The organism is Pseudomonas sp. AC229, from assembly GCF_979254655.1.
Window position 1 is genome coordinate 1 of the sequence record NZ_CEEDHK010000007.1, and the last position, 113064, is coordinate 113064.

General features: G+C 61.1%; 107 protein-coding genes, 1 pseudogene and 1 riboswitch (1 of these 109 only partly in view). Of the genes and pseudogenes, 61 read left to right on the top strand and 47 right to left on the bottom strand.

Annotation, left to right across the window (positions count from 1 at the left end; genetic code table 11):
• The 4 genes from AC0IW7_RS11100 to AC0IW7_RS11115 form a co-directional block, all read right to left on the bottom strand.
• Positions 1–201, bottom strand: a 201-nt coding sequence (locus AC0IW7_RS11100; protein ID WP_471817893.1) for a DUF1989 domain-containing protein, incomplete at its 3' end; no start/stop codon positions are given.
• 2 nt (positions 202–203) lie between these two features.
• Positions 204–1007, bottom strand: a complete 804-nt coding sequence (locus AC0IW7_RS11105) for an ABC transporter ATP-binding protein (protein ID WP_471817895.1) — start codon at positions 1005–1007, stop codon at positions 204–206.
• Positions 1004–1819 carry an ABC transporter permease gene (locus tag AC0IW7_RS11110; protein ID WP_463539621.1) on the bottom strand — a complete coding sequence of 272 codons (816 nt, stop codon included), beginning with the start codon at positions 1817–1819 and terminating at the stop codon, positions 1004–1006. The genes AC0IW7_RS11105 and AC0IW7_RS11110 overlap by 4 nt, the downstream gene beginning before the upstream one ends.
• Positions 1820–1935: 116 nt before the next feature.
• Positions 1936–3003 carry a putative urea ABC transporter substrate-binding protein gene (locus AC0IW7_RS11115; RefSeq protein ID WP_471817898.1) on the bottom strand — a complete coding sequence of 356 codons (1068 nt, stop codon included), beginning with the start codon at positions 3001–3003 and terminating at the stop codon, positions 1936–1938.
• Positions 3004–3057: 54 nt separating this feature from the next.
• Positions 3058–3163, bottom strand: a riboswitch (guanidine-I (ykkC/yxkD leader).
• Between the two features lie 320 nt (positions 3164–3483).
• Between AC0IW7_RS11115 and AC0IW7_RS11120 the strand changes: the two genes are divergently transcribed.
• On the top strand, positions 3484–3924 hold the full coding sequence (locus AC0IW7_RS11120) for a hypothetical protein (protein WP_471817900.1): 441 nt from the start codon (positions 3484–3486) through the stop codon (positions 3922–3924).
• A gap of 105 nt (positions 3925–4029) precedes the next feature.
• On the opposite strand, the gene AC0IW7_RS11125 is transcribed toward AC0IW7_RS11120, so the two are convergent.
• Complete coding sequence (locus AC0IW7_RS11125) at positions 4030–4197, bottom strand: con-10 family general stress protein (protein ID WP_122493769.1); 168 nt, start codon at positions 4195–4197, stop codon at positions 4030–4032.
• Positions 4198–4569: 372 nt separating this feature from the next.
• On the opposite strand from AC0IW7_RS11125, the gene AC0IW7_RS11130 reads away from it, so the two are divergent.
• Positions 4570–4839, top strand: coding sequence for a DUF2188 domain-containing protein (locus tag AC0IW7_RS11130; RefSeq protein WP_471817902.1), 270 nt, complete (start codon positions 4570–4572; stop codon positions 4837–4839).
• Between the two features lie 49 nt (positions 4840–4888).
• Here the strand turns inward: AC0IW7_RS11130 and AC0IW7_RS11135 are convergent, their stop codons facing one another.
• The 3 genes from AC0IW7_RS11135 to AC0IW7_RS11145 all read right to left on the bottom strand — a co-directional run bounded on the left by AC0IW7_RS11135 (position 4889) and on the right by AC0IW7_RS11145 (position 6601).
• Positions 4889–5245 (bottom strand): hypothetical protein, encoded by a 357-nt coding sequence (locus AC0IW7_RS11135; RefSeq protein ID WP_471817904.1) that lies wholly within the window; start codon positions 5243–5245, stop codon positions 4889–4891.
• A 464-nt stretch (positions 5246–5709) separates the two neighbouring features.
• Positions 5710–6090: a hypothetical protein gene (locus AC0IW7_RS11140; RefSeq protein WP_463383403.1), complete on the bottom strand. Its 381-nt coding sequence runs from the start codon at positions 6088–6090 to the stop codon at positions 5710–5712.
• An 85-nt stretch (positions 6091–6175) separates the two neighbouring features.
• Positions 6176–6601, bottom strand: coding sequence for a GNAT family N-acetyltransferase (locus tag AC0IW7_RS11145; protein WP_471817906.1), 426 nt, complete (start codon positions 6599–6601; stop codon positions 6176–6178).
• Between the two features lie 140 nt (positions 6602–6741).
• Here AC0IW7_RS11145 and AC0IW7_RS11150 point away from each other — a divergent pair, with 140 nt between their 5' ends.
• Positions 6742–7617, top strand: a complete 876-nt coding sequence (locus AC0IW7_RS11150; protein ID WP_471817908.1) for a crotonase/enoyl-CoA hydratase family protein — start codon at positions 6742–6744, stop codon at positions 7615–7617.
• Between the two features lie 25 nt (positions 7618–7642).
• Here AC0IW7_RS11150 and AC0IW7_RS11155 read toward each other — a convergent pair whose 3' ends face one another.
• Positions 7643–8428: a TOBE domain-containing protein gene (locus AC0IW7_RS11155; protein ID WP_471817910.1), complete on the bottom strand. Its 786-nt coding sequence runs from the start codon at positions 8426–8428 to the stop codon at positions 7643–7645.
• A gap of 222 nt (positions 8429–8650) precedes the next feature.
• On the opposite strand from AC0IW7_RS11155, the gene modA reads away from it, so the two are divergent.
• Genes modA through AC0IW7_RS11175 form a run of 4 tightly spaced genes read left to right on the top strand, consistent with a single transcriptional unit; the run spans position 8651 to position 11505 of the window.
• A complete protein-coding gene (gene modA / locus AC0IW7_RS11160) occupies positions 8651–9406 on the top strand; it encodes a molybdate ABC transporter substrate-binding protein (protein ID WP_471817912.1) in 756 nt (251 codons plus the stop codon).
• A gap of 12 nt (positions 9407–9418) precedes the next feature.
• Positions 9419–10096 (top strand): molybdate ABC transporter permease subunit, encoded by a 678-nt coding sequence (gene modB / locus AC0IW7_RS11165; RefSeq protein WP_471817914.1) that lies wholly within the window; start codon positions 9419–9421, stop codon positions 10094–10096.
• On the top strand, positions 10093–11172 hold the full coding sequence (modC, locus tag AC0IW7_RS11170) for a molybdenum ABC transporter ATP-binding protein (RefSeq protein ID WP_471817915.1): 1080 nt from the start codon (positions 10093–10095) through the stop codon (positions 11170–11172). Before modB ends, modC begins: the two co-directional genes overlap by 4 nt.
• A 24-nt stretch (positions 11173–11196) precedes the next feature.
• The gene (locus tag AC0IW7_RS11175; RefSeq protein WP_471817917.1) at positions 11197–11505 is read left to right on the top strand and encodes a hypothetical protein; all 309 of its coding nucleotides are present in this window, start codon (positions 11197–11199) and stop codon (positions 11503–11505) included.
• Here AC0IW7_RS11175 and AC0IW7_RS11180 read toward each other — a convergent pair.
• The 3 genes from AC0IW7_RS11180 to AC0IW7_RS11190 all read right to left on the bottom strand — a co-directional run bounded on the left by AC0IW7_RS11180 (position 11487) and on the right by AC0IW7_RS11190 (position 12931).
• Positions 11487–11906, bottom strand: a complete 420-nt coding sequence (locus AC0IW7_RS11180) for a DUF3010 family protein (RefSeq protein ID WP_471817918.1) — start codon at positions 11904–11906, stop codon at positions 11487–11489. The genes AC0IW7_RS11175 and AC0IW7_RS11180 overlap by 19 nt on opposite strands.
• Positions 11903–12130 (bottom strand): hypothetical protein, encoded by a 228-nt coding sequence (locus AC0IW7_RS11185; protein WP_471817920.1) that lies wholly within the window; start codon positions 12128–12130, stop codon positions 11903–11905. Before AC0IW7_RS11185 ends, AC0IW7_RS11180 begins: the two co-directional genes overlap by 4 nt.
• 99 nt (positions 12131–12229) lie before the next feature.
• Entirely contained in the window at positions 12230–12931 is a 702-nt protein-coding gene (locus AC0IW7_RS11190; protein WP_122493756.1) for a YebC/PmpR family DNA-binding transcriptional regulator, read from the bottom strand.
• Positions 12932–13207: 276 nt separating this feature from the next.
• Between AC0IW7_RS11190 and AC0IW7_RS11195 the strand changes: the two genes are divergently transcribed.
• The 4 genes from AC0IW7_RS11195 (at position 13208) to AC0IW7_RS11210 (ending at position 17497) form a co-directional block, all read left to right on the top strand.
• On the top strand, positions 13208–14002 hold the full coding sequence (locus AC0IW7_RS11195) for a Stp1/IreP family PP2C-type Ser/Thr phosphatase (RefSeq protein ID WP_471817922.1): 795 nt from the start codon (positions 13208–13210) through the stop codon (positions 14000–14002).
• Between the two features lie 141 nt (positions 14003–14143).
• A complete protein-coding gene (locus AC0IW7_RS11200; protein WP_471817923.1) occupies positions 14144–15820 on the top strand; it encodes a serine/threonine protein kinase in 1677 nt (558 codons plus the stop codon).
• A gap of 98 nt (positions 15821–15918) precedes the next feature.
• Positions 15919–16773, top strand: coding sequence for an FHA domain-containing protein (locus AC0IW7_RS11205; protein ID WP_471817925.1), 855 nt, complete (start codon positions 15919–15921; stop codon positions 16771–16773).
• A 214-nt stretch (positions 16774–16987) separates the two neighbouring features.
• Positions 16988–17497, top strand: a complete 510-nt coding sequence (locus tag AC0IW7_RS11210; RefSeq protein ID WP_471817927.1) for a phage infection protein — start codon at positions 16988–16990, stop codon at positions 17495–17497.
• A 62-nt stretch (positions 17498–17559) separates the two neighbouring features.
• Here the strand turns inward: AC0IW7_RS11210 and AC0IW7_RS11215 are convergent, their stop codons facing one another.
• The 5 genes and pseudogenes from AC0IW7_RS11215 to AC0IW7_RS11235 all read right to left on the bottom strand — a co-directional run bounded on the left by AC0IW7_RS11215 (position 17560) and on the right by AC0IW7_RS11235 (position 20235).
• Positions 17560–17961 carry a VOC family protein gene (locus AC0IW7_RS11215; RefSeq protein ID WP_471817929.1) on the bottom strand — a complete coding sequence of 134 codons (402 nt, stop codon included), beginning with the start codon at positions 17959–17961 and terminating at the stop codon, positions 17560–17562.
• A gap of 200 nt (positions 17962–18161) precedes the next feature.
• A pseudogene (locus tag AC0IW7_RS11220) lies at positions 18162–18491 on the bottom strand (DUF2025 family protein); the annotation flags it as partial.
• 217 nt (positions 18492–18708) lie between these two features.
• Positions 18709–18990 carry a peptidylprolyl isomerase gene (locus AC0IW7_RS11225; RefSeq protein ID WP_122453555.1) on the bottom strand — a complete coding sequence of 94 codons (282 nt, stop codon included), beginning with the start codon at positions 18988–18990 and terminating at the stop codon, positions 18709–18711.
• A 72-nt stretch (positions 18991–19062) separates the two neighbouring features.
• Positions 19063–19569 (bottom strand): ankyrin repeat domain-containing protein, encoded by a 507-nt coding sequence (locus AC0IW7_RS11230; protein WP_471817931.1) that lies wholly within the window; start codon positions 19567–19569, stop codon positions 19063–19065.
• A gap of 102 nt (positions 19570–19671) precedes the next feature.
• Complete coding sequence (locus AC0IW7_RS11235) at positions 19672–20235, bottom strand: TetR/AcrR family transcriptional regulator (protein ID WP_471817933.1); 564 nt, start codon at positions 20233–20235, stop codon at positions 19672–19674.
• A 141-nt stretch (positions 20236–20376) separates the two neighbouring features.
• Between AC0IW7_RS11235 and AC0IW7_RS11240 the strand changes: the two genes are divergently transcribed.
• Entirely contained in the window at positions 20377–21030 is a 654-nt protein-coding gene (locus AC0IW7_RS11240) for a glutathione S-transferase (RefSeq protein WP_471817935.1), read from the top strand.
• Position 21031: 1 nt separating this feature from the next.
• Here AC0IW7_RS11240 and AC0IW7_RS11245 read toward each other — a convergent pair whose 3' ends face one another.
• Positions 21032–22180, bottom strand: a complete 1149-nt coding sequence (locus AC0IW7_RS11245) for a glycerate kinase (protein WP_471817936.1) — start codon at positions 22178–22180, stop codon at positions 21032–21034.
• Between the two features lie 106 nt (positions 22181–22286).
• Positions 22287–23381, bottom strand: coding sequence for a sugar diacid recognition domain-containing protein (locus tag AC0IW7_RS11250; protein ID WP_471817938.1), 1095 nt, complete (start codon positions 23379–23381; stop codon positions 22287–22289).
• A 272-nt stretch (positions 23382–23653) separates the two neighbouring features.
• Between AC0IW7_RS11250 and AC0IW7_RS11255 the strand changes: the two genes are divergently transcribed.
• Positions 23654–24976 carry an MFS transporter gene (locus AC0IW7_RS11255; RefSeq protein ID WP_471817940.1) on the top strand — a complete coding sequence of 441 codons (1323 nt, stop codon included), beginning with the start codon at positions 23654–23656 and terminating at the stop codon, positions 24974–24976.
• A gap of 142 nt (positions 24977–25118) precedes the next feature.
• A complete protein-coding gene (locus AC0IW7_RS11260) occupies positions 25119–25586 on the top strand; it encodes a helix-turn-helix domain-containing protein (protein ID WP_471817942.1) in 468 nt (155 codons plus the stop codon).
• 53 nt (positions 25587–25639) lie between these two features.
• Here the strand turns inward: AC0IW7_RS11260 and AC0IW7_RS11265 are convergent, their stop codons facing one another.
• A complete protein-coding gene (locus AC0IW7_RS11265) occupies positions 25640–25945 on the bottom strand; it encodes a cupin domain-containing protein (RefSeq protein WP_471818343.1) in 306 nt (101 codons plus the stop codon).
• Between the two features lie 239 nt (positions 25946–26184).
• Here AC0IW7_RS11265 and AC0IW7_RS11270 point away from each other — a divergent pair, with 239 nt between their 5' ends.
• The 3 genes from AC0IW7_RS11270 to AC0IW7_RS11280 all read left to right on the top strand — a co-directional run bounded on the left by AC0IW7_RS11270 (position 26185) and on the right by AC0IW7_RS11280 (position 27939).
• Positions 26185–26502 carry a DUF7693 family protein gene (locus AC0IW7_RS11270; RefSeq protein WP_471817944.1) on the top strand — a complete coding sequence of 106 codons (318 nt, stop codon included), beginning with the start codon at positions 26185–26187 and terminating at the stop codon, positions 26500–26502.
• A gap of 132 nt (positions 26503–26634) precedes the next feature.
• Positions 26635–27507, top strand: a complete 873-nt coding sequence (locus tag AC0IW7_RS11275; RefSeq protein WP_463550174.1) for a glycosyltransferase — start codon at positions 26635–26637, stop codon at positions 27505–27507.
• A 135-nt stretch (positions 27508–27642) separates the two neighbouring features.
• Complete coding sequence (locus AC0IW7_RS11280) at positions 27643–27939, top strand: hypothetical protein (RefSeq protein WP_471817946.1); 297 nt, start codon at positions 27643–27645, stop codon at positions 27937–27939.
• Between the two features lie 15 nt (positions 27940–27954).
• Here AC0IW7_RS11280 and AC0IW7_RS11285 read toward each other — a convergent pair whose 3' ends face one another.
• Together AC0IW7_RS11285 and AC0IW7_RS11290 are read right to left on the bottom strand one after the other, a co-directional pair.
• Positions 27955–28257, bottom strand: a complete 303-nt coding sequence (locus AC0IW7_RS11285; protein ID WP_463550172.1) for a DUF2061 domain-containing protein — start codon at positions 28255–28257, stop codon at positions 27955–27957.
• Complete coding sequence (locus tag AC0IW7_RS11290) at positions 28254–28763, bottom strand: ferritin-like domain-containing protein (RefSeq protein ID WP_471817948.1); 510 nt, start codon at positions 28761–28763, stop codon at positions 28254–28256. The genes AC0IW7_RS11285 and AC0IW7_RS11290 overlap by 4 nt, the downstream gene beginning before the upstream one ends.
• Positions 28764–29041: 278 nt before the next feature.
• Between AC0IW7_RS11290 and AC0IW7_RS11295 the strand changes: the two genes are divergently transcribed.
• The 5 genes from AC0IW7_RS11295 to AC0IW7_RS11315 all read left to right on the top strand — a co-directional run bounded on the left by AC0IW7_RS11295 (position 29042) and on the right by AC0IW7_RS11315 (position 35521).
• Positions 29042–29926: a manganese catalase family protein gene (locus tag AC0IW7_RS11295; RefSeq protein WP_471817950.1), complete on the top strand. Its 885-nt coding sequence runs from the start codon at positions 29042–29044 to the stop codon at positions 29924–29926.
• Between the two features lie 233 nt (positions 29927–30159).
• Positions 30160–31347 (top strand): glycosyltransferase family 1 protein, encoded by a 1188-nt coding sequence (locus AC0IW7_RS11300; RefSeq protein ID WP_471817952.1) that lies wholly within the window; start codon positions 30160–30162, stop codon positions 31345–31347.
• On the top strand, positions 31335–32567 hold the full coding sequence (gene glf / locus AC0IW7_RS11305; RefSeq protein WP_471817954.1) for a UDP-galactopyranose mutase: 1233 nt from the start codon (positions 31335–31337) through the stop codon (positions 32565–32567). The genes AC0IW7_RS11300 and glf overlap by 13 nt, the downstream gene beginning before the upstream one ends.
• Before the next feature lie 9 nt (positions 32568–32576).
• A complete protein-coding gene (locus tag AC0IW7_RS11310; RefSeq protein ID WP_471817956.1) occupies positions 32577–33719 on the top strand; it encodes a beta-glucosidase in 1143 nt (380 codons plus the stop codon).
• A complete protein-coding gene (locus AC0IW7_RS11315; RefSeq protein WP_471817957.1) occupies positions 33716–35521 on the top strand; it encodes an ABC transporter ATP-binding protein in 1806 nt (601 codons plus the stop codon). The genes AC0IW7_RS11310 and AC0IW7_RS11315 overlap by 4 nt, the downstream gene beginning before the upstream one ends.
• 119 nt (positions 35522–35640) lie before the next feature.
• On the opposite strand, the gene AC0IW7_RS11320 is transcribed toward AC0IW7_RS11315, so the two are convergent.
• Positions 35641–35814: a con-10 family general stress protein gene (locus AC0IW7_RS11320; protein ID WP_471817958.1), complete on the bottom strand. Its 174-nt coding sequence runs from the start codon at positions 35812–35814 to the stop codon at positions 35641–35643.
• A 345-nt stretch (positions 35815–36159) separates the two neighbouring features.
• On the opposite strand from AC0IW7_RS11320, the gene AC0IW7_RS11325 reads away from it, so the two are divergent.
• From AC0IW7_RS11325 to AC0IW7_RS11335, 3 genes are read left to right on the top strand one after another with little or no spacing between them, the layout of a single operon-like run.
• Positions 36160–36399 (top strand): hypothetical protein, encoded by a 240-nt coding sequence (locus tag AC0IW7_RS11325; protein WP_471817960.1) that lies wholly within the window; start codon positions 36160–36162, stop codon positions 36397–36399.
• A gap of 35 nt (positions 36400–36434) precedes the next feature.
• The gene (gene ligD, locus AC0IW7_RS11330) at positions 36435–39059 is read left to right on the top strand and encodes a DNA ligase D (protein ID WP_471817962.1); all 2625 of its coding nucleotides are present in this window, start codon (positions 36435–36437) and stop codon (positions 39057–39059) included.
• 13 nt (positions 39060–39072) lie between these two features.
• Positions 39073–40161 (top strand): M20/M25/M40 family metallo-hydrolase, encoded by a 1089-nt coding sequence (locus tag AC0IW7_RS11335; RefSeq protein WP_471817964.1) that lies wholly within the window; start codon positions 39073–39075, stop codon positions 40159–40161.
• An 8-nt stretch (positions 40162–40169) separates the two neighbouring features.
• Here AC0IW7_RS11335 and AC0IW7_RS11340 read toward each other — a convergent pair whose 3' ends face one another.
• Positions 40170–41666, bottom strand: coding sequence for a hypothetical protein (locus tag AC0IW7_RS11340; protein ID WP_471817966.1), 1497 nt, complete (start codon positions 41664–41666; stop codon positions 40170–40172).
• A 443-nt stretch (positions 41667–42109) separates the two neighbouring features.
• Positions 42110–42394, bottom strand: coding sequence for a hypothetical protein (locus AC0IW7_RS11345; protein ID WP_471818356.1), 285 nt, complete (start codon positions 42392–42394; stop codon positions 42110–42112).
• Between AC0IW7_RS11345 and AC0IW7_RS11350 the strand changes: the two genes are divergently transcribed.
• The 3 genes from AC0IW7_RS11350 to AC0IW7_RS11360 all read left to right on the top strand — a co-directional run bounded on the left by AC0IW7_RS11350 (position 42293) and on the right by AC0IW7_RS11360 (position 43785).
• Positions 42293–42748 (top strand): PAAR domain-containing protein, encoded by a 456-nt coding sequence (locus tag AC0IW7_RS11350; RefSeq protein ID WP_471818345.1) that lies wholly within the window; start codon positions 42293–42295, stop codon positions 42746–42748. The two genes, AC0IW7_RS11345 and AC0IW7_RS11350, sit on opposite strands and share 102 nt — an antisense overlap.
• Before the next feature lie 63 nt (positions 42749–42811).
• Positions 42812–43372, top strand: a complete 561-nt coding sequence (locus AC0IW7_RS11355) for a type VI secretion system amidase effector protein Tae4 (RefSeq protein WP_471817968.1) — start codon at positions 42812–42814, stop codon at positions 43370–43372.
• Positions 43373–43392: 20 nt separating this feature from the next.
• Entirely contained in the window at positions 43393–43785 is a 393-nt protein-coding gene (locus AC0IW7_RS11360; protein WP_471817970.1) for a hypothetical protein, read from the top strand.
• Positions 43786–44305: 520 nt separating this feature from the next.
• Here AC0IW7_RS11360 and AC0IW7_RS11365 read toward each other — a convergent pair.
• Complete coding sequence (locus AC0IW7_RS11365; protein WP_471817972.1) at positions 44306–45259, bottom strand: LysR family transcriptional regulator; 954 nt, start codon at positions 45257–45259, stop codon at positions 44306–44308.
• 131 nt (positions 45260–45390) lie between these two features.
• Here AC0IW7_RS11365 and AC0IW7_RS11370 point away from each other — a divergent pair, with 131 nt between their 5' ends.
• The 16 genes from AC0IW7_RS11370 to AC0IW7_RS11445 all read left to right on the top strand — a co-directional run bounded on the left by AC0IW7_RS11370 (position 45391) and on the right by AC0IW7_RS11445 (position 74172).
• Positions 45391–46173, top strand: coding sequence for a response regulator transcription factor (locus tag AC0IW7_RS11370; RefSeq protein WP_471817973.1), 783 nt, complete (start codon positions 45391–45393; stop codon positions 46171–46173).
• Complete coding sequence (locus AC0IW7_RS11375; protein ID WP_471817975.1) at positions 46170–48536, top strand: hybrid sensor histidine kinase/response regulator; 2367 nt, start codon at positions 46170–46172, stop codon at positions 48534–48536. Before AC0IW7_RS11370 ends, AC0IW7_RS11375 begins: the two co-directional genes overlap by 4 nt.
• A complete protein-coding gene (locus AC0IW7_RS11380; RefSeq protein ID WP_471817977.1) occupies positions 48536–50896 on the top strand; it encodes a TonB-dependent receptor in 2361 nt (786 codons plus the stop codon). The genes AC0IW7_RS11375 and AC0IW7_RS11380 overlap by 1 nt, the downstream gene beginning before the upstream one ends.
• A 366-nt stretch (positions 50897–51262) precedes the next feature.
• Positions 51263–57721: an SdrD B-like domain-containing protein gene (locus AC0IW7_RS11385; RefSeq protein WP_471817979.1), complete on the top strand. Its 6459-nt coding sequence runs from the start codon at positions 51263–51265 to the stop codon at positions 57719–57721.
• Positions 57718–61929: an OmpA family protein gene (locus tag AC0IW7_RS11390; protein ID WP_471817981.1), complete on the top strand. Its 4212-nt coding sequence runs from the start codon at positions 57718–57720 to the stop codon at positions 61927–61929. The genes AC0IW7_RS11385 and AC0IW7_RS11390 overlap by 4 nt, the downstream gene beginning before the upstream one ends.
• A 347-nt stretch (positions 61930–62276) precedes the next feature.
• Positions 62277–69116: a two-partner secretion domain-containing protein gene (locus tag AC0IW7_RS11395; RefSeq protein ID WP_471817983.1), complete on the top strand. Its 6840-nt coding sequence runs from the start codon at positions 62277–62279 to the stop codon at positions 69114–69116.
• Complete coding sequence (locus AC0IW7_RS11400) at positions 69113–69403, top strand: hypothetical protein (protein WP_471817984.1); 291 nt, start codon at positions 69113–69115, stop codon at positions 69401–69403. The genes AC0IW7_RS11395 and AC0IW7_RS11400 overlap by 4 nt, the downstream gene beginning before the upstream one ends.
• 267 nt (positions 69404–69670) lie before the next feature.
• Positions 69671–70102 (top strand): hypothetical protein, encoded by a 432-nt coding sequence (locus tag AC0IW7_RS11405; protein WP_471817986.1) that lies wholly within the window; start codon positions 69671–69673, stop codon positions 70100–70102.
• A 186-nt stretch (positions 70103–70288) separates the two neighbouring features.
• Positions 70289–70654, top strand: coding sequence for a MafI2 family immunity protein (locus tag AC0IW7_RS11410; protein WP_471817988.1), 366 nt, complete (start codon positions 70289–70291; stop codon positions 70652–70654).
• Positions 70655–71040: 386 nt separating this feature from the next.
• Positions 71041–71169 (top strand): endonuclease toxin domain-containing protein, encoded by a 129-nt coding sequence (locus AC0IW7_RS11415; RefSeq protein WP_471818347.1) that lies wholly within the window; start codon positions 71041–71043, stop codon positions 71167–71169.
• A gap of 1 nt (position 71170) precedes the next feature.
• On the top strand, positions 71171–71701 hold the full coding sequence (locus tag AC0IW7_RS11420) for a contact-dependent growth inhibition system immunity protein (RefSeq protein ID WP_471817990.1): 531 nt from the start codon (positions 71171–71173) through the stop codon (positions 71699–71701).
• Between the two features lie 109 nt (positions 71702–71810).
• Complete coding sequence (locus AC0IW7_RS11425; RefSeq protein ID WP_471817991.1) at positions 71811–72173, top strand: ParB/RepB/Spo0J family partition protein; 363 nt, start codon at positions 71811–71813, stop codon at positions 72171–72173.
• A gap of 4 nt (positions 72174–72177) precedes the next feature.
• On the top strand, positions 72178–72516 hold the full coding sequence (locus AC0IW7_RS11430; RefSeq protein WP_463550155.1) for a hypothetical protein: 339 nt from the start codon (positions 72178–72180) through the stop codon (positions 72514–72516).
• Between the two features lie 319 nt (positions 72517–72835).
• Positions 72836–73081 (top strand): hypothetical protein, encoded by a 246-nt coding sequence (locus AC0IW7_RS11435; protein ID WP_471817993.1) that lies wholly within the window; start codon positions 72836–72838, stop codon positions 73079–73081.
• Positions 73082–73269: 188 nt separating this feature from the next.
• Positions 73270–73680: a DUF6911 family protein gene (locus tag AC0IW7_RS11440; RefSeq protein WP_471817995.1), complete on the top strand. Its 411-nt coding sequence runs from the start codon at positions 73270–73272 to the stop codon at positions 73678–73680.
• A 222-nt stretch (positions 73681–73902) separates the two neighbouring features.
• Positions 73903–74172, top strand: coding sequence for a hypothetical protein (locus AC0IW7_RS11445; RefSeq protein WP_471817997.1), 270 nt, complete (start codon positions 73903–73905; stop codon positions 74170–74172).
• Between the two features lie 60 nt (positions 74173–74232).
• On the opposite strand, the gene AC0IW7_RS11450 is transcribed toward AC0IW7_RS11445, so the two are convergent.
• Together AC0IW7_RS11450 and AC0IW7_RS11455 are read right to left on the bottom strand one after the other, a co-directional pair.
• Positions 74233–74373, bottom strand: coding sequence for a hypothetical protein (locus AC0IW7_RS11450; RefSeq protein WP_471817998.1), 141 nt, complete (start codon positions 74371–74373; stop codon positions 74233–74235).
• A gap of 187 nt (positions 74374–74560) precedes the next feature.
• The gene (locus tag AC0IW7_RS11455) at positions 74561–75571 is read right to left on the bottom strand and encodes an AraC family transcriptional regulator (protein ID WP_471818000.1); all 1011 of its coding nucleotides are present in this window, start codon (positions 75569–75571) and stop codon (positions 74561–74563) included.
• Positions 75572–75713: 142 nt separating this feature from the next.
• On the opposite strand from AC0IW7_RS11455, the gene AC0IW7_RS11460 reads away from it, so the two are divergent.
• Complete coding sequence (locus AC0IW7_RS11460; protein ID WP_471818002.1) at positions 75714–76610, top strand: TauD/TfdA dioxygenase family protein; 897 nt, start codon at positions 75714–75716, stop codon at positions 76608–76610.
• Here the strand turns inward: AC0IW7_RS11460 and AC0IW7_RS11465 are convergent.
• The 6 genes from AC0IW7_RS11465 to AC0IW7_RS11490 form a co-directional block, all read right to left on the bottom strand.
• A complete protein-coding gene (locus AC0IW7_RS11465; RefSeq protein ID WP_471818004.1) occupies positions 76607–76816 on the bottom strand; it encodes a hypothetical protein in 210 nt (69 codons plus the stop codon). The two genes, AC0IW7_RS11460 and AC0IW7_RS11465, sit on opposite strands and share 4 nt — an antisense overlap.
• An 11-nt stretch (positions 76817–76827) precedes the next feature.
• Complete coding sequence (locus AC0IW7_RS11470) at positions 76828–78885, bottom strand: pyridoxamine 5'-phosphate oxidase family protein (RefSeq protein ID WP_471818006.1); 2058 nt, start codon at positions 78883–78885, stop codon at positions 76828–76830.
• A gap of 51 nt (positions 78886–78936) precedes the next feature.
• The gene (locus AC0IW7_RS11475) at positions 78937–79566 is read right to left on the bottom strand and encodes a glutathione S-transferase (RefSeq protein ID WP_122493714.1); all 630 of its coding nucleotides are present in this window, start codon (positions 79564–79566) and stop codon (positions 78937–78939) included.
• Between the two features lie 131 nt (positions 79567–79697).
• On the bottom strand, positions 79698–80612 hold the full coding sequence (locus AC0IW7_RS11480) for a LysR family transcriptional regulator (protein ID WP_471818008.1): 915 nt from the start codon (positions 80610–80612) through the stop codon (positions 79698–79700).
• A gap of 4 nt (positions 80613–80616) precedes the next feature.
• A complete protein-coding gene (locus tag AC0IW7_RS11485) occupies positions 80617–81531 on the bottom strand; it encodes a LysR family transcriptional regulator (protein ID WP_471818010.1) in 915 nt (304 codons plus the stop codon).
• Positions 81532–81597: 66 nt separating this feature from the next.
• Positions 81598–82482 (bottom strand): LysR substrate-binding domain-containing protein, encoded by an 885-nt coding sequence (locus AC0IW7_RS11490; RefSeq protein WP_471818012.1) that lies wholly within the window; start codon positions 82480–82482, stop codon positions 81598–81600.
• 110 nt (positions 82483–82592) lie between these two features.
• Here AC0IW7_RS11490 and AC0IW7_RS11495 point away from each other — a divergent pair, with 110 nt between their 5' ends.
• The 11 genes from AC0IW7_RS11495 (at position 82593) to AC0IW7_RS11545 (ending at position 92557) form a co-directional block, all read left to right on the top strand.
• Complete coding sequence (locus AC0IW7_RS11495; protein ID WP_471818013.1) at positions 82593–83759, top strand: trans-sulfuration enzyme family protein; 1167 nt, start codon at positions 82593–82595, stop codon at positions 83757–83759.
• A 19-nt stretch (positions 83760–83778) separates the two neighbouring features.
• Positions 83779–84666: a transporter substrate-binding domain-containing protein gene (locus AC0IW7_RS11500; protein ID WP_471818015.1), complete on the top strand. Its 888-nt coding sequence runs from the start codon at positions 83779–83781 to the stop codon at positions 84664–84666.
• 21 nt (positions 84667–84687) lie between these two features.
• Complete coding sequence (locus AC0IW7_RS11505; protein WP_471818017.1) at positions 84688–85434, top strand: amino acid ABC transporter permease; 747 nt, start codon at positions 84688–84690, stop codon at positions 85432–85434.
• Positions 85431–86117 carry an amino acid ABC transporter permease gene (locus AC0IW7_RS11510; RefSeq protein ID WP_471818019.1) on the top strand — a complete coding sequence of 229 codons (687 nt, stop codon included), beginning with the start codon at positions 85431–85433 and terminating at the stop codon, positions 86115–86117. The genes AC0IW7_RS11505 and AC0IW7_RS11510 overlap by 4 nt, the downstream gene beginning before the upstream one ends.
• Positions 86118–86304: 187 nt before the next feature.
• The gene (locus AC0IW7_RS11515; protein ID WP_122493707.1) at positions 86305–86730 is read left to right on the top strand and encodes a helix-turn-helix domain-containing protein; all 426 of its coding nucleotides are present in this window, start codon (positions 86305–86307) and stop codon (positions 86728–86730) included.
• Between the two features lie 92 nt (positions 86731–86822).
• A complete protein-coding gene (locus tag AC0IW7_RS11520) occupies positions 86823–87209 on the top strand; it encodes a DUF2946 domain-containing protein (RefSeq protein WP_471818021.1) in 387 nt (128 codons plus the stop codon).
• 89 nt (positions 87210–87298) lie between these two features.
• A complete protein-coding gene (locus AC0IW7_RS11525) occupies positions 87299–89335 on the top strand; it encodes a TonB-dependent receptor (protein WP_471818023.1) in 2037 nt (678 codons plus the stop codon).
• Between the two features lie 98 nt (positions 89336–89433).
• The gene (locus AC0IW7_RS11530) at positions 89434–90474 is read left to right on the top strand and encodes a GGDEF domain-containing protein (protein ID WP_471818025.1); all 1041 of its coding nucleotides are present in this window, start codon (positions 89434–89436) and stop codon (positions 90472–90474) included.
• Positions 90475–90700: 226 nt separating this feature from the next.
• Positions 90701–91390 carry a B3/B4 domain-containing protein gene (locus AC0IW7_RS11535; RefSeq protein WP_471818027.1) on the top strand — a complete coding sequence of 230 codons (690 nt, stop codon included), beginning with the start codon at positions 90701–90703 and terminating at the stop codon, positions 91388–91390.
• 76 nt (positions 91391–91466) lie between these two features.
• Positions 91467–92102, top strand: coding sequence for a LysE family translocator (locus AC0IW7_RS11540; RefSeq protein WP_471818029.1), 636 nt, complete (start codon positions 91467–91469; stop codon positions 92100–92102).
• Between the two features lie 23 nt (positions 92103–92125).
• Complete coding sequence (locus AC0IW7_RS11545) at positions 92126–92557, top strand: GNAT family N-acetyltransferase (RefSeq protein ID WP_471818031.1); 432 nt, start codon at positions 92126–92128, stop codon at positions 92555–92557.
• Position 92558: 1 nt separating this feature from the next.
• On the opposite strand, the gene AC0IW7_RS11550 is transcribed toward AC0IW7_RS11545, so the two are convergent.
• From AC0IW7_RS11550 to AC0IW7_RS11575, 6 genes are all read right to left on the bottom strand, one after another.
• Positions 92559–92732 carry a DUF2986 domain-containing protein gene (locus AC0IW7_RS11550; RefSeq protein ID WP_471818032.1) on the bottom strand — a complete coding sequence of 58 codons (174 nt, stop codon included), beginning with the start codon at positions 92730–92732 and terminating at the stop codon, positions 92559–92561.
• A gap of 61 nt (positions 92733–92793) precedes the next feature.
• The gene (locus AC0IW7_RS11555) at positions 92794–93090 is read right to left on the bottom strand and encodes a hypothetical protein (RefSeq protein ID WP_471818034.1); all 297 of its coding nucleotides are present in this window, start codon (positions 93088–93090) and stop codon (positions 92794–92796) included.
• 55 nt (positions 93091–93145) lie between these two features.
• Positions 93146–93733 (bottom strand): TetR/AcrR family transcriptional regulator, encoded by a 588-nt coding sequence (locus AC0IW7_RS11560; protein ID WP_471818036.1) that lies wholly within the window; start codon positions 93731–93733, stop codon positions 93146–93148.
• A 187-nt stretch (positions 93734–93920) separates the two neighbouring features.
• Complete coding sequence (locus AC0IW7_RS11565) at positions 93921–95522, bottom strand: long-chain fatty acid--CoA ligase (RefSeq protein WP_471818038.1); 1602 nt, start codon at positions 95520–95522, stop codon at positions 93921–93923.
• A gap of 41 nt (positions 95523–95563) precedes the next feature.
• Positions 95564–96700, bottom strand: coding sequence for an iron-containing alcohol dehydrogenase (locus AC0IW7_RS11570; protein WP_471818039.1), 1137 nt, complete (start codon positions 96698–96700; stop codon positions 95564–95566).
• A gap of 13 nt (positions 96701–96713) precedes the next feature.
• Positions 96714–97133, bottom strand: coding sequence for an SRPBCC family protein (locus AC0IW7_RS11575; RefSeq protein WP_471818041.1), 420 nt, complete (start codon positions 97131–97133; stop codon positions 96714–96716).
• Between the two features lie 218 nt (positions 97134–97351).
• Between AC0IW7_RS11575 and exaC the strand changes: the two genes are divergently transcribed.
• Positions 97352–98872 carry an acetaldehyde dehydrogenase ExaC gene (gene exaC / locus AC0IW7_RS11580; RefSeq protein WP_471818042.1) on the top strand — a complete coding sequence of 507 codons (1521 nt, stop codon included), beginning with the start codon at positions 97352–97354 and terminating at the stop codon, positions 98870–98872.
• Positions 98873–98929: 57 nt separating this feature from the next.
• Positions 98930–100528 carry a phytoene desaturase family protein gene (locus tag AC0IW7_RS11585; protein ID WP_471818044.1) on the top strand — a complete coding sequence of 533 codons (1599 nt, stop codon included), beginning with the start codon at positions 98930–98932 and terminating at the stop codon, positions 100526–100528.
• Positions 100529–101032: 504 nt separating this feature from the next.
• Here the strand turns inward: AC0IW7_RS11585 and AC0IW7_RS11590 are convergent.
• Positions 101033–101935, bottom strand: a complete 903-nt coding sequence (locus AC0IW7_RS11590; protein WP_471818046.1) for a LysR family transcriptional regulator — start codon at positions 101933–101935, stop codon at positions 101033–101035.
• A 128-nt stretch (positions 101936–102063) separates the two neighbouring features.
• Here AC0IW7_RS11590 and AC0IW7_RS11595 point away from each other — a divergent pair, with 128 nt between their 5' ends.
• Both AC0IW7_RS11595 and AC0IW7_RS11600 read left to right on the top strand, forming a co-directional pair.
• On the top strand, positions 102064–102963 hold the full coding sequence (locus tag AC0IW7_RS11595) for a pirin family protein (protein ID WP_471818048.1): 900 nt from the start codon (positions 102064–102066) through the stop codon (positions 102961–102963).
• 50 nt (positions 102964–103013) lie between these two features.
• Positions 103014–103658 carry an NADPH-dependent F420 reductase gene (locus AC0IW7_RS11600; RefSeq protein ID WP_471818049.1) on the top strand — a complete coding sequence of 215 codons (645 nt, stop codon included), beginning with the start codon at positions 103014–103016 and terminating at the stop codon, positions 103656–103658.
• A 58-nt stretch (positions 103659–103716) separates the two neighbouring features.
• Here the strand turns inward: AC0IW7_RS11600 and AC0IW7_RS11605 are convergent, their stop codons facing one another.
• The 3 genes from AC0IW7_RS11605 to AC0IW7_RS11615 all read right to left on the bottom strand — a co-directional run bounded on the left by AC0IW7_RS11605 (position 103717) and on the right by AC0IW7_RS11615 (position 106132).
• Positions 103717–104025 carry a hypothetical protein gene (locus AC0IW7_RS11605; RefSeq protein ID WP_471818050.1) on the bottom strand — a complete coding sequence of 103 codons (309 nt, stop codon included), beginning with the start codon at positions 104023–104025 and terminating at the stop codon, positions 103717–103719.
• A gap of 52 nt (positions 104026–104077) precedes the next feature.
• Positions 104078–105079, bottom strand: coding sequence for a TerC family protein (locus tag AC0IW7_RS11610; RefSeq protein WP_471818052.1), 1002 nt, complete (start codon positions 105077–105079; stop codon positions 104078–104080).
• Positions 105080–105277: 198 nt separating this feature from the next.
• Complete coding sequence (locus AC0IW7_RS11615) at positions 105278–106132, bottom strand: aldo/keto reductase family oxidoreductase (protein WP_471818054.1); 855 nt, start codon at positions 106130–106132, stop codon at positions 105278–105280.
• 101 nt (positions 106133–106233) lie between these two features.
• Between AC0IW7_RS11615 and AC0IW7_RS11620 the strand changes: the two genes are divergently transcribed.
• Entirely contained in the window at positions 106234–107133 is a 900-nt protein-coding gene (locus AC0IW7_RS11620; RefSeq protein ID WP_471818055.1) for a LysR family transcriptional regulator, read from the top strand.
• A 15-nt stretch (positions 107134–107148) separates the two neighbouring features.
• On the opposite strand, the gene AC0IW7_RS11625 is transcribed toward AC0IW7_RS11620, so the two are convergent.
• The 3 genes in view from AC0IW7_RS11625 to AC0IW7_RS11635 are tightly spaced (at most 11 nt apart) and all read right to left on the bottom strand, a layout consistent with a single transcriptional unit that may run on beyond the window.
• Positions 107149–109251, bottom strand: coding sequence for an efflux RND transporter periplasmic adaptor subunit (locus AC0IW7_RS11625; protein ID WP_471818057.1), 2103 nt, complete (start codon positions 109249–109251; stop codon positions 107149–107151).
• Between the two features lie 11 nt (positions 109252–109262).
• Positions 109263–110594, bottom strand: coding sequence for an efflux RND transporter periplasmic adaptor subunit (locus AC0IW7_RS11630; RefSeq protein WP_471818058.1), 1332 nt, complete (start codon positions 110592–110594; stop codon positions 109263–109265).
• A protein-coding gene (locus AC0IW7_RS11635) for a DUF4347 domain-containing protein (protein ID WP_471818060.1) crosses the window boundary here: on the bottom strand, positions 110591–113064 show its 3' portion. The gene runs 1990 nt beyond the window's last position; the window shows 2474 of its 4464 coding nt (coding positions 1991–4464); its start codon lies off the right edge, out of view; its stop codon occupies positions 110591–110593. Before AC0IW7_RS11635 ends, AC0IW7_RS11630 begins: the two co-directional genes overlap by 4 nt.

Sequence of the window (113064 nt, forward strand, 5' to 3'; positions counted from 1 at the left end):
GTGCTGGCCCTTGAGGCTGTCGGGCAGGTTCAGGCGCTCACTTTTCTCGGCGGCATTGAGCAGCATGAGGCTGACGTTGGCGCCGCCTTCGAGGTCGGTGATGCGCAGCAGTTGGCCACGTTTGAGCACGAACGAGGTATGGCCGCCGCCCGGTACGGTTTCTTCATACAGGCTGGGGCGCAGGCTCAAGGCACTGGTCATGATCAGGCTCCTTGGTAGACGGAATGCAGGCTGCCGGTAACATGCGCCGGCAGGGCGTCGACGGCGGCGCGGGTGGCGCGGCGGTCGGGGTTCAGGGGAATGTCGTAGGTGATGCGCGCGCCATAGGCGTTGGGCGCGTGCGGGTCGTGGCGAACCTTGTCGAACACCAGAATGCGGGTGCCGAGGGTGAAGCCTTCGGACAGGTCGTGAGTGACCATGAACACCGTCAGTTTGGTTTCGCGCCACAGCTCCAGCAGCAGCGCGTGCATGTCTTTGCGGATGCCGGGGTCGAGGGCGCCGAAGGGTTCGTCGAGCAGCAGCACGCGCGGTTGCATGATCAGCGCCTGGGCGATGGCCAGCCGTTGTTGCATGCCGCCGGAAAGCTGCGTCGGGTATTTATCCAGCGCGTGGCCGAGGCCGACCTTTTTCAACAGCTCGGCGGCTTGCTCCCGAGCGTCGCGCTTAGCCCGACCAAACAGGCGACCTAGCAGCGGCGAGCGCGGCAATTCCAGACCCAGCGCCACGTTGTTCAGTACGGATAAGTGCGGGAACACCGAGTAGCGCTGAAACACCACGCCACGGCTGGCATCCGGCTCGCCGACCAACGCTTTGCCGCCGAGCAGAATTTGCCCTTTGCTCGGCACTTCCTGGCCCAGCAACAGGCGCAGGAAGGTGGATTTACCGCAGCCCGAGGTGCCTACCAAGGTGCAGAACTCACCTTCGGCGACGTTGATGTTGAGGTTCTCCAGAACCACTTGATCGCCGTAGGTTTGCCACACATTTTTGACTTCGATGAACGCACTCATGCCTTCGCCCCCTCATACCAAGGGAACGCCAACTGAGTCAGGCGCTTGAGGCCCAGGTCCATCAGCCAGGCGAGCAGGGTGATCCACACTACGTACGGAAGAATCACGTCCATGGCCATGTAGCGGCGCACCAGAAATACGCGGTAGCCGAGGCCGTCGGTGGAGGCGATGGCTTCGGCGGCAATCAGAAACAGCCAGGCCGAACCGAGCACCAGACGCAGGGCGATAAGCAGACGCGGCAGCAGTTGCGGCAGGATCACCCGCAGAATCAGGGTCCAGGTCGAGGCACCGAGGGTTTGCGCCTTGATCAGCAGTTCCGCCGGAATTTCCCGCGCCCGCTGTTCCAGATCCCGCGCCAACACCGGGGTGATGCCGATGACGATGAGCATCACTTTCGACAGCTCACCGAGGCCGAAAACGATAAACAGGATCGGCAGAATCGCCAGCGGCGGCACCATCGACAGCACCGTCAGCAGGGGCGACAACGGTGCGCTGAACAACGGCAGGGTGCCAGCGGCAATGCCCAGGCACAGGCCGATGATGGCGGCAATGCCCAGGCCCATGCCAAGGCGTTGCAGGCTGGAGGCGGTGTCTTGCCAGAGCAGATAGCCGCCGCTGCGTTTGTCTTCGGTAAACGCCATGCGCTTGACCGCGTCCGTCATTTGCACGGCGCTGGGCAGCAGCTTGTCATTGGGGTTGTCCGCCAACCGCGCCGAGGAGCCGGTGAAGTAGGCGAACAGCACCAGCGCGAACGGCAGCAGAATCAGCAGCAGTCGGCCGGCACCGTCGGGGTGGCGATTGATCAGGCGCATGGGGGTCTCGCGTTCGGGATCGGGTTGCCCCGAGCAGTTCCTTCACCCGCAACACTCTGGATTCCCGCCTGCGCGGGAATGACGGAGGTTTTGGTCGAGTTCATCGTCAGGCAGCGCTACAGCGTGCCGTCCGCCGCCATCTGCACGTAGCTGGGGTCGAAGCGCAGTTTGATGTTGCCGCTGTCGCCGGTGACTGCGTCTTTGGCGAAGCTCATGCCGACCGCGCCGGCATCTTTGGCGCCTTCACCGAGCAAGCCGTGGGCGAAGGAGAAGCTGGCGACCTTGCTCATGGTTTCCGGCAGCTGTGGGCTGGTGGCAAAGGCCAGGGCGTCTTTGGCGGTGTAGAAGAGTTTGGTGGTCGCCAGTTGCGACTTGAAGCCGGCTAGATCTGTACCCGAGGCCTTGGCCATGTGCTCCAGCGCGGCGGTGGCGCGCGGGGTGTCGCTGGCCATCAGCTCCATGATTTCGAACCAGGCGCCGGTCAGGGCTTTACCGAGGGCCGGGTTGTCTTTGAGGGTGGCGGTGTTGACCACCATCATGTCCATGATCTCGCCGGGAATCTGGCTGGAGTTGAACACTTCAGTGGTGTCCGGCTGGGCTTTGATTTCCGCCAGCATTGGGTTCCAGGTGACCACCGAATTGACATCGCTGGTGTTGAAAGCGGCCGCGATATCGGCGTCGGACGTGTTCACCACGCTGAGGTCTTTTTCGCTCATGCCGGCAGTTTCCAGGGCGCGTGCCAGCAGGTAGTGAGAAACCGAAAGCTCGACCAGATTGACCGGCTGGCCCTTGAGGTCGGCCAGGGTTTTGCCCTTGCCTTTGAGCACGATGCCGTCGTTGCCGTTGGAGAAGTCGCTGACCACCAGGGCGGTGGAATCGACGCCGCCTGCAGCCGGAATGGTCAAGGCGTCCATGTTGGTCATGGTGCAGCCGTCGAACTGGCCGGCGGTGTACTGGTTGATCGACTCGACGTAATCGTTGAGCTGCACCACGTCGATGGCGATGTTGTACTTCTTCGCCCACTTATCGACGATGCCTTCGGCGGCCGCGTATTCCCACGGCATCCAGCCGGCGTAGAGGGTCCAGCAGACGCTGAATTTTTCTTTGGGGGCAGCCTGGGCGCTGAAACTGAACGTGGCAGCAAGGCCGGCGAGAACGAGGGCGAATAACGGGGACTTGCGCATGTAAAACCTCCAGTTCGAGATAAAAGCGGGCAGGCGCAACGCGGCGTGGCGTTCGTCTCCCGGGCTTTTGTCCCGCCGTGTAACCTCACTGGAGGTCGATAACTCTCGGACCAGTCACTGAGCGTTTTAAGCGCTAGCCGGAACCCTAGTCATCCATTGCGAATTGTGGTGCCGCGTACCCAGGCAACTGCCCGGTTAATCCTGCACAGCTGAGCTAAAGCGAGAGCCGTGCCAAGTTGCGCTGTGTCCAGCGCCCATGGGGCTCACGGTGTTTTTCAAGCGCGGGGCAAGGAACCCACGTGCGCGAAAACGAGGCGCGGGGTATCGGCATGCTGCGCTTTGGTGCGCGCGTGAAATAAATGGCAATGGAATATGAATGGCCCTACAGCAAGCCGGGCGGAATCTGTGCTGTCCAAGACCGTGGGAACACTGCTGAACGGCATTCGCCGCTCGGTTCCCATGCGGTCTCAGGAGGCTGCCATGATGCGTTATCGAACCCTGCTGCTTGGCCTGTTAGGCCTGTCTTTGGTGGGTTGTGCGGGTTATGACTACGACGACAACTACGACCGCAGCTATGGTCGCTCCGGGAGTTACACCACGGTGTACGGCGCGCCGTACGTTCAACGCTACGAGGTGTATTCGGCGCCGCGCTATTACCGCGCACCGGCGCCCCGTTACTACGTGCCGGCTCCTGCGCCGCGTTATTACAGCGCGCCACGCCGCGGCCCGGTTTACAACGGCTGGAACCAACCGCCGCGCGGCTATTACCCAGCCCCGCACCGCTATAACGGTGACCGTGATCGCCACCACGCCCGCGACCGCGATGGTCATCGAGGGGATGGGCATCGGGGCAATGATCGTCGCGGCGAACATCGCAGCGACAATCGCAATGGCGGCGACTGGCGCCAGCGCAATCGCTAACCGCCCCTTTTACGCCGCGCAAACAAAAGCCCGCTGTCGCGGGCCTCTGTGCATTCAACTAGCGGGGCGCTAGGGAATGTAGGTACTGCTTGGCAGGGCGGCTAGTCAGCTTTTATTGCCGTGGCTTGCCTGCCCACCCTTGCGACCGGCTTCGGACGCTTTTTGCGGGTCGTTGGCAAAGTTACCGCCACTATTGTGGCCGCCTTTACGTCCGGCTTCCGAGGCCCGCGCTCGATCATTAGCGAAGTTACCGGGGTTTTTGTTGGTGGTCATATTGGTTTCTCCTCTTCTATGAGTTGTCGCAAAACCCGCTTGGGCCTTACAGGAACTCTGAAGGGGAGCGCTGGAGTTTCGTTCGGCTGAATTTAAGTTGTTGGCGACAAACGGTTTTTTGATATTAAAGTGCAACTTCTCTTGTTTCTTTTTATGAGCGACCAAACTTGCGCAAAGTCGGTTTAGCAACTATGGCGGCCGCGTTTTCCCCTATTTACAGCCAATAAAAACGGCGCAGATGACCGCCCATCCCTTACACGGAACTGCCGCGATGGCAGTTTGCTCGGATGTTTCACACACCGATAAAACCCTTCAAGCACTAGGCGTAGCGGCCGGGTGCTGATGGGCAAGTGATTCAGGGACATAGACGGCATGGGCGACTACCACATCAACCGTGTGCCAGAGGGCTGGCAACTCATCAAAAAAGGCGCAACCCGCCCCTCTAAACGTGCGCTGACCAAAGCGCGCCTACTTCAGGAAGCCGAACGGTTCCTACGCGGCAAAGACGCGACATTGATCATTCATAACGAAGATGGCACTACCGAAGAGAAGTCTTACCTTGCGGGGCGGTTGATGCCTGCCCGTTGGGCGAGGTGGCAAGAAGAAAACGAGCGCGCCAAGGACGATGCCTCATCCGGCTGAGGGCAAAAAAAAGCCCACCGCAGGGGTGGGCGTTTTTCTTGCCAGGCGATCACCAGCGACCGTGGTGACCATAACCGCGCGGCTCGTAATACACCGGCCGTGGCGCCGGTGCGTAATAACGCGGGCCGTAATAGCGCGGCGCTTGCACAACCACCGGTTGGTAGTACACCGGCTGCGCATACACAGGCTGTGCGTATACCGGTTGTGGCGGCGGATAGTAGGCAACGGGCGGCGGCGGGGCTTCGACGTACACCGGTGCACGCTGCGAGGCGACCACGGCGCCGCCTACCACGGCACCGACCACGGCGCCTAAAACGAAAGGTCCACCGTCTCCACCGTGGGCGGACGCTTGCCCGGCGAGGGCAAGGCTGCCTAACAGCAGGGCAACTTTGGGCAGACTGAACATGGTTGTCTCCTGATACCCGGGTGAGATGAATCCGGGGTATCTGTAAGACGCGTCTCGATTAAGGAAGTGCCGGGGTGAGGTGTAAAGGTTTTGTAAGGGAAGGGCAGCGTTTGGTCCTGGGACTCGGGTTGGGCTTTTGATTTGGCTTTTCATTTGCCCGCCCCATTCATCGCAGGCCGAGTGGAGTCGACGTGGAGGGGGTTGAGCGGCCGGGAGCCGCGAAAGGCGTGTCGGGCCATGGATGGCCCGTCTCGACGTGCCCCCGGAGCGGCGACGGAAGGAGGGAAGTCGGAGCGCAGCGGAGACCCAAGGTAGGGGCAAGCCGTTTTTGCTTACTTTTTAGCTGGGCCGGCATTCCGGGCGACTGCTAAAAAGTGAGTCGCGCGTAAGGCGCGAAACAAAACGTTCAGCGCACGCAGTAATGAGGACCACCGCACTTTGAAGCGGCGCGAAGAGCGACGGCATTACCCCTGCACAAACTCCGCAAACTTCACGCCCGTACCCGTCGGCCGAACATCCTGAAACAGCGAATCCCGATCGGCCGACAGCTCCAGGCTAACGGTCGCATTGCGGCTGCCTTTGTTGCGGGTCACCAGGCCATCTTCATGGGTGCGCAGGTACAGCGTCGGTACGCGCAGATGGTGCAATTCATCGGTCACGTGGTTGTGCATCAGCAGGTGCACCCATTCGTACTGGCCGATTTTCAGACGGCCGACGGGAATGTCGAACCACCAGATATTTTTGTTGAGGTTGATGGTCGCGAAGTGCGTGTTGTTGACGCCGAGCACTGCGCTGCCGAGTTGTTGATTACGGCGGGCAATGGCGGTTTTTTTGTCGATTTTCATGCTGTTCCTGACACGCAAGCGATGTGGGGCGAAGGCGGCCGGGGCCGCGCGGCGCGTAGTGTAACAGCGGACAACGGCTTGCCAATCACTGGCGATCGCGGCGCAGTGCGACGAGCGTTTTGGTCCGTTGGTATCGAGCGAATCGTTCAGCCAAGGAAGCCGGCAACGATTCACCAGGGCTAAAGCCTAGACGAGCGTAAAAGTCGCCAAGTGTGGGGTGGCAAAAAAGCCACACCGGGCCGTTCGCCTCGGCGCAGGCAACCTCCACGAGCTGGCTGGCGATGCCGCGATCGCGCAGCGCCGGCGCCACGAACAGGCCGGTCAACCAAACCCCTTCGTCCGCGTGCGAGCCGATGCTGCGCAAGCCCAGCGCCGCGACAATTTCCGTTTCTTTCGCCACCCACAGTTGCTCGTCAGCGCCGGCGCGCATGGGCGAGCGGTGGGCGCGGTAGAACTTGTTTAGCAGCGGGCGCAATTCGGCGGCGAGAGGGCCGTAGCTGAGGTCGGACATGGCAGTTTTTCAGTGGTGAAAACGCCGGCATTAAATCATTTACCCCGTTCGCCTTGGCACAAATGCCCTACGAATCGCCGGGGCGCGCTTTGTCTGGCTAGGCATGATAGGAACCCCAATGGTTTTGCCAGGAGCGGCGCATGTCCTACAACACCCTCAGTTATCAGGTAAGCGAGAACATTCTGACCCTCACCCTTAATCGCCCGGAACAGCTCAACGCGTTCACGGTGGAAATGGCCCACGAGCTGATCCATGCGTTTAACCGTGCCAGTGATGATGAAGAGGTTCGCGCCATTGTGGTGACCGGCGCGGGCCGCGCGTTTTGTGCCGGCATGGATTTGTCGGTAGGCGGCAATGTGTTCGGCCTGGACGAAAGCCAGCAGCCGACCCTGGAAGACATGCAAACGCGCCTGGACGACCCGGCCATTCGCGACGGCGTGCGCGATACCGGCGGGCGCGTGACCTTGGCGATTTACGACTGCAAGAAGCCGGTGATTGCCGCCATCAACGGCGCGGCGGTGGGCATCGGCGCCAGCATGACCTGCGCCATGGACATTCGCCTGGCCAGCGAGCACGCGCGCATCGGGTTTGTGTTCAACAAGATCGGCATCGTGCCGGAGGCGTGTTCGAGCTGGTTTCTGCCGCGCATTGTCGGCATTTCCCAAGCGCTGGAGTGGGTGTACAGCGGCGACATTCTCAAGCCGGAAGAAGCCTTGCAGGGGCGCTTTGTAAAAGCCGTGGTGCCAGCCGATCAATTGCTCGAGGAGGCTTACAAGATTGCCCGGCGCATTGCCCAGCACAACCCGGTGGCCATCGCTCTGACGCGGCAGATGATGTACCGCAACGCCGCCCAGCCTCATCCGCTGGAAGCGCACAAGGTTGATTCGCTCGCCATGTTCTACACCAGCGTTGGCGGCGGCAAAGAAGGGGTGCAGGCGTTTCTGGAGAAGCGTCCCGCGGACTACAGCGAACAGTCAGCCAATGCGATGCCGTCGTTTTATCCGTGGTGGAAATAACGCCGGGGGTGGAAATAACGCCGGGTCAGAGCCGGCCGAGGATCATGTGCGCGGCCTTGATCAAGGCCGCGATGGGTTGATCGACGGCCAACTGCAGCGTGTCCGCCTGGGCGTTGCTCAGCACCGCCACCAGCGTGGCGCCACCGGCCAGGGTCAGCGACACCTCGGTTTCCGCTGATCCTCGAATGATCTCGCGCACTTGGCCGTGCAGCCGGTTGTCGCCGGGTTGCGCTGCGTCGGTATTGGCGGCCATCAGTTGCACCCACGACGCTTTAATCAGCGCATACAGCGCCACGCCGGGCTGCAATTGCAGGCGCGCGGTGCTGTCGTGGGTAATCGAGGCGGTGAGGCGCTCGCCGGTGTTGAGCTGGAATTCGATACGGTCGTTGACCTCACCGTTGTGAACGGCGACCACGCTGCCGAACAGCTGGTTACGCGCGCTGGTTTTCATGCGCAGACGCTCCATGAATTCCAGCAGGCTCGACACACCAGCGTCGTCGCCCAAGCGCTGCAGAAAGGCTTGGTGCTCTTGCTGGTAACGCTGGTAGCTGGCGATCAAGGCGCGCCCGGCCTCGGTCAGTCGGGTGCCGCCGCCGCCTTTGCCACCGGCGCTGCGCGCCACCAGCGGACTGCCGGACGCGCCGTTCATGGCGTCGATGGAATCCCACGCAAACTTGTAGCTGATGCCCACGGCTTTGGCCGCCTGGCTGATCGAGCCCGTGGCATCGATAGCGCGCAAGAGGGCAACGCGGGCCTCGCCAGCGATGTCGTTACCGTTGTGGGTGATCCAGAATTGGCCTTCGAGTTTCATTGCAGCGGGTGCTCAAGCGCGGTGGCGGCGATGGTAGCACTGGCATTTTATGCGCGTGAAATTCAGAACTTGACTGTCGGGTCAGATATTTTCCAAGATGCGCCGGTTGTTTTTACGGGACCGCTATCCGCTACTCCGTCTAGCGCTATATAGTCGCGAACATAGCGCTCGGTGTGGTGGTTGTCCTCTTCGCTGGAACTTGCCTCTACAAAGGAATTGTTTATGACGTTAACCCTGTCTCGCCTGGTTGTTGCCTTGTCCGCCTCGTTCGCCCTGAGCAGCGTGTTCGCTGATGAGGTGCAAGTGGCGGTTGCCGCGAATTTCACTGCGCCGATTCAAGCGTTGGCGGCGGATTTTGAGAAAGACACCGGGCACAAGTTGGTCGCTTCCTACGGCGCCACCGGCCAGTTCTACAGCCAGATTAAAAATGGCGCGCCGTTTGAGGTGTTCCTTGCCGCCGACGATGCAACGCCGGCCAAGCTGGAACGCGAAGGCGAAACGGTGCCCGGCTCGCGCTTCACTTACGCGATTGGCGCGCTGGCGCTATGGTCGGCGAAAGACCGCTACGTCGACAGCAACGGTGATGTGTTGAAGAAAAACGCCTTCAACCACTTGGCCATCGCCAATCCGAAAGCCGCGCCCTATGGCCTGGCCGCCACGCAAGTGCTGGAAAAGTTGGGGCTCACCGATGCGCTGAAGCCCAAGCTGGTTGAAGGCCAGAGCATCACCCAGGCGCTGCAATTCGTGTCCACTGGCAACGCCGAGCTGGGTTTCGTGGCGCTTTCCCAGGTTTATAAAGACGGCAAGGTCACTGGCGGTTCCGCGTGGTTGGTGCCGGCCAACTTGCATGAGCCGATCAAACAGGACGCGGTGATCCTGAACAAAGGCAAAGACAGCGCAGCCGCCAAGGCGCTGGTCGATTACCTGCGCGGTGACAAGGCCGCAGCGGTGATCAAGTCGTTCGGCTATCAGCTCTAAGAGTTCTCGAGAATGTTCCTGACCGGCGCGGATTTCGCGGCCATTTGGCTGACCCTGCAATTGGCCACGGTGACCACCGTGTTGCTGCTGATCATCGGCACGCCTATCGCCTGGTGGCTGGCGCGAACCCGCTCGCGGCTCAAGGGGCCGGTGGCTGCGGTGGTGGCGTTGCCGCTGGTGCTGCCGCCGACGGTGATCGGTTTCTATTTGCTGATCACCCTCGGGCCAAACGGTGTCATTGGCCAACTGACTCAGAGCCTGGGCTTGGGCATTCTGCCGTTCAGTTTCGCGGGCCTGGTGGTGGGCTCGGTGTTTTATTCCATGCCGTTTGTGGTGCAGCCGATTCAAACCGCGTTTGAGGCGATTGGCGACCGGCCGTTGGAAGTGGCCGCCACGTTGCGGGCCAGTCCACTGGATACGTTTTTCAGCGTGGCGTTGCCGTTGGCGCGGCCGGGGTTTTTAACCGCGTCGATTCTGGGCTTCGCCCACACCATTGGTGAGTTCGGCGTGGTGCTGATGATTGGCGGCAACATTCCAGATAAAACGCGGGTGGTGTCGGTGCAGATTTTCGACCACGTCGAGGCCATGGAATACGCCCAAGCCCACTGGCTGTCGGGCGGCATGCTGGTGTTCTCGTTTGCGATTCTGCTGCTGTTGCAGGCCAAAGGGCGCAAGGCGGTGGTGCGATGATCGAAGCGCGTTTCAACGTCGACTATGCGGCGTTCAGTCTGGATGTCGACCTGCAACTGCCCGGCCGTGGCGTCAGCGCTTTGTTCGGCGATTCGGGCTCGGGGAAAACCACGTGCCTGCGCTGCGTGGCCGGGCTGGAACGCGCCAGCTCGGGCTATCTGCGGGTCAATGGCGAGTTGTGGCAGGACAGCGCCACGGGTTTTTTCCTGCCAGTGCATCAGCGTGCGCTGGGCTATGTGTTCCAAGAGGCCAGCCTGTTTGCGCACCTGTCGGTGCAGGGCAATCTAACCTTTGGTTTCAAACGCATTGGCGCGGCGGCGCAACGGGTGCATATGGCCCGCGCCGTCGAACTGTTGGGCATCGGGCATTTGTTGGATCGCATGCCAGAGCACCTTTCCGGCGGCGAACGTCAGCGCGTCGGTATCGCTCGGGCGTTGTTGACCAGCCCGAAGCTGCTGCTGATGGACGAGCCGTTGGCGGCGCTCGACTACAAGCGCAAGCAGGAAATCTTGCCCTACCTGGAGCGTCTGCATGACGAGCTGGATATTCCTGTGCTGTACGTCAGCCATGCGCCGGATGAAGTTGGGCGGCTGGCCGATCATATGGTGCTGCTCGAAGACGGCCGCGCGCGGGCCAGCGGGCCGGTGGGCGAGTTGTTGTCGCGCCTGGACTTGCCCATGGCCCAAGGCGACGACGCCGGCGTGGTGGTGCAGGCGCACGTTTGCGGTTACGACGCCAACTATCACTTGCTGAGCCTGGGCTTTGCCGGCAGCACGTTGCGCTTTCAGGTGGCGCATACGCCGTTGGCGGAAGGCAAGGCGATGCGTTTCAAGGTGCAGGCGCGCGACGTCAGCCTGGCCCTGGAAAAGCCGCTGCACAGCAGTATTCTCAACGTATTGCCGGTGACAGTGGTGGCTGAAGTGGCGGCGGAAAACAGCGCCCACGTGCTGGTGCAGCTGGATATGCAAGGCACGCCGTTACTGGCGCGGATCACGCGTTTTTCTCGGGATCAGCTTGAATTGAAGATCGGTCAGGCATTGTGGGCGCAGGTAAAATCTGTCGCGGTGCTGGCCTAAACCTTAACGAGGAGGAGGGGGCACATGCTGGAACGCCTCGACACCTGTCGCGCGTTGGAAGAACAGATTTGCGCCGGTCAGCATTGGCCGCCGGAACTGCGCGCGGCATTGCATGAGCTGCTGGAAAAAATAACCGTGGCCGGGCACGACATCAACCTGCTGAGCCTCGGGCTATTCCTCGCCGAGTTCGTGCCGCGCCATAGCCTGGATCGCGCAGAAGAATGGCAGGAGCGGGCAGCCAAGCGTTGGCTTACCCACAGCAAACCCGTGTTGATCGAACGCCTGGCGGATTTTTTCGTCGGCGCGGACGCGGCCTACAGCAGACCTTCGTAGGCCAGGTCGTAGGCTTTGCCCAAGTCGACGGTGGCCGGTTTCTGCGCCTTGCTGTCACCGGCTTTGCGCTCGGTGGCTTTCAGAGTGGCGGGATGAACGAAATCCACTGGCACCGGCGAGCTGGCCAACACCACACCTTCCAACAGAAACGTGCCGGCGCCACCTGCGCCTTGGCCGCTCGTGGCGCGGCGGTTGAGCACCAGTTTTTCGACCTTGTTTGCGCTACAGAACGCCGTTAGCGCCTGCACGAAGGCCGCCACGTCTTCGCGGGTCGGGTTCTTGGCCACGGCCAATTTATTCACTTTCTCTGCCACCAACACATGGCTGGCACGGGTGCCTGCCAGGGTTACGACGCGCGCTTCGTTGGCCTTGAGCAGCAGGCCGGCAACGACGCTGCTCAACGTTTGCCCATCGAGCGGCGGGTGCCGTTGGGTGCGCGGCCGGGCTTCTTGTCGTGGTTGGATTTGTCGATGGGCTTGTAGCCCAGCGGGGCGTTGTCTTTGGCGCCTTTGGCGAACGCCGAGAAAGGAAAGCTGAAGCCAGGCTTTTTCGCTGAGGCGTCGACAGTGGCGTCCACTTCGCTCGGTTGCTCTGGCTGGTCGGGCGAAGGTGTTTGCGTGGTCATTGGGGAAGTCCGGGAGAGGTAATAAAGGTGGAGCGGTGTTTCCAGGGGATCGCGGCCCAAGCCGCTCCTACAGGTTGGCTGTAGGAGCGGCTTTCGCGATCAGCCCGACAGGCCGACGTACACGTTCTGCACGTCGTCATGGTTGTCGAGGGCTTCGAGGAAGGCTTCGACTTCTTCCATTTGCTCCGGCGTCAGCGAGGTCACTGGGTTTTTCGGACGGTAGCCCAAGGTCGCGGAGTTCACGGTAAAGCCGTGCTCCGGCAGGGCGCGGCTGACGGCGTCGAGGTCGGTGGGTTCGGTGATGAACAGCGTGGCGCCTTCTTCAGCGGGTTCGAAATCTTGAGCGCCCGCTTCAATGGCGGCCAGCTCAGGATCGGCGTCGCCTTCCGGGCTGGCTTCGATCATGCCGACGTGGTCGAAATCCCAGGTCACCGAACCCGATGCGCCCATTTGCCCCTTGCGGAACAGCACGCGAATTTCGGCCACGGTGCGGTTGATGTTGTCGGTCAGGCACTCAATGATCACCGGCACTTGGTGCGGGGCGAAGCCTTCATAGGTGGCCGAGTGGAAAGTAACGGTATCGCCCAGCAGACCGGCGCCTTTTTTGATGGCGCGCTCGAGGGTGTCTTTGGGCATCGAGGCCTTTTTCGACTGGTGGATGGCCAAACGCAGCTTGGGGTTGAGGTCCGGATCGGCGCCGTTGCGTGCGGCGATCATGATTTCTTTCACCAAACGACCAAAAATCTTGCCTCTGGCGTTGGCGGCGGCTTCTTTAGGTTTGGCTTTCCACTGTGCGCCCATGCTGGCTCTCTTGCTCTGACTGGTTGGTAAGCGGGTCGTGGCGCGGTGTTTACGGGCCTGTTAACGGGCGGTAAAACCAGGGCGACGAAATAAGGTTGCCGATTTTAGTCGCTCTGCACCGCGCTGGCACCCCCTCAAATCGAGTTGTCTGTCGCATGGCCAAGGCTCGACTGTTTAACACTTTTGCGTAAAACCGATGACAGCCCGGTGGCGGGGTCGCATGATTCGACGTCGCTTAATTCGTTATCCACTTCTCAAACGGTCCGCCTTCGGCCTATGCCTACTCCCTTTGCCCCAGTCTCCCTCGGTTATGCAGCGCTGTCGGTCAGCGGCCGCGTGCGTACGCACAACGAGGATTCACTGCTGTGCTGCCCCGCGTTGCAGTTGTGGGCGGTGGCCGACGGCATGGGCGGGCATCAGCGCGGGGAAGTGGCCAGCGCCATTGCGCTGGATACGCTGCTGGAAGCGGTGCAGGCCGGCGAGTCGCTGGACGCCGCCACCCACAGCGCCAACCAGGCGATTATTGCCGCCGGCGAGCAAGACCCGGAATCGGCCGGCATGGGCACCACCCTGGTGGCGGCGCGCTTCAATGGCGCAGCGTTCGAACTGGCCTGGGTCGGCGACAGCCGCGCCTATCGCCTCAGCGCCCAGGGCATCGCTCAGCTCAGTCGCGACCACAGCCTGGTGCAAAGTTTGGTGGACGCCGGCGAACTCAGCGCTGAAGAGGCGCGCAACCATCCGCGACGCAACGTGGTCACCCGTTGCCTCGGCCAGGCCCAGCAAACCCTGGAAGTGAGCGTGGAGCAGGGCAGCCTGGCGCCCGGCGAGTTATTGCTGCTGTGCAGCGACGGCCTCAGCGGCGAATTGCGCGACGAAGATATTCAGGCCGTATGCGCTGGCGCCAGCACCTTGGACGAGGTGGTGGAGCAACTGATCGCGGCGGCAAACGAGGCGGGCGGGCGCGACAATATTTCCTGCATCGTGATCGGTCTCGCAGTCGTGGAACAAATGGGCGCGAATCAACGCCCGCAAAGTTTCCTCAGGAAACTTTTGAATCTAGGAAAACTCTGACAGTTTGTTGGAAAATGCGCCCAATTTGAGCGAACCTTCCCAGGCTTTTCGTGACACCTGGCTGGCGGCACTGCCGATTTTTCTTCGCCCCCTGACCTAGAGCCTCTGGGCCGATAACTACAAGACGCGTACCACCTTCTTATGAATGACAGCTTGCTAGAATTTCCCGGTTATCTCGTGCATGGCCGGTTGGGTAAAGGCGGTATGGCCGAGGTGTACCTGGCCACCCAGGAGTCGTTGCACCGCCAAGTGGCGATCAAGGTGCTGCTCAGCGCCGACGACGAAGCCTTCAGCAAGCGCTTTATCAAAGAAGGGCACATCGTTGCCTCGTTGCATCACCCCTCGATCATCACCATTCATGACATCGACCAGTTGCCCGACGGCCGCTATTACCTGGCGATGGAGTTCGTGGCGGGCGGCGACCTGGCCCAACACAAAGGCGAAGTGTTCGAGCCGCAGCGCGCCTTGAGCATCGTCCGGCAAATCGCTAGCGGCTTGGCGGTGGTGCATGACAAGGGCATGGTGCACCGCGACATCAAGCCCGCGAATATCCTCTTTCGCGCCGACGGCACGGCGGTAATCACCGACTTCGGTATCGCCAAAGAGCTGGACATCAACAGCGAGCTGACCCAATTCAACGTGGCGGTCGGCAGCCCGGCCTACAGCAGCCCCGAGCAGACGCAGTGCGAGCCGCTGGACGCGCGCACCGACATCTACAGCCTCGGCGTGATTTTGCTGGAGATGCTCACCGGCAATAATCCGTTCAAAGGGTCGAGCTACACCCAGACCGTGATGAATCACGTGCAAATGGACGCGCCGGAGTTGCCGGATCACCTGCGTCAATACCAGCACTTGCTCAGCCGCATGTTGGCGAAAAATCCCGATGAGCGATTTGCCGATTGCCACGTGTTGCTCGCCAGTCTGGCTGAGCTCAACGAGCAGGAGTTGGACCACACCCGCATCGCCAAAGTGGTTCCCATCAAGGCTGAAAAAGCGGACCGCGCCGCTAAGCTTGCCGCCGTAAAAACTGCGCCCGCCAACGTGGCAGCGGTTAAACCAGCCAGACCGGCGAAACCAGCGAAGGCGCCACGCGCCCCGCGAAGCAAGCGCGCCCTGTGGGTCGCGGCGTTGGCGGTGGTGCTTGTGGCCGGTGGCGCCGGGCTGGGCGGTTATTACTATCAGCAACAACAGAAAATCGCCGGCCTGCTTACTCAAGGTGAATTGAGCCTCAACGAGGGCAAGCTGGTTGAACCGCCGGAGCACAACGCCGACTACTTCTATCGCCAAGTGCTGCTGATCGATCAAAACAACGACGAGGCTTTGGATGGCTTGCAACGGGTGTTGCAAGCGCGCATCGCCAACAGCCTGAACCTGGCGCAGAAGGCCGCCACCGAAGACCACTTGCTGCAACCCGAAGGCAACAATGCGGTGTTCTACTACCAGCAAGTGCTGGGCTGGTCGCCGGGCAACGAGCAAGCGTTGACCGGGCTGCAAGCCGTGGCTGAACGGTTCCTCGACCTGAGCGAAGTGGCCTACGACAAGCGCCAATATGACCAGGCGCTGCAATTGATCAAAAGCGGCCTGGAAGCGCAGCCCGAAAACGAAAAACTCCTCGCCAGTCTCAATGGCCACGAAGAACGCATGCGCAAAACCGAGGCCGAGATTGCGGCCCGCGCTGCAGCGAAAAAGAAAGCCGCACTCGCCGCCGCCAAGCCAGCGCGTGCCCCCGCCAGCGGGACGAAGAGTGCTGCGCCGACGACCGCTGAAGAAAATAATCCGAACGTCGTCAAACGCTTGTGGAATAAACTCTTCAACTAGTGGCAAAGTGACACCCTTGTTGCGCGAGGTTCCGGCGGGCCTCGCGTTAACGATTAATTGCTCCCGTTTGGTTGTCATTTCTCAAGGTCGTGCCGCACATGCTCAGGATTCATTTCAGCGACAACCGTCAGGCGCCTATCTGGCTGGTTGACGAGCGTTTCACCATCGGCCAGGACAGCCGCAACAACCTGGTTTTGAGCGATGCCGACATCAGCCCATTCCACGCGGAAATCCGCCAGGACCACGGCCTTTACTACCTCACCGACTGCGGCACGGCCGCTGGCACGTTCGTCAATGGCGAGCGGGTTGGGGCGCGCTATCAGTTGCGTTCAGACGATAAAGTGAAGCTCGGCGACCTGGAGCTGACGCTTATCGATCCGGCCAAAAGCAAACCCAAACCGGTTGCCGCACCGCGCTGGTTCTTGCAAGTGATTACTGGCGAGCAGCATCAAGGGCACAAATTCCACGTCACCGGCTCAATGACCTTTGGCCGTTCGGTGAAGTGCGAAATGTGCTTTGGCGACCTGGAATTGTCGCGCCGCCACGCTGAGTTTTTCTTGAAAGACGAAGTGCTGGAAATCAAAGACCTCGCCTCGGCCAACGGCGTGTTCGTTAATCACCAGAAAGTGGCGATGGCTGTGCTGCAACCCGGTGATCAGGTGCGCATGGGCTCGGTCACGCTGTTGGTGATCGGACCGAAAGTGGAAGTGGCGCAATCGGATGATGAAGACGCGACGCTGTTTATGCCGGCGCTGAACGTGCCCAAGCCCACGGTGATTCGCCCGAGCGTGCAGGCGGCCACGGTCAACCCGCTGAAAGTGGCCACCGCCAACGCCGCCAGTGCGCAGCAGGAAGCAGTGGTTGAAGCGCGGCCGGTGAACAAAGGGTTGATCGCCGTGTTGGCGTTCGCCCTGGCTATCGGCGCTGCGTTCGCGATCAAAACCTTGCTGTAAGCACGCCGCTGCATCAAAAGCCCGAGCGTAAAACCTCGGGCTTTTTGCGTTTGATAGGCCGGGGAATGGGCTTAACTTGCTAATAGCCAAACCTTTTCAGCAATATCATTCTCATCGATGATAGCTATCTCGAGCGTTCACTTTTTAAACAACTGGCGATCCGTAAGATTGGCTCCGTACTCACTTACACACCCAATCTTCTGGAGCAACCACCATGAAATCTCAAGCCTTCGCTGCACTGTTCATCGCTAGCCTGTTCACCATTCCAGCTGCCCAGGCCGCTTCCGTTGCAAGCCCTGCCGTCGTGCAAACCGTTCTGGCCGAAAGTGGCGCTGACCGCCGTGTCGCCGACGAAGGTGGCTACATGGTGATTGACCGCGTAGCCGAAGGCGGCGCAGAACGTACCAACCGTGTGGCTGAAGGTGGTGCAGAGCGTACTTACCGTGTAGCTGAAGGCGGCGCTGAACGTAGCAACCGCGTAGCTGAAGGCGGTGCAGAGCGCACCAACACCGTTGCTGAAGGCGGTGCCGACCGCACTAACACAGTCGCCGAAGGTGGTGCAGACCGCACCAACACCGTTGCCGAAGGCGGCGCTGAACGCAGCAACCGTGTAGCCGAAGGCGGTGCCGACCGTACCAACACCGTTGCCGAAGGTGGCGCTGAACGTACCAACCGTGTAGCCGAAGGCGGTGCTGATCGTCTGCAGGCTCATACCCTGGCCTGATTACCGGCCAGGTTTCACCCCTTCAAAGCCCGGCACTGGCCGGGCTTTTTGTTGCCTGCGTTTTACGCCACAGCGTCTTCCTGCATGGCGATCAGCTCCCAGATATGGCCGTCCAGGTCTTCGAACGAATGCTGGTACATAAAGCCGTAATCCTTTGGGTCCCCGAGGGTGCGCCCGCCTGCGGCCAGGGCTTTGCTGACCAGCTCATCCACTTTTTCGCGGTCGGCCACGGCCACGCAGGTCAGCACTTCGCTATGGGTATGGGCGTTGCAGATGGCTTTGGGGGTGAAGCCCTTGAATTTTTCCTCGGTCAGCAGCATGGCGTAGATGTGCTCGCCGAGAATCATGCAGGTGGCGGTGTCGTCGGTGTATTGCGGGTTGAAGGTGAAGCCCAGGTGGGTGAAGAAGGCGATGGCGTTTGGCAGATTCTTAACCGCAAGGTTGATAAAGATGTCACGGACCATAGGGGTTCTCCTGAAAGAGCGCGTCGCTGGAGCCAGCGATTGCGCCCCGGTCGACCGCCCGGGCAGGGCATCGACCGGGCGTCACCGTTAGGTCCATTTCCGCGCGGTTAAAGAAGGGTAGTAGAAGACAGGCGTTCAGCATGGTGGTGGCTGTGACCATTCTTGCAAGTACCGTTCTGGCAGTTGCCACTGCAGGTTTTCTGCAGGCGGCGCTCGGCACGAATTTCCGGTAAGTCGCGGCGGCCCATGTACACGTGCAGCGCGGGTGAAAGGTTGAGGCGGTCGTCGATATTCTGGTTGAACAGCAGTTGCAGGCATTCGCGGCTGAGTGTCATCACGTCGCCGTCTACCTGTACCCAGACGAACTCGGCAGTGGGCGTGATGCTGCTTTCAACAACGTCCAGGCCAAAGGAGTCTTCGCTGAAACGCACGATGTGCTGGCCGGTTTTGCTGTTGAAACCGACGAAGCCTTTGAGCGCGTCGGCGGCGGCGCAGATGGTGGCGGCAGTGGTGGTTGGAGTGGTGTTCATGCTCGACCTCGGGGGCAAAAGAAGCGCGGTGGCGCGGGTCGCACGGTTATACGGCGGCCTTTGCGCGGCAGCGTTGCCTTGGGTCAAGGGGATCTCAATGCGAACGCATTGCATCTTCGTGGTTGCGGGCGATCCGTCGCGGTCGCCTGTTAACGAGCGGTGAGCCCATACAAAAACGCCCCCGGCGCACAGTGGCACCGGGGGCGTTAGGGGCGGATCAGTCCTGGCGGCTGGTCACTTCCAGCAAGTGGTAGCCGAACTGGGTTTTCACCGGGCCCTGCACCACGTTGACCGGGGCGCTGAAAACCACGGTGTCGAACTCTTTAACCATCTGACCAGGGCCGAACGAGCCGAGGTTGCCGCCTTCACGGCTGGATGGGCAGGACGAGTTGTCTTTGGCCACCTGGGCGAAATCGGCGCCGCCTTCGATAGCAGCTTTTAGTTCATTGCACTTGGCTTCGGTGGAAACCAGGATGTGGCGAGCGGTGGCTTTAGGCATGGCAGGAACTCCTCTGAGAAAGGCCACGAGCCTACCGGATTTGCCGTCGTATTCAAGGCTGGCGCGCAGGGTTTAGCCGCGCTGCAAACGCTCCAGTGCCAATGGCGCGTTCATTCGTTGTGCCAGATCCAGCGCGCTCAACCCGCCTTGTTCGCGGGCGTCGCGGTTCGCGCCATGGGCGAGCAACACATCAATGGCTGCGGTTTGGTTAAACATCGCCGCCATCATCAATGCGGTTTTGCCGTCCGGCGTCGCGCCTTCCACATCCGCCCCGTTGGCCAGCAGTAACTCCAGCATGGGCACATTGCCTTTGAAAACGGCGCCGGCGAGCGGCGTTTGCCCATTATTGTTGCGCAGGTCCGGGTCGGCGCCGTGCTGAAGCAGCATGGCTACGGTTTCCAGGTGGCCGTGGTAGCTGGCGAGCATCACCAGGCTGTCACCTTTGTGGTTGCGCAAATCTGCCGGCAGGCCTTGGCTCAACAGCGCTTGCAGATCCTCGGTGGCTCCGGCGCGGGCAGCATCGAAAACGCGCTCGGCGAAGGCCAGGGTTTCGTCATCAAGCGAGGCGGCGTCGGTCATGGTGTGGCTCCGTGCAAAAGTAGGAATGCGCGAAGCATAGAGGGCGTGCCGCAGCGAAGCTTATTGAGAAAGTTGATGGCGGCGATGGCTTTGCCCGCGCCCTTAAGCCGGCAGCAAGCCGGCCTGCTGATAGCCCGCTACCAATTCGTCGTACAACGCGATGTCGGAACGGCTTCTTGCCACTAGCTGCGCACCGGCAATGGCCGCGTAAATCGCCCGAGCGCGCTGGTCGCTGTGTTCGGCACTGACCACATCGGCCGCCGTCAGCGTTTTGCTCAGCCAGGCGATATTCACATCGGCAAAGGTTTGCACCTGGGCTTTGACCGGCTCTGGCAAATCGTCGTATTCGGCCGCCATGTAACTGCACATGCACAGGCGATTTTCGTTCTCCAGCGAGCGGCGAAAAATGCTCGGGTACTGGCGCAGGCTTTCCAGTGGATCGGCCGTTTGCTCGAGTAAGTCTTCGAGCACGGCGGCGGTGTCTTGCCAGTAACGCTCGGCCACAGCCGCGCCCAAATCGGCTTTGGTCGGGAAGTGGTAGTGAATGCTCGCGCTCTTGATGCCGACGGTGGCGGCCAGGTCGCGGAAATTCAAACCACTGTAGCCATGGGCCTGCGCGGCTAGTCTGGCGGCGTCGAGAATTGCTTCCCGGGCGTTTGCGCTCACGGCGGCTTCCTCGTAGTTAGTGAAAAGGGAGGTGAAATGGTAGCTGGATCATCTTTACCTGCCAACTGATAGATAGAGGTTGACGGCCTGAAATTTCGAGCTTAAGGTTTGTCTACCAATTGATAGGTAGGAGATCGCAGCATGACCGCTTTGAAAATTTACGACTGGCCCACTGGCCCTTATCCGGCTCGCGTTCGCATCGCTTTGGCAGAGAAAGGCCTGCAAAAGCAGGTGCGCTTTGAATCGGTGGATTTGTGGAAAGGCATGCACAAAAAGCCCGAGTTCCTAGCCAAAAACTTTTCCGGCACGTTGCCCGTATTGGAGCTTGAAGACGGCACGCTGATCGCCGAATGCACCGCCATCACCCAATACCTCGATGCGCTCGACGGCGCGCCAAGCCTGACAGGCCGCACGCCTAAGGAAATGGGTGTGATCCATATGATGAGCAAGCGCGCCGAATTGGAGCTGCTCGACGCCATCAGCGTGTATTTCCACCACGCCACTCCCGGCCTCGGGCCTGACGTGGAGCTTTATCAGAACCAAGAATGGGGCTTGCGTCAGCGCGACAAGGCACTTCGCGGTATGCGCTATTTCGACCAGGTGCTGCGTCGCCAACCGTTTGTGGCCGGCGACCAGTTCACCATGGCCGACATCACGGTCATTGGCGGGTTGATATTTGCCGGCCTGGTCGAGCTGGAAATCCCGCAAGAGCTGGATGCCCTTCGCGGCTGGTGGGCGCGGATGCAGGAGCGGCCCAGCGTTCGGGACCGACTGAGCATGTCCGACCCCGCGTAACCTAACGGCTCGCCTGCGCGGCGCTGATGCGCCAGAGGCGAGCAATATCCCGAGCGCGCTCGCGCAATAGTGTGGGCGCTTGCTTGCAGGCTTCTTCCAAGGTCATCGGCCCGTTGGCGAGCGAGAACGCGGCATCGATGCCAGCCTCGTACACCTCGGCGTAGCCGTCTCCCAGCGTGCCTGCGACGACAATGACTGGCACGTCGAATTTCTTGGCCACCCGCGCTACGCCAAGTGGCGTCTTGCCGCGCAAGGTCTGGGCGTCGAACCGGCCCTCGCCGGTGACCACCAGATCGGCGCCGTGCATTTTTTCCGCGAGCCCCGTCAGCTCCGCCACCACTTCCACGCCCGGCCGGAACGTGGCGTTAAGAAAAGCCTTGGCGGCGAACCCAATGCCACCGGCCGCACCGGCACCCGGCTCGTCACGCCGATCAGTTCCCAAGGCCACCGCTGCACAATCGGCAAAGTGGGCGAGGGCGGCATCCAATTGCTCAATCTGCTCGGCGCTGGCGCCTTTCTGTTTGCCAAAGGTGAACGAGGCACCGTGGGGGCCGCATAGCGGATTATCGACGTCAGCAGCCACTTCCACCTGCACCTGGGCCAAGCGCGGGTCGAGCCCTGTTATTTCGACACTATTGAGCACCGATAGCGGCAAGCCGCCGGGCCCGATCGAATGGCCGCCGGCGTCCAGCAGCTTCACGCCCAAGGCCTGCAACATGCCGGCGCCGCCGTCGTTGGTCGCGCTGCCGCCAATGGTCAGAATGATTTTCTGCGCGCCGGCATCCAGCGCGGCGAGTACCAATTCACCGGTGCCACGGGTGGAGCTGAAGCGCGCATCCCGCAGCTGCACCGGCACCAACTGCAAGCCGCTGGCTTCGGCCATCTCGATAATCGCGGTGCGTGATTGCGCCAGCCAACCCCAACGGGCGTTCACCTGCTGTCCCAGCGGGCCGCTTACCCGCGTGGTGCGCGCCTCGCCCTGCAGCGCGGCGAGAATGGCCTCTACCGTGCCTTCGCCACCGTCTGCCATTGGGCATTGCACCAGCTCGGCTTCGGGCCACACGTCCTGGAACCCGCGCGCTAACGCCGAGGCGGCATGGGCGGCGCTCAGGCTGTCTTTGAACGAGTCGGGGGCGATGACAATTTTCATAACGGGCTCCGGCAGGTGAGGGCGTCCATGCTGGCACGCTTTATCGGCGCCGCGCTTTGGCCGGGGCTACAAGGCAGCACGACGCGGTTTGTGCAGGCTCACAAAATCAGCCACTGCTGGGCATCAACTGCACGGCCAAGTAAAGCTCAACCAGGTCGTCTAGGCGGGTGATGTCCTTGCCTGTCAGCTCGGCGATGCGCTCCATGCGATAGCGCAAACTGTTGCGATGAATGCCCAAGGCGTCAGCGCAGGCCTGCGGCTGGCCGTTGTGTTCGCACCAACTGCGTAGCGTGCGCAACAGTTGGCCGTTGCCATCGCGGGCGACGATGTTGTGCAACGGCACCAACAGTTCGCTCAGGGTGTCTTCGGCGCGGTGGGTCCAGAGCAAGGTCGGCAGGCGGCAACGGGTCAGCGAAAGCAATTGCCGATACGGCTTGACCGCCTGCCCATACGCCAGCAATTCGGCGATGCGGTGGCAGCAGCGGCGCAACGCGTGCACGTCGCTGCAGGGCATGCCCGAGGCCATGCGTTGCAGTTTCCAGCCCTGGTTTTTCAAGCGGTCGGCAAACCGTGAGGGTTCGATGGCGACCGGGCAGCACCACAGCACCGTGTGGGGCGCCGGTGCGCTGCACCAACTGTCGGCGTACTGGCTGCGCAGCCAATCGGCGAGGTCGGCCGAGCTTTGGCCGTCGGCAATTTCGATCAGGTGTGGCGTGCGGCTCAACTGTGGCTTGAGCCCAAGCTGGTGGGCTTCGTCAATTAATCGTTGCGAGCCGCCGGTTTCGCCCAACATGACGGCCAGTAGGTCATCACAGCGGGTTTTACGCCATTGCTGTTCGGCCTGAATGCGGCTTTGGTCGACCAGCATTTCGGCGGTCATGCGCACCAGTTCGGCATACGTGCGCAGCGCCTGCGGGTCGCCGGAAATGCCCAGCACGCCGATCAATTGCTCGTCGTGCATCAGGGGCAAATTGATGCCGGGCTGCACGCCCTTGAGCGTGCGCGCGGCTTGTTCGTCCAGCTCGACGATCCGGTGGTTGGCGAGTACCAGTTGCGCACCTTCGTGGCGGGTATTAATGCGGTTCGGCTCGCCGCTGGCCAGAATCAATCCTTGGCTGTCCATCACGTTGACGTTGTAAGGAAGAATGGCCATCGCCCGGTCCACGATGTTTTGCGCCAATTGATGTGTGAGTTCGAACATGACCCTGGCCCTGAAAAAACAGTTGGGCAACCATACAACAACTGCTCGGGTCGAATTGTTCCAAGTGCCAAAGGCGCCAAGGTAGGTCGGCACGCGTGCGTAGATGAGCCGGCAAACTCACCGCGCTTTTGTGCGAGCACACAGAAATTTGTCGGCAAATGGGTGCAAACCCCCAAAGCCCGGTTACGTCCAAATCACTAAGCTCGAGACGCGCTTAGCACTGGCGTCCAGCAGACCTTGCATACAACAACAAAGCACAGAGGAATGATCCCATGCCTACCCCCTCGATTCGCGATGTGGGCGACGTTGAAGGCGATCACGTCTACCGTCGCGTCACGCTGCACCTGATTCCTTTCCTGTTTATTTGCTACCTGTTCAACTACCTCGACCGCGTCAACGTGGGCTTTGCCAAGCTGCAAATGCTTGACGCCTTGAGCTTCAGCGAAACCGTGTACGGGTTTGGCGCCGGCATCTTCTTTATCGGGTATGTGCTCTGCGGTTTGCCCAGCAACCTGGCGCTGAGCCGCTTTGGGCCACGGCGCTGGATTGGTCTGATGATGATCACCTGGGGCGTGTTCTCTACCTGCCTGCTGTTTGTCACCACGCCCATTGAGTTCTACGTGCTGCGTTTTCTGACCGGCATGGCGGAAGCGGGCTTTTTCCCTGGCATCGTGCTGTACCTCTCGCGCTGGTACCCGAACCAGCGCCGTGGGCGAATCATGGCGTTGTTTATGTCGGCGATCCCGGTGTCGGGTCTACTCGGCGGGCCGTTCTCTGGCTGGATTCTCAATCACTTCGCCGCCGGCCAGGGCGGTTTGGCGGGTTGGCAGTGGATGTTCCTGATTCAAGGCGTGCCCACCGTATTGCTCGGCGCCTTGGCGTTTGTGCTGCTGTGCGACAACGCCGAAAGCGCGCGCTGGCTGTCGCCTGAACAACGCGCCCGCGTGGCGGCAGACATCGCATTCGACGACCGCAGCCGTCCTGTGCAAGCCAATGTGTCGGCGCTGTCGGTGCTGACCATGCCCTTCGTGTGGGTGCTTGGCTTTGTCTACTTCTGCATCCAAAGCGGCGTGTACGCGATCAACTTCTGGCTGCCCTCAATCATCAAAACCCTGGGCTTCAGCGATGCACTGGTGATCGGCTGGATCAGCGCGTTGCCGTACCTGATGGCGGGCATTTTCATGCTGCTGGTCGGCCGCTCGGCAGACCTACGCAACGAGCGGCGCTGGCATTTGGTTATACCGATGTGGATGGGTGCCATCGGCCTGGTGATCGCCGCTAACTTCGCTGCGGTGCCGGTCATCGCCATCCTGGGCCTGACCATCGCCACCATGGGCGCGCTCACCGGGCTGCCGATGTTCTGGCCGCTGCCCACGGCGTTCTTGAGCGCCAGCGTGGCGGTGGCAGCCTTAGCGCTGATCAACTCGATTGGTCAGATGGCGGGCTTTCTCAGCCCGTATATCGTCGGCTGGATCAAAGACCAGACCGGCTCCACCGATGCCGCGCTCTACAGCTTGGCAGCCTTGACGGTGGTGGGCAGTGTGGTTGCCTTGCGTGTTAGTCGGCCTGCCAAAGCGGCGGCTGCAACGGCGTAAGTGGTTAAAAGCGAGGCGAGCGATGCAATGTCGCTCGCCGAATCAGACGCCCCAGTCCGCGCTCGTTTCGTTTATTGCGTTTTTCGTTTGTTTCGAATAATCTTCCTCCGTGTTGTATTTGTTGCGATTCGGAGGCTTTGCCATGACCCACGCTGATGTACAAACCCCGTTGCCGCCAGCCGAGCGCGAAGTTGCCGCAGCCGTGCAAGGGCAGCGCACGCTCGCGGCTTATCTCGAAACCGGCCACGAGACCCAGCGCATCGAAATTTTCGACAAAGACGACAACGCCCACACGGTGGAACTGCCCACCTCGGCGCTGCGTTTGCTGGTCGATATTCTCGGTGAGCTGGCGTTGGGCAATGCGGTGAAGGTAGTGCCCATCCACGCCGAGCTAACCACCCAGGAAGCGGCTGACATGCTCAATGTGTCGCGCCCGCACCTGGTGAAGATGCTAGAGAATGGCGAGCTCAAGTTCACCAAAACCGGACGTCACCGCCGGGTGTTGTTCGCCGATCTCATGGCTTACAAAACCAAGCGTGACCAACTCAGTGCCGCCGCAATGGATGCGTTGGCCCAACAGGCGCAGGAGCTGCGTATGGGATATGAATGAGATGCTCACCGTTTACCGCAGTGTTTGATGCCAACGTTTAGCCGCGAGGCGGCTCACGAAAACACAAAATACTTACGCACAGTTTCCACCACCTCCCACGTGCCTTTCATGCCCGGCTCCACCACGAAAATGTCGCCCGCTTTGAGGTGAATCGGCGCCATGCCGTCGGGCGTGATGATGCAGTAGCCCTCTTGGAAATGGCAGTACTCCCATTTCACGTACTCCACACGCCATTTACCCGGTGTGCAGATCCACGTTCCCATGATTTTGCTGCCGTCATCGGAGGTGTATGCGTTGAGGTTCACCGTATGCGGGTCGCCCTCGATGCGCTCCCACTTGCAGGCATCCACAACGGGCATCGGTTGGGTTTCGCGCAATACGGTAATCGGTGGGTTGGCCACGGTCAGCTCCAGCGGTAGGGAAGAAGACACCACCCTAGAGCGCAATGCGCCGCAGGTATTGTCTGAGCAAGACATGCAGGTGTCTGTTCGCGCTGTAGCCGGAGGCACGGGCCAAGAAATAATTCAAAGCGGGGACTGCTCTGTGCCGCCAATAAATGCTAAATGGTGCGCCTGTCTTTCTGTCAGGTTAAAACCGGATGCCCACACTGCCGCCGCTTAGTGCCCGCGAGGTGTACCAATTGCTAAAAGACGTGGCCCTCGGCGTGCGGTCTATAAGTCGTTGCGGCGGGCCGGCTTGGCATGAGTTGGAATTCGGCGCGTTCACTGTGAGTGTGGAAAGCTGGCACCTCACCGTTTTCAACGAAAGCGGCGATTTGGACCATTGCGTAGGCTGCACCGCACCCGATGGCCGAACCGTCAACGAAGAGACCTGGGCCCGCTATGGCACCGACCCGATTCATCTGTTGAGCCGTTGGGAACGCGAACAACTGGAGCGCCAGTTGCGCCAGTGTTAAAGCGAACGGCGGCGTTACCGTCGGGCGGAACTGGCTCACGACCGTCATAAAGCAGCCTCTATATTGAGAGGGCTGCATCAGATTTTCACGCAACATTCCGGCACGCACAGCCGGTAAGCAAGGAGCATGGGAATGACCGAAACCATTCGGGTATTTGTGGGTTGCGATCCAAACGACTGCGACCTCGAGCAAATGATGGTGCTGGATTACAGCATCCGTAAGCACTGCTCGCAGCCGGTGGATATTCATTGGATGCAGCTGTCGCGCGACCCGCAGAGCTTTTGGTTTTCAGACCCGCAAGCGCAGCAGGGCTGGCGCACCGAAGCCTGGACTACGCCGTTTTCCGGCTTCCGTTGGGGCATTCCGGCTTTTTGCGATTACCAAGGCAAAGCCATTTACATGGACACCGACGTCATCGTGCTCTGCGACCTGGCGGAAATCTGGAACACGCCATTCGAGCCCGGCAAAGTCGTCATGGCCAAAGGGGGCGAGCAATCGTGGCGCTTCTGTGTATCGATGTGGGATTGCGCCGCCGCGCGCGATCATCTGCCGGCTATCGACGAGCTACGCAGCAAACCGGAAATCCACCAGCAGCTGAAAAAGTACTACAAGAAAAACCCGCAAGTGATTCAGCCGTTCGACACGCAATACAACAACATCGACGGTGAAAACTCGCCCATCGAACAGATCAAGATTCTTCACTACTCGGACATGGGCACTCAGTTTTCCCATGCACTGTCATTCGAGCGGTTGCAGCGCGAAGGCGGCACCCATTGGTTCGACGGAACTGTAATGCCGCATCCACGCCCGGACTTGCAGGTGCTGTTTGATCGCTACTACCAGCAGGCGCTGGAGGCCGGCTACAGCCTCGACACCTACCGCATGGCCAAGGTGTTCGGGCCATTCCCCAAGTACTCGCAAAAAACCTATACCGGCAACAAGGTCACGCGGCCCAAACATTGGTGGCAGCGCCTGGGATTGTTCAAAGCCTTGTCGCGCTCGTAATCAGGGTGGGCTTCGCAGTGAAGGCAGCCCAACGGTTCTCGACCCCAAACCTCGACCGGTGCCGGTTGCTGAACGGCGCGTCTGCTAAATTCAGATGCGCGCCCGTCGTGTGGCGCAGTGATGAGGGAAATGCCAATGTTCGGGTTCATCGGCGAGTTGCTTGAAGGGATTCTGAGTTTTCTGGCGGATGTGTTTCTGCTACGAAAACACCGCGACATTCACGGCCGCCCCCGCAACAGCTGGAAGAAAGACGCCACCGACGTGGCTCACCTTGAGGGGTGGATCGCGCCGCTGCTCACAGTGCTCGGCGTCGCCGCATTCTTCTTCCTGTTTTCCTTCATCGGGCTCAGCTTCACGCTGAGCTTTTTTATTGCCGTGGTTCCTGTTGCCTTTTACGGCGCGTATCGGCTGGTGCGTCTGATGAATGCGTGAGCGGCGAGGGCGTGATTAGCGCTGATGCTCACGCCCTTGGCCGCCCAACAAACCACTCAAATTTCCATGCCCGTGACCGCGCTCGCGGTCCGCTTTGGCGCCTCGGCGCAGCCACAAGCGCTCGTGAAAATAGAACGCTACGGTGTTGCAGGCCGGCTCGATCAAGGCGATCAGCCCACCGGTCAACACGCTTCCGGTTAACAGGTACGCCACTGTGAACGCGATGCTGAAATGCAGCACCGCGAAGGACAGGGTTTTTGCCAACGGCGCTTGAGTGTCGCGCGGTGCGCAACAGCCGTGCTGGAAAATGGATTTCATCGTTTGGCTTCCAGCCCTGGCGCTTCGGAGCGATCCAGGAACGCCTGCGTCAACTCGTCCAAATGCTCTCTGAGCCAATCGGCCATGGCGATTTCCTGCGGCAGAATTTTCTCGCAGGCCTGTTGCACTTCTTTCGCTCCGGTAGCTTTGGCGGCGGCGATAAGCACCGTGTACGTGGCAATTTCCAGGTTCTCGAATACATAGCCGGACATTGCGCCCTTGATCACCTCATCGCTCATGGCCATGCCGCCCACCGCTTGCCCGAACGCCATCAACTTGCCGCCGATGTCTTTAAGCGTCGACGCTTCGCCGCCCAGGCTTTTCAGCGCCTCTTCGAGCAGCTGTTTTTGGCCTCGGGTTTCTTCGATGTGTTTTTCGATGCGGGTGCGCAGTTTCGGGTAATTCTCCAAGCGCGACGCTTGCGCGGTCAGCATCTGTTCGGCTTGTTGTTCCATGGCGTGTGCGTCGCGCAGCCAGTCCAAAAGATTTTCCAGTTTTGTCGCCATTTTCCACTCTCCTGAAGTGATCCGGTTTAGGTCAGTCCTTACTTGGGAGCGTGGCATTTTCGCGTCGGTTCAAATTCTTTATGCCGTACTCGAAAAACGCTGAACAAGCGAAGCGGCGCGGGTTTGCGGGGTTTTACAAGCGAGCCGTACAACGAAAAAAACTGCCTGAACCTTCTTCGCGCCACTCCCCTCATTTACGTCATGGGCAATGAAAACGTCCCATGCCAAGGAGCAATGGAAATGGACTGAACACGTTAACCGTGAGAGGAAAAAACACCATGTTCGTACACAACAAGCGGCTGCAATATACGGTGCGCGTCGGTGCACCGAATCCAGGTTTGGCCAACCTGCTGCTGGAACAATTTGGGGGGCCGCAAGGCGAGCTGGCAGCCGCAATGCGTTACTTCACACAAGGCTTGGCCGAGGACGATGCAGGGCGCAAAGACTTGCTGCTGGACATCGCCACCGAAGAGCTCAGCCACCTTGAAATCATCGGTTCCATCGTCGGCATGCTCAACAAAGGCGCCAAGGGCGATCTGGCCGAAGGCATCGAACAGGAAGCCGAGTTGTACCGCTCGCTAACCGGCGGCGGCAACGACTCCCATATCACCTCGCTGCTGTACGGCGGTGGCCCGGCGCTGACCAACTCGGCCGGCGTGCCCTGGACCGCTGCGTACATCGACACCATTGGCGAGCCCACCGCCGATTTCCGCTCCAACATCGCCGCCGAAGCGCGGGCGAAAATTGTGTATGAACGGCTGATTAACGTCACCGATGACCCCGGCATCAAAGATGCGCTGGGCTTTCTGATGACCCGCGAACTGGCGCACCAGAAGTCATTCGAAAAAGCCCTGCACAGCATCCAGCCCAACTTCCCGCAAGGGAAACTGCCGGGCGTGCCGGAGTACGTCAGCGTTTACTACAACCTGTCGCAAGGCGAAGGCGACCAGCGCGGTTCGTGGAACCAGGGCGATGAGTGGGAATTCGTCGAGTCGCCAGCACCGGCCGTTGATGGCGGCGATGGTATGGCCACGGTGGATCTGCCTACCAAGCAGCTCACCACGCTTGAGCAGATGGCGGTGCGCACGGCATCAGACTCATCGGCCGACCCGCTCACCGGTGCCGATCTGGGCATGGGCGCGGCCTACAAAAAAGACAGTTGACTGTGTCGAGGCCCACGGTTGACGTGGGCCTTTTTTTTGCGCGCTGCATGGCTGACGACGCCTGCATTTCGCGCGTGCCAACGCCAAACCAAACGGGCGACGGATGGCGTGTTCGATCGGTTGAACTACCTCGAACAACGCTCAATCCATTTTTCGAATGGCCATTTTTTAAGCGAAACGGCGGTGCCAGAGCGTTGCGCACACGCATGGACCGCGGCACGGAGATGGAAATTATGAGCTGGGCAGGACCCTCGCAGCAGCCAATTGGCAAATCGCCTCACCCGCATATCGCGACCGAACCGGTCGTGGTTTTCGACCCACTCATACCCACGCTGTTGTGCCTTTCGCACTTGCGCTGGAGCTTCGTCTACCAGCGTCCGCAGCACCTGATGTCGCGGTTCGCCCGCGAGTACAACGTGCTGTTTTTTGAAGAGCCGGTACCCACCGATGAAGTCTCGCCGTGGCTCGAAGTGCGGCCAGACGAGGAGGGCGTGCAAGTGCTGGTGCCGCGTCTGCCGGCCGGGCTGGATGAACAGCGCACCCACACCGCGCTGCGTTACCTGCTCGACGACTACCTCGGCAAGCTGGGCGTCGAAGACCTGCTGGTCTGGTACTACACGCCGATGAGCCTGAGCTTTGCCTACCACCTCAACGCCAACGTCGTGGTCTACGACTGCATGGACGAGCTCTCGGCATTTCGTGGTGCGCCGCCCGAACTGGTCGAGCGCGAACAGCAATTGCTCGAGCGTGCCGACGTGGTATTCACCGGCGGCTTCAGCATCTGGAAAGCCAAACACACCTTGCACCCGAACGTGCATGCCTTTCCCAGCAGTGTCGACGTGGCGCATTTCGCCGCCGCGCGCAAATTCCAGAACAACCCGCCAGACCAGGCCGGCCTGGGCGCGCCACGCCTCGGTTTCTACGGCGTGATCGACGAGCGCTTCGACATCGACCTGCTCGACCAAATCGCCGCGCTGCGTCCCGACTGGCAGTTCGTGATGATCGGCCCGGTGGTGAAAATCGACCCGGCATCCCTGCCCAAGCGCGACAACATTCATTACCTGGGCGGCAAAACCTACGACGAACTGCCGGGCTACCTGGCCGGTTGGAACGTCGCCCTGATGCCGTTCGCCATGAACGAATCCACGCGATTTATCAGCCCGACCAAAACCCCTGAGTACCTGGCCGGCGGCTGCCCTGTGGTGTCCACGCCGATTGCCGATGTGGTCAGCGGCTACGGCGACAGCGGCGTGGTGCTAATCGCCGCCACGGCTGAAGAGTTTGTCGCGGCCTGTGAGAAGGCGCTGGAAATCGGCGCCGACCGCGAGACGTTTTTAACCGATGCCGACCGTGTGCTCGGCGACATGTCTTGGGATCACACCCAGGCGACCATGCAGGAGATGATCAAATGCCTTCGTTGATTCCCGAGAGCTTTCTGGCCCTACCCAGCAATGATGACGCCACCGAGCCGCGCCGCCATGGTTTCGATTACCTGATTGTCGGCGCTGGTTTTGCCGGCAGCGTGCTCGCCGAACGCCTGGCCGCAGGCTTGGGCAAGCGCGTGCTGGTGGTGGACCGCCGCCCGCATATCGGCGGCAACGCCTACGACCATTACGACGAAGCGGGCGTGCTGGTGCACCGCTACGGGCCGCATATTTTTCACACCAACTCGCAGCGCATCGTCGACTACCTGTCGCGCTTTACTCAGTGGCGTCCCTACGAGCATCGTGTGCTGGCGGCGGTGGATGGCAAACAGGTGCCCATACCGATCAACCGCACCACGCTTAATGCCTTGTATGGCCTGAGCCTGGAAACCGATGAACAGGCGGCGGAGTACCTGGCCGGCCGCGCCGAGCGTGTCGAAGACATTCGCACCAGCGAAGACGTGGTGATCAACCAGATCGGTCGCGAGCTGTACGAAAAATTCTTCCGTGGCTACACCCGCAAGCAGTGGGGCCTGGACCCCTCGCAGCTGGATAAATCGGTGACCGCCCGCATTCCCACGCGTACCAACACCGACGACCGCTACTTCGGCGACACCTTCCAGCAAATGCCGCTGCACGGTTACACCCGCATGTTCGAGCGCATGCTTAACCACCCGAACATCAAAGTCATGCTCAACACCGACTACCGCGAAGTGCGTGACGAAGTGGAATACGACCACCTGATTTTCTGCGGCCCGATCGACGAATACTTCGACTTCCGCTTTGGCAAGCTGCCGTATCGGTCGCTGACCTTCGAACACAAAACCCTCGACCAAGAATGCTTCCAGGCCGTGGGCACGGTTAACTACCCGGCCGAAGATGTGCTGTACACGCGCATCAGCGAATACAAACACCTGACCGGCCAACAGCACGCGAAAACCAGCGTCACCTATGAATACCCATCCGCCGACGGCGATCCTTACTACCCTATCCCGTGTCAGAAAAACACCGAGCTGTACAAGCGCTACCAACGCTTGGCGGCCGAGACACCGGGCGTGACTTTTGTGGGGCGGCTCGGCACCTACAAGTACTACAACATGGATCAAGTGGTGGGCCAGGCATTGGCGTTGTATCAGCGGATCGAGGAAGCCCATCGCGAGGCGGCCGCCCGTGCGCGCGCCGAGCAGAGCGAACCGCTGGCCCAGCAGGTGCGATGAGGACGGACGATGCATGTACCTTCGCTGTTCAGCAGTTTTTTTCTCGGCGGTTTTGAATGCTCCACCCACCGGCGCCAGGACGGGCGCCGGCTCGATCTGTTGCACGGCACCGGCCACGACCGCTGGGCGTCCCACGATTTTGCCGCGCTGCAACCACACGGCATTCGCAGCGTGCGTGATGGGTTGCGCTGGCACCTGATCGAAACCACGCCGGGGCACTACGACTGGTCGAGTTTCCTGCCGCAGCTCAAGGCCGCGAACGAGGCGGGCGTACAGGTGATCTGGGATCTGTGCCACTACGGTTGGCCCGATGATATCGACATTTGGCGCCCGCAGTTTGTCGAGCGTTTCGCTCGGTTTGCGGCAGCGGCCGCACGGCTGATCCGCGAACACAGCGACGCGATACCGTTTTATTCACCGCTCAACGAAATGTCGTTCTGGTCGTGGGCTGGCGGCGAAGTGGCGTACTTCGCGCCGTTGGGTCAGGGCCGTGGCGATGAGCTGAAACATCAACTGGTGCGCGCCAGCATCGCCGCCATCGAAGCCATTCGGGAAGTGGAACCGCGAGCGCGCTTCGTGCAAGTCGACCCGATTATTCACGTGGTGCCCCGAGGCAGCAGCGCCGCCGAGCAGGAAGACGCCGAGCGCTATCGACTCTCGCAGTTCCAGGCCTGGGACATGCTCGCCGGTAAGCAGTGGCCGGGGCTCGGCGGCAAACCCGAGTACCTGGACATCGTTGGGGTGAATTTCTACAACAACAACCAGTGGTTCGCTGGCGGCGGCACCCTGTGGCGTGGCGAACCCTTGTATCGCCCGTTCAGCGGCATGCTGGCCGAGGTCTACCAGCGTTATCGGCGGCCCTTACTGGTGGCCGAAACCGGCGCCGAAGGCGACTTGCGCGCCGATTGGCTGCGCTACGTGTGTGAGCAGGTGCGCCTGGCCATGCAACGCGGCATTCCCATGGAGGGCATCTGTTTGTACCCGGTACTCGACTACCCCGGCTGGACCGACGACCGCCACTGCGAAGTAGGCCTGTTCGGATTTGCCAACGAGCAGGGCCAGCGCCCGTTGTGTCAGCCGCTGGCCGATGAGCTGCACTTTCAACAGGCCCAGTTCGCTGCCTTGCAGCGCCAGTTAGTGGAGCACGCATGAGCCGCCGACCTGTCGCCGACGAGGTGCCGTTACCGGGGCGCCCGGTCGCGTTTCTCGCCCACTACGTGCGCCGCCGCCCTTGGCATTTCGGCGGTATGTTCCTGTTGATTGTTGGCGCGGGCAGCTGCGCGGTGGCGGTGCAATACGGCATGAAACTGCTGGTGGACGCCATGGCCACCAGCGACCGCCAGCACGCCGATGTGTGGTTTCCACTGAGCGTGTTTATTGGCCTGATCGTGATCGAAAACGTGTTCTGGCGCCTCGGCGGCTGGCTGGGTTGTCGAACGGTGGTGGCCAGTTGCGTGGACCTGCGCGTCGACCTGTTCCGCCACCTCACCGGCCACCCCATGCGCTATTTCGCCCGGCACTACGCGGGCGCGCTGGGCAATCGCATATCGGCCACCGGCCAGGCAGCGGGGGCCATCTATGGCGGGCTGGCCTGGAAGATCATGCCGCCGTGTGTCGACTTCGCGGGCGCCGTGCTGGTGCTGTTCACCGTGCATTGGCAAATGGCCTGGGCGCTGATCGGGTTTGTCGCGGTAGTGGGCGTATTGATCGTGTCGTTCGGCATTCGTGGCCGCAGCAAACACCAACGCTTTGCTGCCCAGGCGGCGCGGGTCGGTGGCGAACTGGTGGACGTCGTGTCCAACGTCTGGACCATCAAAGCCTTCTCCGCCCGCGACCGAGAAGCACAGCGCCTGGCCGAAGAAATCGGCCTGGAAGCCCGGGCCCAACGCCGCAGCTGGATGTACCTGGAAAAGGCCCGCGTGATCCACGATATCTGCCTGTCGTTGATGGCCGGCGGCATGTTGATCTGGGCGATTAAACTGTGGCTGGCCGGCACGGTGACGGCGGGCGATGTGGTGATGGTCAGCGCCCTGACGTTCCGCATTTTGCATGGCTCGCGCGACCTGGCGCTGGCGCTGGTGGACACCACGCAACAACTGGGCGCCATCGACGATACCTTGCGCATCATCGTGCAGCCCCACGAACTCGACGATCCCGAGCCGCAACTGGCGTTGTCGCGCGGCGATATCGAATTCCGTCAGGTGACCTTCAGCTACCCGGATGGGCGTAAGGTTTTCGACGGCTTCGACCTGCATATTCCGGTGGGCCAGAAAGTCGGCATTGTCGGCCCCTCGGGCGCGGGCAAATCGACGCTTATCAGCTTGATTCAACGCCTCGACGATGTGCAGGGCGGAAGCGTGATGATCGACGGCCAAGACATCAGCGAAGTCAGCCAGGACAGCCTGCGCGCGCGCATGGCCGTGGTGCCGCAAGAAACCGCGCTGTTCAACCGCAGCATCCGCGAAAACATCCGCTATGGGCGGCCCGAAGCCACCGATGAAGAAGTCATCGATGCGGCGCGTCACGCCTTTTGCGATGCCTTTATCCGTGAATTGCCGCAGGGCTACGACACCCCCGTGGGCGAGCGCGGCGTGATGCTTTCCGGTGGTCAGCGCCAGCGTCTGGGCATCGCGCGCGCCTTTGTTAAAAACGCGCCGATCCTGATTCTGGATGAAGCCACCTCGGCGCTGGACACCCATTCCGAAGCGGAAATTCAGGCGGCGCTGGCCAACCTGATGCAGGGCCGCACCGTGTTGGCGGTGGCGCATCGATTGTCGACGCTGGCCAACTTCGACCGTGTGGTAGTGCTGGAAAAAGGCCGCATCGTTGAAGACGGACCCCCCGAACAATTGCGCCTGCTGGGCGGCACCTTCGCCGCCTTGTGGAGCATTCAGGCGGCGGGGTTCAGAGACGGAAAAGGTGAAGATACGCCAGTGCGACGTAGCGAGGGGTGAGCAGGCGGGCAACGTTTAACCCACACAACGCGCGAAGGGCTTGAGCGTCAGATTGCTGAATCGAGCGCAATAAAAAAAAAGGGCCTGAAAACCAGGCCCTTTTTCACGCAGCGGCAGCCTTAGCTACGTCCACCGCCGTGGCTGTTTTGTCCGCCTTTTTTTCCGGCCTCGGAGGCTTTTTGCCGGTCATTGGCAAAGCTGTTACCGCCGCTGGCCTGTCCGCCTTTCTTGCCCGAGTCGGACGTTTTTTGACGATCATTCGAGGTGCTCTTGCTGGTGTCTTTACTTGTCATTTTTCAACACTCCACGTTCGCTTCGAGGTGAAGGAGGCCGTTTCGCCCCCACATGAATTCTGGCTGCCAGCGCTTCGAAAGGTTCCGCTTATTTGTAAAATAAGCCATTGAAAAATAAAGAGATATTACTTTGATTGCGGGGCGATATCAGAGTGCTTCCGGATAGCGATTGGCACGATATCAGCGCGGTCCTGAGTGATCGCGCTGTCGCCACTGTGCAGTGCTCGCTACGCAGGAATGCTGAACGGGCGAAGCGGGTCAAAACGCCTGAACTATTGCGTCGTCCGTTGCGTCTGCTCCATTAACGGCACCGTTGACCTCGGAGCTGAAAAAAGGAGATGTGCCATGAGCGACAACCACGGCCGCGCGCCGGCTGACAAAACCGCCAATCCCCTCAATTCACCGCAAACGCAAACCCGGCAAACGCTGCCGGACGACGAGGCGGTTCTCCAACAGCCAAATCCGAAAACTGAGGACGTCGACAAGGTCATCACGCCGACCTCGATCAAGAACAAAGAACGTGACGCCGAGCAGCTCGAACAGAAGAACCGCGAAGTCGAGCGCGAGCTGAACAAGCGTCCCTGATTTACACGGCGCCTAGACAAGACGGATGACCTTCTATGGCCAAGGCACTCGACGAATACAACCGCAAGCGTGACTTCGACGCCACGCCCGAACCCAGCGGCGCCAAGCGTTCCGCGCGGAAAAAAAGCACCGAGCATGCGCTGCAGTTCTGCATTCAAAAACACGACGCCACGCGCCTGCACTACGACTTCCGCCTGGAGCTGCAAGGAACCCTGAAAAGCTGGGCGGTGCCCAAGGGGCCAAGCCTGGACCCGAAGGTCAAGCGTCTGGCTGTGCATGTCGAAGACCACCCGCTGGACTACGCCACCTTCGAGGGCAACATTCCCGAAGGGCACTACGGCGCCGGTGATGTGATCGTCTGGGACCGTGGCATCTGGAAGCCCGTCGGCGACCCCGTGGCCGGGTACGAGAAAGGCCGGCTCAAGTTTGAGCTTGAAGGCGAAAAACTCAGCGGCCAGTGGAACCTGGTGCGCACCCACATGCAGGGCGCGAAGGAACAGTGGTTTCTGATCAAGCATCAAGACGAAGCCGCCAAGCCTGAAGCCGACTACGACATCGTCCAAGCCCAGCCGGACAGCGTGCTCAGCGACCGCACCATCGTGCCGAAAAAGCGCGGCGCCAAGGGCAAAGCGGCTGAGCCGAAACCGGTGGCCAGCGAGCCGGCCAAGCCCAAGCGCGCGGCGTCGAAAAAAGCTGCCACCCTCAGCGGCGCCGTGAAAGCGGCGATGCCCGACACCATCAAACCGGAACTGGCGACGCTGGTGGAAACCCCGCCCAGCGGCGACTGGCGCTACGAAATCAAATTCGATGGCTACCGCATCCTCGCTCGCGTGCAGGATGGCGACGTGCGCCTGTACACCCGCAGCGGCCACGACTGGACCGCCAAGATGCCGCGCCAGGCCGAGGCCGTGGCCAGTCTGGGGCTGGAGTCGGCCTGGCTGGACGGCGAAATTATCGTCGCCAACGAACACGGCAACCCGGATTTCCAGGCGCTGCAAAACGCCTTTGAGAGCGGCGCCAGTGGCGCCATCGTCTATTACCTGTTCGACCTCATGTACCTCAACGGCATGGACCTGCGCGAGGTGCCAGTGGAACAGCGCCGCGCCGCCCTGGAGCAGGTGCTCGAACGCAGCGAAGACGAAGTGGTGCGCTTTTCCGCTGACTTCGAAGAATCCCCCGAGGCCATGCTCAACAGCGCCTGCCAAATGCAACTGGAAGGGCTGATCGGCAAGCGCGTGGGCAGTCGCTATGTGAGCCGGCGCAGCGATGACTGGATCAAGCTCAAGTGCAAACACCGGCAAGAGTTCGTCATCGTCGGCTTCACCGAGCCCAAAGGCAGCCGCAGCGCATTTGGTGCGTTGCTGCTGGGCCTGCATGACAAAGACAGCGGCGAGCTGCGCTACGCCGGCAAGGTTGGCACCGGCTTCAATGAGCGCACCCTGGCCACCGTTCACGCACAACTCAAACCCCTGGAAGTGAAAAAACCAGCGTTCGCCAACCCGCCAACCGGCTCCGAATTTCGCGGTGTGCACTGGCTGAAACCGGCGTTGCTGGCCGAGGTGGCGTTTGCCGAGATGACCCGCGACGGCTCCGTGCGCCACGCCGTATTCCACGGCCTGCGCAACGACAAACCGGCTGAACAGATCACCGAAGAAACCCCGAAAGCGCCGCCGGCCAAAGCCAAAAGCAAAAGCGCCGCTAAAGCTGAGCCAGAAACGAAGGCTGCGGCCAAGCCTAAAGCGCAAGCCAAGCCTAAAGCCAAGCTGGCCGTAACCAAGGGCAACGAGCAGATCCGCATCACCCACCCCGAGCGGGTAATCGACGCCACCAGCGGCTCCACCAAGATGCAGTTGGTCGAGTATTACGCCAGCGTCGCCGAATGGATTCTGCCGCACCTACTGCATCGCCCCGTGGCGCTGGTGCGGGCACCGGAAGGCATTGCCGGCGAATTGTTCTTTCAAAAGAACGCGGAAAAGCTGGCCATTCCCGGCATCGAATCGATGGGCAAGGAATTCGCCGGCCAGCCGGTGATGATGATCAACAACCCCGAAGCGCTGATTGGCGCCGTGCAAATGAGCACCATCGAACTGCACACCTGGAACGCCACGTCGGCCGACTTCCAGCACCCCGACCGCTTTGTGCTCGACCTCGACCCGGACCCGGCGCTGCCCTGGAAAGCCATGGTTGAAGCCACGCAGCTGACCCAGGCCTTGCTCGATGAACTGGGCTTGAAATCATTCTTGAAAACCAGCGGCGGCAAAGGCATTCACCTGGTGGTGCCGCTCAAGCCAAAAGACAGTTGGGAAGCGGTGAAAAACTTCAGTCAGCGCATCGTGCAGCACATGGCGCACCTGATGCCTGACCGTTTCTCAGCGGTGTCCGGGCCGAAGAATCGCATCGGTAAAATCTTCATCGACTACCTGCGCAACAGCCAGGGCGCGACCACCATCGGCGCCTACGCGGTGCGCACCCGTGAAGGCTTGCCGGTGTCGGTGCCGATTTACCGTGACGAAATTTTCGAGCTGAAAAGCGCCAACCAATGGACCATCCATAACCTGCACGAACGCCTCGGCGAGTTGGGCGATGACCCGTGGGAAGGCTATGGCAAGGTCAAGCAAACCATTACCGCGCAGATGCGCAAGCGTCTGGGCATGAAGTGACAGAGGCCGCTGCATGACTGACCACAGCCACGATTCGCTCCAACGCGAGCAGCATTTGCTCACCCGCCTGCTCGCCGCGCGCGGCCCTGGCGGCCAGGAAGACGAAGTGCGCGCCATCTGCCTGGAAGAACTGCAACGCCACTGCGACGACGTGTGGGTCGATTCGGCCGGCAACGTGCTCGGCGTGATTGGCGCAGCCGCCTGCGCCGGCGCTGCCCCTGAACATGGCGTGAGCGTGATGGCGCACATGGATGAAATCGCCATGGTGGTCAAACGAGTAGAGCCCGACGGCACCTTGCGCGTGATCGCCTTGGGCGGCGCCAACCCGGTGAACTTTGGCATGTGCCCGGTGGAAATCATGGCTGACGAGGACCTGCTGCCGGGCGTGTTGTCGTTTGGCTCGATGCACGAAACCAGCGGCTCTTTGCAAGGCAAAGACGTGCAAAGCGGCGCGGTGAAATGGGCCGATGTGCACGTGATCACCCGCCAATCGCCGCAAGCCTTGAAACGCCTCGGCGTGCGGCCCGGCGTGCGCGTGGTGCTGAGTAAACACTGGCGCACGCCCTGGCGGGTGAACGACTCCTTGGCTGCGCATTTTATGGACGACCGCGCCCCCGTGGCGGCCGTGCTGCAAGCGGCGCAAGCGCTGGCCGAGCGCCGGGGCGAGCTGACACGTCCGGTGTATTTCGTGTTCACCACCTTGGAAGAAGAGAGCAACGCGGGCGCCGCCTATGCCGCCGCCACCTTGGCGTGCGACGTGGCAATCGCCGTTGAAGTTGGCCCGGTGGTGGATGAATACGGCACCGCCTTGAGCGTGAACCCGATCATCAACACGGGCGATCAGAAGGGCTATTACACGCGCGCCGTCGCCACCGAACTGGCCCACGCCGCCGAGCGTTGTGGCTACACACCGCAGTTCGCCTTGCTGGTGGATTTTGCCTCCGACGCTAGCGCCGTGATGGCCCAGGGCATGGTGGCGCAAGCCGGTTGCCTGGCCATTCCCACCGAAAATACCCATGGCTACGAAATGGTCCTCGACGGCGCCATCACCGCATGCGCCGACACCCTGGTGGCCTACCTGACCGCGCCGGCTGCGTCATAAGCCCAGGTTTATTCGAAGCTCAGCACCTCGGCGCCCTTGGCCTGGAGCATGTCGGCGAAGTCCGGCAGCCTGGCCACGAAATCGGTCTCGAAGGCCAGGTAACGGTCCTGCGCAGGCACATAGCGCACCTCAGGTTTTACCCGCGGTATGTCGAGGCTGGTCAGCTTCACCACCTCGTGGCTGCGTTGATTCCACCACCACGCCAAGGTGTGGGTGCCGAACGTGTTGGAGCGGTATGTCCACAACCACCACTCGCCATGCCCCCGGCAAACCTGTAACTGCCCCTGGAACGTGCGCAGCGTGATGCTGTGCTTGGGCTGGGTGACGAGCATCCGCGTTTCCTGCTGCACCTCGGTGCCAAAGCCGTCCAGCAACGCCTTGCGCGCGGCGCCGCTCTGCACATTGAAGCGCCAGGCCTGCAACACGGTCTCCTGGTAACCGTTGTGCTCGGGATTCTGCCGATGACTTTCACTGAACAGCAGCACCTCGTCATCGCCTAAATAAGCGCTGGCGGCGCGAAGCTGATAGGCGGAGCAGGGCAGGGGTTGGCCTTGGCTGACCTGTTGCGTCTGCCGGTTCCAAACCCAGCAACCCGAACCGTTGTGCTGCATAAACAACAGGCGGCCCGGGCCGAACGACAGCAGGGTCAGCTCGTCCTCAAACTCGAAAATGACCTCGCTGCCAGTTGGCGTAATGCGCCACACGCGGGTCAGCGGGCTGGGCTCATACAGGCGCTGGCGTTCGAAGATTTCGCCTTCCACCACCAGGCCCGGTATTTCAAACCCCGGCCATTGCTCGCCGGCCGGGCCGAACGGCTGAATATCATCGCCACGGCGCAGCTCATACACATAGCGATCATCGTGGCTGTAATCGCCAGACACAACGCGGCGCTTCCACAGGCTGTGCTCGGCGCTGGCCTCCAGCAGCCGCAAGTCCGCGCCGTCGATGTCGTCGCTGCGGTTTTCCAGCATGTCCTGCTCAGTGGGCGGCCATTGGTTGTAATCGATTAGAAAGCACAGCCACTGGCCTTCGTCTTCTTCAGTGATGGCGGCGTAGCCATTGCTGAACTGCGACTCGTCGAAATACGTGGGCCCTGGGTACTCGTGGACCTCGTGCAACCACTTGAGCTTGATGCGTTTAGCTTTGGGCTTTTTCGCGGCGGGCGCGGGCGGCTCAATCAGGCACGGCGTCAGTTCTAAATCGCCGGGATGGCTTTCCCAGTGCTCGGCAAACGCCTGGCGCAGTGCAGTGGGCACGATCACTGGGCGGTAATCGTCGGCACCGGCGTCCAGGTTCCACAGGTCATACCCCTGCGCCGCTAACAAAGGCGCCAACGCATCCAGGCAGCGTTCCGGCATTTCATTGCAAAACTCATCGACCAAGGCTTCAAACGAAGGGCCGGCGAACAGCGGCAGGTCCGGGTAGTAATGCTGGAACAACGACAGCAACTCCCCGCCCGGGAGTTTCCAATCGATATGAATCAGCGGCTCGAAAGAGGGTTGCATGGCGCCGGCGTTCCTTGTGACGGTGTGGGCGGCATCTTAGAACAGGGCGGCTGTGGAGCGCTTGTAGAGGTGGCAAATAATGGAACGCGGTAGCCGAACAATCTCCTCGCACGCTAGCGGGAGAGGGGGGGGTGGCTGCGGACACAAAACAAGGCTTGCAGCTCGGCCCATGGCGATAAAGTCCGCGCTTATTTGCAGCATTAGTCGTTGTCGCTGTTGCGCTAGTAGAAACGGATTTGAAGCAAACGCAATTCCCGCAACGACAATCCATTATTCCGTCCAAGAAAAAAATCCGTTAATTGCGAACGTTACCGCTCCTAGATCCGCCCCGTCGCACAACTCCCTCGGCCACATCCGGTAGTTAGCACTGTCCATGCGCCGTACTTTCAACGTTCAAACATATAACGAACGAGACGCCCGGATGGGCAAGACATTCCGCTCTCTCATTCTATTGCCAGTTTGGTGGCGGAATCTGTTTCCCGCTCCCCCTTAAGCACTGCCGCCAAGAATATTTTGGCTAATCGCAACAAACGGAGAGCATCACCATGAGTGAAGGACATTTTATTGGTCAGGGTGATAGAACTACCTGTGGTGGGAAAGTTCTCGATGGCGATAGCAGGATCAATATGTTTGGTTTGCTTCATGCCTGCGCCGGTGATCGCGTTACTTGTGGGGTAGACGGAAAAATATACCGGATAGTTGGTGGCATTTCGCACATGGTGAGCCATGGAAGACTTATGGCTGGGACGCTAGATAGTCTGAGCAATTGCCCCTGCAGAGCTCGGTTGATTCCGTCGGTTTACACCGCCGTCTACCATAGCGAAAACACCGCCTTCTATCGGGGTGCCGAGGGTAGTAAAGCAAATTTTTCAGGCGCTACGACTGTATTAAAACGTTCGAAGCGGGTTAACAGAATTTTGCTTACTTACGGCGATGCACACACGCCCATTGATTCGGTCTCCCGGTTTTATACCGATTTGAATATCCGTGTTGAAACTTCTGGGTATCTTGACGGTGAGGTAGTTACCCTGAACGTTAGCGGAGTGATTAAAAAAGGTGCTGTCTGGAATTGTAGATGCTAGGGGGGTTGCTGTTTTTCCAAGCGCATTTTCAAGTGATCTTATTAACATGGAAGGCGAAGCGTAATGGGCAGTGTTGCGATCAGTTCTGGCGAGACATCTGTTGTTGTTAGGATCAACAGGCCTCGTTTTAGCACTTTATGGAGTTCTTATGCGGAGGTCGCTAATAAAGGGTCTGTTGATGTTTATAAGCTTGTTGGTGGAAGTGTGGAGGCGGCGAGGGCAGACAATCCTTCTGGCTATGCAAATGCGTGCGCTTTAAGATTAAGTCGAGCATTCAATTATGGAGGGTATTCAATTCCTAAAGGGATCATTGTAAAAGACACACCGATTTATCGATTAAAGGGCGCTGATCAACTTGCTTATATAATGAAGGTTTCAGACTTTGCTGCATTCCTTCGGCATAATTGGGGTAAGCCCGATCAGAGCAGTATCGATCTTATTGCAGGTAAGAAAGGCATTCTTGCAATGGAGATTAGCGGATGGGAAAACGCTTCCGGCCACGTAACCCTTTGGAATGGTAGCGAGACCGGTGACGGCTCTGACTACCACCGTCACGACAGTCATACCTACGATAATCCACAAGTCAAACTGCATGGAGTTATGTTCTGGGAGCTGAAAGGATAATGTATTCAAGACTTTATTTATTGTCGTTGCTGCTGTTTTCTTGGGGCGCTTTATCGAAGGGGGTTGACGTCGGCGCGGCCCGAATTATGCTCAAAGACTATGGTCTGGCCACTTGCGTATTAAGCCAGTTCGAAGAAAATTCTGCGATGCAAGCCGATATCGGCCGCGCCGTGGGCGCCTATTCCACTATGGGCAAGGGGGCACATTTGGTTATGCAAGACGAAGACACGCTGGAGGTCCTGCATGATCCCTATGTTGCAACCGCGGCATATATGCTTCACGCGTATAAAAATGTAGCTTTGGTCAGCAAATATACGAACGATAAAATTGTGTTTTGTAGTTGTCTCGATATATATAACTCCAAGGGTTTCGAAAGCTTTATAAAGTCCCAGGATCGATATTTGCCGAGGTGAATTTGTCAGTAAAGAAGTCAGGCCGCGTCGTAGAGTAAAGTGAGGCGCCGATCCTCGTGCTAGTCGTTAAGCGAAAAGCCAAGCGCAATGTTGCCGGTGGCCGCTGGGCGGGAGAGGGGCCTTTTGCGGCAAACGCAAACCCCTCACCCCCAGCCCCTCTCGCCTGTCCGGCCGACCTAGCGGGCAGAGGGGAGCCGAGCCGATCGCGGTGGCTGAACAATCCCCTCGCCCGCTCGCGGGAGAGGGTGCCCGAAGGGCGGGTGAGGGGCCTTTGGGAGCGAATGCAAAAGCCGCTTTTGTAGGAGCCACCTTGGTGGCGAACCCTGGAAAAGGAATTCTTGACCTTCGTTTGCAGGGTTCGCTAGCAAGCTAGCTCCTACGGGGCGGTGTGCTGGCTTGGAATTTGGATTTTGCAGGACCGGCGCATCGCGGCTAAAGCCGCTTCTACAGGTTGCTGTTGCTGTTGTGGGAGCGGCTTTAGCCGCGATTCCTGCAAACGCTGATCACCGCCGCAAACGCTTCAAAACCCCGCCCCCTGCAACGCCTGCTTCACATGCTCAATAAAATGCCGCGTCGCGGAGGAAATGCCTTTATGCGGCAACGTCAGGGCCCGCAGCGTCACCACGCCAACTGCTTCATTCGGGCACGCCAGTTCCAACCGCTGCGCGGCCAGTTCTGCCTGGCAGGTGTGCAGCGGCAAGTACGCCAGACCCAGCCCGGCACACGCGGCTTTCAGCGCGGTCTGCGCCGACTCCACTACCAGCGCCGGGTGGCTGATGCGGCGGGTGTCGTAGGCCAGTTGCCACGGGTCGGGCAGGGCGGCGCTGCCGGTGGTGATCAGTTGCTGGTCGTTCACGGTGGCCAGTTTCTTGGGGTGGCCCAGTTGTTTCATCAGCGCCGAGCTGGCGACGATGGCCATGTTCAGTTCGGCCAGTTCACGGGCAACCATGGAGCTGCTGGTGGTCGAAACGGCGCCGAGCGTCAGCGCCAGGTCGAGGCGTTTCACGCCCAGGTCTATCGGGCCGTCTTCCACGCTCAGGGCGAACTGCACTTCGGGGTGACGACGCTGGAAGCTGGCCATGGTCGCCAGTGCCCAGTCGGCCAGGGCGCTCGGCACGGCCAGTTTCAGCAAACCGCCGGGCAGGGTCGCCGATTCCTGGGCGCTGAGCAGCACGGCGTCGAGCGCGGCGACCATGTCCAGCGCGTGGCGGTAAACCTGCTCGCCGATGGTGGTCATGGTGCATAGCCGGGCGCTGCGGTTGAGCAGCTGCGCGTTGAGTTGACGTTCCAACTGCGCGATGCGCCGGCTCAAGCTCGATTTGCCGACGCCGGTTTGCTCGGCGGCGGCGGAAAAACCGCCCGCTTCGATCACGCACACGTACCAGTACAGGTCGCCCAGCAAATTGGCGTGGGTTACGGCCTTGGGTTGCTGCCTGAACAACGGTTGGTTGTCGGATTTCGCGAGCTTGGGCATGTTTCCCCCTGTGTTTGTTGCGCTATCGTAGCGGCCCCGCAAACCGCCCACCTTTGAATCCACGGGTGGGGCTTTTGAATGCGGGGACGCTGCCCAAATCAGGGCGAAGTGCGCAGCAGGGGGATGGAAACATGAGCATGCCGGCCAGTTATGTGCCGCAGATTTTGGTGATCGATGATGTGCCGGAAGACATCCGCTCGTTATTGACGCTGCTGCGCGCCCAACCCTGGCGCCTGTCGCTGGCGACCGATGCCCGGCAGGGCTATCAACGCGCCCTGGCACTGCGCCCCGACCTGATTCTGCTGGATGTGCGTATGCCGCAAATGGACGGCTTCACCCTTGGCCGTTTGCTGCGTGAGGCGCCGGCCACCCAGCGCGTGCCGATCATTTACCTGACGTCCGCCGGTTCGCTTGAAGAGCGTCTGGAGGGCTTGTCGCTGGGCGGTGTGGATTACGTGCTGAAGTCGTGCGAGCCGCAGGAAGTGCTGGCGCGTATGCGCATCCATCTGCAACTGGCCTGGCGCGAAACGGCGGTTATGCCCAGTCATTCACCGGCTGAATCCGCCTCGCCCGACGAACTGATTCTGCGCGCTGCCATGCGCCTGATTGGTCAAAGCCTTGACGAGTTGCCGTCCTTGGCCGACCTGGCGCGCAAAGTCGGCACCCATGACAAACGCCTGTCGACGATTTTCCGTGAGCACCTGGGCACCACCGTGTTCGCCTATGTGCGCGACGCGCGTATCCGCCGTGCGCAAGAGCTGTTGGCCGACAGCGCCATGAGCATGCAAGACATCGCCGAGTTGGTGGGTTTTCGCAGCGCCTGCAATTTCACCACTGCATTTCGTGAACGCCAGGGCATCACCCCCAGCCAATTCCGCCAGCAAATGCAGGATGCGGTGCCGGCTGCACAATGATCCGCTTGGTTGTTCTGCTCATCACGCTGTGCTGCTCGTCGCTGACGCTGGCCATGCCGCTGTGTGGCAGCGGCAAAACCGACCTGAGCGGCCACGTGCAACTGCTTGAAGACCCCAGCGCCGCCCTGACGCTGGAGCAGGTGCAAGCCAGCGACGCGTTTGTCACCCAGCAACGCTTGCCCGTGGTGCGCGAGTACGGCCGCACCGCGTATTGGCTGCGCCTGGCAATCCGCAACGACGGTGCAGAGGCTTGCCAGCGCTGGCTCACGGTCGGCAACCCGCGCTTGCATGATGTTCAGGTGTTCGTGCAGCGCGGCGCACAGGTGGCGGCCATGCGTGCTGGCAGCGCGTATCCGCTGGAGCAATGGCCGGTGGCGGATCGTCAGCCGCGTTTTCCCGTGGCGTTGGCAGCCGGCGAGCAGGGCACGGTGCTGGTTCGGGTGGCCGGCCCGTCGCTGTTTATTCTGGCGCCCACGCTATGGACCGACGACGCACTGCTTGAGCAGCGCCAGTCGGTGTACCTGGCCGACGGCGTGACCCTGGGCATCGTGCTGCTGATTGTGCCGTTCAGCCTGATTGTCGGCTGGATTCTCGGCTCGCGGCTGTTGCAAGCCCATGCCGGCGTGGTGTGTTTTTACTTGCTGCTTACCGCCGTCATCAACGGCTATCTGGTGGTGTGGCCGAGCTTGCTGCGCTGGTCGCTGGAGATCACCACGCTGATCAGCATTCTCTCGTTTATCTGCTTGCTCGGTTACGCGCGGTTATTGCTGGAGGTGCGCCGGCTGCCGGCGGTGTGGCGCCACCTGTTCAACCTGCTGCTGCTGGCTTACCTCGCCGGTTACGCCTGGGACTGGTTTGTGGCGCGGCCGGATGGGCGAATCTTCGTTGAGTGGGTAGTGCGCGTGGGCATCTATGCGCTACTGCCGGCCACGCTGTTCGCCGCTTGGCGCCAGGGCGTGCGGTTGCGCTGGATGGCCTACGCGGTGCCGGCGTTGTACACCGTGCAGTTTGTGGTGCGCTATGTGCTTTCGCTCAACGACGTGCTGCCCGGCCAATCGCGCGATGCGTTTCTCAGCCTGTCGTCCACGTTGCCCGGCGTGGTGCTGTTGGTGTGCACGCTGATCACCGAAGTGATCCTCAGCCGCCGCCGGGAAAACCGCGCGCTCACCGATCTCAACGTGCAGCGTCAGGCCGAGCACGAGCGCCTGGAAAGCACGGTGGAGCGCCGCACCCGCCAGCTGCGCGAATCGTTGCAAGCGCGCAGCTCGCTGATGGCGCGCATCAGCCATGACTTGCGCTCGCCCTTGGTGGGCATCATTGATTACGCGCGGCTGCTGCAGGGCGGCGAGTCGCGGGACTACCCGCGCAAAATCGAGCGCCACGCCCGCCAGCAACTGGAAATGATCGATGAGCTGCTGGAGTTCTCCCGCAGCGAGTTGCAGCAAATGGAACTGACCCTCGCGCCCGGTTACCTGTACGGCTTTCTGCGCGAGATCGAAGAGGAAGCGGCGTTCCTCGCCCAGCGCCAGGGCAACCGCTTCGCCTGCCACCTCGGCGATGACCTGCCGCCGCTGGTGCGTGCCGATTTCCAGCGCTTGCGCCAGGTGCTGATCAACCTGCTGAGCAATGCCGCCAAATTCACTCACGACGGCGATATTCGCTTCGAGGTCGAGTGCCTGCGAACGGAAGCCGGCAGCGCGGTGGTGCGCTTTGCCGTCACCGATACCGGCATCGGCATTCATCCCGACGAGCGCGAGCACTTGCTGCTGCCGTTTCGCCGTGGCCGCAATGCCGCGCAGTTCCAGGGCACCGGCCTCGGTCTTTCAATCGTCAGCCAACTGCTGCTGCACATGGGCGCGGAACTCAAGCTTGATGCGCCCGATGGCGTGGGCAGCCGCTTCACCTTTGACCTCAGCCTGGAGCTGGCGGCCGAAGATGAACTGGAAAGCGGCCTGCTCGACAGCCACGGCGGCACTGTCGATGGCGGCGAGCGGCGCATTCTTGTGGTCGACGACGTGGCCCATAACCGCGAAACCCTGTTCGATCTGCTCGCCGGCTACAACTTCGATGTGGATGTGGCCGCCGATGGCCCCAGCGTCCTGGAATGCCTTGCGAATGCGCCGTACTGCCTGTTGATCTGCGACCAGAACATGCCCGGCATGGACGGCTGGGCATTGCTCGCCGAGGTGCGTCAGCGTTACCCGCACTTGCCAGCCTTGCTGTATTCCGCATCCCCGGCCAGGCCGCCGGCTGGCGCGACCGAGCGTTTCGATGCGGTGTTGCTCAAGCCGGTGGGCAGTGGCGAGTTGCTGGCCTGCATCGAACGCTGGAGCTGTAGCAAACACGAGGCGCTGACCCGCTGATGCGCCGCTCCATACCCAGCGTGAAAACCTCTGCTGCACTCTTGGCTTTTCTGCTGCCGGGCGGCTTGCCTGTCGCCGAGGAAAAGCCTCAAGCGGTTGCCGTGAGCGAGCCGCTGCAACTGGAAGAGGTGCGGGTCAGCGCCCGCCACCGTGACGAACGCGCCGGCGATGTGCCGGTGGCCATGAACGTGCTCGACGGCGAGCGCCTCGACGCACAAGCGCTGCACGACATGGAAGCCATTCAACAGGCAGTGCCGGCCTTGCTGGTGTCTGTGCCCAACCAGCGCTACGCCAGTTACGGCATTCGCGGCTTGGGCTCCAGCGCTTATAACGATGGCCTGGAAGGCAGCGTCGGGGTGTTTCTCGATGGCGTGTACCTGGGCCGTGCCGGAATGTCGGTTTCCGAGCTGACCGACATTGAGCGCATCGAAGTGCTGCGCGGCCCGCAAGGCACGCTGTACGGCAAAAACACCACGGCTGGTGCGGTGAATGTGTTCAGCCGCGCGCCCACGTTCACCCCCGAAGGCAACGCCGAAATCACCTATGGCGAGCACGGCACCGAGCAGTATCGCGGCACGTTTTCCGGGCCGCTGGTGGACGGCGTGCTGGCCGGACGCCTGACTGCGTTTGACGTCAGTCGCGACGGCCTGATCGACAACCGCTACGACGGCCATGACCTCGCCAATCAAAATCGCCAAGGCGTTCGCGGCCAGTTGCTGTTCACCCCAACCGACACGTTCAGCGCGCGCCTGATCGGCGAATACGGTTGGCAAGACGAGCACAGCAACGTGTTCCTGCCCAGCCACTACAGCCAACAAACCTTGCAGCGCGCGGCGTACGTCGGTTACCGACCGCTGAAGGTCGACCCGTACAAACGCGAGGTGCAGCAAGACCAACGCAACAGCACGCAAACCCTGCAAAACGCCGTGACGCTGCAGCTTGACCAGCAGCTTGGAAACGGCGCCACGCTCACCAGCATCAGCGGCTACCGCGACTGGCGTTACAGCACTGACCTGGACGGCGACGGCGGTGGTCTGGACATCGCCAAGGTCGGCGCCGAACTCGACCACCACCAGTTCAGTCAGGAATTGCGCCTGAGCGATTCGCTCGGCGACACGCTGGAGTACGTGGTAGGCGCGTATTACCTGAAGCAACATTTCAACCGGCAGGTCGATGTTGGCTTCGGTGACGATGCCGCCGCGTTTTTCCTCGGCGACCGGCCGGAAGTGAAGCTGCTCGGCATTCGCCCCTCGATGATTCCCAAATCTTTGCTGGCGGGTTCGCGCCAGGCATTCGACGGTGAGCAAACCAGCGTCAGCCAGGCCGTGTTTGGTCAGTTCACCTGGCACGCCACCGAGCGCTTGGATATCACTCCGGGCTTGCGTTACAGCCGCGAGAAAAAACACGGCTGGTTGTCGCGCTCGGTGTCCGGTCTTGCGCCGTTGGGCAATGATCTGGTCTCGCGCATTGGCGGGCAGCTGTTGCGCGACACCACGTTGGGCAAGCCGTATGGCTATTACCGCGACGATGACATTGACGAGCACAACGTCTCCGGCCAACTGGCCCTCAGCTACCGCTTTACCGATGAGCTGCTGGGTTACGCCAGCGCCTCGCGCGGTTACAAAGCCGGTGGCATTAACCTGGAAGTGATTCAACCGGGCGCCCAGCCGACCTTTGATTCCGAGCGCGCCACGGCCTACGAGGTAGGACTGAAACGCAGCTTTTGGAACGAGCGCGCCTCGCTGGACCTGGCGCTGTACCAGACCGATGTCGATGACTACCAGGCGCTGTCGAACTCGGCGCCGGTCGACCAATTCTCGCCACCGATTCGCAACAACCTGATCAACGTCGGCCAGGTGCGCCTTCGCGGCGTGGAACTGGACGGCGCCCTGCGTGCCACCGAGCGTCTGGACCTGCGCCTGGGCGTGGCACTCAGCGACGCCCGTTACGCCGACTTCGACAACGCCCCGTGCAGCCCCGGTTCGCAGCAACTGACCTGTGATCGCAGCGGCGAGCGGCTATTCAACGCGCCGCGCTGGAGCGCCACAGCGGGGCTGGAATATCACCGACCATGGTTGCCCGGTTGGCAACACTATCTCGGCCTGGACTACAGCTTTCGCAGCAGCTACCAGGGCACGCTCGAAGGCGGGCCGGGCAGTGAGCTGCCCTCGCGCAGCCTCACCAACCTGCGCCTTGGCGTGCGTGAAAACGACGCCAGCTGGAGTGCCGAATTCTGGGTGCGCAACCTGTTCGACGAGCGTTACCTGACGGCGGTGTACGCCCAACTCGGCGCCGGCGATTATGGCGTGTTGGTGGGCGACCCACGCACCGCCGGCGTGACGCTGCGGACACGCTACTGAAAAAATGGTTCATGCCGCCGGTCGCCGCTGGGTTTGCCAAAGCGACTTTTGCCGTCCGCCCAGGCAAAAGCCGGTATGTGCCGGCGCCTGCTAAGCGAGCCCATGCGTAGCGGCGCTTCGCCCATTTCCTCCTGTGTTTTCCCTGCTCAACAGACCTTTGCCGGCGCGGACGGTCGTGCGTTTTTGCGCACCGTTCAGTTGCCGGTTCGCGGCTTGTTCGCGGGTCTGCGTTCGCCGATCTTCGCCGCACTTTTTTGACGCCACCGTAATGACCTTCAGGGCTGCGGCATCTGCCGCCCGGCTCTAGGAGCGTTTTGCTTTGCAAAGCGCAGAAGGCCCGTTTGGCACCATAGGGAGAGTCGCGTTGTGTCGGGTTTGATTCGCAGGAAGCGCTTGTACGGCGCCGTGTTGGCAACAGTCTGGGCAATGACCGGGGCGGCGCAGGCGGCCACCACCGATTTGAGCCTGACGCAATGTTTGACCAGCCCCAACCCCGGCATTCGCGGTGGCGTGGTCACCGTCGACCTGAACTACGAGAACGGCTCGTCGGCGGCTGCCAGCGGCGCGTCCATTCGTATTCCGTTGCCGGCCACCGCCAGCTATGTGCCGGGTTCGGCCTCGGCTGGCTGTACCCATGACGGCGCCACGCCTGGCGAAGTGACGTGCGCATTTCCAACGCTTGCCGGCGCGTCCAGCGGCACCGTGCGCTTGCAACTGCGCACCTCGGCGCCCACCGGCCCGAGCATCAGCAGCAACGCCGTATTCACCGCAGGCTCCGGCGACACCGACCCGAACCCGGCCAACAACCAGCAAACCTGCAGCGCCACCATCAACAATGGCGCCGACTTGTCGGCTGTGGTCACCGGCCCGGCCAGCGCTCCTGGCGGCAGCGACATCACCTGGACCGTCAACGGCGGCAACGCCGGCCCCGACGCCGCCACTAACCAGACCTTCACCACCACCTTGCCGGCCACGCTGACTTACCAGTCCGCCTCTGGCAGCGGCTGGGGCTGCGCCATCAACGGCCAAGTGGTGAGTTGCTTGCGGCCGCTGAGTCTGGCGTCCGGCGGTAACTACCCGCCACTGTCGATTGTCACGCGGCTGTCCAACTCGGTCACCAGCGGCAACGTGTCGGTAAGCGGCACCATTAGCTCCGCCACCGCCGACCCGAACGGCAACAACAACAGCAGCAGCGCCAGCGTCAGCGTCAGCCCCGGCGCCGATCTGCAAATCACCCAGGCCGTGCCGTCGCCGTCTCCCGTTGAACCGGGCGAAACCGTGACCTACGTGCTCACCGCCGTGAACGCCGGCCCGAGCCCGGCCACCGATGGCCTTAACGTCACCTTCCAACTGCCGGCCGGTTTCACCCCCGGTACCGCCACGCCAAGCGGGGCAGGGTGGGGCGCCTGCACCTGGAGCGGCCAACTGCTGACCTGCCCATTCGCGGGCAGCTACGCCAGCGGGCGCAGCAACACCATTACCGTAACGGCCACGGCGCCGAACGACGCCACGCCGACGTCTTACAGCGGCCCGAACGACAACCGCGCGGTGATCACCGGCGGCGCGGCCGGCCCGGTTGATCCGCTGCCGAGCAACAACACGGCCACCCGTCCGCTGCTGGTCAGCCCCGACAACGCTGTGGACTTGGCCTTCACCAAAACCAAAGCGCCGAACCCGGTGGCCATTGGCACCAACATGACCAGCACCTTGCGCGTGACCAACGTGCAGGGTCCGTACGCGGCGCAAACCGGCAGCGTGACGCTGACCGACGTGCTCAACGACAACCAGGAAACCTTCGTCAGCGCCAGCGGCCCCTGGAATTGCACCGCGCAACCGGGCGTGCCAAGCGCCGGCCGTACCTCGGTGGCCTGTACCAACACCGCGCCTATTCCTGTGCGCAACGCCGACAACAACCCGCTGGTGATCATCACCCGCGCCGAGCAGGCCGGCGTGTTGAGCAACTCCGCCACCATCGCCCACCCCGGCCAATGGAACAGCATCGGCGTGATCTCCGCCTCGGTGACCGCCACCGCTGCCACCGCTTCGGTGGACCTGGCCATTGCCAAGTCGGTGACCACGCCGTCCAACACCACCACGGCGCCGGGCAACCGCGTCACCTTGCTCAACACCGAAAACACGCTGACCTACAGCCTGGTGGTGCGCAACCTGGGCGACAGCAACAGCAACCCCATCGACGCCGTTGACCTGCAAGTGCGCGACCAACTGCCGGCCTACCGCACCGGCACGGTGGTGGGCACCGTCACTTCAGTGGTCAGCAACACCAACGGTTCGACCGCCACCTTTGCCTGCGCCGTAAACGGCAGCGGCCTGGTCAGCTGTGACCAGAACGGCGGCGTGCTGAAAACCGGCGACACCGTTACCGTCAGCATCCCCATGGCTCGCGCCCTTAACGACGGCGATTTCACCAACCAGGCCTCGGTGTATTCCACCAGCCAGGGCGACCCGAATCGCGGCAACAACGTGGCCTCGGTGGATGTGCGCATTCAGCCGATTGCCGACCTGAACATGGTGTCCAAAGTGGTCACGCCTACCACGCTGGAGGCGGGCACCAACGCTACCTACACCCTGACGTTCCGCAACGTCGGTCCAAGCACGGCGCAGAACGTGGTGGTCAAAGATGACTTCCTGATTGGCAACGGCGCGCCGGGCTTCACCTTTATTTCTGCCAGCGCCACGGGCGGTGGCACTTGCTCCGGTCTTACTGCCAACACCTCGTACAGCAACGCCGGCACGCAAACGCTTACGTGCAGCAACTTCACCTTGCCCTCGGGCGAGCAACGCACCATCAGCGTGGTGGTCCGCCCCAACTGGCAAAGCGGTTCGCAAGGCAGCGCCACGCTGACCAACCAGGCGCGCGTGTACAGCACCACCACCGCCGAAGACCTGAGCGGCGTAACCGGCGACATCGGCACCGACGCCTCGGTCACCCGTGGCACCCAGGGCAACTTCGCCACCGCCAGCCTGACCGTGAGTAACGCCGCGCTTAACGTGTTGATCGTCACCAACGACAACGCGCCAGCCGGTCCCGACCCGCTGGGTTTTGACCCCACCAGCGGCGGCAACAACGCCAACAACGACATCGACTACCTGGCGCGCATCACCAACCAGGGCCCGTCGCTGGCCACCGGTTTGCGCTTCAGCTACGCCATGACGCCACCGGCCGGCAAAACCATGCGCTTCAACGGCATCGCCACGGCAGCGGGCGGCGCCGACCTGGGCATCTGCGACCAAGTGGGCAGCAGCGTCACCGGCCCGGCGACGATGACCGTGAACTGCGTATTCACCGGCAGCGATGCGCAACTGACTACCGGCGCCAGCATTTCGCGCTACCTGACCTTCCGCGCCCTGACCATTCCGGACACCAGCGGCTACACCGTCAGCACCCGCGCCGAAGTGTTCACCAACGAAAACGACACCAACCCGGCCGACGACGCCGACACCGAAACCACCACCATCCGCGTGCGTTCCGACATCGCCATCACCGTGCCGAACCAAGGCCCGGTGGAAGTGCGCGAGCCGTTCAACTGGCGCTTCGAAGTGGACAACAACGGGCCGGGCACCTCCGGGCAAACCGACCTCAGCAGCACGCTGCCGTCGGAGATGGAATACATCAGCGGCTCGCCGGTGACCTGGACCAACACGGTGGATAACACCAGCGGCACCTGCACCGTCACCGGCCAGGCCCTGGCGTGCGATTTCGGCACCGTGACCGCCGGCGCCAAACCCATCGTCACCGCGCCCGTTCGCTTTATCAGCTACCCCACCGGCGGCACCGCGCAAACCTGCGCCACCGCCACCACCGACCAGATCGACCCGGTGTCGGGCAACAACGTCAGCGCTTGCGGCACCGTGCGGGTGATCAAGTCCAGCATCGCCGGCAGCGTGTTTGTCGACGGCAACAACGACGGCGCCTTTGGTGCCGGTGAAAACCCGATTCCCAACGCCGCCGTGCGCCTGACCGGTAACGACGCCTACGGCAACGCCGTGGACGTGACCGTACAAACCATCGCCAACGGCAGCTTCATTTTCGACAACTTGAACTCGGCGGACGCCGCTGGTTACACCGTCACCGAAGTGCTGCCCACCGGCTATTTCGACGGCCGCGACACCGTTGGCACCGCCGGCGGCACCCATGTGCAGACCGGCAGCACCGACGAAGTGCGCGCCATCGCCCTGGGCCGCGAAGAAGCCGCCACGGGTTACCTGTTCGGCGAATTGGTCAGCGCCAGCCTGGCCGGCCGCGTGTGCGTGGACGCTAATGACAACGGCATTTGCGAGGCGGGCGAGAAGGGCATTCAGGGCGTGAGCATCAGCCTGTCTGGCAACACCCTGAACGGCGTAGACGTGTGCACCGTGCAAACCACCTGCACCGTACAAACCGATGCCACCGGCGCGTACCTGTTCACCCTGCCGGCCAGCGACCCCAGCGGCTACACCCTGACTCAGCAAGCCAACAACAGCGCGCCGCTGAACGCCTTTGCCGATGGCCGCGAAAGCGCCGGCAGCCTGGGCGGCACCGCGACCAACAACCCCGGCGGCAGCGACCGCATCAGCGCCATTGTGGTGGCGCCCGATGAAGACGGCACCGCCTACGACTTCGCCGAAACCGGCTTCAGCCTGTCGGGCCTGGTGTACCTGGACAACAACGACAACGGCAGTCGCGAGCCGGACGAGCAGGGCATTCCCGGCGTCACCGTCACCCTCAGCGGCACCACCGCAGACGGCACCGCTATTTGCGGCACCCTGTTGCCCCTGAGCGCCTGCACCACCGTGACGGCGGCCGACGGCACCTACCGCTTCGACGGGTTGCCCAACGGCACCTACCGCGTCAACGAAACCCAACCTGCGGCCTATCAGGATGGTCGCGACACCGCCGGCAGCGGCGGTGGTGCACCTGGCGGCGTCGGCAGCGATGCCATCAGCGCCGTGCAAATCAACGGCGCCGATGTGGTCGGCTACCTGTTCGGCGAGCGCGACGGCGCAGCCACCAGTGCCAGCGTGTCGGGCAAGGTGTGGTTTGAATCGGTCAGCCGCGACGAGCAACAAAACGCCAACGAGCGTGGCCTTGAAGGCTGGCTGGTAGAGGCGCGCAACGCTGGCGGTCAGGTGCTCGCCACCGCGACCACAGCCAACGACGGCTCCTACCAACTCACCCTGTTGCCGGGCGCCTACAGCCTGTCGTTCTTCCACCCCGTGAGCCGTGCGCCGTATGGCACGCCGGTGGCGCAAGACCCGAACGGTGCGGTGAACGGCACGGTGAACCCGGCCACCCGCACCATCGATATCGTGGTGACGGGCGGCGCGCAGATCGTTGAACAGAACCTGCCGGTCGATCCGTCCGGCGTGGTCTACGACGCCGTGACCCGCGAACCGGTCGGCGGCGCCGTGGTGCGCATCATCGGCCCGAGCGGCTTCAACCCGGCCGTGCACCTGGTGGGCGGCAACGCCAGCGCCGTGCAGAGCACCGGCAGCGACGGCTTCTACCAGTTCTTCCTGACCCCGGCCGCACCGGCCGGCAACTACCAACTGGAAGTAACGCCACCGGCCGGCTACCTGCAACAGCCTTCGGCATTGATTCCACGCTGCCAGGCCACGCTGGTCGCCACCAACAACGGCGCACCGACGCTGGTACAAAACGGCGCCACGGCCCCCGGCCCGGGCATTCCTGCCCACAACCCGGCCGCATGCCCGGCCTCGGCCGCCGGCCTGCCGGTGGGCAGCGGCACCACCCAGTACTACCTGGCCTTCCGCCTGAGCGGCAGTTCCGATGACGTGATCAACAACCACATTCCGCTCGACCCGATTCTGGGCGGCGCCATTGTGATGACCAAGAACACGCCAAAAGTGAACGTCAGCCGTGGCGAGCTGGTGCCCTATGTGCTGACCGCACGTAACACCCTGTCCAGCGCGCTGGCCAATATCGCCATCGAAGACCAGATTCCGCCGGGCTTCAAATACATCAAAAACTCCGCACAAGTGGACGGCGTTCCGACTGAACCAGAAGTGGAAGGGCGACGCCTGCGCTGGCCGGCGCGCACCCTCAATGGCGGCCAGGTGGTCAGCATCAAGGTGCTGCTGGTGGTCGGTTCCGGCGTGGGCTTCAACGAATACGTGAACCAGACGTGGGCGCTGAACCTGTCGGCCAACGCGCGGGTATCCAACGTCGCCACCGCCAGCGTGCGCGTGGTGGCCGACCCGACGTTCGACTGCTCCGACCTGATCGGCAAAGTATTCGACGACAAAAACCGCAACGGCTACCAGGACGAAGGCGAGCCCGGCATTCCCGGCGTGCGCCTGGCCACGCCGAAAGGCTGGCTGATCACCACGGATGAGTACGGCCGTTACCACATCGCCTGCGCCGACGTGCCGAGCGAAATGCGTGGCAGCAACTTCATTTTGAAAGTGGACGAACGCACCCTGCCAACCGGCTACCGCATCACCACCGAAAACCCGCGCGTGGTGCGCATGACCCAGGGCCGTCTGGTGAAAGCCAACTTCGGCGCCAGCGTGCACCGCGTGGTGCGTCTGGACCTCAACAGCGAGGCCTTCGACGCCAACAACAAACTGACCGCCCAGTACCTGGCGCGGCTCGATGAAGTACTGCCATTGCTGTACGCACAGCCGTCGATTCTGCGTATCGCCTACCGCATGCCGGTAGACGGTGAAGTAAGCGATGCCCGTGCCCGTGTCGACTATGTGAAGGACTGGATCAAAGCCCATTGGGAGCCCCACGACTGCTGCTACGACCTGCAACTGGAGGAAGAAATCGTACCGGCGACTGATAGCGTGGAGGTGATCCGATGAGCATGCGTAAATTGTGGGTATGCGGCATCGCCGCCTTGACCCTGAACCCCTTGGCGCTGGCCGTGGCCGAGCAAGTGGATGGCAAGCAATGTGAACTGAACAAAGGCTGCGGCCTGCACGGGCCGCGCGGGGCGATGGAAGATGAATCGCTGCTGCAAAGCCGGCCGTTCACGCCGGGTGGCTTGCCGGCACTGCCGGCCAACGCCGAGCGCGAATTGCCGCGCGAGAAACTGATTCTCTGGCAACTCGACGGCGCCCTGGGCGACCGCGATCAGGTGGTAAACGTCAGCGACGAAACCGTTAGCGCGGTGGTGCTCCGTGAAGGCTTGCCGGTAGTGCGTTTCGCCTCGGGCCGTTCGGCGGTGCCGGAGCGTGACAGCGACGCCCTGCAAAAACACCTCGATCATCTGGTCGGCAAACGCAACCTGCGCGTGCGCCTGGTCGGCCACACCGACCCGCAGCAGTTGTCGCAACGCAGCCAGGCCATTTACCAGGACAACCAGGGCCTTGGCTTGCAGCGCGCCCGTGAAGTGGCCGAGGTCTTCCGCGAGCGCCTAAAGCTCAAACCCGAGCAGATTCAGCTCGACAGCCGGGGTGCCACTCAGCCGCTGATTACCGGCGACAGCCCGCAAGCCTGGACCTTGAACCGCCGTGTGGAAGTGGAAATCTGGTACGACGAAGCGCTCGTCAGCACGCCAGCCAAACCGCAAGCCTGCGCGCCGGGCAGCGTGGCACCGGCCGCGATGACGCCGTTTAGCATCAGCGTCGACGGCCAGCCGCAAGACGGCACCCAGCCCGGCAGCGCCGACACGCAGCGCTGCGTCGACGTGGCCCTGGCGCACGACCTGCTGCAAGTGCGCTTCGACAACCTGTCGGCCAAGCCGCGCCTGAACCTGGTGTCTGGCGCGCGGGTGGCGCGTATCGGCGAGCCGATGACCTTCAGCGGCTACAGCAACTACCTGCATTGGATCAAACGTGCCGAGGTGCGCATTCTCGGTAAGCGCCGTCTGTTCGGCGAACCGCAACTGCTGGAAACCGTTGTCCTCGACCCGCAACTGAACGGCACCTGGACGCCGCCGGAAGGCACGCCGGAGCAGGTGTATTACGAACTTCGCGTGTACGACGAGGAAGGGCGTTTCGACGAAACCAGCACCCAACTGCTATCGGTCAGCCGTGGCGAGTTGCCCAAGGAAAAACCCGAAGACGTGGCCGCCGACCTGTTGGCCGGCTACGGCGGCAACCGGTTGCAGCGCCACAACATTCCAGTGGCCGGCGGCACGGTGACGCTCAACGGCAAGCAGGTAAAAGACGGTCAGCACGTGTTCGTCATGGGCCGTCCGGTGCCGGTCGACAGCAACGGCACCTTTGCCAGCGCGCAAATCATTCCTCGCGGCCTGCACACCGTGGAAGTGGCCGTGCTCGATGACCAAGGCAAAGGCCGCATCTACCGCCGCGACCTGCGCCTGCCGCAAGACGACTGGTTCACCGTGGCCATCGCCGACTTCACCGTCGGCCAGCAAGACACCAGTGGCCCGGCCCGCGTGGTCACTCAGGAAGACCGCTACTACGACGACAAGCTCTACGCCGACGGCCGCCTGGCGTTCTACACCAAAGGCAAGGTGGACGATAAATACACCGTGACCGGCAGCGTCGACACCGGCGAAGCGCCCGCCGACAGCCTGTTCAGCAACTTCAACGACAAAGACCCGCGCGAATTCCTGCGCCGCATGACCTCTGACTCGGACAAAGGCTGGGCCACCTTCGGCGACGACTCGACCCTGATCGAAGACGCGCCGACCCGTGGCAAGTTCTACGTCAAGGTTGAGGACGAGAAGTCCCATGCCATGTGGGGCAACTTCCGTGAGCAGATTCGCGACACCGAACTGACCCAGATCGACCGCAGCCTCTACGGTGCGCAAGTGCGCTACCGCGACGACGCCTTCACCGCCTTTGGCGAACGCCGCGCGCAGATCGAAGGCTTCGCCGCCGAACCCGGCACCGCCTCTGCCCGTGAAGATTTCCGTGGCACCGGGGGTTCGCTGTACTACCTGCGCCATCAAGACCTCACCGAAGGCAGCGAGCGTGTACGCATCGAAGTGCGCGACAAAGACTCCGGCCTGGTGCTGCACAGCCAGGACCTGTCCGCCGGCATCGACTATGACGTGAACGCGCTGCAAGGCCGGGTAATTCTCACCCAGCCGCTGTCGGCCACCGCCGATGGCAGCACCTTGATCCGTTCCGGCGGCAGTTTGTCTGGCAACCCGGTGTTCCTGGTGGTCGGCTACGAATATTCGCCGGGCCTGGAACAGCTCGACGACCTGGCCTACGGCGGTCGCGCCGCCTACTGGGTGAACGACAACGTGCGCGTCGGCGTAACCGGGAGCATGCAGGAACAGACCGGCCGCGAAGACCAGACCCTCGGCGGCGGCGACCTGTTGCTGCGCCACAGCGAAGGCACCTGGCTGAAACTGGAATCGGCCCAAAGCGAAGGCGACAGCCTCGACCAGCGCTTCTCCTACGACGGCGGTTTCGGCTTTGGCCAGCAAGTGGCCGGCACCGACTCCCGCGCTCGCGCCAACCGCGTGGAGACCGCGTTCGACTTGAAAGACGTGGTTGACGACGCCGAAGGGCGCGGCACCTTCTACTTCGAAAACCGCGACGCCGGCTTCTCGGCACCCGGGCGTTTGTCCGAACTGGCCACCGATCAGGTGGGCGGTAGCTACACCGCGCCGCTGAACGAAAAAACCGAAGTGACGGTAAAAGCCGACGAAACCGAAGAAGACGGCGGCCGTTCGCGCCGCGCCGCCGAAGCGCAACTGGCCTACGACCTGAGCGACGCCTGGCGTCTGTCCGGCGGCCTGCGCAACGACCGGCAAACCTACGGCGGCGCCTACCGCAACCTGTACACCGGCACCTACGCCGGCTACGACAACGGCAACTACGACGAAGGCGAGCGCAACGACGCCTTGTTCCAAGCGCTATACCACGCCCAGGAAGACTGGTCGGTGTACGGCTTTGGCCAAGGCACCCTGACCCGCGACGGCACCCGTCAAGCCAACAACCGCCTCGGCGTTGGCGGCGACTACCGCCTGAACGAGCGCACGTCGCTGAACGGCGAATTGTCCGGTGGCAACCTCGGCCTGGGCGCCAAAGCGGGCGTGGGCTACGACGCCTCGGACCGCACCAACGTCTACCTCAACTACCAGCTCGACAGCGACCGCAGCGACGACGGTTTCGCCAGCCGCAGCGGCCTGGACAGCAGCGGCCGCACCGGTCAGTTCGTCTCCGGCGCCCGTTCGCGCTGGACCGACACAACCAGCGTCTACGCCGAACAGCGCGTGCAACACGGTGACCAGGCCGGCGTGATTCAAGGCTACGGCCTGGACTTCGCCCCCGACGACCACTGGAGCTACGGCGTAACCACCGAATTCGGCACCTTCAACGAAGAGACCGACTACGCCCTGAAACGCCGCGCCATTGGCGGCAAGGTGGGCTACAGCAACGGCGATTTGCGCTACGCCAGCCGTCTGGAATACCGCGAAGACAGCAGCGACGTGCAAGACCTCAGCGTGTGGCTGATGCGCAACAACATCAGCTACAAGGTCAACCCGGACTGGCGCTTTATCGGCAAGTTGGACTTCTCCGTCGGCAACTCCGACCGTGGCGACTACTTCAACGGCGACTTCGTCGAAGCGTCCCTGGGCTACGCCTACCGCCCGGTGTTCAACGACAAGCTCAACCTGCTGACCAAATACACCTACCTGGCCGACCTGCCGCCGCCGGATCAGGTGTCGACCGCCACCGGCACGTCCGTGGACTACGCCCAGCGCAGCCACGTATTCGCCATCGACGGCATCTACGACCTGACCGAACGCTGGAGCGTGGGCGGCAAATACGCCTACCGCCTGAGCGAACTGCGCATGAGCCGCGACACGTCTGCCGACTGGTTCGACAGCCGCGGGCAACTGGTTGCCGCGCGCGTGGACTGGCACGTCGTCAAGAAATGGGACCTGATGGCCGAAGTCCGCCGCCGCGACGAATTCGCCGCCGAAGACAGCCGCACCGGCATGCTGGTGGGCGTATACCGCCACTTCGGCAACCACTTCAAAGCCGGCGTGGGCTACAACTTCAGCGACTTCAGCGATGACCTGACCGACTTGTCCTATCGCAGCCAGGGCTGGTTCTTTAACGCCGTGGGGAAATATTGAGAACGGAGCAAAGCTGAAACGCGTTCGGCGATCAATCCCCTCGCCCGCAAGCGGGAGAGGGTGCCCGAAGGGCGGGAGAGGGGCCGTTGGGCTGCAACCGCAAAACCCTCACCCCCAGCCCCTCTCGCACCTAGCGGGCGGGGGGAGCAAAGCCGAGCGCTTCATCCTCATCGTCCCCAAAGCATCGCGATCCCGTGCCCGCCTAACGAAGAAGACCTTCCAACGGCGAACATAACCCGCCTTTTTTCCGCCCCGTCACACAGCCACTCCGGCCCCAGCCGGCAGCTACCACCGCTTGCGCGCCGTAGTTTTGCAGCCTTCCCACCGCTGCCGAACGAGACGCCCACATGGACGTAACCAGTCCGCTCTTCCGCTCAATCGCCCGCCTGCTCGCGGGCGTCTTGTTCCTCAATCCCCTCGTCAGCACCGCAGCTGAACTCACCCTCGACCCCAACGCCGCAGGCAACGCTGCCATCACCCAAGCGGCTAACGGCGTGCCGATCATCAACATCGCCACGCCCAACGCCAGCGGCCTTTCCCACAACAAATTCACCGACTACAACGTCGGCAAGCCAGGCCTGATCCTCAATAACGGCACCGGCCCATTCAATGACACGCAACTGGGCGGCGTCATTCTCGGCAACAGCAACCTCAACGGTCGTGCCGCGAACCTGATCCTCAACGAAGTCACCGGCGGCAACCAAAGCCAGCTCAAGGGCTACACCGAAGTGGCCGGGCAGGGCGCTCATGTCGTGGTCGCCAACCCCCACGGCATCACCTGCGACGGCTGCGGCTTCATCAACACCCCGCGCGCCACGCTGACCACCGGCACGCCGGTCATCGACAACGGCAAGCTCGACCACTTCGACGTCAACGGCGGCGAAATAAACATCGAGGGCGCCGGCCTTAACGCCTCGAACATCAGCCAGTTCGACCTCATCACCCGCAGCGCCAAACTAAACGCCGAGCTGCAAGCCCAGCGCCTGAACATCATCGCCGGCCGCAACGAGGTGGACGCAACCACCTTGGCCGCCACCGCCAAAGCCGACGACGGCAGCGCCAAACCCTTGCTCGCCATCGACAGCTCCGCCCTCGGCGGCATGTACGCAGGCGCCATCCGCCTGGTCGGTACCGAGGCCGGCGTGGGCGTAAAACTCGCCGCCGACATGGCCGCCAGCGGCGGCGACATCCACATCGACGCCAACGGCAAACTCACCGTTGCGCGCGTCGCCAGTGCCGGCAGCGTGAGCGCCAATGCCAAGCACATCGACCTCACCGACACCGTTTACGCCAGCCAGAACGCCACGCTGACCGCCGACCAGATCGACATCGCCAGCAGCCTCGCCAGCGGCGCCAACCTCAGCCTCACAAGCGCCGCCATCACCAACAACGGCAGCCTCGAAGCCGGGGTAAACCCCGACGGCAGCGGCAACAGCGCCGCACTGTTGGACCTGCAAGGCGGCACGCTGAACAACAACGGCAGCGTCAGCTCGCAAGGCCGCTTGAACACCGATCTGCAACGTCTGAACAACGCCGGCAAAACCATCGTTTCCGTGGGCGATGCCAGCGTAAAAGCCACCACCCTCGACAACCGTGGCGGCAAGCTCGTCGGCCAACAAACCCTGACCGTCACCGCCGACAACCTCGACAACCGCGCGGGCACCCTCGCCAGCAACAAAGCCCTGAGCCTCACCCTGGCCGACACTCTCAACAACAGCGCCGACGGCCTGCTGCTGAGCAAAGCCGACGGCCTGACCCTCACCGCCAAAACGCTGAACAACGCGAGCGGCACCGTGCAGGCCGACGGCAGCGCGCTGACCATGACCGCCACCGACGCCGACAACAGCGCCGGTACGCTACGAGGCGCGAGCGTCGTCCTGACCGCTGGCGCCGTCAGCAACCAGGGCGGCAGTGTGCTAGCCAAAACCGAGCTCACCGTTAACGCCGCCAGCTTCAACAACAGCGACGGCACCGTTGGCGCCAACACCGTCGGCCTGAACCTCAACGGCCACCTCAACAACACCGATGGTTTGGTCGAATCCGCCACCGCCTTGCAACTCAAAGCCAGCAGCGTCAGCAACAGCGGCGGCAAGCTGCGCGCCCTCGGTAGCACTGCCACTAGCGCCTTCGAAATCGGTGGCCTGTTCAGCAACGATGGCGGCCTGGTTGAAGTCGGCAACGCCACCCTCAGCCTCACCAGCGCGAGTCTCAGCAACCAGCTCGGCACCGTGCGCCACCTCGGCAGCCAGTTCGCCCTTACGCTCACCGACGCGTACAGCGGTGACGGCTCGCTGCTGAGCCAAGGCGACCTGACGGTGATCGCCGCGCGCCTGGAAACGGGCGCCAACGCGGTGTGGACAGTCGCCAGCAATGCCGACTTCACCGTGAGCGGTGTGTTCAGCAACCGGGGGGCGATGACAGCGGGCAAAGGTCTGATTGCTCGCGCTGAAAGCCTGCAGAACCACGGCACGTTGGGCGGGGCAGGAACGCTGCGCCTTGAAGGCACAAGCCTGCTTAACGATGGCGGGCTGATCTTTAGCGGTCAGGACATGGCGCTGCGCCTCGACCGTTTTACCAACAGGTCGGCAGACGTGTTCAGTCTGGGTCGGCTCAGCATCGCCAAAAACGACAGTGGCGAGCTGCTCAGTCTGTTGGAAAACCGCTCTGGCAGCATCGAAAGCACGGGTGACATGAGCCTGCGGGCGGCTGTGCTCACCAACCGCAAAAACCTGTTTCGCACCGAAAACACGCAAATTCACGGCTGGGTCAGCGTCAACTGCTTCGACTGCAGCGGCGATCACCACAACGTCGATTACATCGCCAGGGAGATTTTCGAAACCAGCGTTGTTGAAGACTCGGCGGCTGCGCGCATCAGTAGCGGTGGCAACCTGGATATTAAGGGCGGCGAGCTCGCCAACCACTACAGCACCATCGCCGCCAGCGGTGCCATTTCCATCACCGCCACTAGCCTGGAAAACATGGGCGCCACCACCGGCACGTTGGAGCGCGTGCGCCGCTACAACACCGGACGCATTTCCGATGGTTCGGATGAGCGTTTCCGCGACAACTACGTCGACCCTTACAACGCCCAGGGTTTTCCAAAGGTTCTGCCTGCCTACTTCGGCCGCTGGACGCTAGTCAGCGACATCGAAACCCAAACTCCAGGCGCCATCGCCGCGCCGGCCATTATCCAAGCTGGCGGCGCGGTCACCATCCAGGCCACCCAGCCCATCACCAACGCGTCCGTGATTGCCCACCAAGCGCCCCAGCTCGGCGGCGCGCAAGGCACGGACTCGGTAGCGGACGCCAGTCGGCCGGTGGTGGTGCAGCTCAACCCGCAGTTAGTGCCGGACGCCACCCAGCAACCGGTAACGCTGCCGGCCTTCAACTTGCCGCAAGGTCACAACGGCCTGTTTCACGTCAACACCGATAGCAGCCACCCATTCCTGGTGGAAACCAATCCAGCCTTTGCCTCGCTGCGCGGCTTCCTCAGCTCCGACTACCTGCTCAACACCATCGGCTACAACCAGGAGGTAACTCAGCGCCGCCTCGGCGACGGCCTGTACGAGCAGCGTCTGGTTCAACAAGCCATTGCCGCGCGCACCGGCAAACGCTTCCTCGACGGCCTGAGTTCCGACGAAGCGCAATTCCGATACCTGATGGACAACGCCATCGCCAGCAAGACCGCGCTCAACCTGGTGCCCGGCATCGCTCTGAGCGCCGAACAAGTCGCCGCGCTCACCCATGACATCGTCTGGATGCAAGAGCAGGAAATAGACGGCCAGAAAGTGCTGGTGCCCGTGCTCTACCTCGCCCAGGCCACCGATCGCCTGGCACCTAATGGCGCTTTGATTCAGGGCCACGACGTCACGCTGATCAGCGGCGCCACGCTACTCAACAGCGGCACCCTGCGCGCCAGCAACAACCTGACCGTGAGCGCCGAAACCATCGGCAACGGTGGCCTGATGCAAGCCAACGAGCGCTTGTCGATGCTCGCCGCCGACAGCATTCACAACGCCCAAGGCGGCGTCATTGCCGGCAAAGACGTCAGCCTCGCCGCGCTGACCGGCGACATCCTCAACCAGCGCACCGTCACCACCGACGCACGCAGCGGCAAAGGCTTTAGCCAGGTCACCAGCGTTGTCGATAACGCGGCCAGCATCGAAGCGGCCAACGATCTGCACCTTTCAGCAGGCGGCGACATCGCCAACCTCGGTAGCCAGTTGAAGGCTGGCGGCAACGCCGAACTGAAAGCCGGCGGCGACGTGGTGATCGGCTCGGTTGAAGCCCAAGACAGCCAGATGCGCAAAGACAGGCGCCACGCCTGGGAGACCAGCAGCACGTCCCAGTACGGCAGCGATGTGCAAGTGGGCGGCGATCTTCACGTCAACGCAGGCAATGACCTGGCCGTGATCGCCAGCGAGGTGAAAGCCGGTGGCGACGTCGCATTGCAAGCTGGCCACGACGTCACCCTCAGCGCCGCCGCCAACGAATCCAGCAGCGAGTACCGCTACAAAGGCAACGGCAAAAAGGTCACCAAAGAAACCAGCACCGTCCGCCAGCAAGCCAGCGTGATTGAAGCCGGAGGCGACCTGGGCGTCAGCGCGGACAACAACCTGATCATCAGCGCCAGCGAGCTAACCGCCGGGAAGGAAGCCTACCTCTACGCCGGTGAACAAGTGGCCGTTATCTCTGCAGAAGACAGCGACTACAGCCTTCGCGACAAATCGAAAAAAGGCTCATGGGGCCGAAAATCCGCCAAGCGCGATGAAGTGACCGATGTGCGCAATGTCGGTAGCGCCATCACCACAGGCGGCGACCTGACCCTGGAAAGTGGCGGCGACCAGCTCTACCGCAAAGCCACCCTCGACAGCGCTGGCGACCTGAGCCTCGACAGCGGCGGCGCCATCACCTTCGAAGCGGTAGCCGACAGCCACTCCGAAAGTCACGAAAAGAGCAGCAACAGCTGGGTGTGGACCAGCCTGGACAACAAAGGCCGCGTCGACGAAACCCTGCGCCAGAGCCAACTCAGCGCCAAGGGCGAAGTGCTCATCGAGGCCGTCAAAGGTCTGCACATCGACGTCAAGCAGATCAACAAAGAAAGCGTCAGCCAATCCATCGACGCCATGGTGCAAGCTGACCCCAGCATGGCTTGGCTAAAAGACGTCGAAGCGCGCGGCGACGTCGACTGGCGGCAGGTCAAAGAGCTGCATGACAAATGGCACGACAGCCATTCCGGCCTGGGCGGACCGGCCACCATCGTCATTATCATCATCGTCGCCTACTTCACCGCAGGCGCGGCGTCCGGGCTGATCGGCACGCTCGCAGGCGGTACCGGAGGTGGCGCTTTCGCTGCGGGTACGGCCGCCACGGTGGCCGCAGACGCGACCGCTGCTGGCTGGGCCAACGTCGCCGGCTCGGCGATGCTCACCTCAGCTGCTGGCACAGCCACCGTCAGCACCATCAACAACAAAGGCAACCTCGCCGCAGCCGCCAAAGAGACCTTCAGCAGCAACAGCCTCAAAAACTACGCCGTCGCCGGCATAACCGCCGGCTTAACCGCTGGCATTTTCAACGACTGGACCGGCACCACCACCGGCCCGGCCCCAGCCCTCACCGACGCCACCAACGGCGCCCTGGCCAACACCGGCGCCGTCGGCGTCGCCAACGCCAGCGGCGGGCTCAGCAGCCTGCAAGGCGTTGGGCAGTTCGCCGCTAACCAGATGCTGCAAAACAGCACCTCGGCGGTGTTGAACAAAATGCTGGGCCGCGAAGGGAGCCTGGGCGACGCCCTGCAAGCCTCGCTCGCCAACACCTTCGCAGCCGCCGGCTTCAACCTGATCGGCGACCTGACCAGCGCAACCAACTGGGACCTCAAAGACGGCAGCCCGGCCAAAATCGCCCTGCATGCCGTCATGGGCGGCCTGGCAGCCGAAGCAGCGGGTGGCAGCTTCAAAACCGGCGCCTTGGCAGCGGGCGTCAACGAGGCCGTGGTCGATGCCTTGGCCAACCAGTACGGCCAGATGGATCCCGACCACAAGAAAGCGCTGCTAGTGATGAACTCACAGCTTATCGGCGTGATGACCGCGACGGTTCAGGGTGGGGACGAGCAGGACCTGCAGACGGGGTCATGGGTTGCGCAAAACAGCACGCAATACAACTGGCTGCTGCATCACGAAGTCGAGGAAGCCGACAAAGCGCGAGCCGCCTGCGAAGGCTCGGCCAGTGCTGCTCAGGCCTGCAAAGACGACATCACCCGCGCGACCGATCAGCTGAGCAAACTGCGCGACCAACAGATGTACGACTACGGCCGGGCACTCCAGGAGAAAGCCTATCTGGAAGGATGGGCGCGGCAAGACTACGAAGAAGGCATCAACGCCTACTGGGGAAATATCGACAAGAGCCAAGTGGTAGTCGGTGATCCTGCCGCTACACAGACCGGCTTTATCTTTCGAGAAATGACCTCCGGCGCCAAAGAAGCGGCTGGCACCTTGCCAGGCCGTGTGTGGGACACCGTTTCACACCCGCTGGACTTAATAAACGGTGTGTTCAATGGCGTAGTCAGCATCCCTGGCGCTACCGTCGACTGGATAACCAGCCCCATCCCCGCGCAGTCCATCGAAAGCGCACTCGACAACGTAGCAACGATGCCCGCAGCGGCTACCGGCGGGATGCTGTTCGACAACGCGACGGGACTGTTGGTCGCAGGAATTGGCGGGAAGCTTGTCGCCTGGGTTGGAGGGAAGTGGGTCGATTTTAAAGCGGCGCCTGTGGCGAATGCGGAGTTGCCTGGTGCAAAAGGAGTGTCAGGTTCGACTCTGACTAGAGACGAATTGATCTCGGGCTTGCCTGTTGGCACTAAGATCACACCAGAAAATGTGGTTGATATCCGTAAACTGCCAGACGGCAGAACCGTCTGGCTGGAAAATGGTACTGATGCCGCTGGTTTGCAACACATCTACAAGCGACACGAAGTTGACTTTATCAATAAAGGAGTCTCCCGTGATGACATTCCAAATGTTGTGATGAATGCTCTTGAGCGGGGACAAGTCGTCGGGACCAATGGTTCGGCTAACGTTTATCGCATCACTTACAATGGTGTTGAACAAAATATTGCTGTTGGGATTGGCTCAAACGGCTTCGTGGTTCGAGCTAATCCGGTCAGTTCTTGGAAGCCATTACCATGATCAGATTAAGACTAACAAGTGAGTATTTGGCTGGGCCGATATTCTGCCCAGATCCGGATAGCATGGGGCACATTGATATTGAAGATCTGCCGATTTCTCAAGATTTGAGGGCCAAAATTAATAAATGGAACGGTGAGTATCAGGCGACATTCAACAGTGACTACCCGCCAGATTCTGGTTTTACCACGTCTGAGGCAGAGCTTCGGCACATAGCCGAAGGGATGCAACTGGCCAAATCGATACAAAAAGAACTAGAGAGTGATTATACGGTGGAGTACTGCCCATAGCCGATAATTAGTCGGTACAGAAGGGGGCGGGGAAGTAGCTACTACTGAGTAGAAAAGGGGACAGATTTATTAAGTTGGTTTAATTTGAGAGAAAAGGGGACGGATTTATTAAGTTGCTCTAATTTAGAGTTCAATAATAAATCTGTCCCCTTTTTTCCTGCCTGATATGCGGCATTTGGACGCGCATATGCCAGGAGGGTTTAGATATAATCCGGGCGGTCCAGGGTCAGCTCTCCCGGCGTACCCTCCGAAAAAAGGAGCTGAGTAATGCACTCCATACCGCTAGAGTTTGCGAAGCAAAAGTTAAGTTTTTACGTGGCTCAGGATTTGGACAAGTCTATTAGATCTAATGTGCAGCAGCTTGTGAATGAGGTTGCTGCGTCAAGAAAATGGAGCGTTACTCCGCCAAGATTTATTGATGAGATAGACGAGAGTGGCTCGGAAGTTGTAGGTGGGATTTTGGAAATTTATTCGGCTTTGCCGCCTAACATACTTCCTATAGAAATGGACTCAAAAAATCTAGATGATGTAGAGGCACTGGTAGGTGCCATAAAAAAACTATCGGAAAATGAAAATCTTTCCTTTGAGTTTCAGTTAGATACCACTTTTGTTGGCGCTATTGAGGACGGTGTTATTGATCGAGTCCTGCTGGACGGTTTGCTTGTACCTTGGCGAAATCACCTCAAAGGGAAAAGTTGAGTTGGTAAAAAAGGAGGAGCAGCGCTATCAAATGATGTTCTAGTCGAAGGGGCAGAAAAAGGGGACGGATTTATTAAGTTGCTCTAATTTAGAGTTCAATAATAAATCTGTCCCTTTTTGCGTTTTTATTATCAAAGGTACGAAGAGTCCGAGTGTTGTGCCAGCTAATCCGAACTGGAGACCCTGATGATCAATAAGTGTGAATTGGAAGAGTGGAATTATCAAATGCTTATGCTGGTTCAGGCTTTGATTGGATCGATTTCGCCGAATTTTAGAATGGTAGCCTTGCTGCGGGACTCGAACGAGTGGGTTCTTAAGTTTTATCTAGAAAGAAGCGTCGAGGAGGATATTGAGGAAATAGAGGATGTGGTTTGTCAGTACACTGCCTATCAAAATTCAAGCTTGAAATGTAGGGCTGAATTAACCGTGGGGCAAGATACTCTTCCTGCGTTCTGTGGAGATTTCAGGATCGTATACCGAAGAAAAGAACTTGCCAGCTATATTATCGAAAAAATAAGGACAGATTTATTAAGTTGCTCTAATTTAGAGTAGAAAAGGGGACGGATTTATTAAGTTGCTCTAATTTAGAGTTCAATAATAAATCTATCCCCTTTTTTGCTTCCTGGTCAAACAAGCCCTTATTGAGAATGGTCATGGACTTAAAAAGAATTGGCGAGTCGGATCTTTTGTTGCAGTTAAGCTCTTGTGAGCTAGAGCTTCTTTCGGCTTGCCTCGGTGAGTCATTTGCTACATTGGACTGTCAGGAGTACGGCTTGAGAGTGGGGGTTCCCGTGAAGGAGGCCTCAGCGATTGCATTGAGGTTGAAGGAGCTAATGGAAGCGGAAGGTTTAGATGTTTAGGAGAAAAGGGGGCAGATTTATTAAGCCGCTCTAATTTAGAGTTCAATAATAAATCTGTCCCCTTTTCCCGCTAGTCAAATTACTAATCGTGAATTGCAAGTAGCAGTTCCAAAGGCTACGACGAGTGCTCAGTGGGATCAAATTAATAGAGCTATTGAGTATGGTCAGAGCAAAGGCGTTACGGTGAAAGTTACCAAGGTAGATTAAGATGAGTGATGTCGTAAAAACAGCTTGGGCAGATGCGAAAATGAATAAAGATTTCATTTCCGTGAAAACTTTTTCTGGCTATCGAAGTAGCCAAGCAGATCCGCAAGGTGTGGAGCATTTTTTCAGCCCTGACGCTGCCGATAAAGAGCTAGGCCTTGCTGTGCTTGACGCCTTGGCTCATAGCCGATTTGTGCTTCCCGAGCCGCGAAAGGATGTTTGGATTCATCCTGAAGCTACTTTTGATATGGAACTCTACGACTACAACCTGACCAATCAACGATATGATCAATGGGTTGGCAACACTTTGGAGCGCTATGGTTACAAGACCAAGCGTGCATTATTTAAAGATATGAAAAAATGCAGTATCGAAAGTAAGAGTGATCAGATCATTATTCGCCCCAGCCATCACGAAAAGCTAGAAGCCTGGAGTGGTAAGGGTATAAGTGAGAGTAACTATGTCACTATCCCCAGCGGTAGTAGCCCTTCTGAAATAGGTGCGGCCCTGCGCTTGGCTTTTAGTAGGTGTACATAATGTGTAGAGGTTTCGATTAATCTAACACCGGCTTTGTAAAAAAGGGGATGGATTTATTAAGTTGCTCTAATTTAGAGTTCAATAATAAATCTGTCCCCTTTTTTGATACATGCTTACTGATCCTGGCTATCAGCAGGAGATGTTGCTGGGTTTGACGCTGGGGTTGGTTGGTGGGTTGGCCGGGGGGGTAAAAGGGCTATCTGGCAAAACGGTTACCGATAAGCCAGTTCCTAAGCTCATCCATGAGGATCCTAGAAACCTTATACCTGTTCAGACTAAGTCTGAAATGTCTGGATCACAAATCAAGCGACTCGCCAAGGATATGGAGAAGAATGGATTTGATCCGAGCAAGCCTGTTGATGCTTGGAGAAACCCTAGTACAGGGCGATTAGAAATCCAAGACGGCCATCATAGAACTGAGGCGGCCAAGAAAGCGGGCTTAGATAAGATACCTGTAGAGGTTTGGGAGTAATGCAATGACACGGCCATATCAAGCGGTTTTTATAATTCCTAATGGTGCGCGAAAACTTTTCGGCGAGGATGGGTGGGAGTTTATAAGTTCTAGCCGACTGTCAAGCGATTTGGCGGATTATTTGATAAATGTTTTCGGTCTTGAACTGGTCGAGACCTATTCTGGTATTAAAAAGTACTTTGGTCGTAAGATGGATATGCTGATTATTTGCGATAAAAACGGTAAAATTAGCAATTTATATTTGCGGCTTTATAATATATGTCCGGCGGACCTGGTTGAGATCTGTCACGCTTTTTCCAGTTTTAATGAGGTCGAAGTATTTATCCCTGATATACAAAAATAACGTAAACATCTCAAGATTTTATCGGATGGGTAATGCGGGAACTAAGAGGAAAAAGGCGGATCTGTTAAGTTTATTTAATTCAGGGTTCAATAATAAATCTGTCCCCTTTTCCCTTAGAACAACTTGCTGGAAGAGATGGTGGTATTGGCGTGAGCCAGTCTGCCCTCAATAACGCTTGGTCTAAGCCTCTAAAAATCGAATACGTCCCTTCGAAGTACGAACCGACATTTAGATATACTGGGGCGGACGCGGTCATAGTGGTCAATGCTGAAGGTAAAGTAGTCACTGGGTGGGGCAAGTCGTCTTCGGGAACAGGGCAATGAATGACATGTTAACAAGCGCTCAATGGCAACTTTTAGTGACGCTGTGCTTTTGGAGCGGGGAAGCGCAATTAGCTCTAGCTGAGAAATTGCTTCATGGCTCGTTAGCGCCGAGTGAGATAGACGAGTTATGCGAGTTGATTTCCAATGAATTTCTGTTGAGTGGTATACAGCAGAGTTTTGAACCGAATAGTTATGGGCTTGAGCTTGAACTGCTTCTGGATGCGGTTAATGCGAGTGTGTAGCGAAAATTCATAGCATTTGTAATTTTTCTGGCAAGAAAATTGATAGTGATCCGCATCTGTTAAGGTGCTCTGTTTTATTTTAATAGAGTTAGAAAGGGGGCGAAAAAGGGGACGGATTTATTAAGTTGCTCTAATTTAGAGTTCAATCATAAAACTGTCGCTTTTTTACTGCTCATAAAGGAGGTCTCATGAGTTTTATTTTAGGCGGCTACACCATTTGCGCTGATGGCGGTCGCCAACAGTTTGAGATAATAGTTGATCCCGGCGATTTAGTGATTCGCGAATTATTACTCTCGATTTCCATAGGCGCTGCAGTTGTCAAGATTAAGCCCGTGCCCGCACCTCAACTGGACCCTTATGAATTGGCGTTATATGCGGAAAACGGAAATTTTTTACTGATGCTTAGTGAGTGTAATGCAGAAGGTGATCATCGTGTCAGGACGTTAAATAGTCCTGGTGCGAAAAAAGAAATTGTCACTGTCAGCATTCTCGGTGAAAAATATCCTGTAACGGCAGCCACGCGGGACATAAAGCTGGTCGGTGCTGTTTTTACAGAATTTGCATTCACAGGAAATGTCTCAAAAGAGCTTATGGTCTAAAGGCAAATATTGAAAAAGGAAGCGAGAAGGGGCGGTTTTACTAAGTTGCTCTAATTTATAGTTTAATGATGCATCTGTCCTCTTTTCTATGAGGGCACGTTACTGAGTGCAACGCAGGTAAGGTGATTGGAACAAACGTCTCAGGCGCTCCAGCATCGGCAATCAAAATAAATTTTCGGGATGGTATGTTCAGTCTGCTTTCCCGTCTAGTTAGAAATGATTATGAGCAGTGGCGGCACACTAATAGAGCGATTTGTAGCCCAAGAGTTGGACGACAGCGTTCGCTCCATTTTGAACGATGCCGTTGATGAGCAGATTTGCTCAAAGAGCGTTCTGCTCAGGGAGTTCGAGTTTAATTGCTTTGACGTTTCTTTGGACTTTGAAAAAGGCATCGTCACATTGCAGGATGTTCTTTCCGCTGGAGAGAGTAGCTTTCTTGATATACCGATAAGTGATTTTATTTCTGCTTGCGGCGTGAATGTCTCTTGTTAATTGTAGAGACAAAAGGAGGCAGATTTATTAAGCAGCTCTAATTTAGAGCCGCATAAAAATCTATTCCTTTTTTCTAAATTTTTGCAGGCTCGGCCAATCGCGGCTGATCGGGATGCCGCCCAGCCGCTCAAGGGTGTCGCTGCTGCTTTTGTAGGAGCCACCTTGGTGGCGAACCCTGGAAAAGGAATGCTTGAATTTCATTTGCAGGATTCGCTAGCAAGCTAGCTCCTACGGGGCAGCGTAATGGTCCGGAATCCGCGTATTCGAGCAAATCTGATCTCGGCCAATCGCAACGCCGCCCAGCCGCTCCCACAGTGCATCACCAACCCCTGCAAGAGAGGCTTTAGCCGCGATCCCTAGAACCAACAATCGCCCCCAAAACGAGCCCTCAATTCCCTCCACCCACCCGCTGCCAATACCCCGGCGAGTACCCGGTCCACCGACTAAACGCCCGCGAAAAACTTGCGGCTTCCGCGTACCCCAATCGCTGTGCCACAGCGTTCACGTCCAGCCGCGATTCGCTCAGTAGCCGTTTGGCCAGGCGCTTTTTTATCTGTTCATTGAGCTGCTGAAACGAGTGCCCTTCACTGGCCAAACGTCGGTGCAAGGTGCGTTCGGAAAGCCCTAGGCGTTCGGCGACGGTGCGGCAGGGGAGCAGGGTGTCGGGGTGGGCCATGAGAATGGTTTGGACTTGGCCGGCCGTGGGGCCGTTGGTTTGTGGGTGAGCGATTTCCTGGCATTGCGCTTGGCACCATTGTTCGCCTTGTAGCTGGGCGTCGATGTGGGCTTGGGGGAGGGGGCTTTGCAGTTCCTGGGTGGAGAACAGAATGCCGTCGCGCTCGGCCGACACGCTCACGCCGTAGGGGAACGCGTTGTGCGCTACGCCGCCGCTGGCGGTCATTTCCACGGCCAGGGGTGTGGCTTGGCGTTTGAGCAGTTCGCTGGTGATTTGCAGTGAGCCGGCCAGGCCGCGTTCGACGACGAAGGCGCAGGTGTCGCGGGGCAATACGCTGGAGTCGAACAGCAGCCACATGCCGCGGCGGTCGCGTTCCAGGCGGGTGGGGCAGAGGGTGAGTGCCATCAGTTGGAAGCGGCTGAAGGAGGCGAAGGCTTCGAGCAGGGTGCGGCTGGCGAGCATGGTGAAGCCGAGCAGGCCAAGCGAGGTGAGGTGGTAGCGCTGGCCGGCGAGAAAACCCAGCCCGGGGCGGTCGCAGTGTTCGAGCAGGTTTCGGATGACGGCGAGTTCTTGCCAGGCTTCGATCTGGGCGGTGCTGGTGTGCACGTCGGCCAGGCGGATGGCGCTGCCTTTCAGGCAACTGTTGGCGTCCAGCCCTTCGGCCTGGGCGGTGTCGAGCAGGTAGCGCACGCCGGTCAGGGTGCGGTGTTGGCGCCAGTTCATGGGGCGACCCTCTTGTTGTTATGGCATTTCTTATAGTCCAACCGCTGGCAGTGTTCATCATGAAATGGCAGGAATGATCATGGAGCCGCCTGCTTCGCCGTCCCATGCTGTTCTCACCTGATCGCAGCGAGAACAATAAAAAATGAGCGAATTCATCTACACGCTACCCAGCAGCAATCCACCCGGCCGTTATGACCATTTCAGCGCGACGCCCACTACCGGCGCGTTGGGCGCGGATGTCGAGGGGCTGGATTTACGCGCGTTGAACGCCGAAGGTTTTGCCGAGCTGCGCCAGGCGCTGCTCAGTCACAAGGTGCTGTTTGTTCATGGCCAATCGCTGAGCGTGAGCGACCTCGAACGGGTGACGCAGCAGTTCGGCGAGTTCGGCCGCGAGCCTTATGTCACCTGCATGGAAGACCATCCACACGTGGTGCATGTGGTGAAGGAGGCGGACGAGAAAGCGCCGTTCGTGTTTGGCGGCGCCTGGCATACGGACTGGACGTTTCAAGAGCGCCCGCCGGCCTTCACCTTGTTGTATGGCCACGACATTCCGGCCTACGGCGGTGATACCTGTTTTGCCAACCTGGCGCTGGCGTATGAATGGCTGTCGCCCGGCATGAAGGCGCTGCTGGCGCCGCTGGAAGCCGAGCACAGCCCGGAGCGCGCCTACGGGAAAAACGCCAACCACAACGCGCTGTTGGAGAACATGCAGATTCGCTATGGCAGCGACGCCTCCCACGAGGCGCGCAGTCATCCGCTGGTGACGCGCCACCCGGAAACCGGCAAGCAGGTGTTGTTTATCAACCCGGCTTACACCTCGGGTATCAAAGGGTTGCGCCCGCCCGAGGCGCAGCCGTTGCTGGATTATTTGTTCAGTCTCGCTACTTCGCCGGCCTTCACCTGCCGCATGCGCTGGCGCCGGGGCACCTTGGCAATTTGGGATAACCGCAGCACCTGGCATATGCCGATTTCCGATTACCACGGCATGCGCCGCGAGATGTTCCGCACCACGGTGAAGGGCCAGGCGCCGACGCGTTAATGCTGGACGAGAACACCCACGAACCAGGCGCGCAGTCGGGCGAGGCCGTCGGGGATGAAAGGCCGCGTCTGGCATTCGTAGGGCGAAACCAGCTGCGGCAACATGTAGCTGAGTTCGCGTTCCGAGCTGGTGCAGGGCAGCGCGCTGGGTTCGTCGGCGTGGTCGTGCCAGGGCGACACGGCGTCGTTGAAGGTGAGTGTGCGCATCACGCGTCTCCTTAAAGGTCCAGAACCAGCGGCTGAAGGCCGTTTTCGCTTTCGGCCGGCACGGCGCAGCAGATCAGCACCATGTCGTCGTCGGGCAATTGGGCGGGCGGGTTGGGGTAGTGCACCTGGCCGCTGATGCGCCGGGTGCGGCAGGTGCCGCACGAGCCGCCGCGGCAGCTGAACTCGGGGTTCAGGCCCCGGCTTTCGGCCAGTTCCAGCAGCGTGCCGCTTTGTGGGGTCCAGCGTGCTTCTTTGGCGGAGTTGGCAAAGTACACCGGCACAGGCGCGGTGGCAGGCGGCGGTTGCACGAGGGTGGCGCGCTGCTCGTCGCCCTGGCGGCGCAGGGTGGACGGGCCGAACGCTTCGGCATGAATGCGCGCGTCGGGGATGTTCAGCTGGCGCAGGCCGTCGTAAATATCCTGGGTAAACGCCGCCGGGCCGCAGAGGTAGAAGTCGTAATCGTCGAGCGGTAGACGCGCTTTGATTTGGCCAATGCTCAACCTTCCGGCCAGTTCAAAATCCACGCCCAACGTCGCCTGTTCGCCGGCAGTGCTTAGCGCGCGTGTGAGGTGGAGCAGGCCATTGGCGCGCTGTTGAAGGGCTTGCAGTTCCTGCTGAAACGGCAGGTCGGCCAGGCTTCTACCGCCTTGAAAGAGAAACACGGGCTGTTGCCGTTGCCCGCTGTCGATCTGCGCCACCAGTTCGCGGGCCATGGACAGCAGCGGCGTAATGCCAACGCCCGCGCCAATCAACACCACCGGCCGCGCGGCGTCGGTTTTCAAGGTGAAGCTGCCGAGCGGGTGGCGAATCTCCAGCACGTCACCGAGCTTCAGTTGCTCATGCAAATGCCGCGATGCCGGGCCCTGGGCTTTGACGCTGATGCGCACATGGCCATCGGCCGGCGCGCTGGAAACGCTATAGGTGCGCACCACGCTGTCGCCATTGCCCAGATGCAGGCGCACCGGAATATGTTGGCCAGGCAAAAAGCTCACGGCGCCGCCATCGACGGCCTCCAGGTACAGCGAGCGAATGTCGTGGCTCTCCTGTTCCACACGGGCGATGCGCCACGGGTGCCATTGCTTGCGCGCTTCGGTCTGGCGCAGGCGCTGGTTAGCGTCGGCCCAGGTGCCGGTCATCAGGCTGGTGGGCGCGAAACTCTGGAACTGCCAGCGCAGCGACAGCGCTGCCGGGCGGCGCACCATCTTCTGCACTTCGAAGGTCCACAGCCGTTCTGCGCCTTCGAACGCGGTGATCAGCGGGCTTTCCAGCACCAGTTCGGTATGGCCGCTCAGTTGCAGCACATCGCCGGTGGTGAAGTCGACAAACAGCAGCCCGGCCTGCGGGTTGGTTTGCAGGTTGCCCAGGGTGTTGAAGTGCAGGTTGCCGGCGTAGTCGGGAATGGTCAGGCGGTTGCCTTTCACCTGAATAAACCCCGGCCGGCCGCCACGGTGCGACACATCCACCGAGCGCTGACCGTCTTCATGCGCCACGTAGCTGGCGACAAAAAAGGTGTCGGCGTTGGTGATCACGGCCGTGGCGTCGGCATCCAGTGCGGTGAAGTCCTGGCGTGCCGGTTTGCCGGCCGCGTCATCGGCAACGCGGGTGTAGGCGCGCTGTTGGATGTACTGCGGGCAGTTGCCGAAGGCGTGCTCCACGGCGATATCCAGTTGCTGCGCCGAGGCGTGGGTGATGACGCCATTGATGCGGTTGCGCCGCCGCGTATGCAGTTCAATGCCCAGCAGGCCCAGCGCGTTGCCGGCTTGCAGGCCGGAGGCGGCGGGGTCTTGCGGATCCAGAGCGGTGTTCAGGCTCAGTTGCTTGGCATCGGCGGAATGGGCAAAGCCAGGCTCGCCTTCGAGCAGGGTCGCCCAGGGCCGGCCGGCATCATCCACAGCGCCGACGATCATGAATGGCAACTGCTGGTAAAACTCGCGGTGCTGGTCGGGCATGTAGTCGCGAATAAACTTCTGGCCGGCGACTTCCATGCGCTCGAGCACGCCCACTTTCTGCTGCAGAACGCGTTCGCCGTCATGCCAGGGCGAGCGGCGGTGTTTGGGCAAGGTTTCCATGGGCGATCCTCCTTGTGAGCTGCCGGGCAGACCGGCAGCGGGGCGCGACGATCAGTTGGCGAGCAAGCCGGCGGCGGTCGGCGGCATCGGCACAAAACCCGGCAACGCTTCCACTCGCGCCAGCCACGCGCGCAAGTTCGGGTAGGCCTCCAGCGACACGTTGCCCTCTGGCGCATGGGCGATGTAACTGTAGTTCGCGACGTCGGCGATGCTCGGCTCGGCGCCGGCCAGGAACGCGGTGTTGGCCAGTTCCCGTTCCATCATGGCGAACAGAGTGTGGGCGCGGTTGATCACTTCCTCGGCATTGAACGAGGCGCCGAATACGGTCACCAACCGTGCTGCGGCCGGGCCGAATGCCACCTGCCCGGCGGCCACCGACAACCAGCGTTGCACGCGCGCGGCGGCAGCGGGTTCTTCACTCAGCCAGCGGCCTTCGCCGTAGGTTTTCGCCAGGTACACCAGAATGGCGTTGGAGTCGGCGAGCACGGTGCCGTTGTCGTCGATCACCGGCACCTGGCCGAACGGGTTGAGCTTGAGGAATTCTGGTTGCTTGTGCGCGCCCTTGGCCAGGTCGACGAACACCACCTCGGTCGGCAGGTTCATCAGCGACAGCATCAGCTGCACGCGGTGGGCGTGGCCGGAAAGGGGAAAGTGGTAAAGGGTAATCGGCTGCTGTGGCATGGGGTGCACTCCGCTAAAGGGGGCGTCGACTGAATGTGACGCTGTGCAGGCATGCTGCGCCCGCTGACCGTTGAGCAGAATCGCCAGGCCGGGCAATGCAGAATTTCAGTTTGTGAAATAACCGGCCGCGTTCAGGGGCGAAAGGCCGGATGGGCGCGCAGGCGCGGGGCGATAAAGTCGATAAAGCTGCGCACCCGCCCGTTGGCTTTGCGCCCTTCGCGGTAGGTCAGGTGCACGGGCAACAGCGGCGCCGGGAAGGCCTGCAGCACCGGTTCGAGTAAACCGTTCTGCAGCTCGTGGTGGGCTTCGTAGCGCAGGCAGCGAACCAGCCCCAGGCCGCCCACCGCCGCCTGAATGGCGCCTTGTTGCGTGGAGCAGGTGAGCACCGGCGTGGTGCGTACCGAGCGCGTGCCGCTCTCACCATGCAGTCGCCATTCCGCACCCTGGCCAGTGGCGCTGGCGACCAGGGTGCGGTGGTTTTTCAACGCTTCGGCGCTCTGGGGAATGCCCCATTGCGCGAGGTAGGCAGGCGCTGCGCAGATGATCGACCGCACCTCGCCGACCTGCACGGCAAACCCTGATGAGTCGGGAAGATGGCCCACCACCAGCGCCACGTCGATGCCGTCATCGAGCAGCTTGGGCAGGGTTTCGCGCGCCTGGGTCAGCAGTTGCATGTCGGGGAAGGCGTCGAGGTAGTCCACCGCCAGCGGCATAAATACTTGATGGGTCATCAGCAATGGCATCGACACCGTCAGCCTGCCGGCAGCGTCGCTGTGCAGCCCGCTGGCGGAGCGTTCGGCCTCGGCGGTTTGCGCAAGAATCAGCTGGCAGCGCTCGGCAAATTGCTCGCCCACCGCGCTCAGGCTCACGCCACGCGGGCTGCGCTTCAACAAGGTGGCGCCAAGCCGCACTTCCAATGCCGCCACGGTGCGCATCAGGGTGGCGGTGGACACCTTCAGCTCACGCGCCGCTGCCGCCAGGCTGCCCGTGCGGGCCACGGTGGCAAACGCGTGCATCTGTTGGTGGCGGTTGGGCAGGGTGCTCATGGCGTTACGAGGCGCTGAGCTGTTGCAGCGCCGGGTCGTTCACCAGGCGCTCGTAGCAATGGTCGACAAAGGTGCGCACCTTGGCCGACACCTGTTTGCCGCTCTGGTACACCAGGTGCACAGGAATGGGCGCGGTGGCGAATGCGCTGAGCACAATTTCCAGCTCGTCCTTGGCGACGGCTTCGGCCACCTGATAGGACAACACGCAGGTAAACCCCCAGCCCATGCGCGCGGCATTGATGGCCGCCTGGTTGGAGCTGACCACCAAACGCGGCTGCGGCGTCACGCTCTGGCTGCCATCCGGGCCGTTGAAATACCAGTGCGCTAACAAGGTGCTGGCCGACGACATCACCACCTGCGCGCCGAGCAAGTCTTCCGGCTTTGTCGGCCTGCCCACACGGTCGAGAAAGGCCGGCGCGGCGCACACCACCGGGCGGATGTCGCCGACCTTCAAGGCGTTGAAATTACCCTCGGGCAACTGGCCGATGCGCAGGCCCACGTCGACACCTTCGTCGGCCATGTGCACCAAGCGATCGACCAACAGCGCATTCACCGACACCTGCGGGTGCGCGGCCAAATAGCTGGTGATCAGCGGAATCACGTACAGCTCGCCGAACATCACCGGCGCCGTCACCGTCAGGTTGCCGCGCGCACGCAGGGCGCTGCCGGCGGCCAGTTCCTCGGCTTCTTCAAGCTCGAGCAAGATGCGTTTGCAGTCTTCCACATAGCGCCGCCCGGCTTCGGTAAGCCGCAGGCTGCGGGTGTTGCGCGCCAACAGCACGGTGCCCAGGCGGCTTTCCAGCGCGGCGATGGCGCGGGTGGCGCTGGGCGGCGACATGCCCAGCAGCTTGGCGCCGCCGGCAAAGCTCTCGGCCTCGGTGACGGCCAGCAGCACCTTCATTTCCTGAAATCTATCCATGACGACATCCGGCTTGGCGAGTGGCAAAGAGTAGGGGGTTAGAACGCTATTGTCCGCAGGCCACCGTCAGTGGCCGGCCAGGTGGCGCTCGGCGATGCTCACCAGCAAGTTGCCCGGCGCGGACAGCGGCGCCGTGGCGCTGTGGATCACCAGCGTATTGAAGTAGATGTCTTCTTTGAGCGGCAGCAGTTTCAGCCCCGGCCACTCGAATGCTTCCAGGGCGATAGGGTCGACAAGCCCGACCCCGGCGCCGCTGACCACCAGCGAGGCGATGGTCAGCGTGTACGGCGTTTCGATGGTGATGCGCAAGGCCTTGCCGGCTTCGGCCATTACGCCGTTGAGAAAGCGTTGGGTCGAGTCGGTGGACGACAAGCCCAGGTACGAATAGTCGGCCAGGTCCAGCACCGACACTTCGCTCATCGCCGCCACGGGATGGTCCACCGGCACCGCCAACAAGGCGCGGCGCCGGGCGATGCTGCGGGCGACGATGCCGTGGGTGTCGATCTCTTCGGCGGCAAAACCGATGTCGCAGCGGCCGCTGGCGATCAGTTCCCGCACCTCGTTGGAGGAGCAGATATCCAGACGCACCGAAAGGTCGGGCAACTGGCGCTGCAATTCGGCGAGAAACTTCGGCATCGGCCCATAAGCCATGGCCGGCAAGCAAGCGATAGAGAGCAAACCGCTGCGGCCTTCGCGCAGGCTTTTGGCTTTTTTCTCCAGCTGATCCATGCCGGAGTAGAGCTTTTCCACGTCGACGAATAGCGACTTGGCTTCCGGCGTTGGCCGCAGCCGCGACGATTCGCGCTCGAACAGTTTGAACCGCAAGTTGCTTTCCAGTTGGCCGATCAGGCGGCTGATGACCGGCTGCGAGGTGTGGATCAGCTCGGCCGCGCGCACGGTGCTGCCCGTCACCATTACCGCTCGGAACGCTTCGATCTGACGGGGGTTCATGCTTTACCTATATCAAATATGAATTGATGCAAGACATCTTCGCATTGGAAGTTATACGTGCATTCCGTCAATTTCCCAACCCTAAGAACCTGGCACGCCAAAGGCCCTCCGTGAAATCACTCTTTCTGCCCGCTGACCTTCGCCCCATTCGCGCGCTTATGCCCGAGTTCACGGCGCTGAATATGTCGGTTCACCATGCGTCCACGCTGACCTACACCTCAGCGCGCAGCTTTTTGAACCGTTCGGAGCGCATGTTCGACGGCTTCAGCTACGGCCTGTACGGCACGCCAACCGGGCGGGCGCTGGAGAAGCAATTGGCGGTCATCGAGGGTGGCGAGTTCAGCTTGCTGGTGCCCTCAGGGCTGGCTGCCGTCACGCACCCGATGCTGGCCCTGCTCAAGCAAGGCGATCACGTGTTGCTGGCCGACTGCGTGTACGGCCCAACGCGCGAGCTGTGCACCTCGCTGCTGGCGCAGTACGGCATCACCCACACGTTTTTTCCGGCCGACGCGGCCACTATCGAACCGTGGCTAACGCCTTCAACGCGCCTGGTGGTGCTGGAGTCGCCGGGCTCGTACACCATGGAAATTCAGGACATTTCGGTCATCTCAGCACAAGCGCACAAGAACGGAAGCCTGGTGTTGATGGATAACGCATGGGGTTTTGGGCAGATCAATTGCTTCGAGCATGGCGTCGACATCGTCAGCACCGCGCTGTCGAAATACGCCAGCGGCCACTCCGATGTGTGCATGGGCGTGTGCACGGTGAAAGACCGCAAGCTGTTCGAGCGCCTGAAAACGGCGTTCATGGCGCTGGGCACCGGCGTTGCGGCGAGCGACGCGTACCTGGTATTGCGCGGCTTGCAGACGCTGCCGGTACGTCTGGCCGAACACGCCAGACGCGGTTACCACATCGCCAAATGGCTAATGGGCGTTGAAGCCGTGGAGCAGGTATTTTTCCCGGCACTGGAAAGCGACAGCCAGCACGAGCGCTTCAAGCGCTACTTCAGCGGCGGCAACGGCGTGATCAGTTTGACGCTCCGTGAAACCGATCAAGCCCGCATCGAGCGTTTCGTCGATAGCCTGAAGCACTTCCAGATCGGCGCCAGTTGGGGCGGCACGCAAAGCCTGGTGGCCTTGGCCAACATCAGCGCCAGCCGCACCTCGGTGCCGTGGAAACAATCGCCATGGATCGTGCGTCTGCACATCGGCCTGGAACCCTTGGACCAGTTGCAGCGCGACCTTGAGTTGGCGCTTGCGACGCTTTCGAAAAAATAACCACAGGGCAGCACATACGATGAACAAGGTTTTGGCACTCGCTCCGCTATTGTTAGTGGCTCAACTGGGGCTGGCGCATGCCGCCGGCACGTTGGACAAAATCAAAGCGACCGGCGCCATCACCCTCGGCACCCGCGAAGCCTCGACGCCGTTCAACTTCATCGACGACAACGGCAACCATGCCGGCTTCGGTTGGGAGATTTCCCAGCGCATCGCCCAGCGTGCACAGCAGGAGCTGGGTTTGCAGGCTCTCCAGATCAACACCCTCAATCTCACGCCGCAAACCCGTATTGCCCTGGTAGCTAACCAAACCGTTGACCTGGAATGCAGCTCCACCACTAACAACACCGAGCGGCAGAAACAGGTGGCGTTCTCCAATACCTTTTTTGTCGTCGGCACGCGCCTATTAACCCGCAAAGATTCCGGCGTTCACGACTTCGCCGACCTGGCCGGCAAGTCGGTAGTGGTTGAAGCCGGCACCACTTCTGAACGCTTGCTGCGCAGCCTGAATAGCGAGAAAAACCTCGATATCCGCATCCTGTTATCGAAAGACAACATCTCCAACTTCACCACCGTCGAGACCGGCCGCGCCGTGGCTTCGATGGGCGACGACATCATGTTCTACGGCAACATCGCGACCGCAAAAAAGCCCGAGCTGTGGACCGTGGTCGGCACGCCGCAGTCGCTCGAAGCCTACGGCTGCATGCTGCGCAAGGATGACCCGGCGTTTAAAAAGCTCGCCGATGAGGTGATCGTCGGTATGCAGAAGTCCGGAGAAATGCACCGGCTCTACGACAAGTACTTCAACACCCGAATCAACGTGAGAGGCGGCTTGCAAATACACGCACCGCTGTCGGCCGAAAATGCGCAGCTGTACCAAAATCCCAACGACCGGGCGCTTCAGTAAGCCTTTCAGGACCGCACGTTTATGAACTACAGCTGGGACTGGAGCTTCTTTTTCAAACCCTCTATCACGGGCGAAGGCCTGTATGGAGTGCTCCTGGCCGAGGGCGTGCTGTGGACGCTGGCGCTGTCGTTGTTGTCGTGGGGCTTGGCGCTGGGGCTGGGCACGCTCACCGGCATGGCCAGAGGCTCGGCCAACAAAGCCTTGCGCTGGAGCGCGGCGGTGTATGTGCACTGTTTTCGCAACACGCCGCTGCTGGTGCAGTTGTTCCTGTGGTACTTCGTGGTGCCCGAGCTGTTGCCGCCAACCTGGGGCGATGCGCTGAAGCAAATGAACCCGATGCTGAACCAGTTCCTCAGCGTGGTGATGTGCTTGGCGCTGTACACCACGGCGGGTGTGGCAGAACAGGTGCGGGCCGGCCTGCAATCGGTGTCGGCGGAACAGGCGATGGCGGCGCGGGCCATGGGGTTCGGGCGCTGGGGCGTGTATCGGTTTGTGCTGCTGCCGCAGGCGTTTCGCGTGGTGCTGCCGTCGTTGACGTCGGACTTTATGAACGTGTTCAAGAACTCGGCGGCGGCCTTGACCATCGGGTTGATGGAGCTGACCGGCCAGAGCCGGCAAATCAGTGAGTTTTCCGGTCAGCCGTTTGAGTCGTTTATTGCCGCGACCTTGATTTACATGGGCATCACCTACGCCGTCGTGCTGCTGATGCGCCACCTGGAAATGAAGACGGCGGTGCCCGAGCTGCGCGAAGCCGGGGCGCTCAGGTGAGTTACGCATTCGATTGGAGCGGCATCGTGCCGGCGCTGCCTTATTTGTGGCAGGGCTTGCAGACCACGCTGCTGCTGGTGGCCGTCGCGCTGGTGCTGGGTTTTTCCCTGGGCTGCGTGCTGGCCGTGGTGCGAATTTACGGGCCAAGGCCGCTGGCGAAATTGGCGGCGGGCTACGTCAATCTGTTCCGCGCCATTCCGCTGATTTTGACGATTTTCTGGATGTTTTTTCTGATGCCGTTTGTGCTCAGGGCGATCACAGGCAACCCCTACCTGACGGTGGGGGCGATGTACTCAGCGATCATTGCGCTGGTGCTGGCCGAGTCCGCCTACTTCTGCGAAGTGGTGCGCGCCGGCATCAACAGCGTGAGGGGCGAGCAGATGGCGGCGGGCAAAGCGTTGGGCATGAGCACCCTGCAGTGCCTACGCCTGATCGTGATGCCGCAAGCGTTGCGCAACATGAGCCCGGCCCTGGTCAGCCAAACCATCGGGCTGCTCAAAGATACGTCGCTGGTGTACGTCATCAGCCTCAACGACTTTCTCGGCGCGGCCGGGCAAATAGGCCAACGCAATGGCCAATTGGTGGAGTTCTATTTGTTGACGGCAGCGGTTTATTTAGTGCTGTGCAGTGCCGGTGTCGTGCTCGTTAATTATTTACAGAAGAGGAACCGGCAAGTGGTTTGAATGTGAGAAAAGCGGTTTCGAAATAGCCGTTTTGAAACAACAAACAAGGATAAGTAAGTCAATAACGAGCGCCGCGCTAGCCAGCAGCGGACGCCAGCAACACCGCGGCTCGCAAGTCAGTCGCCTTTAACTTTCTGCCCAATTATTTGTGCACCCAATCCTTATATCCATTTCAGGAGAATCTGTTATGGCGAGTCTTTCGCGCGCCTATGTTTTGCCCACGGCTGATCATTTCGAACAGTCCAAACAGACTCAAGTAATCGGTGGTTTAGCGCCTTGGCGCGAACGATTGGCTAAACAGATGATTGCGGAAAACCTCGGTTGTCGATTAACCGTTCCGCAATTGGCAGAGGCCTGCGCCATGTCGCGCAGCCATTTTTCCAGGGCCTTCAAACGCACTACCGGGCTGTCGCCGCAAGAATGGATTCACCAGCAGCGCATGGCTCAGGCCAAGCAACTGATTGCTAACTCCGACAAGAGCCTGACCCAGATCGGCGCTGAATGCGGCTTCTGCGACCAGGCGCATTTCTGTCGCACCTTTTTGAAAACCGAAGGCACCAACCCAAGCACCTGGCGCTCCGGTACGGCGGCGATTCAATACGCGTCGATGTAAACGCAGGGTAGGGCGCACGCATGTTCCATGCGGCAATTGCGCCCACTGCGCTGCCTGTTCGTTGCCAAAGCGCGGTGCTAGAGTCGCGCCCCATGAAAATGGCCCGCCACACTCGCTCACTGACTGCATGGATGCTGTACGCCAGCGTGCTGTTCAGTCTGTTCGCGTGCGGTATCCATCACGGCCAGATGAGCGCGCTAAACCTCAGTGGCCTGGGCGGGGGCTTCTGCTCGGTGTCGACAGACAGCGGCGCAGGCGTAGAGCTGACCGGCTCGGACACGCAAAGTGTTCATCTCGACCAGGTCAGTTGCCCGCTGTGTTCCTCGTTTGCAGCCGCGGTGGCGGTTAATACCGGCGCCTGGTCGCTGGATTTCATCCCCGCGCGCAGCGTCGCGCCCATCGTCGTTCGCAGCTTCGCGCAACCGCCCCCGCGCCTCAATTGGCCCTCGCTGAACCCCCGCGCTCCGACCATCGCTTGAACTGCCTCACGCGCCTTACCGCGTTTTGTTGACGTGCCGTTTCGCAGGAAACGCGCACCCGCTTATCTGGCTTTTCAGGATTTCATTCGATGGCTTATTCACCTGTGTTTTGCCGCTCGCTCGGCAGTCTGTTTCTGCTCGTTCCCGCCCTGGCCTATGCCGCTACGCCAGGCGATTCAACCCTGACCCTCGGCGCCGTAAACGTCACCGCGCCAAACGCCGGTCCGCTGGCCAGCCGCAACATTCTCAGCTCGGTCGACGTGGTCGGCAGCGACATCATTGAACAGCAGCCGGTGCAATACAGCTGGGAGCTGTTCAACCGCGTGCCCGGCGTAATGCTCACCCAATTCAACCAGGGCACCACCTCCGGCAAGTTGTCGTTTCGTGGCTTCAATGGCGAGGGCGAAGTGAACGCCGTGAAGCTGTTGATCGACGGCATTCCCAGCAACACCAACGACGGCAACATGCCCTTTATCGACATGCTGTTCCCGCTGGATATCGACAGCATTGAAGTGGTGCGCGGCACCAACGACCCGCGCTACGGCCTGCACAACATCGCCGGCAACGCCAGCATCAACACCCGCATCGGTGGCAACGACGGCAAACTGCGGGTGCGCTACGGCAGCTTCGACACCCAGGAAGTGCAGGTAGTGAAAGGCATCGAAAGCGGCAACTGGAGCCAGAACTATTTTCTCGCCTACCAGCAAAGCGACGGCTACCGCGACCACGCCAACGCCGACCGCCAGAGCTTCGCCGGCAAGTGGTTTTACACCGCCGATGAAGACGCCTGGCGCGCCGGCTTGATCTTGCGCCACTACCAGGGCGACGCCGACGAAGCCGGTTACCTGAGCCGCCGCGACGCCCACGATCACCCGCGCGACTCTTACGCCGACAACGCCACCGACCAGGGCAGTCGGGAAATGAACCAGGCCAGCCTGCACCTGGATATCAACCTGGAACATGACCTGTCGTGGGCCAGCAAGGCCTACCTCAATACCTTCAAAGATGAGCGCTGGACCCAATACTGGCGCAGCGTTTCCCAGCAGGAACGGGTGGCCGATGAGCGTCAGTACGGCGCCCTCAGCACCCTGACCTGGCGCCCGGACGTGGACCATCTGCACGGCTTTGCACTGGAAGGCGGCGCCGACGTGCAGCGCCAGGAAAACCAAAGCCGCCGCTACCGCACCACTCAGCGCATCCGCAGCGCGCAAACCCGCGACCAGCAGTTCGACCTGGATGTGGTGGGCGGCTATGTGCAAGCGGTGATCGAGCCAGTCGAGTCGCTGAAAATCATTCCGGCGTATCGCGTGGACAAGGTGTACGGCGACTACAGCAACGAACTCACCGGCGAGCGCGCCGACGTCAACGACTACGGCCTGATCCGCCAGCCAAAACTCAGCGTGGTCTATGCCCCGTGGGAACACGCCAGCCTGTATGCCAACTGGGGGCGCAGCTTTCAGATCGGTGTCGGTTCGGCCAGCTACCGCCTGGCCAGCCAGCGCGACGACCTCAACCCTTCCATCAATGACGGCTGGGAAACCGGGCTGAAATTCAACCCGACGCCGTGGCTGGACGGGCGCATCGCCTATTGGGAACAGAAGGCCTCGGACGAGGTGCAACGCAAACTCAACGATGCCGTCGGCGACTCGGAAAACGTCGGCGAAACCCTGCGCCGTGGCTACGACATTCAGCTCAATGTGTACCCCACCGAGGCCACCAGCGTGTGGGCGTCGTATTCGCGGCAGTTCTCGGAAATTCTCAAGCCCAACCCCAACCTGCCCGCCAGCAAAGGCCAGGAAATGGACCACGTGCCCCATCACCTGTATGCCTTGGGTTCCACCTACCAGGCCAGCGAAGCATTGCAGCTGTCCGCGTGGGTCAACGGGCAAAGCGACTACTACCTGGAACGCACCAACAGCGCCGGCAAGTACGGCGACTTTGCCTTGCTCAACGTCGGCGCGAGCTACCGGATAAGTGCCGACGTGAGCGTGGATCTGCAAGTGAAAAACCTCACGGATCGCTACAGCGAATACGTGTGGTACGACGCTACCGCCAGCGTACAGCAGTCGTTACACGCGCCCGCCGATGGCCGTGCGTTTTATGCCGGCCTGACGTTGGATTTCTAAGCGCGTGGAGGCGGTTGCCGGTTCACCTGAGAAACGAGGTGAGCCGGCCACACCGCTCAGCTACCATGGGCGCCCGACCGTTCTTTCTGGTAGTAAGCGTGCACGGAACCGAAGAAAGTCTTGAGCAGAAGTCCTTCGCTCAACTGCGTCCGCTGGTGGTGTCCAGCGAAATATTGGCGGCCGCTGTCTGCCTGATCGTGCTGATCGTGGCCAATGTAAGCCAACCCATTTCCCCCTGGTTATACGGCTTCAGCGTGCTGTCGGCGGGCATCTGCGTGCTCACCTATCGGGCCCGCACCACGCAACAGCTCTGGCTTAGCGGATTGTTGTTGGTCTGCGCGTGTACCGCCTGCCTCGGTGCGCTGGCCAATGCCATTGGCAATCCGGCCATCTGGTTTCTGCCTATTGGCCTGGTATTCAGCTTGCCGGTGTCGGCGATGCACGCCCATCCGGGCCATGCGTTAAGCACGGGCATTGCGGTGTGGGCCACGCTGTTTGCCGTGGTGCAACCGAGCTTCGACCGGCAGCTCGACCTGACCCTTACGCTGATGTTGATAACCGCCAGCCTGCTGGTCGCCACCATGGTCTGCACCACGCTGTGCCGCACGCGCAAAGATGTGTTCGACCTGCAAAGCCAACTGCACGACATGGCCTACCGCGACACGCTCACCGGGCTGCCCAATCGCCGCGCATTTATTCAGCGCCTGACTGCCACGGTTAGTGCCAGCGAACCTCGCGTGCCGCTGTTTTTCCTGATGCTCGACATCGACGACTTCAAGAAGATCAACGACGGCCACGGCCACGATGTGGGCGACCGCGTGTTAGTGGAAGTGGCCAAGGTGCTCAGCGAACAAAGCCCCGGCCATAACGTCGCCCGGCTCGGCGGCGAAGAGTTTGCCGTCGCCGCGCAGCTCGCCGATGCAGGCGCCGCCAGCGCCCTGGCGCAGCGGATTGTCGAGGCCGTGAATGGCCAGCCGGTGCTTGGCGTTACGCTTTCAATCAGCATTGGGGTGGCCGAACACCTGGCAGACGAAACCCTGTTCAGCCTGATGCGTCGTGCCGATCTGGCGCTGTATGAAGCCAAACATCAGGGCAAAAATCGCTTTGCGCTGGCCGCGCCAGCTACTGCGGCGGCCTGACAGCGGGATAAGCAAAACTAATACGCCATCAGGTCTAATCATTAGACCTGATGGCCTTCAACGGCGAGGATTCAGCGGGCTGACCGACACTGGTCTTACATCTGCTGAGGAAAACGCCGTTGAAACACCGACTCCACGCCTTGATTCGCACGCTCCGTACCCTCGACGCTGCATGGGGCTGTTACGCCATGCGCAACCTCAAACGTCGCTGAGTCGGGGAGTTCACATGTCATTGGTTTTGCCTGTTCTCGACGCCGAAATCGCCACCCTCGCGCCGGGCTTCTGCGCCCTGAGCATCAGCGTTGAAGCCGCTCCCATCACCCAGCCGCAGGTGGCCGCCGAGGCCATGCGCAACGCCTGCGCTGCTGTAGCGGCCGGCGGCCCTGCGTGGGCTGACGCGCACCTCGCGGCATGGGCTGAAACGTTTCGCTTGTTCGGCGCCAAACCGCAACGCACGCCGTGTTCGGCCGAAGCGCTGCGAAAACGCGTGCTGCGCGACGGCGCATTGCCGAGCATTGATCCGGTGGTGGATTTGTACAACGCCATCAGCCTGCAATTCGCCGTGCCGGTCGGTGGCGAAAACCTGGCCGCCTATGTGGGGCCGCCGCGTCTGACCGTGGCCGATGGCACCGAGTTGTTTGACACCTTCAAAGACGGCGCACTCGCCAACGAGTCGCCGGACAAGGGCGAAGTGATCTGGCGCGACGACATTGGCGTCACGTGCCGGCGCTGGAACTGGCGCCAAGGCGTGCGCACCCGCTTGGACTGCACCGCCACGCGCATGTGGTTTGTGCTTGAAGCGCTGCCGTCGATGCCCCGCGAAGCACTGCAAGCGGCCGGCGATGCGTTGGTCGACGGGCTCGAAAAAATGATGCCCGGCGCTCGGGTAGACACACAGATGGTCGAGTTTTACTGAAGCATCTGTGTCTGGCAGCCGCGTTTACCAACGTGATAATTCTTCTGCCTGCTCATTCGCTTGATAGGCGCGGCCCATGGCTTTCGACTTCCACCACCTGCTGCTGGTGCTCACCGTGTACACCCTCGGCGCCGCCAGCCCCGGCCCGAGCAACATGCGCATCATGGGCGTGGCCATGCACCGAGGGCGGCGCCCGGCGCTGATGCTGGCGGCGGGCATTATCAGCGGCTCGTTCTTCTGGGGCGTGATGGCCGCCTCCGGGGTGTCGGCGTTGCTGGCCAGCTACGCGCACGCCATCGGTGTGCTGAAAATCATCGGCGGCGCGTACCTGTTGTTCCTCGCCTACAAAGCGGGGCGCTCGGCGCTGACCTCCGAAGAGCGGCATCAACAAGCACTGGCCGCCGCGCCACAGACCTGCGGGGCTACCTTGTACAAACAGGGCCTGCTGATGCACCTCACCAACCCGAAAGCGATCCTGAGCTGGATCGCGACCATGACCCTCGGTCTCGGGCCAGGCGCCACATTCTCTACGGTGGCGGTCACCTTGGGCGCGTGCGCGGTGCTGAGCGTGAGTATTTTCGGTGGGTATGCGCTGATCTTCTCGACCGAGCCCATGGTGCGTGCTTACCGCCACGCGCGGCGTTGGATTGAAGGTGCGCTAGCCTTGGTATTTGCAGCAGCGGGCTTAAAACTGCTGTTTTCCCGGACCTAACAAGGCGGCGTCGAGGGCTGGCCATGAAACCGATCACACTGGAAATTTCCAACGCACCAAGCGCCGAAACACAGCAGTTGATCCTCGATGGGCTGCGAGCCTTTAACCAAGGCGAAGTCGGTGCATCCGGCCATCAGCAGTTGGCCGTTCTGCTCCGCGCTGGCGACGCGGGTGGCGAGGTGCTTGGCGGCTTGAGCGGCTACACGGCGTGGGGCTGGTTGTTTATCGAAAAGCTCTGGGTGCCGGAAACGCTCCGCGGCCAAGGGTTCGGCGGCAAGCTGCTGGAAGCGGCAGAGCGGGAGGCGCTGAAACGGGGTTGCCATGGCGCGTGGCTGGACACCTTTAACCCCGAGGCGTTGGCGCTGTATCAGCGGCAGGGGTATGGGGTGTTCGGCGAATTGCCCGAGTTTCCCAAAGGCCGGTCGCGGTTTTTCCTGAAGAAATCCCTCGGCTGAGTCAACCCTCGCTCTGCGCTTCGTTGCTCTGCACCGCAGCGCTTTCAGCCTCGGCCGCGAGCTTGGCGCGGTCAGCTTTGCTGATGTATTTCGGCTTACTTTTAGGCGCGAGTTTGGCGCTGGCCTTTTTCGCGTGGGCTTTGAGGAGCTGATTGATTTTCTTGCGGCGGTTCATGGTTGGGGTCTGCAGGGGATGAGTTTGCGTTTGGCATTATCGGGAGCGCGGTTGGGGAGGGCTAGTGGTGTTGGTCCGAGGGTGGAGGTCCCAGGTTACGGTGTTCGCCATGCAATTCTGGATTCCGAATTGTCGGACCACCGCCTGCGCGGAAATGACGGATGTTTTTGTTTAGTCCTCCGTCATCCTCGCGCACGCGGGGATCCAGAATCTCCAAGGTGATGATGTTCGTCACGCAAGCCTCGATCCCAATTCTCGGACCACCGCCTTCGCGAGGATGACGGATGTTTTTGTTTAGTCCTCCGTCATCCTCGCGCACGCGGGAATCCAGAATCTCCAAGGTGATGATGTTCGTCACGCAGGCCTCGGTCCCAATTCTCGGACCACCGCCTGCGCGGAAATGATTTGCAGGATTAAACCAACATCGCCTGCATCAACCCCCTAAACGTATTCCGATAAATCTTCTGAAAATGCTCAACGCTGTCCCCCAAATACCCAAACCGATGCATGGTGATCAACCCCTGACACGTGCTGAGCATTAACGTGGCGGTGCGTTCCACGTCGGCGTCGGGGCGTAACAGGCCGGCGTCGCGGCATTCGCGGATGCGGTCGATGAGCATCTGGAAGTTGCCGCGGCGCAATGCGGCCAGTTGTTCGACCACATGACCGTCAATCTGCGGGGTGCGGTTGAGGAAGAACACGTCGTAATGGCTGGGCTGTTCGAGGCCGAAGGCGAGGAATTCTTCCGAGCAGATCATCAGCCTTTCGAGTGGGTCTTTGCCGGTCAGGGCTCGGCTCAGGTAGCGCGAGAAGGTGTGCACGCCTTCCAGGAAAATTTCGCTGACCAGCTCTTCCTTGTTTTTGAAATGCCAGTAAATGGCGCCCGGCGTAACGCCCACCACAGTTGCCAGTTTGCGCATGGAAAGGCCTTTGGCGCCCTCGTCCAGAAACAGGGTGCGGGCTTGGTCCAGTATCACGGCGCGTAGGTCTTGTTTGGACAACGTAAGCCTCGTCGGGCAGGAAAAAAGCACAGCGTGCGAAGCCGCCATTATCGGCAAACCTTCCGTGGCTCACCAGCGACGCGTTGGATAAAGCGGTGGATAAAAAAAGGCCAGGAATTACTTCCCGGCCGTACGCGTAAAACCCAAGCCTGCGCTTGAAGCCGCGCCAAGGGGATGCCGTTTCAGATCAGGTAAAGCGTTCGCGCAAGGTTTGCTTGTGCACTTTGCCGGTCGCGCCAAGGGGCATCTGCTCGATCACTTCCATACGGTCCGGCAGCCACCAGTTGGGCACCAGCGTCTGCAAATGCGTGCGGATGGTTGCAATGTCGAGCGGGTGGCCGTCTTTGAGCGTGACGATCAGCAGTGGGCGCTCCGACCATTTTTCGTCGGCAATCGCGATCACGGCTGCATAGGCAACCGCTGCATGGCTTTGCGCGGCCAGTTCAAGCTCCAGCGAGCTGATCCATTCGCCGCCGGACTTGATCACGTCTTTGGAACGGTCGGTGAGTTTGAGAAAACCACGGCTGTCGATGTGGGCAATGTCGCCAGTGGCGAACCAGCCGTCGTCGGTGCAGGCCGAGCCTTCCTGGCGAAAGTATTGGCCGGCAACCCAATGGCCTTTGACGTGCAAATGCCCGGCGCTAAAACCGTCCCAGCCCAGTGGCTGGCCCACGTCGTTGACCACACGCAGATCGACGCCCCAGATGCCGCGCCCTTGTTTGAGTTTTTCTTGCACACGCTGCTCTTCGTCTTGGTGGGCAGAGTCGGGCAGCGGGCGGTTCACGGCGCCGATGGGGCTGAGTTCAGTCATGCCCCAGGCTTGCAGCACGTCGATACCGATTTTTTCGAAGCGCAGCAGCAGAGATTTATCCACCGCCGCGCCGCCAATAAACACTTCTTCCAGGTAGTCGAGCTTCAGCTGTTTATCGTCCAGGTAGTTGAGCACGCTCTGCCAGATGGTCGGCACGCCGAGCGCCAGCGTGACTTTCTCTTGCTGCATCAGCTCGGCGAGGCTGGCGGCGTCCATGCCGCTGCCGGGCATCACCAGCTTGGCGCCGGTGAGCAGGGTGGCGTAGGGCATGCCCCAGGCGTTGACGTGAAACATCGGCACCACCGGCATCACCACCGAGTGCGCCGACAACGCGGCGCAGTCGGGCAGGGCGCTGACCAGTGCGTGCAGCACCGTGGAGCGATGGCTGTAGAGCACGCCTTTGGGGTTGCCGGTGGTGCCGGAGGTGTAGCACAGCGCGCAGGCGCTGCGCTCGTCGAGGTCGGGCCAGAGGAACGCGTCGGTCTCGCGGCTGAGCAGGGTTTCGTATGCCAGGCAGCCGGCGGGCATTTTTTCGCTTAGGCCGCTTTCGTCGGTCAAGGCCACCCACTGCAGAGTGCCTTCGCGCACGGTGGCGACTTTTTCCACCACGTGGGCCAGGTCGGTATCGAAAAACAGCAGGGTGTTTTGCGCATGTTCAATGATGTAGCTGAGCTGGTCGGCATGCAGGCGCGGGTTGATGGTGTGGCAGATGGCACCGATGCCGGCGCAGGCGTAATACAGCTCCAGGTGACGGTGGGTGTTCCAGGCGATGGTGGCGATGCGGTCGCCGGGCTGGGTGCCGAGGGCGAGCAGGGCGTTGGCCAGTTGACGGGTGCGTTTGGCGATGTCGCGGTAGGTGTTGTAGACGATGCTGCCATCACTCAGGCGGCTGACCACGAACTGGTTGGGGTGAAAGCGCTCGGCGTGTTCGAGCAGGCTGCTGACCAGCAGGGGTTTTTCCATCATTAATCCAAGCATCTTGTTTTCTTCCTTATGTGCCGGGCTTTCCCTGCGCGTTATCAGCGCAGGGCTTCTTCGAATAACCGTTGGTAATCGCTGGCCTTGGGCTGGCGCGGGTTGGTCATGGTGTTGAGGTCGGCCATGGCGTGCTGCTCCAGCCCTTCGAGGTGTTCGTCGCGAACGCCCATTTGTGCAAGGTTCGCGGGCAAGCCGAGTTGCTGGTTGAGGCCGCTGAGGTAATCGGCAAGGTCGGCGTTGGCCGCCAGGCCCATGGCGCGTTTGATGCGCTGGTACTTCTCGCCGACGTAGGCGTGGTTGAAGCGCAACACAGCGGGCAGCAGCACAGCGTTGAGGGTGCCGTGGTGCAGGTTGAGTTCGTGCAAACGGCCAACCGCGTGGCTCATGGCGTGCACGGCGCCCAGCCCTTTGATAAACGCCAGGGCGCCTTCGGTGGAGGCCATCATCATGTTCCAGCGGGCGTCCAAATCGCTGCCATCGGCGACCGCCTTGAGCAAGTGCCCCTGGCCAATCGCGCGCTCCAAACCATCCAGGCCCACCGCTTCGGCCGGCGGATTTACCACCGGCGACAGCACCGCTTCAATGCAATGGGTGACCGCGTCCATGCCGGTGGAAGCGGTGAGGCTGGCAGGCATACCGAGGGTGAGCAGCGGGTCGCAGATGGCCAGGCGCGGCAGCAGCAAATCGCTGACGAACGTGAGCTTGCGGCCTTCTTCGCAGATGATCACGCTCGCCACGCTGGCTTCCGAACCGGTGCCCGCCGTGGTGGGAATGGCAATCAGCGGCGCGACGTCGCGAATCTTCTGTTTGCCGCCTTCGGTGGCGGCGTATTGCGCCAGCGGGCCGGGCTGCCGGGCAAGCAGGGCCACGGCTTTGCCGAGGTCCATGGGCGAGCCGCCGCCGATGCAAATTACCCCGTCGCAGTCGGCGCTGCGGTACAGCTCAAGCGCTTGCAACACGGCGGCTTCGGTCGGGTTGCCGGGCACCTCGCTGAACAACACGAACGGCACCTCGGCGGGCAGTTGCTCGCGCAGGGTTTGCAATATTGCGCCCCGGGAAATGTTCGGCCCGCTGACGATCAGCGGCCGCTGCATGCTCAAGCGCTGCATGCCACGGGCCAGGTGCTTGATGGCGCCGTGGTCGAATTGAATCTGGGTGAGGTAGCTCAGCACTGCCATGGAACGCTCCTGATCAAGAAAGGCCGAGGTCGGTTCGGGCGGTTGCAATCAAGGCGCGATACACGTTGCCGAGCATGCGGTTGGCTTTGTCTTCGCTGATGCCTTGTGGTTCGTACCGGGCGTTGAAGGTGACGTCGCAGCTGTGCCCTTCACCGCTGATGTGCAGGCTGGCCTGGTACTGAATCAGCGGCATCGGACCACGCTCGGTCATGGTGTAGCTGAGCGTAAACGCCGCTTCATCGCGCGAATCCAGGCGCTCCACCAGCACGCCGCCACCTTGCGTATGCAAGTGGCGCGTGCTGCCAATTCCGTCTCCTTGCATTTCTACGCGCTCTGCCAAGCCGGCTCGGGCAATGGCGGCAAAGTCGCGCATCGCCTGCCAGGTGGCGGCGGCATCTTTCTGTACGGTTTCGCTGTAGCTGAATGCGTGCATTGGTCAATCTCCTGAACGTGTGTTTAGTTTTTTACACCCAGGGATGTGGTGGACACAACATCCGTTTTATTGTGTTTTGTAACGCTACAAAAAATTACGTGACAGAGAATGGACGAATTTACCTAAACATGTGTTCAATGAATTGGCCGAACGGTGATCGAAAGGTTTCGGCTCAGCGCTCAATGCGCTTTTCGTAACCACTTACAAAGGCGGCGAACATGATTTATGCAAGGCCCGGTACGGCGGCTTCGAGGCTGCAACTCAAGGCTCGTTACGGCAATTACATCGATGGCGCGTTTGTCGCGCCGCTCGCCGGCGAACATTTCGTCAGCAGCAGCCCCGTGGATGGTTCGCTGATCGGCGAATTTCCGCGCTCCAGAGCGGCAGACATCAACCGCGCCCTGGACGCCGCCCACGCCGCGAGCGAGGCGTGGGGCAAAACTTCAGCGCAGGACCGCGCGCTGGTGCTGCTGAAAATCGCCGACCGTATCGAGGCCAATCTTGAGCTGCTGGCTGTCAGCGAAACCTGGGACAACGGCAAACCCGTGCGCGAAACCCTGGGCGCGGACGTGCCGTTGGCGGCCGATCACTTTCGCTATTTCGCCGGCTGTATCCGCGCCCAGGAAGGCAGCGCCGCCGAGATCAACGAGCACACGGCGGCCTACCATTTTCACGAGCCGCTGGGCGTGGTCGGGCAAATCATTCCGTGGAATTTCCCGCTGTTGATGGCGGCCTGGAAGCTGGCGCCGGCCTTGGCCGCCGGCAATTGCGTGGTGCTCAAACCAGCGGAGCAAACGCCGCTGTCGATCAACGTGCTGCTGGAGGTGATCGGCGATTTGCTGCCCCAGGGCGTGCTCAACGTGGTGCACGGCTTTGGCGCCGAGGCGGGCGAGGCGCTGGCCACTAGCAAGCGCATAGCCAAAATCGCCTTCACCGGCTCCACGCCGGTGGGTTCGCACATTCTTAAATGCGCCGCGCAAAACATTATTCCGAGCACCGTGGAGCTGGGCGGGAAAAGCCCGAACATCTTTTTTGAAGACATCATGCAGGCCGAGCCGAGCTTTATCGAAAAGGCCGCCGAAGGTCTGGTGCTGGCGTTCTTCAATCAGGGCGAGGTGTGCACCAGCCCGTCGCGGGCGCTGGTGCAGGCGTCCATCTACGAACCGTTCATGGTCGAGGTGCTGAAGAAGGTCAAAGCGATCAAGCGCGGTAACCCGCTGGACACCGACACCATGGTCGGCGCCCAGGCCTCGCGGCAGCAGTTCGACAAAATTCTCACCTACATGCAGATCGCCGAGCAGGAGGGTGCGCAGGTGCTGGCCGGCGGCGCGGCCGAGGCGCTGCAAGGCGACCTGGCGAGCGGCTATTACATCCAGCCGACGCTGCTCAAAGGCCACAACAAAATGCGCGTGTTCCAGGAAGAGATCTTCGGTCCGGTGGTCAGCGTTACCACCTTCAAAGACGAAGCCGAAGCGCTGGCCATCGCCAACGACACCGAGTTCGGCCTTGGCGCCGGGCTGTGGACCCGCGACATCAACCGCGCCTACCGCATGGGCCGCGCCATCAAGGCCGGCCGCGTGTGGACCAACTGCTACCACCTGTACCCGGCGCACACCGCTTTTGGCGGTTACAAGAAATCCGGCATCGGCCGCGAGAACCACAAAATGATGCTCGACCACTACCAGCAAACCAAGAACCTGCTGGTGAGCTACGACATCACGCCCCAGGGCTTCTTCTAGCCCCAACGCACGCCCTTATTGCGCATTCGCACCCCAACATTCAGCGGGAGAAACACCATGGAAACGGTCGGCAAACCCTATCGCAAAACCGTTGGCATCAGCGGCGAGTTCGACGCCATCATCATCGGTTCGGGCATGGGCGGTTTAAGCGTCGCCTCGATGCTTGCGCAGGAAAACCAGCGCGTGTTGTTGCTGGAACAGAACACCGTCATTGGCGGCATGACCCAGGCGTATTCGCGCAACGGTTATCGCTGGACTGTGGGCATGCACTACATCGGCGACGTCGGCTCCACGCAGTCGGCCGGCTGGAAACTGTTCGACTACGTCACCGGCGGCGGGCTGCAGTGGACGCCCATGCCGAGCATTTTCAACCGCATGGCCATTGGCGATTGCCACTACGAAATTCCGGCCGGCGCCGAGGCGTATGGCAACCTGCTGAAAGCGCATTTTCCCAACCAGGCCGAACCCATCGACACCTACCTGGCACTGGTGGGCAAAGTCTCGAAAAGCTCCGCCGGTTACTTCGCCCAAAAAGCCTTGTCAGACGCTGCCGCCGAGCGTGTTTACGACGCCATGTGTACTAGCTTTCACAGCTATTCGGACAGGCTGACCATCGATGTGCTGTCGGAGCTGTTTTCCGATCAGGAGTTGATTGCCGTCATTTGTGCCAACTGGGGCGACTACAGCCTGGAGCCGACGAAAAGCTCGTTCGCCATGCACTGCATGCTGGCCAAGCACTATATGAACGGCGCCCATTACCCGGTGGGCGGCGGCATGGCTTTTTCGCGGCTAATGGCGCCCATCATCGAGGCGGCTGGCGGCGTGCTGCTGCACAGCGCCGACGTGGCAGAAATCGTGGTGGAGGAGGGCGCTGCTGTGGGCGTGCGCATGGGTTCGGGTGAAGTGGTGCGCTGCCCGGTCGTCATCAGCAATGCCGGCGTGCAAAACACCTTTGGCCGCCTGCTGCCTGCGCCGGTCAGCGCCGAGCTGGGCCTTGATACGCTGCTGGAAACGGTGACCGACACCTACGCCGTGGTAGGCCTGAACATCGGCTTCAACCAATCGGCCGAAGCGCTGGGCTTTACTTCCGCGAACGTGTGGTCGCACCCGACCAACGACTTGCAAGCCAACCTGGACGCCCACAAGGCTGACTTCAACGCGCCGTTTCCGTGGTCATTCATCACCTTTCCCTCCACCAAAGATGCCGCGTGGGACAGCGAATTTCCCAACAAAGCCACGGTGGAAATGTACGCCTACACCCACTACAGCCACTTCGAACAATGGGCCGGCACGCGGTGGATGAAACGTGGCGACGACTACCTGGCGCGCAAGGAAGTGATCCGCGAGCGGCTGCTGGAAGAATTGTTCCGCCACGTACCGCCGCACGCGCGCGATGCCGTGGATTATGTGGAAGTGTCGACGCCGCTGAGCTACGAAACCTTCGCCAAGCGCGAGCGGGGCGGGTTTATGGGCATCGAATCTTCACCGGCACGCTTCCAGCAGAAATGGCTGCGGGCGCAGACACCGGTGAAGGGGCTGTATATCACCGGGCAGGATCTGGCCACGGACGGGGTTATTGGCGCGTTGGTGGGTGGGGTGTTGTGTGCGTCGGCAATTGTTGGGAAGGATTTGATGGGGCAGATTCGGGGGGCTTGAGGGCGGGGATGACGGTGCTCGACATGCCGAATCGTCGGACCGCCGCCTGCGCGGGAATGACGGATGTTTTTACCGAGACACCCGTCATTCCCGCGAAGGCGGGAATCCAGAGTTTTTCAGGTAACTGCGCTCGTCGGGCAATTCTGGATCCCCGCGTACGCGAGGATGACGGTGGTTTTTGTATAGTCCACCGTCATTCCCGCGAAGGCGGCGGTCCGACGATTCGGAATCCAGAGTCTTTCAGGTAACGGTGTTCGTCGGGAAATTCTGGATCCGGAATTGTCGGACCACCGCGTACGCGAGGATGACGGGGGTTTTTATTTAGTCCACCGTCATCCCCGCGAAGGCCACGGACGATTTGATTAAGCCCACCGTCATCCTCGCGCACGCGGGGATCCAGAGTCTTTCAGGTAACGGCGCTCGTCGGGCAATTCTGGATCCCGAATTGTCGGACCACCGCGTACGCGGGAATGACGGTGGTTTTTATCAAGACTCCCGCCCCCCTCAGCGCTGCCGCCCCATCTCCTCCAACAAATGCCCCACCGCATGCTCCACAAACGCCGTCACCGCCGCCGGTATCTGCCGGCGACTGGGGTACACCACGTACATATCAATATCCCGCTGCCGATAGTCCGGCAGCACCTCCACCAACGTGCCCGCTGTGAGGCTGGCAAACGCAATCGGCTGCGGCAAAAAGCAAATCCCCATTCCGGCCGCCGCCGCCTTCAGTTGCGCTTGTGCGGTGTTGGCACACACGCGCCCGCTCACTTCGCACTGCGCCTCGCCCTGCGGCCCGGTGAAACGCCAGGTGGTCGAGCCGCTGGGCGTCGCCGGGAAAATGCACTGGTGCTCGCTCAGTTTCTCGATGGCGGCGGGCGTGCCGTGGGTTTTCAGATAGTCGGGACTGGCCACCAACACCCGGCTGCTGACCAGTATTTTGCGCGCGACCAGGCTGGAATCCGGCAGGGCGCCCGCGCGGAAGGCCACGTCGATGCGTTCGGCGATCAGGTCGACATGGTTATCGCTGAGCACGAATTCCAACTGAATTTTTGGGTGCTGCTCAAGAAAGCGGGCGACAAAGTCCATTTGGAATACGTCGAAGAAATCCGCCTGGGCCGTCACCCGAACGCGCCCGGCCGGTTCATCGCTGCCGTCGACAAAGCGGCGGCTCACGTCCAGCAGCTCGCCCACTTGGCTGGCGCTCTGCTCGAACAGGGCGCGGCCGGCGTCGGTGAGGGTCAGTTTGCGGGTGGTGCGGTGCAGCAGGCGCACGCCGAGGGTTTCTTCCAATTGCCTGACGCGCCGGCTCAAGGTGTTGGACGGCACGCCCATGCGCCGCGCACCGCCCGCGAAGCTTCCGGCTTCAACGATCTGAACAAACAGAGCGAGGTCGTTCAGATCCAGCATTTCTATTGCTCCATGAGTGGATGAGTGAAACGCAATTGTAGCCGCTAATCAAAACAATGCCGACGCCCTATGATCGCTGCACATTCACCGCTGCCCCCGTTCATTGGCAGCTTCCATCAGGAGTCGTCATGTCTATTTCAGCGCTTCGTACTGCCATTGGTAGCCGCACCGACAGCCACCGCAGCGTCACGCATCGCACCACTGGCCATCAACATGGCGCCATCGTGCGGTTGATGAGCCCGAGCGATTTCGGCGAACTGATAAAGCCGTTCGTGTTTCTCGACCTGTTCGAGGGCGACCGCTCTTTCCTTGGCCAAATGCCGATGCACCCGCACTCGGGCATTGCCACCGTTACGGTGATCACCGAGGGCAATTTGCACTTTGATGACCCGCAATCCGGCAGCGGCGAGATCGCCTATGGCGGCGTGGAGTGGATGCGCGCCGGTGGCGGCGTGTGGCACGGCAAGGAAATGAGCGCCGGCACCTCGCAGCGGGTTCAGGGCTTCCAGCTGTGGCTGGCCTTGCCGCCCGCGCTGGAAAACGCCGAGGTCGACAGCCAATACATTGAAGCGGCCGAAATGCCCCACGCTGGGCCGGCGCGAGTGATCGTCGGTGAGCACGGCGGCGTTCGCAGCCCGGTGCGAGCGCCCGAGGGCGTGAATTATTTGCTGGTGACGCTGGGTAAAGGCGAGACCTGGGAATACGTACCGCCGACGGGCCACACCTCGTTGTGGGTGAGCGTGAGCCGTGGCCACCTGAGCGCACCGGAATTTATCGAAGCCGGCGAGTTGGCGGTGTTCGAAAAAGGCAGCCAGGCCGTGCGCCTGACGGGTGGAAAAGACGGCGCCGTGTTCGTGCTCGGCTCGGCCAAGCCCCATCCCCACGACCTGCACCTGGGTTACTACTCGGTGCACACCAGCGCCGAAGCGTTGCAGGCAGGCGAAGCAAAAATCGCTGAAATCGGACGTCGGCTGCGCGAGCAGAACAGCGTGAAACGCGCGTCCGGCTCGGTGCCCATTTTCAAATAACACAACACTCGCAAACGGCCCCTCGGCCCTCGAATTTTCTGGAGAACATCATGAGTATCGGCATCATCGGTTCAGGCGCCCTGGGCGCAAGCGTGGCACGTGCGTTGGCGAAAAAAGGCATCGCTGCGACGATTTCCAACAGCCGTGGCCCGGCATCCCTGGCCGCCTTGGTGGCAGAACTGGGCCCAAGCATTACGGCTGGCACGGTGGCGCAAGCGGCCAGCGCCGACATCGTCTTCGCCGCGATCCGCTGGACCGACGCCGAAGCGGTGATGACGGCGCTGCCTGCGTGGAACAACCGCATCGTCATCGATGGCACCAACCCGGTGGCGTTTCTCGACCCCGCCAGCGACGACGCCAACGACCCGAGCAATCCGCTGGCGGCATACGGCATCAAGGCCATTGATCTAGGCGGCAAAGATTCCAGCGCGGTGTTCAGCACCTACGTAAACGGCGCCCGCGTGGTGAAGGCGTTCAACCATTTGGATGTGAATGTGTTGGCTGAGCCAGAAGTGGCCGGTGGCAAGCGCGTGCTGTTGTACTCCGGTGATGACGCCGCCGCGAAAACCGAGGTGCGCGCGCTGATCGAAGCCATGGGCTTTCACGCGGTAGACTTGGGCTCGCTGGCCGTGGGTGGCCCGTTGGCGGCGCTGCCGTTTGGCGCCTTTGCGGCGCAGAACCTGATCAAGATTTAAAGCCGTTTGCTGAAACGAAGGCCCGCCACCATTGGCGGGCCTTTGGCGTTTTCGGCGATCAGGTTTCTACGCCGCTGTCGCGCTCGCGTTGATTTTCCGCCGCTTCATCCTCGCGTTGCGGCTGCTCGTTTTCCGCCGATTCGTCGGTGGGCTTGCCGAGCAATTCGTTGGTGGATTTTTGCGCGCTGTCGATTTGCTCGTTCAGCGCATTCACTGTTTCGCTCACCGTTTCCCGAGCAATTTCCTTGGCCGCTTCGCTGGCTTTTTCGGTGAGTTTTTGTGCCGAGTCTTCGGCCATTTCACAGCCGCTCAGGGTCAAGCCAAGCGCGGCGAAGAGGGCGAAAACAGGCAGGCGTGATGCGTTCATGTGTTTCTCCAGCAGGAATGTGCGCCCCGGTTTCAGCGGGGCGCGCAATGGATCAGGAATGTTCGGTGTTGGTTTCGGCAGGCGGGTCGTTGCGGGTTTTCCACAACGACAGCAGCACGCCGCCCAACAGCAGACCAAGGGTCACGCTCAGGGAAATAACCGGCGGTGTTTTGCCGATGATGCCCACCAGGAAAATCTTGCAGCCGATAAACACCAGCACTAGCGCCAGGGCGTATTTCAGGTAGGCGAAGCGGTGAATCATCGCGGCCAGGGCGAAGTACAAAGCGCGCAGGCCAAGGATCGCGAAGATGTTCGAGGTGTAGACGATGAACGGGTCCTGGGTGATGGCGAAAATCGCCGGCACGCTGTCGACGGCGAACACCAGGTCAGCACATTCGATCAGCACCAGAGCCAGGAACAACGGCGTCGCCCAGAGCACGCCACGACCTTCGGCGTTCGGCTGGCGCACGAAGAAGCGGCCTTCGTGCAAGCGGTCGGTGACGCGCATATGGCGGCGAAGGAATTTCACCATCGGGTTTTGCGACAGGTCCGGATGATCGTCCACTTTGCTGAACAACATGCGCACGCCGGTCAGCAGCAAGAACGCGCCGAACACGTAGAGAATCCAGCTGAACTCGGCGATCAACGCGGCGCCCAGACCAATCATCAAAGCGCGCAGCACGATCACGCCGAGAATGCCCCAGAACAGCACCTCATGCTGGTACTTACGCGGGATGGCCAGGAAGCTGAAGATCATCGCCATGAGAAAAACGTTGTCCATCGACAACGACTTTTCGATGAGGAAGCCGGTGTAGAAATCCATGCCGGCGTCGCCGCCTTTCATCTGCCAGACCCACAGGCCAAAGAGCAAACCGGCGGTGATGTAGCCGGCCGACAGCAGCAAACTTTCCTTCACGCCAATTTCGCGATGCTCACGGTGAAGCACCCCGAGGTCGAAGACCAGCAGGCTGATGACGATGGTGATGAAGACGAGCCACAACCAGGTGGCGGTGCCGAGGAACTCGGCCATGAAGAACGGTTCTAGGGTGCTCATAAGCCCCTCCTAAGTCAGAGTTGTACAAACTGCAACTCCGACATGGCAGCTAGAAAAAGCTGTCAGAGGGGCCCGGCGTCGCCGCGACAATTTAACAGGCGATGCAACGTGCTCAAGTGTTGAGTCGTTGCAAAGTGTCTCTGCCGGACGGGGAATTACGGGTTATGAGCGGCTGATTTCTAACGTAATTAACGCGGGTCAGGCCAGCGCATCCAGCTCGGCGATCAATGCTGGCGGAATCACCAGGTCGCTGGCGCTGAGGTTTTCCTGCAAGTGGTTGACCGACGAAGTGCCGGGAATCAGCAGCAGATTCGGCGAGCGTTGCAGCAGCCACGCCAACGCCACCCGCATTGGCGATGTGTCCAGGCGCGAGGCGACGCTGGACAGCGCTTCGGATTGCAACGGCGTAAACCCACCCAGGGGGAAAAACGGCACATAGGCGATGCCCTGTTGCGCCAGGTCGGCGATCAACTGTTCATCGTTGCGATGGCTGAGGTTGTAGTGATTCTGCACGCAGACCACCGGCGCAATTGTCTGCGCCTGTTGCACCTGCACGGTGGACACATTGCTTAAGCCCAAATGTCGAATCAGCCCTTGCTGTTGCAGCTCGGCGAGTGTGCTGAAGCCTTCTTCGATAGACGCCTCATCCGGTGCGTGCAGGTTGCCCCAGGCGCGGTAATTGACCACGTCCAGCGCCTCGACACCGAGGTTACGCAGGTTGTCGTGTACCGCGCTTATCAGCTCGGCGGGGCTGTGGGCCGGGTTCCACGAGGCGTCAGCGCCACGTACTGCGCCGACTTTGGTGACGATCACAAGCTCGTCGCCATAAGGCGCCAAGGCTTCGCGAATGAGTTGGTTGGTCACGTGCGGGCCGTAGAAGTCCGAGGTGTCGATATGGTTCACCCCGGCGGCCACGGCCGCGCGCAACACGGCGAGGGCGGCGGCGCGGTCTTTCGGTGGGCCGAATACCTGCGGCCCGGCCAATTGCATGGCGCCGTAGCCCATGCGGTTAACGCGGCGGTCGCCGAGTTGAAAAGTGCTGGCGTTGCTCATGGGTATGGCCTCGTTTCGGTGGGGGAGGCGGCCACTATAGGCATTGACCACTGTGCTGATAATGCGCTGCAATCAGCACGGGTTGTGCGGAAGGGCGAACAATGCAGACAGACATTCAAGACCTGCTGGCCTTTGTCACCGTGGTTAACGCGGGTGGCTTTCGGGAAGGCGCGCGGTTGAGCGGCAAATCGGCCTCCAACCTCAGCGAAGCCGTGCGCCGGGTGGAAGCCGACCTCGGCGTGCGCCTGCTCAACCGCACCACCCGCAGCGTGGTGCCCACCGAAGCGGGCACGCGCTTGATGGAGCGCATCGTGCCGGCGCTGAGCGAAGTGGAGTCGGCGCTGGACGTAGTCAACGACTTCCGCGACCGGCCCTCCGGCACGCTGAAACTCAACGTGCCGTTAAGCGCCGCGCGGCTGGTGCTGCCCGCGATCATCACGCCGTTTCTGCAAGCGCACCCGGACATCCGCCTGGAAATCATCGCCGAAGAAAGCTTTGTCGACGTGCTGGCGGCCGGTTGCGATGCCGGCATTCGCTACGACGATCGCCTGGAACAAGACATGATCGCCGTGCCCATCGGCCCGCGCATTCAACGTTTCGCCACAGCCGCGTCACCCGCTTACCTGGCCGCCCACGGCACGCCCAAACATCCCCGTGATCTGCTCAAACACGCCTGCATACGTGGCAAATTTCCCAGCGGCGCCATGCCGTTGTGGGACTACGAGCGCAAGGGCGAAATCATCAGCGTGGACCCCAGCGGCCCGCTGATCGTGCGCGTCGGCGGCGCCGTCGACCTGGCTGTGCAAACGGCTGTCGATGGCTTGGGCGTGATTTACCTGTTCGAAGACTGGCTGCGCCCGCATTTTGAAAGCGGCGCGCTGGTGCCGGTGCTGAAACCCTGGTGGCAATCGTTCTCCGGCCCGTTTCTGTATTACCCGGGGCGGCGCTATTTGCCGTCGCCGCTGCGGGCGTTTATCGACTTTGTCAAAAGCACCGCCTGAGCCGGGCCGCCGTAGTCAGAACCCGGCTTCGCGCCAGGCCACCGCACCGGCTGTACGCAAGAAGCGCGAAATCGGCGATTCCCAATTCCCTGCGATCGCCACGCGGCCGCGTACCAGCAGGCTGGTGGCGGGAACGGCGGTATCGAGGGCGAGTACCACGCGGTACACGGCGTGCTCGGGATACAGAATGCCGGCTTTTTCGCGCACCAGAATATGCCCGCCAGAGGTGGTCGACAGCGCCGCTTCGCCGAGCGTGCGGCTGGCGTTGTGGTCGATGCTGGCGACGTGCGCGTTTACGTTTGGCCCACCCATGCCGTCGGCAATAAACAGCGCGCGATCGCCAATCTGCAAGCGGCGGATTTCGTCTTCGTCGACATAGGTCACCACCTGCCAGGGGCCGTCGCCGATCAGTTCGCCTAGCGGTTCCTGGATTTTCAGCCAGTCGCCCTGGCGCAGGTCCGGGTCAATGTCCACGAAGCGGCCAGGGTAAGGCGCGACGGGTTGATAGCGTTGCAAGTCGGCGCCCACCGTGGCCTGCTCGGCGTTGGCATGGGCCAGTTGGTCTTGCAACAGCAACCAGTCTTTGCGGGTTTTGTTGTCAAACGCCGCTGCGCCGGATTGCCAGCTCAAGGCGTCTTGCCGGGCGCCGGCTTCCTTGGCGCGCAGTTGCAGGTCAGGCGAGGCCAGGCTGAGCAGCGGTTGTTCAGCCGCCACGGCTTGGCCGTTGGCGACGGGAATTTCACTGACCACCGCGTTGGCGGGCGCGTACAAGCCCATGTGCTGTTGCGGTTGCAGCAGGCCGCTGGTGAGTACGCGATTGGGCCAGGGAATAAATACCAAGCCAATCAGCAACAGCATCAGCAATGCCGATAACCGCACCCGCCCGTGCTGTCGAATCGTCGGCCAGCGGCTGCGCCATTCCTTGACTTCACGCCACAGCGGCATGGCGATAAACCAGCTGATTTCGACGATAAACAAGAAGATGCCCACGGCCTTGATAAAGAAGTGATAGACCAGCGCGGCGATGCCGAGAAACAGCACCAGGCGGTAAATCCATACCGCCCAGGCAAAGATCACGAGTCCCTTGTGCCGACGCGGCGAAAAATATTCCGGCGGCGGTTCTTGAACGTTGAACAGGCGTTCGCGCAAATCCCAGCGCGCCAGGGCAAACGCGCGGCTGTGCAGGTTGGGGATGCCGAGGTAGTCGGACAGCAGAAAGTAACCGTCGAAGCGCATAAACGGGCTGCCGTTGATAATCAGCGTCGACACCCATGTGGTGGTCGAGAGCAGAAACGCGATCTGCTTGGGTCCACCTTCCGGCAACCAGGCCCACGCCAGCGTGGCCCAAGCGGCAATTGCCAGCTCGGTAAGAATGCCGGCGCCGGCTACGGCCAGTCGTTGCTCGCGGCGGGGCAGGCGCCACACATCATTGGTGTCGGTGTATGCCACCGGCCACATCACCAGAAACGCCAGGCCCATGGTCGGCACGCGGCAACCGTAGTGCTTGGCAGTGAACGCGTGGCCCAGCTCGTGACAGGTTTTGGCAAAGAACAGCGCCGCGCCATAGGCGGCCATGCCTTGCCAGGTGAGCGTGTCCATAAGGGTGGCGACGAAACGCTCGCTTTCGCGGTACGCCGACATGCCACCGATTACGGCGGCCAGCAGCGTTAACCACCAGAACACCGGCGTGAAGGCAAACCCCACGCAAGGCTTGGCGCGCCGCAGAAAACGATCCGGGCGCACCAGCGGAATACGGAAGAACAGGTAGTTGTGCAGCAACCATTCACTCCAACTGCCGCGCTGTTTGGCCAGGCTGGCGGCGAAGGCGGGCGCCGCGCCGAGAGAAGGCTGCAGCAGGTGCTGATCGCGCAGGAACGTTTGCAGCTCGTCGAAGGCGGGCAGGTCGAGTTCGAGTGTGGTGTCCCGGTTCACTTCTTCGACAATGGCGCGAGGCTGCCCCAGATGCCAGCGGCTGAGCATCTCAAAGTTGGGCCAGTCGATCTGGAAAAACAGGTTGCGGGCCGGGTCGTGCAGCGTCCAGCTCGGTTGCCCATCGCTCAGCCGTGGGCCGGGTTCGATGGTCAGTTCGTCGCGCAGAATGGGGAGTGTTGCGGCCATGGCCCTGCGCCTCAGATCGCCAGAAACTGGCGTACGGCAGCCAGTGGCCGACGCAGCACCCAGTAGGCCAGCGGCACCTGGTCGCCGTAGAGCTTTACCGTGCCTTTCAAGCCGATGCGTTGATCCGACGGGGTCACCAGCGTGGCGCGCACGCGGTAGGCGAAACTGCCGTCTGGGCGTGCCGTGGCACGGTGGCTCATGTAGCGAATGGTGCCCTCAAGCGAGGTGAGCGGCGAGGCGGCCAGGTACAACTGCAAAGGCGCCCGGTCGGCCAACGGAATGGCGTCGCCGATGGGAATCCAGGCTTCGATTTCCACTTCATTGGCGGCGGCCACTTGCAGTATTTTCTCGCCGGTTTGCACCGGGCGGCCGATCCATTCGCTGGGGTCGTCGAGCAGTACGATGCCGGCGCTTGGGGCGAGCACGCGGGAGCGTTCGGACTGGCCCTGAAGGAACGTGGCTTGCGCTTCTTTCTCAGCGATCTTGCCCAGCAGCGTGGAAATCTGCGCGCGCGCTTGCGGGTCATTGAGCATCATCTGGCTGGCCTGCCGGTACTCGGCGCGTGCGGTGGTCAGCGCTTCGCGTGCCACGGCCAAGCGGCTATCCAGCGGCGCCTGATCGAAGGTGAACAGTACCTCGCCAGGGTTGACGCTCTGGTTCGGGCGCACGCTGAAATCGGCGATCACGCCGTCCAGCGGTGCGCGAATAGTGGCCGGGTTGGCCGGCACCAGTTCGCCTTGGGCCAGCACCGTGAGTCGCACCGGAAAACACAGCACCCCAAGCACGATAGCTGCGCCGATGGCATAACGGCGCCAACGCAAGCCGCTGCCTGTACGTTTGGCCCACGGCGTCCAGCGCGCGGGACGCTGTAAGGCCAGCCACGCGTGTTGCCAGATGTCGCGCCATTCGCTGAGTAACGCATTCAGCTCCGGCGCCAGGGGATGCTCGGCGCCTAGCAGCACGCCACCGCCCACGGCGGGCAGCGGCAACCAGGTGGCATAAGCGGGCAGCCATTCGGCCCATTCGGCGCTGATCTCGGCAGGTAGCGCGTTGATGTCGATGGCCAGCGGCGCGTCGCTGGTGTGTGTGCTCGAAAGATGCCGGCCGAGCCGCTGCAGCCACTGCGCATACGGTACGTTGCCGTCCACCGACACCACACCCGACAGCGCGCGCACGCCGCCATCGCTCAGCCATAACGCGGCCTGGCGGTAAGCGAGCAGGGCGCGGGTGTCGTTTACCAGCAAAAAGCCCAGCTCGGCGGTGGTGGCTGCCGCGCGCGCCCGTTGCCCCAGTTCGATCAATGTCAGTAGCGGGTTGGCGGGCGCGGTTACCGCTTCATTCATGTGCGCCGACCATCCGCTGCGGCGGCGAGCCCGGCGAGACGGTTGGCGCCGTGGCTGCGAGCGTCACGCAGCTGCTGGGTAAGGCTGCTGCGGCCGCCCAGCTCTGCGGCTGCCGGCAGCGCAGTCTGTGCCTGATCCGGCCGCGCAATAACGATGTCGAACTCCTGTATCGCCTCATGGCCCAGGCCGTCGCGGGCGATTACGCGCACGGTAAGTTTGCCGCTGAAATCAGCCGGCGCCTTGCCTTCAAAGCGACCATCACGGGAGTTGAATTTCAACCAGCTCGGCAGCGGACGGCCATCGGCGAGCTCTGCGGTCAGGCGCACGGTTTGCCCCGGCTGGCTTTGCATAAACGACTCGGCGTTCACCTGCAGGCTCACGCGCTCACCGCTTTGCACCACCAGGTCGGTGAGCGGCGCACGGCTGCCCACACCGTCTCGGCCGCCCATGAACACCAGGCCGGCGCCTGGGCTCATCAGCTCAGCCATACCGCCGTTGACTTCGGCGCTGCTAGACAGCGCATCGCCAAACAACGTCGGCGATTGCCAAGGGTTACCTACACCGTTATCGAACGTGGGCGGCAAGGGTGCGGCCGGTTCGCTGACGCTTGGCGGCAGAAACGAGGGCGGTTGGGCAATCGGCGGCAATGGATCAGGGCGAACCGGTGGAGTTTGGAAGCCTTCGGTAGGCACGGTCGGCACGGTCGGCGGCACCAGCGTGCCGACAATTAGTTCGCCCGTGGTGGTGTCGGTGGCGCTGTTACCGGCCAGATCGACGACCGTGGCGGTGACGCTGTATTGCTGATTCAACGCTAGCGTCAGCGCGCCGCTCACCGGCACCGCCGAGGATAAATCCAGGCTCCAGGCGCCTGCCACCGGCGTTACGTCGTACGTCGCGCCGCCTACGGTGATGGTCAGGGTTTCTCCGGCCGACAGGCTGGCATTGCCGGTGAGCAGCGGCGTCACGCTCGGCGTAGTCAGCGGGTCCACGGTCGGCACGGTGGCGGCGGTGTCGTAGATATACGACTGCGACAACACCGGGCCGTCGTTGCCGGCGATATCGACCACTTTGACTTGCAAGGTGTCCGAGCTGACCAATGTTTGCCCGTTGAGCAGCCAACTGCTGCTGCCGACGGTAGTGGACGCGGTGGCCCACGTCGCGCCGTTGTCCAGCGACACCAGCACGCTTTCGCCGGCCGCCAGGTTGGCCGACAACGTGCCGCTGATGTTTTGGCCTGAGTTGCGGGTAATGAAGTCACTTTGCGAGGTGCCGGAGTCGGCCGAAAAGTTCACGCTTGCGACGGAGGTGTTGGAGCCCGTGGTGTCCAGCACGTACGCTGCGGCGCTGGCGTTGCCGTTATTGCCCGCCGCATCGGTGACACGAAAACGCAGCGTGTCGCTGCCGGCTAGTGTTACGCCCGTCCAGGTCAGCGTAGTGCCCGACACCTTGCTGGTGATGTCGGCCCAGGTGGCGCCGTTATCCAGCGAGCCATAGACAATGTCACCCGCACCGGGCGCGTTGCTCAGGGTGGCGCTGATGGTTTGCGCGGCGACGTTGGTGATCAGGTCGCTGTCGCTGGCGCCGTTATCAGCCGAAAACGAGATACCGCTGAACGTAGTGGTTGGGTTGGTGGTATCGAGCACATAGGCCTGAGCGAGGGCGCCGCCATTGTTGCCGGCGTCGTCCGAGACACGAACCCTCAGCGTGCTGCTGCCCGCCAACGTCTGGCCCGCGAGCGACCAGTTTTTGCTGCCGACGCTGATAGTGGCCAGCGTCCAACTGCTGCCATTGTCGAGCGAGACATACACGTTCTCGCCCGCTGCCAGGTTGGAAGTCAACGTGCCACTGATGGTCTGCGCCGCTGTTTTGGTAATGAAGTCGGTGCCCGAAGTGCCGGTATCGGCGGAAAATTTCGCGGTATTGACGGTATTGGTCGGCGCCGTGGTGTCGATGATCAGGTCTTTATTCGCGCTCAGCGAGCCCGCCGTGCCGGGCGTGGCCAGGGTTACCGAGGCGTTCTGGTGACTGCCGCCGGCTTCAATGATGGTGGCGCCGTTTAGCGCCAGGGCAGTGGTGGCGCTGTAGTCGAGGTCGCTGCTGTTCTGACCGGCAGCCACCACGTATGTAAAGGTCAGCGTGGCGCCGCCCGAGCCACCGGAATAGGTGGCAATGCCGCCGTCGCTAAGCGCCAAGGTCGGCGAGCCGTTGGTGGTGTCGACGGTGACCGCGCTGGAAAAGTCGACGGTGATGGTAACGGTTTGGCCCGCGCCATAGCTGCCGTCAAGGGTGCTGGCGGCGACGTTGGTCACGCTTGGGTTTGAGCCGTCTACGTTCACGCCGGCTGTGCTTGCCACGCTATTGAGCGTTGTACTGGCGTCATTGCCGGCCGTATCGCGCAGGGTGCCGCCGTTGGCAGATAGGGCCCCTACGCTAATACCGTTTGCGTCGGAGTCGCCGTTGACGACGGTGT

Bases quoted from the DNA above. Each gene is read 5' to 3' on its own strand.
- AC0IW7_RS11400 (WP_471817984.1), top strand. From the start codon at position 69,113: ATGATCAGATTAAGACTAACAAGTGAGTATTTGGCTGGGCCGATATTC.
- AC0IW7_RS11295 (WP_471817950.1), top strand. From the start codon at position 29,042: ATGTTCGTACACAACAAGCGGCTGCAATATACGGTGCGCGTCGGTGCA.
- AC0IW7_RS11570 (WP_471818039.1), bottom strand. From the start codon at position 96,700: ATGGCAGTGCTGAGCTACCTCACCCAGATTCAATTCGACCACGGCGCC.
- AC0IW7_RS11280 (WP_471817946.1), top strand. From the start codon at position 27,643: ATGTTCGGGTTCATCGGCGAGTTGCTTGAAGGGATTCTGAGTTTTCTG.
- AC0IW7_RS11130 (WP_471817902.1), top strand. From the start codon at position 4,570: ATGGGCGACTACCACATCAACCGTGTGCCAGAGGGCTGGCAACTCATC.
- AC0IW7_RS11135 (WP_471817904.1), bottom strand. From the start codon at position 5,245: ATGTTCAGTCTGCCCAAAGTTGCCCTGCTGTTAGGCAGCCTTGCCCTC.
- AC0IW7_RS11525 (WP_471818023.1), top strand. From the start codon at position 87,299: ATGGCTTATTCACCTGTGTTTTGCCGCTCGCTCGGCAGTCTGTTTCTG.
- AC0IW7_RS11190 (WP_122493756.1), bottom strand. From the start codon at position 12,931: ATGGGCGCACAGTGGAAAGCCAAACCTAAAGAAGCCGCCGCCAACGCC.
- AC0IW7_RS11275 (WP_463550174.1), top strand. From the start codon at position 26,635: ATGACCGAAACCATTCGGGTATTTGTGGGTTGCGATCCAAACGACTGC.
- AC0IW7_RS11355 (WP_471817968.1), top strand. From the start codon at position 42,812: ATGGGCAGTGTTGCGATCAGTTCTGGCGAGACATCTGTTGTTGTTAGG.
- AC0IW7_RS11155 (WP_471817910.1), bottom strand. From the start codon at position 8,428: ATGAAACTCGAAGGCCAATTCTGGATCACCCACAACGGTAACGACATC.
- AC0IW7_RS11265 (WP_471818343.1), bottom strand. From the start codon at position 25,945: ATGCCCGTTGTGGATGCCTGCAAGTGGGAGCGCATCGAGGGCGACCCG.
- AC0IW7_RS11410 (WP_471817988.1), top strand. From the start codon at position 70,289: ATGATCAATAAGTGTGAATTGGAAGAGTGGAATTATCAAATGCTTATG.
- AC0IW7_RS11230 (WP_471817931.1), bottom strand. From the start codon at position 19,569: ATGACCGACGCCGCCTCGCTTGATGACGAAACCCTGGCCTTCGCCGAG.
- AC0IW7_RS11270 (WP_471817944.1), top strand. From the start codon at position 26,185: ATGCCCACACTGCCGCCGCTTAGTGCCCGCGAGGTGTACCAATTGCTA.
- AC0IW7_RS11300 (WP_471817952.1), top strand. From the start codon at position 30,160: ATGAGCTGGGCAGGACCCTCGCAGCAGCCAATTGGCAAATCGCCTCAC.
- AC0IW7_RS11225 (WP_122453555.1), bottom strand. From the start codon at position 18,990: ATGCCTAAAGCCACCGCTCGCCACATCCTGGTTTCCACCGAAGCCAAG.
- AC0IW7_RS11465 (WP_471818004.1), bottom strand. From the start codon at position 76,816: ATGCGCACACTCACCTTCAACGACGCCGTGTCGCCCTGGCACGACCAC.
- AC0IW7_RS11240 (WP_471817935.1), top strand. From the start codon at position 20,377: ATGACCGCTTTGAAAATTTACGACTGGCCCACTGGCCCTTATCCGGCT.
- AC0IW7_RS11460 (WP_471818002.1), top strand. From the start codon at position 75,714: ATGAGCGAATTCATCTACACGCTACCCAGCAGCAATCCACCCGGCCGT.
- AC0IW7_RS11585 (WP_471818044.1), top strand. From the start codon at position 98,930: ATGGAAACGGTCGGCAAACCCTATCGCAAAACCGTTGGCATCAGCGGC.
- AC0IW7_RS11150 (WP_471817908.1), top strand. From the start codon at position 6,742: ATGTCCTACAACACCCTCAGTTATCAGGTAAGCGAGAACATTCTGACC.
- AC0IW7_RS11595 (WP_471818048.1), top strand. From the start codon at position 102,064: ATGTCTATTTCAGCGCTTCGTACTGCCATTGGTAGCCGCACCGACAGC.
- ligD (WP_471817962.1), top strand. From the start codon at position 36,435: ATGGCCAAGGCACTCGACGAATACAACCGCAAGCGTGACTTCGACGCC.
- AC0IW7_RS11590 (WP_471818046.1), bottom strand. From the start codon at position 101,935: ATGCTGGATCTGAACGACCTCGCTCTGTTTGTTCAGATCGTTGAAGCC.
- AC0IW7_RS11480 (WP_471818008.1), bottom strand. From the start codon at position 80,612: ATGAGCACCCTGCCCAACCGCCACCAACAGATGCACGCGTTTGCCACC.
- AC0IW7_RS11440 (WP_471817995.1), top strand. From the start codon at position 73,270: ATGAGTTTTATTTTAGGCGGCTACACCATTTGCGCTGATGGCGGTCGC.
- AC0IW7_RS11425 (WP_471817991.1), top strand. From the start codon at position 71,811: ATGCTTACTGATCCTGGCTATCAGCAGGAGATGTTGCTGGGTTTGACG.
- AC0IW7_RS11475 (WP_122493714.1), bottom strand. From the start codon at position 79,566: ATGCCACAGCAGCCGATTACCCTTTACCACTTTCCCCTTTCCGGCCAC.
- AC0IW7_RS11345 (WP_471818356.1), bottom strand. From the start codon at position 42,394: ATGGCTCACCATGTGCGAAATGCCACCAACTATCCGGTATATTTTTCC.
- AC0IW7_RS11485 (WP_471818010.1), bottom strand. From the start codon at position 81,531: ATGGATAGATTTCAGGAAATGAAGGTGCTGCTGGCCGTCACCGAGGCC.
- AC0IW7_RS11105 (WP_471817895.1), bottom strand. From the start codon at position 1,007: ATGAGTGCGTTCATCGAAGTCAAAAATGTGTGGCAAACCTACGGCGAT.
- AC0IW7_RS11450 (WP_471817998.1), bottom strand. From the start codon at position 74,373: ATGAAATTCAAGCATTCCTTTTCCAGGGTTCGCCACCAAGGTGGCTCC.
- AC0IW7_RS11315 (WP_471817957.1), top strand. From the start codon at position 33,716: ATGAGCCGCCGACCTGTCGCCGACGAGGTGCCGTTACCGGGGCGCCCG.
- AC0IW7_RS11630 (WP_471818058.1), bottom strand. From the start codon at position 110,594: ATGAATGAAGCGGTAACCGCGCCCGCCAACCCGCTACTGACATTGATC.
- AC0IW7_RS11600 (WP_471818049.1), top strand. From the start codon at position 103,014: ATGAGTATCGGCATCATCGGTTCAGGCGCCCTGGGCGCAAGCGTGGCA.
- AC0IW7_RS11390 (WP_471817981.1), top strand. From the start codon at position 57,718: ATGAGCATGCGTAAATTGTGGGTATGCGGCATCGCCGCCTTGACCCTG.
- AC0IW7_RS11335 (WP_471817964.1), top strand. From the start codon at position 39,073: ATGACTGACCACAGCCACGATTCGCTCCAACGCGAGCAGCATTTGCTC.
- AC0IW7_RS11500 (WP_471818015.1), top strand. From the start codon at position 83,779: ATGAACAAGGTTTTGGCACTCGCTCCGCTATTGTTAGTGGCTCAACTG.
- AC0IW7_RS11615 (WP_471818054.1), bottom strand. From the start codon at position 106,132: ATGAGCAACGCCAGCACTTTTCAACTCGGCGACCGCCGCGTTAACCGC.
- AC0IW7_RS11435 (WP_471817993.1), top strand. From the start codon at position 72,836: ATGAATGACATGTTAACAAGCGCTCAATGGCAACTTTTAGTGACGCTG.
- AC0IW7_RS11535 (WP_471818027.1), top strand. From the start codon at position 90,701: ATGTCATTGGTTTTGCCTGTTCTCGACGCCGAAATCGCCACCCTCGCG.
- AC0IW7_RS11605 (WP_471818050.1), bottom strand. From the start codon at position 104,025: ATGAACGCATCACGCCTGCCTGTTTTCGCCCTCTTCGCCGCGCTTGGC.
- AC0IW7_RS11325 (WP_471817960.1), top strand. From the start codon at position 36,160: ATGAGCGACAACCACGGCCGCGCGCCGGCTGACAAAACCGCCAATCCC.
- AC0IW7_RS11375 (WP_471817975.1), top strand. From the start codon at position 46,170: ATGATCCGCTTGGTTGTTCTGCTCATCACGCTGTGCTGCTCGTCGCTG.
- AC0IW7_RS11310 (WP_471817956.1), top strand. From the start codon at position 32,577: ATGCATGTACCTTCGCTGTTCAGCAGTTTTTTTCTCGGCGGTTTTGAA.
- AC0IW7_RS11405 (WP_471817986.1), top strand. From the start codon at position 69,671: ATGCACTCCATACCGCTAGAGTTTGCGAAGCAAAAGTTAAGTTTTTAC.
- AC0IW7_RS11140 (WP_463383403.1), bottom strand. From the start codon at position 6,090: ATGAAAATCGACAAAAAAACCGCCATTGCCCGCCGTAATCAACAACTC.
- AC0IW7_RS11365 (WP_471817972.1), bottom strand. From the start codon at position 45,259: ATGCCCAAGCTCGCGAAATCCGACAACCAACCGTTGTTCAGGCAGCAA.
- AC0IW7_RS11125 (WP_122493769.1), bottom strand. From the start codon at position 4,197: ATGACCACCAACAAAAACCCCGGTAACTTCGCTAATGATCGAGCGCGG.
- AC0IW7_RS11110 (WP_463539621.1), bottom strand. From the start codon at position 1,819: ATGCGCCTGATCAATCGCCACCCCGACGGTGCCGGCCGACTGCTGCTG.
- AC0IW7_RS11215 (WP_471817929.1), bottom strand. From the start codon at position 17,961: ATGGTCCGTGACATCTTTATCAACCTTGCGGTTAAGAATCTGCCAAAC.
- glf (WP_471817954.1), top strand. From the start codon at position 31,335: ATGCCTTCGTTGATTCCCGAGAGCTTTCTGGCCCTACCCAGCAATGAT.
- modB (WP_471817914.1), top strand. From the start codon at position 9,419: ATGTTCCTGACCGGCGCGGATTTCGCGGCCATTTGGCTGACCCTGCAA.
- AC0IW7_RS11120 (WP_471817900.1), top strand. From the start codon at position 3,484: ATGATGCGTTATCGAACCCTGCTGCTTGGCCTGTTAGGCCTGTCTTTG.
- AC0IW7_RS11205 (WP_471817925.1), top strand. From the start codon at position 15,919: ATGCTCAGGATTCATTTCAGCGACAACCGTCAGGCGCCTATCTGGCTG.
- AC0IW7_RS11470 (WP_471818006.1), bottom strand. From the start codon at position 78,885: ATGGAAACCTTGCCCAAACACCGCCGCTCGCCCTGGCATGACGGCGAA.
- AC0IW7_RS11340 (WP_471817966.1), bottom strand. From the start codon at position 41,666: ATGCAACCCTCTTTCGAGCCGCTGATTCATATCGATTGGAAACTCCCG.
- AC0IW7_RS11255 (WP_471817940.1), top strand. From the start codon at position 23,654: ATGCCTACCCCCTCGATTCGCGATGTGGGCGACGTTGAAGGCGATCAC.
- AC0IW7_RS11115 (WP_471817898.1), bottom strand. From the start codon at position 3,003: ATGCGCAAGTCCCCGTTATTCGCCCTCGTTCTCGCCGGCCTTGCTGCC.
- AC0IW7_RS11625 (WP_471818057.1), bottom strand. From the start codon at position 109,251: ATGGCCGCAACACTCCCCATTCTGCGCGACGAACTGACCATCGAACCC.
- AC0IW7_RS11320 (WP_471817958.1), bottom strand. From the start codon at position 35,814: ATGACAAGTAAAGACACCAGCAAGAGCACCTCGAATGATCGTCAAAAA.
- AC0IW7_RS11505 (WP_471818017.1), top strand. From the start codon at position 84,688: ATGAACTACAGCTGGGACTGGAGCTTCTTTTTCAAACCCTCTATCACG.
- AC0IW7_RS11195 (WP_471817922.1), top strand. From the start codon at position 13,208: ATGCCTACTCCCTTTGCCCCAGTCTCCCTCGGTTATGCAGCGCTGTCG.
- AC0IW7_RS11610 (WP_471818052.1), bottom strand. From the start codon at position 105,079: ATGAGCACCCTAGAACCGTTCTTCATGGCCGAGTTCCTCGGCACCGCC.
- AC0IW7_RS11515 (WP_122493707.1), top strand. From the start codon at position 86,305: ATGGCGAGTCTTTCGCGCGCCTATGTTTTGCCCACGGCTGATCATTTC.
- AC0IW7_RS11370 (WP_471817973.1), top strand. From the start codon at position 45,391: ATGAGCATGCCGGCCAGTTATGTGCCGCAGATTTTGGTGATCGATGAT.
- AC0IW7_RS11490 (WP_471818012.1), bottom strand. From the start codon at position 82,482: ATGAACCCCCGTCAGATCGAAGCGTTCCGAGCGGTAATGGTGACGGGC.
- AC0IW7_RS11200 (WP_471817923.1), top strand. From the start codon at position 14,144: ATGAATGACAGCTTGCTAGAATTTCCCGGTTATCTCGTGCATGGCCGG.
- AC0IW7_RS11540 (WP_471818029.1), top strand. From the start codon at position 91,467: ATGGCTTTCGACTTCCACCACCTGCTGCTGGTGCTCACCGTGTACACC.
- AC0IW7_RS11445 (WP_471817997.1), top strand. From the start codon at position 73,903: ATGAGCAGTGGCGGCACACTAATAGAGCGATTTGTAGCCCAAGAGTTG.
- AC0IW7_RS11285 (WP_463550172.1), bottom strand. From the start codon at position 28,257: ATGAAATCCATTTTCCAGCACGGCTGTTGCGCACCGCGCGACACTCAA.
- AC0IW7_RS11565 (WP_471818038.1), bottom strand. From the start codon at position 95,522: ATGCTTGGATTAATGATGGAAAAACCCCTGCTGGTCAGCAGCCTGCTC.
- AC0IW7_RS11185 (WP_471817920.1), bottom strand. From the start codon at position 12,130: ATGACCACGCAAACACCTTCGCCCGACCAGCCAGAGCAACCGAGCGAA.
- AC0IW7_RS11145 (WP_471817906.1), bottom strand. From the start codon at position 6,601: ATGTCCGACCTCAGCTACGGCCCTCTCGCCGCCGAATTGCGCCCGCTG.
- modC (WP_471817915.1), top strand. From the start codon at position 10,093: ATGATCGAAGCGCGTTTCAACGTCGACTATGCGGCGTTCAGTCTGGAT.
- AC0IW7_RS11245 (WP_471817936.1), bottom strand. From the start codon at position 22,180: ATGAAAATTGTCATCGCCCCCGACTCGTTCAAAGACAGCCTGAGCGCC.
- AC0IW7_RS11520 (WP_471818021.1), top strand. From the start codon at position 86,823: ATGAAAATGGCCCGCCACACTCGCTCACTGACTGCATGGATGCTGTAC.
- AC0IW7_RS11420 (WP_471817990.1), top strand. From the start codon at position 71,171: ATGAGTGATGTCGTAAAAACAGCTTGGGCAGATGCGAAAATGAATAAA.
- modA (WP_471817912.1), top strand. From the start codon at position 8,651: ATGACGTTAACCCTGTCTCGCCTGGTTGTTGCCTTGTCCGCCTCGTTC.
- AC0IW7_RS11175 (WP_471817917.1), top strand. From the start codon at position 11,197: ATGCTGGAACGCCTCGACACCTGTCGCGCGTTGGAAGAACAGATTTGC.
- exaC (WP_471818042.1), top strand. From the start codon at position 97,352: ATGATTTATGCAAGGCCCGGTACGGCGGCTTCGAGGCTGCAACTCAAG.
- AC0IW7_RS11575 (WP_471818041.1), bottom strand. From the start codon at position 97,133: ATGCACGCATTCAGCTACAGCGAAACCGTACAGAAAGATGCCGCCGCC.
- AC0IW7_RS11260 (WP_471817942.1), top strand. From the start codon at position 25,119: ATGACCCACGCTGATGTACAAACCCCGTTGCCGCCAGCCGAGCGCGAA.
- AC0IW7_RS11250 (WP_471817938.1), bottom strand. From the start codon at position 23,381: ATGTTCGAACTCACACATCAATTGGCGCAAAACATCGTGGACCGGGCG.
- AC0IW7_RS11290 (WP_471817948.1), bottom strand. From the start codon at position 28,763: ATGGCGACAAAACTGGAAAATCTTTTGGACTGGCTGCGCGACGCACAC.
- AC0IW7_RS11550 (WP_471818032.1), bottom strand. From the start codon at position 92,732: ATGAACCGCCGCAAGAAAATCAATCAGCTCCTCAAAGCCCACGCGAAA.
- AC0IW7_RS11620 (WP_471818055.1), top strand. From the start codon at position 106,234: ATGCAGACAGACATTCAAGACCTGCTGGCCTTTGTCACCGTGGTTAAC.
- AC0IW7_RS11380 (WP_471817977.1), top strand. From the start codon at position 48,536: ATGCGCCGCTCCATACCCAGCGTGAAAACCTCTGCTGCACTCTTGGCT.
- AC0IW7_RS11455 (WP_471818000.1), bottom strand. From the start codon at position 75,571: ATGAACTGGCGCCAACACCGCACCCTGACCGGCGTGCGCTACCTGCTC.
- AC0IW7_RS11350 (WP_471818345.1), top strand. From the start codon at position 42,293: ATGTTTGGTTTGCTTCATGCCTGCGCCGGTGATCGCGTTACTTGTGGG.
- AC0IW7_RS11210 (WP_471817927.1), top strand. From the start codon at position 16,988: ATGAAATCTCAAGCCTTCGCTGCACTGTTCATCGCTAGCCTGTTCACC.
- AC0IW7_RS11395 (WP_471817983.1), top strand. From the start codon at position 62,277: ATGGACGTAACCAGTCCGCTCTTCCGCTCAATCGCCCGCCTGCTCGCG.
- AC0IW7_RS11430 (WP_463550155.1), top strand. From the start codon at position 72,178: ATGACACGGCCATATCAAGCGGTTTTTATAATTCCTAATGGTGCGCGA.
- AC0IW7_RS11545 (WP_471818031.1), top strand. From the start codon at position 92,126: ATGAAACCGATCACACTGGAAATTTCCAACGCACCAAGCGCCGAAACA.